This window comes from Ruegeria sp. YTSC004 (genome assembly GCF_059609805.1).
The window spans coordinates 115,343-230,685 of sequence record NZ_JBXWMJ010000006.1; the positions used below are offsets into that span (position 1 = coordinate 115,343).

Below are 115,343 nucleotides of genomic sequence, written 5' to 3' on the forward strand. Positions count from 1 at the left end.
TACAGCGGCACAAAACGCCACCAAGGGCATCCTGGACCTGTTCATTGTTTGGCTCAGGTGTCTCGCGCAGCAAAGCGACGGCGGAGGTCATCATGCCGGGTGTGCAGATTCCGCACTGCGCCGCGCCGTGGTTCTGAAAGCTGTCTGCCAAACGTTTGGCAATCTGATCATCCTGCGTCAGCCCGGACACCGTTTCCACGGACCGCCCGGCAGCCTGTTGCGCCGGAACCAGACAGGCGCAGACCGGATCACCATCGACCAGTACAGTGCAAGCACCGCAGTCGCCGGCGTTGCATCCGATCTTGACGTCGCGTGCTGACAGCCGCTCGCGCAGCATTTCCGACAGGCGTTCACCCACGCGCGGCACCGCGCTGACAGGGTGGCCGTTCAAGGTGAATTCGGTCGTGAATTCATCAGCGCGTTTATCCATGGTGTTGTCCCGCTTCTGCGATTGCCCGGACACATTGTTCTGCCACCGCGTCCAGTCGGAATGCGGCGTCTCCACGGACGTCATCAATGGGGCTGAGCGGTGCCAAATGCTCTGATGAAACTTCAACCGTTTCAGGGGATTTCCCGATCAAATCGGTTTCGAGCTGTACCAGCCTTTGTGCCACGGCTGACGCAGCCCCCGCGGCGATGCGCGCATAGTTGATCCGGTGGTTTTTATCTAGGCCGATGATGACAGAAGTCATCGTGATCGAGATCACAAGGTATCGCCGCGCGCCGAGTTTTTCGAAATGTCCAACAGTCCCTTTGGGCGGATCGGGCAGGTAGATCGCGGTCACAATCTCATCGTCGGACAGCGCCGTTTTGCGCACGCCAGTGATGAACTCTGACAGCGGAACCTCGCGAAAGCCACGGGCCGAGCCAAGTTCAACGCTGGCCTCCAGCGTCAGCAGCGGTGGCACGCCGTCAGCGGCAGGCGAGGCATTGCACAGGTTCCCTGCAATCGTGGCGCTGTTCTGGATCTGCAGGCTACCGACTTCCCGCGCTGCCATTTGCAGGCCCCTAAATGCGACGGGCAGATTGGCCCGGGCAATGTCTGTCCAGCTTGTTGTGGCTCCGATTCTCCAACGGTCATCCACAAGTTGGATGCCCGAAAGACCATTGATGCGTGTGACGTCCAATATGTCGGTTTGCAGCTCATGACGCTGCCGGGATGGGAAAAAGTCAGTGCCGCCAGCGACAACCGTCAGATCATTGCTGGTCAGCAAGTCAAATGCATCATCGAGCGTGTTGGGAGAGAGATACCGCAAAGTGTCTATCCTGATGAGAAATTTCTCGTTAGTACACAAATGATATTACGCGAACAAAAAAAATGTCAACGATTTGTTTGGGCCAGTTCTGTTTATCATGAGCGCGGGTAGAAGATTGGATCACGGATATTCAGTCGATTGAGCATTCCCCTTATTTTCAAAGCTAATTGAGGAGCAGTCACTCTAGGCGAGATGAAATTGGGCGATGTGACGGCGCAATGCCGATTTTGTTTCACGAATGTCCAGAAGTTCCAAATTCGGTCAGTAATTCGTTGACACACTAACAAACAGTCATGAATATAGTGATCGATCACTCACCCACGTGTGGATCTTACAATGGGCTGAAACCTACCGCCTGGTGTCAATAGGGAGGAAGAAATGAACAAGTTCAATTTGATGATGGCGACCGCACTTGCTGCTGGTCTTGTTGCAGGGGCCGCTGCGGCACAGGAAAAAGTACGAATCGCTTTCATTGATCCGCTATCCGGGCCATTTGCGACGACGGGCACACAAGGCCTGGCAATCTATCGCCACAGCGTCAAAGAGCTGGTGAACGAACCTGGCGGGCTGTTGGATGGGAATGCCGAATTCGAGATGGTGCCTTTCGACAATAAGATCAGCGCAAAGGAATCTCTCATCCAGTTGCAGGTTGCCATGGATCAGGGCATTCGCATCATCGCTCAGGGCGCATCATCCGGTGTGGCGAACGCGCTGACCGAAGCCGTTGCCAAGCACAATCGTCGCAACCCTGATGATCCGGTTATCTTCCTCAACCACTCGGCCGTTGACCCGGCGTTGACCAATGATAAGTGCCAGTTCTGGCATTTCCGCTTTGACGCCAATGCTGACATCAAAATGGACGCGTTGACCGATGACATTGCAGCCAACCCGGATATTAAAAAAGTCTATGTGATCGGTCAGGACTATTCGTTCGGTAAGGCTGTTGCTGCGGCCGCTCAGCGTTTCCTTCAGGAAAAGCGCCCCGATATTGAGATTGTCGGGAACGAGTTGCACCCGATCGGCAAAGTCAAAGACTTCACGCCCTACGCGCGCAAGATTGTTGGTTCGGGCGCAGATGCCGTGATCACCGGTAACTGGGGTGGCGATATGGTCGGTCTGGGCAAGGCGGTCATGGGTGCCGGTTTCGACAAGCCGATCTACACCTACTATGGCGCGACATCGGGCATCACCGCGGCCTTTGGTGAAGAAGGCGACGGAATCGTCAAGCTGGTTGGCGCAGGTCAGGTAAACCCCGCCCCAACACCAGAAGCGCAAGAGTTCATCGAAGCCTTCTATGTAAGCTTCCCGGATCTGGACTTCGGTCAGCCTCAGATGGCGAATGTTGCACCGATGCTGGCGGCCGCGATCAACGAAGTAGGCAACGCCACGGATATCAAGGCGATCGCCTACGCGCTGGAAGGTATGGAATACGACAGTATTGTCACTGGCAAGACCTTGATGCGTGAAAGCGATCACCAGACGATCCAGACAGTGACGGTGCAAGGGCAGACACCCGAGGCTGCGTTCGACTATGACAATTCTGGCCGTGGTATGGTCGCAGAAACTGTTGTCGAACTGGCGTCCAATGACTCGTCCACCACGTGCGAGATGAAGCGCCCATAACCCTCTAACCACTCTGGTGGTCCGTCCGAAATCCGGGCGGGCCGCTAGGCTACCACTCAATAAAATGCAGGGAGACACGTAATGGCGCTGTTCCTCGTGAACGTGTTGGATGGATTTGTGACTGGTTTGTTGCTGTTCATGCTATGCAGCGGTCTGACACTGATCTTTTCCATGATGGGCGTTCTGAACTTTGCTCATGCCAGTTTTTACATGCTGGGTGCTTATTTCGCCTATCAGATCAGCCTCGTCACCGGGTTCTGGGTCGGCTTGCTTGTCGCGCCATTGATTGTCGGTTTGATCGGAGCTCTGATCGAGCGATACGGGTTAAGACGAGTTCACAAATACGGGCATGTGCCGGAACTGATCTTTACCTTTGGTCTTGCGCTGCTGATTGAAGAAACGATTCAATTCTTCTGGGGCAAAAGTCAGCTTCCATTCTCGGAACCTGCCGCGCTGGATTTTGCAGCTTTCGCTATCGCTGGAAATGCTTTCCCTGCCTACAAGGTTTTCATGATCGCCGTCGCAATGGGGATCTTCCTGACACTGCTATACATTCTGACCAAGACCCGTATTGGCATGACCATTCAGGCCGCGCTCAGCTATCCCGAAACCGTGCAGAACCTGGGTCACAACGTACCGTTGGTCTTTATGTGCGTGTTTGGCGTAGGAACCGCGATGGCCGGGCTGGCCGGCGTCATCGCTGGTCCGGTTCTGGGTGTTTTCCCCGGCATGGCCTTGCAGCTGGGTTCAATCGTTTTTGTGACCATTGTGATCGGCGGTCTGGGTTCCCTTTGGGGCGCCTTGGTTGCATCCCTGATTATCGGCTGGCTTCAGACCTTTGCCACCGCCTATGACGTCACGGCTGAACAGGTGCTGACCGCGATCGGCTTTACCAAGCCAGAGATGATCTGGGATCATCCGCTGCAGGACCTTTGGACACTGACGCTGCCTCAACTCGGCCCGATCTTGCCTTACCTGTTGATGATCATCGTTCTTGTTCTGCGCCCGCAAGGTCTTATGGGGAACCGTGAATCATGAGTATCGCTAGTAAGACGCCCTTAACTGCGGGCACTACGCGGCTGATATCGCTATCAAGCGTGATGCCCTGGGCTTTTGCCGCTTTGTTCCTGTTGTGCCTGCCATTTGTGTTCCAATCCAGTTCGGCGCTGACGATCATGAACCAGATGGCAATCACCATCGTCTTCGCGCTAAGCTACAACATGTTGCTGGGGCAGGGTGGTATGCTGTCCTTTGGTCATGCGGTCTATATGGGTCTTGGCGGGTTCTTCGCCATGCACGTGATGAACATGGTCGAGGACGGGCTATGGTTGCCTTTGCCGTTTCTTCCGATTGTCGGAGGCTTGTTCGGCATGGTCTTCGCCTTCCTGATCGGTAGTTTTTCGACCCGTCGGGCAGGCACTGTATTCGCCATGATCTCGCTTGGTGTCGGAGAGCTGATCGCCGCCTGTTCCGTCATCATCGTAGTGTTCTTTGGCGGCGAAGAAGGCATCTCGGGCGACCGGACCATGGGTCCGCCAGTGTTTGGATATGAATTCCTTACACAGCAAGAGGTTTATTACCTTACTGTCGTGTGGCTTTTGGTGGCGGCGTTGCTGATGTACCTGTTCTCGCGCACGCCGATCGGGCGGATCGCCAACGCTGTGCGCGACAACGAGGAACGCGCCGAGTTTCTGGGGTATTCCCAACGCAACGTTCGCTGGATTTCCTTCTGCGCCTCGGGTTTCTTTGCCGGTGTCGCCGGGTCGTTGTTCGCGATCAACTTTGAGATTTTGACCGAGGAAAACCTGAACCTTGCAACGTCAGGCTCAATCCTGCTGATCACCTTCATTGGCGGAGCCGGCTTCTTTGTCGGGCCAATCATCGGCGCGGTCGTGTTCACCTTGCTGCAAACGGTTCTTGGCCTGCATACCGAATTGTGGGCGCTGTATCTGGGCATTTTGTTCGTGGCCTGTGTGATGTTCTTCCCGTCTGGTTTTGCCGGGTTGATTGCGATGCATCGACGCCCGCTCGCCTTGGGTAAACTGAAATTGCTGATCAAGCCGTATCTCAAGGTGGCAATCCCCGCGATCACGAGTGTCCTGTCCCTGGCCGCCATTTTGGAGATTCTGTTCCACAAGCGCCATGGATACGGCGGCGATCACGAGATGCACCTCTATGGCATTGCCTTTGACAGTGGTGGCTATCAAGCCATAGCCTTTGCAGTAATCATCGCCGCGATCTCACTATTCCTTGTGTCCCGCGTTTTGCCGGAAATCCGTGAAGCCTGGGACAATGCGAACCATGCGGAGGACCGGGCATGAGCGCTCCTGCTATCGAGCTAAGAAACCTCGAAAAAAGTTTTGGTCTGGCTAAGATCATTCAGGGTGTGAACCTGCAGATCGCAAAAGGTGAACGCCATGCGGTCATTGGGCCAAACGGGGCCGGGAAGTCGACCCTGTTCAACCTGATCACCGGGCGGTTCGCGCCGACCTCGGGCGGGGTGTTTCTGCACGGCGAAGATGTCACCGGATTGAAGCCCTTCGAGATCAACCGCCGTGGTCTCAGCCGATCTTTCCAGATCACCAACATTTTTCCCAACATGACCGTGTTCGAAAACATTCGTTGCGGGTTGTTGTGGACAATGGGGTATCGCTATTCGTTTTGGCACATGATTGGTCGGCAGCAGGATGTGACTGAAAAGGCTGAGGGTATTCTGGCACAGATCAATCTGACCGCGCGCCGGAATGAACTGGCAGGCACGCTGGCTTATGCCGAACAGCGCGCGCTTGAGATTGGGATCACGATCGCTGGCGGAGCCGATATCATTCTGCTGGACGAACCCTGCGCCGGGATGAGCCATTCAGAAACTGACCTGATCGTCGATCTGATACGCAACGTGACCGAGGATAAGACACTATTGATCGTCGAGCACGACATGGGCGTGATCTTCGATTTGGCCGACAAGATCTCGGTCCTTGTTTATGGCGAAGTGATCGAATCCGACACGCCGGACGTCGTGCGCGCATCGGTGAAAGTGAAAGAAGCCTATCTGGGCGCAAGTTTGGAAGAGGAGGCGGTGTAATGCTTCAGGTCACCGACTTGCACGCATATTACGGAAAAAGTCACATTCTTCAGGGGGTGAACCTTGAAGTGGGCGAGGGCGAAATCGTCTCGCTGCTGGGGCGCAACGGGGTTGGGCGGTCAACCACCTGCAAGGCGATCATGGGCGAGGTCGCGCCACATGGGTCGATCAAGTTCCGCGGCCAGGAGATCGCTGGTCGCAAGAGCTTTGAGATTGCCAAGGCCGGGATTGGCTACGTGCCCGAAAACCGGGATATCTTTCCCGGTCTCACAACGCGCCAAAACCTGATACTGGGGCTGAAGCCGGGCCAAAAGGACGGCGATGGCCGCTGGTGTATCGAGGACATGTTTGAGATGTTTCCCAACTTGCGCAACCGTGCGGATGTGGATGCCTCGGTCATGTCGGGCGGCGAAAAGCAAATGCTGACCATCTGTCGCGCTTTGATGGGCAATCCCGATTTCATCATGATCGACGAACCGACCGAAGGTCTGGCCCCGAAGATTGTTGAGCAAGTGGGGGATCTGCTGCTGCAGATTGCCGAGCGTGGCGTCTCGATCCTGTTGGTCGAGCAAAAGCTGACTATCGCTTTGCGTGTGACCAACCGGGTTTACGTCATGGGTCACGGGCACATGGTTTACGAAGGCACCCCGCAGGCATTGCGCGAAAATGACGAAATCCGGAAGGAATGGCTGGAGGTCTGAGGCAGTGCCACAGGCACCTTGCCCATAGTAAGCCGCGCTGTCAGCAATACCGCAAAAGGATTGAAGGGAACTTCGTAAATGCGGAGTTTCCTTCTTTTGTTGGTGCACCAGATTATTTTTTCAGGAACGGTGCCATTGTTTTAAAGAACTTCTCGCCATAGGGCGGGCGAAGAGCCTTGAAGACACCATCCATGTTGATCTGCTTGAAAATAGCCTTTGCGTGGCTGAACCGTTTGAAGCCGTGCAGGCCGTGAAAAGCGCCCATGCCACTATTCCCGACGCCGCCAAAGGGTAGGGTGTTCTGGGTCGAATGCATGATGGTCTCGTTGATGCACGCTCCGCCGGAAATGGTGCTTTCCATCACCTGCTCCTGCTCGCCCGCGTCCTTGGCAAATACGTAAGCCGCTAGGGGGCGCGGACGGGTGTTGGCAAAGCTAATGGCCTGATCCAGCGAGTCGTAAGGCAGGATTGGCAGGATCGGCCCAAAGATTTCATCCTGCATGACGTCCAGCGCCGGATCGGCGTCGACGATCAGTGTCGGAGGCAGAATTTTCTCGTTTGTGGCTGAGAGATCTTCATTGGCGGGATTGACCTGAACGACCCTCGCCCCTGCCGAGCGTGCTTGCTCCACAAGGCCCTTGAGCCGATCGAATTGGCGGTCGGTCACAATATGGGTGACATCCGGGTTGCCGGACAGAGTCGGGAAGGCCTCGGCAAGTTTTGCCGCAAGCTGGGTGGCGAATTCTTCCATCTTTGCGCATGGGACCAAGACATAGTCCGGTGCCAGGCAAACCTGACCCGCATTGAATCCTTTGCCCGCCGCAATCCGGGCGACCGCAAGGTTCATATCTGCGCTGGGGGCGATGATGGCGGGGTTCTTGCCTCCAAGTTCCAGCGTTGTCGGCACCATATGTTCAGCTGCTGCGCGAAGGACGTGCGGGCCAATGGTGCTGGCGCCGGTAAACAGCAAGTGGTCAAAAGGCAGGGCGGTGAACGCCTGCGCGACGTCGACGCCCCCGGTCACAACCACGGTTTCGTGCGGGGCGAAGTTTGCCTCTATCAGCGACTTCAAAAGGTCGGATGTGCGGGATGTGAACTCTGACGGCTTCAGCATGACCGAGTTGCCTGCCGCAAAGGCTTCGGCCATTGGGCCGATGGCCAGATAGATCGGAAAGTTCCAGGGGCTGACAATCCCAATGACACCCAGGGGTTGATAATGGATGCGGCCGCGCGCGCCCAGCAAGCCCAACGGAAACTCGACTTTTGCCTTTTCAGGGCGCATCCAGCGATCAAGGTTGTCCCGCGCGAATTTTAACTGTTTTACCGTGCCAACGATGTCGGCTGCGATTGTTTCATGTTGTGACCGATTGCCAAAATCGGACGAGATCGCGTCAATCATGGCATCGCGATTATCCAGTACTAGGTCGATTAACCGCGTGATGCGATCCTTGCGTTCAGCCGCGTTTGGCACGCCATGTTCGGCCTGGTGGGCTTTTTGTGTCTCCAAAAGCGTCGCGAGGCTCTCGGCGGGGTTGGGGCTATGCTGGTTCAATACGCGTCTCCTGCGGTTGGCTTTGCGGTGTGCAACCGCCTTCCTGTTGGTCTGTGTGCCCGTTCTGTCCCCTTGGTCACAAGGGTCGGGTTTCGTTTCTTTGCCGCCGGGCTGCGAAGTCTGCGTTGACATTTATCCGGCGATGTGGAAGGTAAGTGATCGTTCACTAATTAGCAAGAGCGCAGTATGACCCTGACCACAGAAGACAGGTTCAAGACCGGCATGCAGTTGCTGGCGGCCTCAACGACCATCATCACTTCAGAATTCGAAGATTCGCGTGCTGGAATGGCGGCGACAGCGGTATGTTCGCTAACGGCCGATCCGCCAGCTTTGTTGGTTTGCATCAACCGAACAGCGCGAACATATGGCGTCGTGATGGACAGCCGAAAGTTTGCCGTAAACCTCATACCTGATGACATGACCGAGGTTGTCGGTGCCTTTTCGTCAAAAATGGACAAGGAACAACAGTTCCAGGCAGCCGGGACATGGATCAAAGGAGATCTGGGTCTGCCTGTTTTGAAAGAGTCCGTCGTGTCCTTTGAATGCGTGGTCGACAACTGGGCAAATACGAAGACACATGCGGTGTTCTTCGGTATGGTGAAAGAAGTTCACCTGAACCCGGAAAAGTCGGCGCTTATTTATGGGCGCAAGGGATTTCACAAACTCACACCGCTGGAAGGCTGATGTGGGGTCAAAGTGAATTTTCACCTGACTTCGCACGCCCTACGCCACCAAAAAACGACAATCACGTAACTTAAGAATTGCCGTGATGATGCCCGGGAGGAGACACCAATGCCGACGCTTGGACAGCTGATCGACCGAAACGCAGACCGCTTTGGAGATCAGGATGCTTATGTGGAATTGGACCGCCGTCGCAGTTGGCGCGAGTTGGGCCAGCGAACGGATGCGCTGGCGCATACGTTGCGGTCGCTGGATGTCCGCAAAGGTGATAGGGTCGGGGTGATCCTGCCCGACTGCATAGAGGTTGCGGAAACCATTGGCGCTTGCGCCAAGGCCGGTGCGATTCGAGTGGGTCTGAACTATCGCCTTGCCCCGCGCGAAATCGGCGCGCTGATTGACGACGCGGGCTTGGATGTTCTGATCGTGCAGGACACGAAAGTTGCAATCGCCCAAGACGCGTTGACCTTCAGCAAGCGCCAGCCGGTGCTGGTAGGGGTCGGTTCCCAACATGCGTTGGAGCGGGACTATGAAACCCTTATCGCATCAGCATCTGATCGCGGGGCCTTCACCCATACCCCGCATGAGCAATTGATGATCTGCTACACCACCGGTTCAACCGGTTTGCCGAAAGGTGCGATCTATCCTCACGCGTTGATGATCGAGTCGATGGGTGTAATCGCCCTGACGGAAGGTGCGGGTCCGGACGATGTCTGGTTGCACGCGATGCCGGCATCGGGCGTTCCGATCATTCACCTACTGCGTAACATGTTCCACGGCACCAAATGTGCCATTGTCGGCGAATGGGATGCTGAAACGGCGCTAAAGCTTATTGACCGTGAGCAGGCGACGATCTGCGTTCTGGTGCCAACGATGCTGAACGACCTGCTGTCTTCCGGCCTGATTACGCAATACAATTGCTCGTCGATCCGGCAGCTGGGGTATGGGTCTGCGCCAATTCCACCCGCGACAGTGCGCGATGCGCTCAAGGCTTTCGGGTGCAAGTTCTTGCAGATGTTTGGCACGACCGAGCTGATGGGCATGGGCATGATGTTGACCGCAACGGATCATGAGCGCGCTTTGAAAGACGGGCACAATTGTCTCGAAAGCGCGGGCCGGCCACTTTTCTACGTGGACGTCCGTGTCGTTGACGAGCAGGGCAATGACCTTCCCAGCGGTGAGGCAGGTGAGCTGCTGATTCACTCGCCTTACGTGATCCCGGGCTATTGGAATCAGGCGGTAGAGTATTCGGAAACCGTCCGCGATGGTTGGCTGCATACCGGGGATATCGCTGTTATCGATGCAGAGGGCTACGTCCATCTCAAGGACCGGGCAAAGTTCCGCATCAAGTCCGGCGGCTATAACGTGTTCCCGGTCGAGGTCGAAAACTGTCTGGCTGAACATGATGCAGTCGACGAAGTCAGTGTGTTCGGCCTGCCGGATCCGAAATGGGGGGATCGGATTCATGCCGTTGTCACCCTGAACTCTGATACGGCTGTTAGTGGCGCAGAACTGCGTGAGTACTGCCGGGGTAAGATTGCCAACTTCAAAATCCCGAAAGATATCGAGATTTGGGACGCATTGCCCAAAGGACCGACCGGCAAAATTCAAAAGCGCGAGATCATCGAGATTTGCAGTCGCGACGACCAAAGCGGTGCGGCATAAGCACCGTTCCTCACCGAATGCTCTTGGTCAGGGGATGAAAGCTCGAAAAACAGTGTGAGGTTTGATCGTTGAAATGCGATCAAGCCTCTTCGTTTCAATAGCCCACCTCAAATGAAGCAGGCCATCCGATTGGGCAAGTGACCCAGTGAAATCTCTGTCGCTTGCCGCGTGTACCTACGCTTCCATGTGGCGCAGAACCGATCTCTGAAAGTAGGTCAGCGGAGATTCAGCCCCAGGACCAGAGGCCATTTTGCCGACCGTGTATTTGGGCGACATCATCGCACGCTGCATTTTCTCGACGACATATACATCTTCAGTCTGGAAGTCCTGGGTTTCCAGCGGATGCACTTTCCAGTGCGAGCTTTTGATCATGCCGGATACCTTGTCATAGCCGGGGATATCTTTGACGGATCCGCGGCTCGACATCCATGATTTTGCGGCCCAGACATAAGCATGCAACCGTGTCACACCGGCGCTTACAGGCTCCATCACGGATATTGAGAAGGACCACGGGCTTGCCACGATCAGGGTCGTCGGGAACAACATGTAGACGCCGCCATAGCCTTCTTTCTCAGCATGCGGGATTTTCTTCGCGTTCCATTTGTCCATGCGCGTAGACACGAAATTCGGAACACGCGAACGCACGGTTTCATTCTCGGTCGAGTACCAAACCTGATTGTCACCATAAGGGTCCCAGATGTTCTTGTCCTGAGTTGGGCCGCCAAGGGTGTTCTTGTGCAGATAGGCCAGATGGTATCCGTCGATCGCATTCTCGAAGAACACTTTCCAGTTGCACTGCATTTCATAGGTTACAGGTTCACCGTAAGATATCAGTTCAGGGCTGGTGATGTCGTGCGGCCAGACGACATCTTCCAATCCGCTGAGCCAATCGGACAGGTCCTGATCGGGTTCGGGATTGGCAAAGACAATGCCCTTGAACACCGCGACCGAAGCTCTGTGCAGGCCGTTTTCTTTTTTGTTGATGTCCGGGAAACAGGCCTTCTGGTCAGGGATGCCACGCAGCGCGCCATCCAGGCCAAAAGTCCACGAGTGATAGGGGCACACGATCGTTTTGCCCGCATTTCCGCAGCCGCGGTCCAGCAATTCGGTTCCGCGATGGCGACAAACGTTGTGGAACGCCCGCAGTTCGCCGTCGTTTCCGCGGATTACGACCAGGGTAAAGTGCCCTGCCTTGGCCGTCATGTAATCGCCCGCATTGGCAACCTTTGACACGACGCCAGCAAACACCCAGCTGCGCGAAAACAGTTTCTTGTTTTCCTGCGCCAGCCATTCATCTGATGTGTAGGCTTCAGAAGGCAATTCCTGGGTGGCGACCTCTGGCATTTGGTTCGGCTGTTGCATGAATGATCTCACAAATGGCTGCTAAGTTTTCATTATTGTCAAAGTTGACAGATAACCTTAAATGCGCCATATGTCAATGCAAAGTGATCGTTCACTAAAGATAAAAAAATTTGAAGAAATTGGCCGCAAGAACTGCGGTTCATCATGATTTCATAGGCTCTTGTCCTGAGCCTGATGAAGGGATTGGAAATGCCATGCCGCGCCCGAGCTTAAAACCGCAACGGTCAGAAGAAATCCTTGATGCCTATATGACCTGCGTGGCCCGGTACGGGCTTGATGGTGCCACCCAAGAGCGTGTCGCGGCCGAGGCTGGTGTGAAGCGACCATTGTTACGCCACTACCTTGGCAATCGTGACCAGATGATTGCTGCGCTGAATCTGCATGTCGCAGACGCGTTCAACGAGCTGACATTGGAGCTGGACTGTCATCTTACACAGATAGAAACAGGCGATCAGCTCTTGGAAATCCTTTTTGCCGAAGATGAAGAGATCGACCCGCGGCTTGCTGCTGCGTGGCAGGGGTTATCCGCATCAGTCGGGGATCATCCCGAACTTGCCGAGCCGTTGCTGGAAGTCTTGGCACGTTTTGTGGCGGTTCTTGAGAAGTTCCTTGGTCGCGTGTCGCCCGACGCTACACCAGAACGGGTCAGGGCCGTGGCGCAGGGCATTTCAACGATCTTCCTGTCCCTCGATTCACTGGCCGCACTTGATGCGCCGTCAAATTGGCGTACTGAATTGAAGCGGGCGGCTTCATTGCTGACGGAAACTTTGTAATTGCCAAGTCGGGTCGCATTCGACACCGTCAGCGCGGCAGACCCTCTTCAGTTTGGGCCTGCGTTGACAGCCAGTGACGAAAGCTGCGCAGCGACGGATCGTCCGACTTGGTTTTTGGCCAAACAAGATAGTAGGCGCCCATCATCTCGACTGCGTCCGGAAAGGCTGCGATCAGTTTGCCTGTCGCGAGGTCCTGTTCGATCAAATAATTTGGCAGTAACGCAACGCCGAGACCGTGAACCGCCGCCTGATTGATCGTTGTGTATTGATCGTAAATCGTTCCGGGCAACGCGTCGGGATGGCTTGTCCCCATATGGCTGAACCATTCTTGCCAGGCATGGGGCCGGGTCTGGATGTGCAGCAATGGGAGTTTCAGCAGATCTCGCGGTGATGACGGCGCGCCTTTGGGCAGCAAGGATGGCGCGCAAACCGGCAATACACTTTCCACGCGCAGCAACAGCCGATCCGTGCCGGGCCAATCGGGTTCACCAAAATACAGCGCTGCGTCGAAGGGTTCAGAGGTAAAGCTAAACGGACGCAGGCGTGTCGACATGTTGATGGTTATTTCCGGATGCATGCGGGCAAATTCCGGCAATCTGGGCACCAACCACCGCATTCCGAACGTCGGCAAGATCGCAAGGTTCAAGGTGCCACCAATAGGAGCCATGTGCAGCTTTAACGAGGCCTGAGCGATCTGGTTCAGACCTTGCCGGACTTCAGCTACATATTCCTGCGCAACCGGGGTCAGCAGCAGGCGTTTGCGATCCCGACGGATCAGATCGACACCTAGCTGGGCTTCCAATGTTTGCAATTGACGGCTGACGGCACTTTGGGTCAGGGCAAGCTCATCAGCGACCGCAGAAGCCGAGCCTAAGCGATCCAGCGCTTCAAGGGCGCGGAGTGATGAGATTGAGGGGAAAAGGCGGCGTGGCGCTACCATCTATGCGGTCTGCTCATGAGTTACCCTGTTATCTTGCAGTTATTTGCGATTTGTTCAAACATCTTGTTGAATGTCTGCTTCAGTAGGTGTTCGGGCCTAAAATCCTCGTCACTGCCACTCCTGCGCATCATAGATCCACCCTTCCTTATGCCGTCCGGCCCAATAACCGATCGCAGACAGGTCGGTCATGTATTCGGGGTCGAAGGGTTCCTGCGGTTTTCTTTGAAATTCCTTGGGAATATAGGTGATGTTGGCTTGAAACCCGTCCCGGTTCGCGAGGGTCAGGATGCTTTCGATATTGCCAAGGCTTTGGGAACGGATCAGCATTTCGAACGCGCGGTTAGCCACAGCGGTTGCATTTCCGGGCAACGGATCGAAACTCGGTTCCAGCGTTTTATTGTGGATCAGCCAAATGCGGTTTTTTTGATTGCTCAGCCCGGCGTCCCGCAGCAGCTGACGCATCTGCAAGTCGTATGGGTAGGCAAAAATCTCGCGGGTAAGCCCGCCATCCACATGCAATTCTTCGTGTTGTACTTCGCCATTGGTCACCTTGATTGTAACGGGTTGAAACACGACAGGTATCGAGACCGAGGCCAGAATTACGTCCCGGATGAGATCCCGCGCGCCCGGCGTGTCGGTTTGGGCGATCGCCCCGATGTTCCACAGCACCGGACGCTCCGCGTCGATGTTGGTGGTGCCGATCAAAAGCTGGCGGCCCAATCTGTGCTGCTTCGCGATCTCGCGGATCAGATTGTCGGTCAGTTCTTGCTTGATTGCCGCTTTCAGTGGCGTTGCTTTGGTCAGAAAACCGCGCCCAATGACGGCACCCGAAACGTCTAATCGCACGACATCCCGGGTCGCGGTTTCGGTATAGAACCGCTTCAGGCGGCTGTCATAATCCGGACCGAGGAAAGCAAAGGGCGCGATCAGCGCGCCAGTGGAGATTCCGGTGACCACATCAAAGGACGGGCGTGTGCCCTTGTCGGTCCAACCATTTAGAACGCCGGCCCCAAAAGCGCCGTGCTGGCCGCCGCCCGATAGCGCAAGAATGTTCAGGCCTTGCCCCCTTGGAACCTGTGCTAGCGTCTTGTGCATTTCCGCATTGAGAGTTGCCAGACGGTCGCGGCTATCATCTTCGAAATACCGGCTGTCCGGGGTTGTGACAACCGGCAGAAAGGTCTCGTAATTTTCGGACGTCGGTGTAAGTGCTGAACGATCATAGCTGCCGGCACAGGCGGTTAACATCAGCAAGAGAACGAAATTGACGTAAATCTTGAGTGAGGGCATCGGTGAATTGTCCGTCTTGAAAGTGGTGCCGCTCTGTATAGTGCCAAACATATTTTGTTGAGTGCCAAATCTCCGCAGGTGCCTAAATCTCGTTGTATCGTTAGGTCTTGTGCGAGATGACACCGATCGAAACGGCAGACATTGCAACAATGCGCTTACTCGTTTCGGCCGATCTTATTCTTTAAATTGTCACCATTGACAGTTGATTGCTGTTTGCCTATTTCGTTTCAAAGCACCGTAAGATCGGGCATGTGTTAATCACTGTTGCTGAGGTCAAAACGTTTAGCTTGCCAACCGTGAAGACGACGGCCCTAGGAGGGGACAGCATGCCACAAATGTACCATGAGTTACCTGCAGAAGCGTACACATCGCAGGAGTGGTTCGACCGTGAACAGCGAGAGATATTCTCAAAAACATGGCGTTTTGCTGGCTTTATGGAAGATTTGCCCGAGCCAGGCCATTATCTTTCGGTTCAGGCGGGATTGAACAACTTGTTCATCGTCATGGGGAGGGATCGCAGGCTGCGGGCCTTCCACAATATCTGCAGACATCGGGGCACCCAATTGATCCGCGCCCTGGGAAAGACCCAAAAAGCGCTGACCTGCCCCTATCACGACTGGACCTATGATCTTGAGGGCAACCTGATCTCAGTCCCGGATGAGCATCGCGAATATAAGTCCGTCGACAAATCCTGCCTTGGCCTGAAACCTGCTTCGGTCGATATCTGGAAAGGTATGTTGTTTGTGCATCCCGACCCGAACGCAGGGTCGATCATGAAATGGTTTGGCGACGTGGACGATAAGGTCGGACCACATGTGCCAGAAGAGCTGGTGGAACACGAGGACACCTCGAACACCTATGAAATCAAGGCCAATTGGAAGATCGTTGTCGAGAATTACATCGACGTCTACCATCTGAGCCACCTTCATTCGAACACCCTACAAATGTATGACCACGCCAATGCGCAATATGGTTGGTACGGGCCGCACTACATCTTTTGGGAGCCGCCGGTCGAAGAGTTCGCCAAAGATCAGAACAAAAAGCTTCAGATGCCGCGGGTCGTTCCCGAAGATCAGAATGGTGCATGGGTGCCGATGCTGTTTCCAGGGGTCGGAATTGGCGCGTCAGAGGACGTATGGAACGTCTTTATCATTACCCCGCTTGCTCCGGACAGGACGCGGATTCTGAACCGGACGCGTGTTGCCAATGCATCGGGCTGGGAGTTTTCGAAACAGGCTACCCGGTCGGCGTCCTTCTGGAACAATTTTGGCATCAAAGGCAAATATGAAGGTGATGATGCGTATGATGAAAACGATCCGATGGCCTCGGGCGATTTCACGCAAGAGGACATCTATGCCTGTGAACAGCAACAGAAATCCTTGACCTCGCCTTATTTCGAAGTTGGTCCAGCCGCCGTTGGGGAAAGCCCCGTGGTTCAACACCAAAGGGTCGTTCGCGATTGGTTGCAAGAAGAATGATCAACCCCGACGACCGGTTGTCGATTGCGACCTTGCTGCGGGTCTTCCGCACAAAAATCGTAACGACCTGGGGTCTGACCCTGGTTGAAACGGGGTTGTTTATCTTCCTTCCCCTGTTGATCGGCTATTCGATCGACGGCCTGTCGAATGGGGACTACACGTCGTTCATCCATTTCGGTGTTGCGATGGCAGCGCTGCTGGTTGTGTCGACGTTGCGGCGTGTTTACGACACGCGGGCCTATGGCACGATCCGCGTCGAATTGGGTAAGGCGCAGGCCAAACGGGATGCGGGGCGCGAGGTCTCGGTGCTAAATGCGCGGGTACTGATGGCCCGCGAGTTGGTTGATTTTCTGGAGAATGAGGCCCCTGAATCGATGGGTGCAGTCGTGCAGGTTCTGGTCTCGGTTGGTATTCTGATGTCCTTTCACGGGGCACTTGCCACCGCCGCAGGGGCCGCTGCTGTGATTATCCTGATCATCTTTACCCTGTTTTCGCGTCGCTTCTTCCGCCTGAATGGGCTGTTGAACCACCAGTCAGAAAGACAGGTGACTGCGTTGCAAAGCATGGATCTGAAAAAGATCGGCCAGCACTTGTTCCGATTGCGCACGCATGAGGTTCGGTTGTCGGATTCCGAGGCACTTGTCTATGCTGCGATTTTTGCTGTCTTGCTCAGCATGCTGGCCTTCAACCTGTGGTTTGCGGCGACGCAAAGCGGGGCGACGGCAGGGCAGATCTTCTCGGTTGTCACCTATTCGTTCGAGTTTGTGCAATCGGTCGTGATTTTACCGATGGTCCTGCAAAGCCTCGCGCGCTTGTCCGAGATCACTGAGCGGATCAACGCACCGGCATCGAAACAGGGTGCCAATGCCTAATACGTTCAATTCAAACACCCGTCCCATATCGGGTATCATCACACATCCTGCCCTTTCGCACGGCACGAATTTCGGAGGCTCAAATGACCAGAGTTTTTCACCCGCTTGAGGTGCTTGAAACGCGTAGTGAGATCGGCGGGCAGGCCAAATCCGTCATGTTCGACGTGCCACCACATCTGGCCCAAGACTTTGCCTGGCGTGCCGGTCAGCACCTGACCCTTCGCTTTTGGATCAAGGGTGAAGAGGTGCGTAGAAGCTATTCGATCTCGTCTTCGCCCGATTCAGGCGATCCGCTGCGTATCACCGTCAAACGGGTGAAAAAGGGGCTTGTCAGCAACCATATCAACGATACGGTTCAAAAGGGTGATGTGATCGACGTCATGCCGCCATTTGGTAGTTTTTGTCTGGATACAGACCCGGAGGAACGGCGCACACACTACTTCTTTGGGGCGGGCAGCGGTATCACCCCATTGTATTCCATGCTTAAGTCTGTGCTATTGGCCGAACCGTGGTCGGTTGCACATCTGGCCTATGGCAATGCGAATGCGGACAGTATCCTGTTCAAAGACAAGTTTGCCGAATACCAGCAGACGTTTCCGGAACGCCTGACGGTGCATCACCTTATGTCCAAGCCTTCAATGTGGTCCAGTTTCGCCTATTGGCGCAGGGGTGTCATCGACAAGGATGCGATCGAGGCGCTGATCACAGAAAATCCACCTTATGCCCAGAATGCCCAGTACTACATCTGTGGTCCCGGCGGGATGAACAAAGCGGTCAAAGACGCGCTTATGTCTTTGGATGTGCCCGCCAATCGGATTCACATGGAAAGCTACGGCGGCGCGCAAGAGACCGATGACAGTATCAAGGGCGTTGATGCTGTTGTGGACATAACGCTGAACGGTCAGCGACAATCGGTTCAGATGGCATCTGGTCAGACGATCTTACAGGCTGCCCAACAGGCGGGGTTGGAGCCGCCATATTCCTGCCAGTCTGGGGTCTGTGGGGCGTGCCGGTGTAAGGTGAAAAAGGGTTCGGTTCATATGCGGGCACGAACCGCTTTGGATGATAATGAGATCGCGAAAGGTGCCGTGCTGTCCTGCCAGGCGGTTGCCACGACAGACAAGCTTGCGGTTAGTTACGATTAACCCGGCCGTTGGCCAGGCAGTCGCCGTCAGGTTTTTTCTTCCAATGTTTCAGCCAATTTCAGCGCAGCGAAATAGGACGAATAACCCCATGTTTTCGGAGGTTTAAGCGGAATGAAAGCATCCGTGGTGATAAAAAGGTTTATGATTCCGTGCGCGACGATCTCGCAGGCTTGTTTGTCGGCTTTTGGGTGTGAGCCAAGAACGATATCTATCGCGACCTTGTAAAAGGCCTCCATCGATTCCAGCAACGGTTTGCGAAGTTCTGGATAAATCTCAATCGAGTTTACGAGCGCCTGATAACAAATGTTGATCCGCGGATCCATCTCACCGTCAGAGTTGAACAGGGCCTCGATTAGATTGCGGACATCGGGATTCTCGGCCAGCGCAACGCGCAATGTTTCGGTCTGTTTGCTGAACGTTTCGACGACATGCTCACCTAGCGCCAGAACCATTGCTTTGCGGTTGCCAAGATGATGGCGGATCAGTGGGCGCTTCAGCCCGGCTTGTGCCGCAATATGTTCAAGTGTGGCCCCTTCGACGCCGTAGCGAACGACGCACGACATAAATGCATCGAGGACTTCTTTTTTTCGTTGATCTTGTACAGAGGGGCGACCCATGCGATGACCCTTACGTAGGAACGGAATTTTAGAGATATTTTAGTTGAGATTGATTGTCAAGACTGACAGTCAATTTAATTCCAAAATATCTACCGCTCTTCAACGTTTTCTGAGCTATCGCCCGCCGTTCCAGCAGGCAACCTAACGCAAGCGATGTTCAAGCGTCCCGGTAGGGCGAAGTGTTTTGGGGCGGTGGGTCTAGGTGAAAAGCCCAAGCCTTTCTCCGCCTGCCACATCCGCAAATCTATTAAGATTTGGGAACAGAGTGTTCAATGCCGACGGTTGCACACCAAACCAAAGAGACAGGTCAGCATAAAGTTGATCGGTCGAGGTCGTTGGGATCAAAACGCCGTCGCCCACATCAAGCGCGTTTTCGCTGGCCAGGCCAAGTTCGGGGTAATCCCCCAGAATCTGCCCACCTTTGACAGCATTGCCCATAACCAGGGTATTGCCCCCCCAACCATGATCCGTACCGTTGCCATTCGACGTCAGCGTCCGGCCGAAATCTGATCCCGTGAAAGTCACAACACGATCCGCCAAGCCCATATCGTCAAGCGTTGCCTGAAACGCTCCCAACGCTTCGGACAATACGCGCAGCATACGGGCATGGTTCGCCAACAGTTCATCATGATGGTCCCAGCCAATATAGCGTACAAAGAACGTTTGCTGCTCGTGACCCAGCCGGTCCGAGGCGGCAATCGTCTTGGCGACCATGCGCAATTGTTGCGCGAGGTCCGAAGACGGGAAGGAGCGGGGTATCTTGATCCCACGGGTTGCGGATTTAAACGTCTCGTGTTTGGACTGCGCGTCGCGGGTCAGGTTCAGATATGTCTCGCGGAAGGGATCGCCGTTTTGATCGGCATTCATCATTCGGTTGAAACTGTCCAAAAGCAGGTCGTTGAGGGGACTTTTCTCTTCTTTCACGTATAGACCGACGCTGCCCTTGTTTGTGATTGAATATGGCAAGTCGATCGTGCCGTTCTGCGCAATGTTGTTTCCGGCCAAAGAGATGTTCATTCCGATCTCGTGCACCGATTTTGAGGGCTGTAGGTCATCAGCAAAGAACCCGAACCATCCGTCGTTCACACGCAGATCCGGGCGCGAGGTTTGCCAGTGTTTGAACTGGTCCGCGTGGCTCAGCAGTCCCAAGGGGAGTGCGGCCGAGCCGTCATAGAACTGCTCTTTCCGGACCTGTTCGACCAAGGGCCCAACATTGGCGACAAAAGAGAGGCGCCTTTGATCGAACAGCTCGGCCATTTCGGGCATCGACGGGTGCAGGCCAAAGCTGCGGCCCAGCCGATCTTTGGGCGTATCCAAGTCCAGCAGCTCACCTCGCGAAAGGGCAAGATTGGCCCGCGTCTCCGAGTATTGGCCGTGCGCGATTTTGTCTTTTGGTACCAGCATGTTGAAGCTGTCATTGCCACCATCCAACATAACAAAAACAAGCGCCCTGCGGGCGGGCTTGATCATTCCCGTCCCAGCTTGCGCCAAACCGGGCAGGGCGGCACCCATCATTGCGCCAGTTGCGGCAACACCGGTCGAGGCCAAAAACTGCCGGCGCGTAAAGGATTTGATCAGCATGGGCTCAGGCCTCCTGCACGGTGAATTCTGGGGAAACGGCAATCATGAAGGCGATGGTCTGCACCACCCATTCGGGATTGTCCGCATACTGCACATAGGCCTGCTTGATCCGTTTGCGCACTTCGGCATCAGTCCGACCGGTCAATAGGACCGAAATCCGATCTATCAGCTCATCATGACGGCCTCGGTTCTGTGCGATTTTGATCTCTTCGCTCAGGTCGAAGCGCAGCGCGTTCTTGGAATTGGCCCATAGTGTATCGGGGTCAAATTCCATCACCATCATCTGTTCAGGGCCCGTGCCGATCTGAGTCGAGACCAGCGGCAAGTAGCCGCCAAAGAACCAATAGTAGATGTTGTTGACATAAGCGACCGAGGTCGCGGCCGTGTGCAGCTCGAACTCGGGCGCGCGAAGGCCCATCTTCTGCAATGCGCCATGCGGGGTGAAGTCGGGTTTGTAGAAATTGAACACCGTGGGCGCGGACAGCGGATGCATCTGCAGCGCCTCTTGAATGTCATCACCCAGCAGCCACAGCTTGCCGGTCTGGTTATGCGCTCCAAACGCAAGCAGAACCTGCGTGACGCGATGCAGGGGCGATTTTAGCTTTTGGGACTGAACTACTTTTGTCGGGGATTTGTATGCCGAAGGAAGACGTTTGGCGGCAACCTCATTGGTCAATGGGTAGGTCAGGATTGTGCGAACCGCGCTTTTCAGATCTCCGTTTGAGCCAAATGCCTGCGACACCGCTTCGACATAGGCGGGCGAGGGATTGGATGTGACCAGCCGGTTGATCAGATGGGTTGCGATGAACGGCGCGGTCGTAGGGTGGGCAACCAGTTGGTCGATGGTCGAACGAATTTCTTTCGGGCCGGACTGATCGCCGGGCAAGGTCAGACGACCGTTCAGCAGGGATTTTGCGCCGCGGTCGTGAAAGGCTTCTTCCACGATCATCGGTTTGGTCGCGTCAATGAAGGGCACTGTCTTATAGGCCTTTTCGACCCCATCATCGAACTGAACTGGATAACCATTATAGCTGTCTTCCCAGAACGACGTGTTCCACTCGTATTCATAGGCTGCGGGCAGCAAGCCGGTGAAGACCCGAGCCAGTTCCTTGATGTCGCGATTGTCATAGGTCGGGATCGGATCCCCACTGGCATCCAGTTTTTCCGTGCCATCGGGGTTCAGCTCGAACAAGCCAATCGAAAACAGCTGCATGATCTCACGCGCATAGTTTTCATCCGGATGGGTGTTCTTGGCCTCGTTCGCCTTTTGATTGGTCATATGCGACAGGTAGATACCCATCATCGGGTGCACCGACACATCGTACAGAAGGTCTGAATAACTGCCGAACGCGTGCTTATAGAGCAGGTCATAGTAATTCGCCATCCCGATGGCATCCAGCTCCAACGATGACGCGTCCGAGATGACTAGGATCTCGGACAGTGCCTGCGCAACACGCTGGCGCAGCAGATCGTCGCGTTGCGTCAGGGTGTGGTTCCACCAGGCCATGTGGAAATACCATTTATAGGGCAGGGCGGGGTTGTTGCCGTCGCCGTTGATCGCCCATTCGCCATGCGCGCGTTTTAGGCGCTTTCGGAAGCTCTTCCAAATCTTGCGAGTGGACTTTTCGAACGGCCCTTTGTTACCGATCGAGGCGTTCAGCTGATCATCCAACCAGCGTTCCGGGCCGGTCTTGCTAACCTGATGCAGTAACCTCTGATCGGCCCCAAGCGTGGCCTGCATCAAGAATCGACTGGTGTCTTCCAAGGATGACTTCATGGTGGATGGCGGTCCTTTAGATCTGACGACAGTAGCTGGGATTGGCATAAATTGTCATGTGAGACAAAATAAAACTTAACCCCGCCGTTTCAACCCGAAGAATCCGATGTCCGCAAAAAAAATGCCCCGTTTCCGGGGCAGTTGGGGTTGAATTTGTAGGGTAGCTTTAGTTTGCGTAGTTCATTTTCAAACCAAGCGATGAGGTATTGCCATCGTATTCGATCGCCGCGTCTTCGAACGCCGGCAACGATCTGACGCCTGCGCCCTTGGAATAAGCCCAACCTTCTTGCGGGATCGGCCCTTTCATCTCGAACTGGCCGTTGTCGTTCTGGTCATGGTGTATCATGATCGCAAGCTGTCCGGGTTTCTGGTTCTCAAGCGTTCCGGAAACTGTGCTACCTGAGGCCGGGATCTTCGCGTAGCCCACGATTTTCGCCATCTGGCTTTGGTCAAATGCGGTCTTATCGTCAAAGGCCAGGACGTGGATGACGCCCCCGCGTCCGGCGTCGACACCAGTGATATCGATCTGTATGTCCCCGGCCGTAGCCTGAGAGGCCGCCAGAGCCATAAGGCCAGCGAAGAATGCAGTCTTGGTCATTGAGTTTCTCCTGAACAGTTAACCAATGTAAATTCCAAACAGGCGCCATGCGAGATCCTGCACGACGTAAAGCAGCCCGAAGGCGAACCACATGATCGTGATGGCGTAGAAAAGCGGCGGGTTTTCCCGGCTGTCGATTGTTTCAATCAAAAAGGCCTGGCCTGTCATGAAGGATGAGGCGGCCCACCACATGAACAGCAACCCCCAGATCGCGTAGACCTGAAACCATGTTGCCAACAGCAAACATAAGAAGATGATCCAGGAAAAGGGGTGAGATTTGAGGTATTGCATTGAACTTCTCTATCTATTTTCGGGGTTTGTGCCCGCATCAAAGTGGGCACGACGAAGGGATACCTATGCGTCACAAAACTGTGTGGCTTTGAAGGGGTTGTGTAACATTCTGGCTTGCCGCCATTGCAGATCAGTTGCAGTTCCGTCCACGCAGGCGACGCGCCAGCTTTTTAGTCATGGATTGCCTGAAGCTGGTCGAATTGCGCTTTATCCAACCGGTAGAACATCAGGGCAACAATCGAGGCCATGTATATGACGAGGCTAAGGCAGGCGTAGTTCCATCCCAGTGCACGGGTGACCTCGGGGGTCAGGTTCGATTGATCTGGCGCTTCCGGAAAGCCAACATATGCCAGAAACATTCCAGAGATCGCTAACCCGCCAGCCGTACCGGCTTTATAGGAGAAGGTAATGACTGATGTAATGATCCCTTCGTTCTGATACCCGTTCTGGCTGATACCCAATTCGACAACGTCCGCCGTCATCGACGTCAATAAGGACGTGGTCCAGACAATCAGGATGATTTGCAGAATGCCGTGGACGAAAAGCAACCAGATCAAAAGCTCGGTGCCGTTCGCAGGGAAAAACCCGATTTCACGCAGTACGTAAGGGGCGACACTTACAATAGCCGCGAGGATCGACAGGTAGATCGCGCTCGATTTTTTGTCGCCAGATCGTGTTATCGGCTTAAGGGTTACGGCCGCAATCACGGCGCCGATCAGGTTTGCCACCAGGATCAAAGCTATCTGATCATTGTTCAACTCCCAGAAGAACGAGGTCAGGTAGGTCCACAATGCTGCTCCGATTCCGGCGCCTACGAAAAAAACGGCTGTGCTAACAAAGATTGAGCGCAAAGCTGGCAGCTTGAACGCTGCGAAAAACTGTCTGAAAAATCCAGAGATGCTGTAGGTCGCCACATGCGAAATATCCAGCATTCTATTCTGCCATTTGCGCGTGCCTAATGCGGTGACAGTGATAGCCAGCGCTATAAGTATTGCACCGACAAGGCCTGCTTCCTGATAGCCGGCCTGGTTGAGGATGCCGTAAGGCATCGTGTCGGTCGGAACCAACCAGATCACATACATCGCGATGACCATGATCTGACCGGCAATCCAGGTGACCGAGACCTTGAGGCCAGACAACATGGTTCGTCCGCCATAGTCCTTGGTCAACTCTGGCACCATCGCGTTGTGTGGTACATCAAACAACGTCATTGCCGTCCGCAGAAGGATCGTTGTGATCAGTAGGAACCAAAACAGCTGGGTCTCTGAAGTCAGTGCTGCAGGTGGGTTCCAAATAAACCAGAACAGGAGTGCGACAGGTATGATCGCCGCGTAGATGAACGGGTGGCGCTTGCCAGCACGAGAACGCGTGTTATCTGACAAGTAACCGACAACAGGATCGGATACAGCGTCGAACATCAGAGCAATGAAAAGCGCAAAACCCACCGTCTCGGCCGGAAGGCCGATGACCAGATTGTAGTAGATAAGCAGGAAAAAGCTCAGCCCGTTCGACAAGATGCCGTTGGCTATGCCGCCTGCCCCATAAAACAGCTGCATGCCGACCGGCGGGCTTTCAGTACTGGTATTCATTTTTCCTCCGGATCTTCTTGCGGCAAGACGGTGAGTGATCGATCACTCAAATCAGATCACAAGGATCGTTTTTTGTCAAAGGTGTTAGACAATGGTACCTAACGACCGCGTCTGAGAAGCAAATGACCGCCGAAGCAACAGGCAATAAGCAGGGGCCATTCGCGTAGTGGAAAGCGAATCCCGACCGCGTTCGCAGTCGGGTGCTTGATCAGAAGTTATGCGACAGGCTCACACGTACAGCGGTGCCGGAAACATCCCGGATCTGTAGGCCCGCGTCAGGTTCGTTCACATCGCCAAGCGTGCCATACGTGACATCAACCAGAATTCGGGTCTGACCAATCGAGTGCACGGCACCAAGCGTGATACCTTTGCCGCCGCCTTCATAGTCAAAGCCAACAAAACCGCCTTCAGGTTCAGAGCGGGACAGAATGCCGTAGAAGTACCATTTCGGGTTCAGTAGGTAGCCGACGCCAATTTGGTAGTCGACCGAGTTTTCCGCAAATTCCGCAAGCGGACCGCCAAGAACCGGAGACTGTACGGCGACATCATCCCAGTTCCTCCAGCGGATCGATCCAAAGGCACCCCAAGGGCCCTTGATCGCACTTTGCCCGTTCAGCGCGACTGTCTGAGGGGTGCTCAATTGCGTCGTCACGTCAGATGGCGAAAGGGGTTGCAGCTGTTCGACACCATCCAGATCGTGATCGATTTCCGAGTAGTATGTCAGGTTGGCGCGAAACGCGATCTCCGGGATCTCATACGCGGCACCCACAAGGAAACCGGGGTTGAAGTCACCCTCGGAATCCAGCGAGTAGCTGAGAGAGGGATTGATCAGCGCACCGCTGAAATCGTTAATCTTTTCGAACCGAACCCCGGCAAAGGCACTGAAGTTTTCATTGAACTTGTACCGCGCCATCAAGGCGACCTCGGTGCCGCGATACCTGACGTTGGTGCCAGCAGAAGGAGCGCCCGTACCGGTTGGGTACAGTAGTTTATAGTTGACCGAGTTGAAGCCGTGGATTGCGACTGCCCATTTGTCGCCTACGTCCTGTTTGTAGGCTAGGGACAGGCCGCTAATGCTCGGTGTGACGTTACCAGTTGGCTGTCCGAACTCAGTGCCTTCGGTTTTTGAATCGGCCCATCCTCCGGTGATCTCGACATATCGGCCCTGCTCAAAAAGGAACCGGTTTGCCGACGGAAACCCCTCGATTCCGCCAGCAAATGCTGGGCCTGAAATCAAGCCCGCGCCCAATGCCAATGTTGCGATTTTCTTCATTCTTCCCTCCCTTTCCTCGGCTTTGTTTCTTTAATTTTGCCGAGGGGATCTGATTTGACCGTGGCGCAAGGGCGCTTCGGCCTGTTGAAAGCGCCGTGGTTTGCGCATGGTCGTGCAGCCATCGAATGATGTGTCTTCAAATGATTGCGTTTCTGGCCTGTGGAACTGTTTGCGGTGCAGTAGGGAGGCGCGCAGCGTGTGGCCGTCGCAATTACATGAGATGCGGGAATGTGGTCTTCCGTCTGAATGCAACGCCGCGCCTCTGAAGCGGGCCGTTTTGCAGCAGGCAATACCAATTGGTTCGGCAAACAAGCCGATTGCGCGTTTTTTCATAGTCCCTGTCGTTTTTTTGCAGCCCAGTCTTAGGCCGGGTTTTTGGTCTGATTATTGCGTTGCGAGTAGCCCCGGGGTGACACCTCCTCGTTGCTTAGATGTTTTGATTGGCGCGTTCCTCTTGGGTCCGTGCCGCGTTACGGAACAACTGTTCTGCGCGAACCCTACCAACTACCATAATGTATCGTGGATTGGTCATGGAACTGCCCCTGTTGCTTGCCTGCTGGCTATTTGTTTGTCGGTTATGACAGTTATTTGTTGCACATAGCTGACATCTTTTCAATACGTTTGTATTGTACGTTTGAATTGGAATATTATTTCGTGGCAAACGTTGTATTTTCAGGGCTTTGATCCAATTCTCACAAACACTAGTGTTCCGCTCACACTTTTGCGGGATTTGCGCTAGGAAAGGCGGATGACGCAAAATTTGACAGAGAATCGGGCCAAACAGCGCGACAGAAACCGAGAACAGAAGCGACGTGAACTTGCCGAGAACGCGATTGCGACAATTGCGCGGGCTGGATACGCCAACACCACCTTGCGGGACATTGCGGCCTCGACCGGCGTATCACTAGGCAAAATACAGTATTATTTTCCCGAAAAAGAGGGGTTGCTGTTGTATTGCGTAGATCTGTCGGTCGACAAGTTCACGTCACAGCTGAACGAGATTCTGGATGCAGAACTCAACCCTCGCGAGGCACGCAGCGCATATATCGAGCTGTTTGCCTATTCGATCGTCAACTATGCGCACCTGCACAGGCTTTGGTATGACATCCGCAATCAGGCTATGTTCGATGGCCAGCTCAGGCCGCGAGTTGCTGACGTCGAGGCCCGGTTTGTCGCAATTTGTGATGAGCTCGGAAAGAAATTTGCTGTCGATGATGTGCGTGGTGTGGAAATTTATGTGATGCTGGACGGCGCCTATCGGTATTACATCCAGCAAAGCATAGCCGGGATGCCAATCACCGCTGAGGACATCGCGCAGCGCCTAAAACGCATTATTGGTTACCTGACGGGTGAATAGTAAGGTGCAGACCAATACTCCGCCATCTTGCTATTCGCTTGCCCGGGCGTATTTTCACTTTGATTTCGCTGGGGTTGCAGACAAGGTTTCACGCCGATCACCTGGGGCAGACCGAGCTCTTGCATGCAATATATTGTCATGACAGAAAATAAAGCAAACGAGGCCGCATTGGCTTTTTAAACTGCTGCATCAACCGCGTTTGCTGTGCTTACTGCTACTTCAGTTTGGCCCGATGACGTGGCACAGGTATTAGCCTTTCTTTCTGCGTCGCGTTGACAGAGTGCGAATGACAAAGTTCCCCTGTTTCAATGGACAGACTTAGTTGTTTTCAGGATCGCTATCGGATCGAGGGTCCTTATACCGGTTCAGGTCCAGCACACCTGCCTGAATGGGATCGCTTGCCAGAAACATGGTCATCACCTGATCGCTGGTTTCCCAAAACCCAGGGCTTGTCCTGCGCAGGCCATAAGTGGCTACGAAATCGAGCCATTCGGCCTGCGACCGCACTGATTTGAGGTCGGTTGCAAAAGACGCCAGTTGGGCTTCCTGAACTCGAAAGTAGAAATTCGTATAGCTTCCGATCACCCCCGGCAGGATGGTCAGCGCGTCGGCCTGCGGATTCCTGCGATCTTTTTCTTCAAACAGGAACGCCACATTGTAATGGGCTTTGTCGTGGAGCAGCGAATAGAGAGACGTGGAACCATCTTCGTTGTCCACCAAAAGCAGGGAAACATCTGAAAGATACCTAACCCAATCGCCGGATTGATCTGCGATGTTGCGCAAAGTGTTCACAATTTCTGCATTGCCATTCGAGCAGACGGCCCCATTGCATCTGTTGATCGTGTCCTCGACAGCCCAAAGTCCGTTGCCGCGATTTAGAAGTTCCACGAGGAATTCCTGCTTTGGCGTGTCCGTTTTAAAATCTATGCCAGTCGGAAAACTGTCATCGACACGGCGCCGGTGCCAATACGTGTGCAGCTCGGCCAGAGCTCCTTGGTACCAGGTCTTGTGCATCCTTTGCCTGTCGCCGCGCGGCATGAAGTTCAGGAAAGTGTCCTCACTCTCCATCCGCAGTTCGTCCATGTATAACCGGGTTGAAAGCTGGTGTTCGAGCCGACCGAAAACATCAAAACCGGCGACCAAGTCGTAATAGATACGTTCGAACACCGGATAATCGATAACCCATGCGGTTTCGGGGATGCCGCCGTGGAACCCGGTCATAGCAGAGGCATTGTCGAAATGCCGAAACACGGTAATCAGCGCCTGGGGATTGGTGCCCTCGCCATCCCAGATTGCGTCATATCCAAACCCGTTTTTGTGCGCCGCGCTGTTGCGATATCGGGCATCCCGAAACTCAAGGTATTTGATCTGGTTTTCATGGGACATTCCCTGAATGTCCCCCAAGAACCCTATATCTGCAGTACCCACCGGCAATTCCAGAAAGGCCGCTCCGTCCGCCAAAAAGCTGGGGTCTGTGACGGACAGATCGGCATCCGGATCAAGGAAACTGACCCAGAACCGATCTTCAATCACGTCAACAGCGGTTTCGCCGTGACAGACCGGTCCGCGGATGAAGCTGCGCACATAAAACAATGCGTCGTCCAAGAGAAACTGATAACGGCTGCGGGCCGGTATTTTGGCAAAGGTGCTGAACGGGTTGCCGCCTTCGTCTTCTCCGTACGCAGGCAACTCGGCGACGGACCACGCCGGATCAAGGAATAGCTGCTGGTATCGCGCCAGACGATCCGGACCAAAACTATAGACCAGATGATCTTTGTGCACGATCGTTTCGTCGAATGCCTGCAGTCGATAATAGAACGGCCCTGCGCCGGGGCTATCGAAGGGACGACGCGTCGCGATGATCTCAATCTTTGATCCCGGTGGGCTGGCGGACCGTACCAGCTGAAAAAACTGTCTTGGATTGTCGGTTGGAAAGTGGAGGCGCGCCAGAAACAGATGTTCGTATATATATCTGCTCATCAATTGATGGCGCAGGTCGGGAGCGTTCAGAAAGGCCTCCCAATTTGTGATCTGATCCTGAATGTCCTGAGGGATTTGTGGTGTGGCCGATGGCAAGGGCGCACCATTTTTAAGCCATGACATGAGGGTCTGGTATTCTTGTTCACTCAGTGGGGCCGTGGCGTAGGGCATTCCCGCCCTTAGTTTTGCCGTGCTGAAGGCGTCGAATTCCTGTGTTGTAGGGCAGGTCAGGGGGCGATCAATCGACAAACCAAGCTGGGTTGGGACAGGTGCGTTAGCCGTCAAACGAGCTTGCCTGCCGAGCTTAATGGAGCGCTCTAACACCGATCCACCCGCGCCGGTTACCTCGGATGACGGAAGAACGGAAAAGAACCCAAGATCCCGCCACCCAGGAATTGTGTGCGCGTCGATTCCAAGCCGCGTTGGTTGCGCATCTTTTAGTCGTTCGGAGTGGTAAACCGCCTCTTTACTGGCACCGCGCAAAAGGCCGGCAGGGGATGTCAGCTTGAGTTGGCAGGGCGCGTCGTAGCAACTGTGACAGACCACGCAGCGGTGGTTCAGGATATCCTGCACGTTGGCCCAGTCCGCATTTTCCAGCTTGTCGTCAATGGTCGCGCCGGGCGCTGCTGCATCTGACTGGGCCAAACCCTGATCAGCAAGCAAAAATGCAATCGAAGCCGCTAAAACACGGGTGATAAAACACCAATCTTGTAATGTTCGCAGCATAGATGCCCCCGTCTGAATGGTTTGATTTTATTGACCATCACGCAAAGCCCATAGGCCCTAACAGGTTTATACTACTGAATTGATTTCGTTTGTCGCGTTTCCTGAACTTTTTCGTTGAGGCATCGTTGGGCGTGTTTGCCGCAGTTTCACATGCGGCAAAGTAGATTTATTGGGAGCTTAGTTCGCCAATAATGTCAGACCGTTGCGCCCTTGATGCGTATGGCCGATCCCACGCTACCAGCGCAAAGGCCAATGCCAATTGCGATCAACAGCTCAAATGTATCGACCTTGGCAAATGAACCATGGGCGAATACGAAGGTCGCCAACACCCCGACAATGCCCCCCATCAATGCGCCCAGCCAAACGCGGCGAGTCATCATTCCAAGGGCCAGCCCAAGGATACCCGGCAGACTGATGACGTTGGCCCCGATTGTTCCCAGAATTTCCAGCATGTCGCGTCCCTTTTTCAGTCTGTCCGAGTACTCAGGAATGATTTGATGTCATCGCCGTCAGCTGCGGCCTGTTGTTGCAACGAACCCTGCGCTTTGCTGGCTAGGGTTTCGGTCACTTCCTGATACCGCTCCTGATAGCCGGGTGGCAGGCTATGGGCGATGCCCTGGTGGCAATCGATACAGGTCATGTTTTCATCAATGGCGCGTTGGTGTTCAGAGGCAGCGCGCGTTTCCTGCAACGTGAAATCCATATAGTCGAAGTTGTGGCAATTCCGGCACTCGCGACTGTCGGAGGCCTTCATCTTCTTCCAGACAGCAGTCGCCATGCTCAGACGATGCTCTTCGTATTTCTCGGGTGTACTGATCGTGCCTGCCAGCTCGTGATAGACGTCCTTGACCGCCATGATCTTGGCTTTGATCTTGTGGTTCCATTCATGCGGCACATGGCAATCGGAACAGATGGCCCGCACACCGGAGTGGTTGTTGTAGTGGATCGTCTCACGATACTCGCCCAGATTAGTCTCCATCGTATGGCACGAGGTACAGAACTCCTCGGTATTCGTCAGCTCAAGCGTCCAGTGGAACCCGCCCCAGAACAGGATTCCAGCCAGAAAACCCGCAAGGATCAGAAAACCCGAGCTAAGGGCAACCGCCGGGGTCCAGATCCAGTTCCAGATGCGGCCAATCCACCCGCGTTTTTCAGGAGAGTCTGCCATGTTGGTGCTCCTTTCATTCTTGCGTTGGATTAATTGCCCGAGGACGGTTGAAAGACGTTGTCAACCAATGGCGGTGCGTCTGCTTGTGGCACGTGGCATTGGTTGCAGAAATAACGTGTGCCTGCGATGTGATCCAACTCGTTGCCGTCGCGATCCAGATAGTGCGTCATCGACAGTGTCGGGGCGTTGCGTTCGCCGGCTTTGGTCCAGTCGTGGCAGGACAAGCACTGATTTGTGCGCGTGTCGATCTGGTATTGCTCGACCGAGTGCGGGATCAGCGGCGGTTGTTGGCGATAGTTGCGCTGCATGCGCCCTTCGACGTTCTTGTGGATCTGTTCCAGAGGGATCAGTTCATCCACATCGGCACCCCGCAGGGATTCTACCTGAGCTGATTGCGCAAGGGCGAAGCCGCCCAAAAGCAAAACGGGGATAAGGGCTGTAAGGCCTGTTCGGGTTGGCTTGTTCATCTTGGCACTCCCTCAGATAGGTCTGGCTGCGCGCGGATCGGGCGCGGGAACTGGATCGGTAGGTGCGGCGATCTTGTCGTCGAACCGGTGAGTAAATTTGAAAACGTCGACGGCGCATACGTCGATGCAACGACCGCAGGTGGTGCAGTCAGGGGAAAGGATCAGTGGTGTGGAACCCGACTTACCCTTCAGCGCAGGAGATATGACCTGATTTTCTGGGCAAACGGCATAGCAATCCATGCAATCATCGCAGGCTGCCCGGTTCGCAGCGCTAACTCGCAGCAGGCCTTTCGCGCCAATCAGGCCGTAAAATGCGCCAACCGGACAGATGTGACCGCACCAGCCGTGGCGCGAAACGAACAGGTCGAACACGAAGATGGCAATGATCATGGCCCAGACGAACCCCGCGCCGAAAATCAGACCGCGATGCAGCATGGTGATCGGGTTGACCAGCTCCCAAGCGATCACGCCTGTCATGCCCGAGACGATTAGGACGGTGGCCAATATCCAAAGGCGGGTGTTGCGCTTGGGCTGCCAGCCTTTCGGCAGGTCCAAACGTCTGTGCAACCAGTTGGCCGCATCGGTGACTGGGTTGATCGGACAAACCCACGAACAATAGACGCGCCCACCAATCAGAGCGTAGGCGACCAGAACGATTACACCCCCGATCAGGGCCGTCCATTCCGGCCAGTGTCCGGCGATCGCGCTTTGCAGTAGGATAAATGGGTCGGTCAGCGGCAGCACGCCCAGCGTCAAAGAACCCGCGAGCGTGCCTTGCACGATCCAGATGCCGAACCACGGCCCCAGAAGAAACACAGTCAAAAAGAACAGCTGGCTTGCGCGGCGCAGCAGCAGGTATTTGTGGGCGCGCACCCAACCTTTTTCCTCGATGGCCTCCATTCCGGCCGGCATATGTGTGCGTGCACTCATTGTCCGACCCCCGGCAAATCGTATGCAGGTGCGAACCCGCCCGGTGCGGCAAGGTTGTCGGTGCCCGGTCCGGGCAGTCGGTCCGGCAGATCGATGAGGCCTTCAACAAGGGGACCGCCTTTGGCCTCTTTCTCTTCCCAGCCTTTGCGGTAGTGATCGGCACTGCTGCCGCGGGCCAAACGCGCAGGCAGGACCTTGATCGCGGCCTCGGGCAGAACACAGCTTTTCTCGCACATGCCGCAGCCTGTGCAGTGGTCCGCATGAACTGTCGGGATGAACAGTGCGTGGTGGCCTGAACGTTCGTTATGGGCCGTTTCCAGCGTGATTGCCTCATCAATAACGGGGCAGACGCGATAGCAGACATCGCAGCGCAGACCGAGGAAGTTCAGGCAGTTCTCCTGATCGACAAGGACGGCAACACCCATTTTGGCATCATCAATATTGTCGAGCGCCGGATCCAATGCACCGGTGGGGCAGGCGGCCACGCAAGGGATGTCGTCACACATTTCACAAGGCACGTCCCGCGCTGTGAAATAGGGAGTCCCGGTAGCAACCGCATCCACGCCCAATTCTGCCAGTTTCAATGTGTCGTAAGGGCAATCCCGCACGCAAAGCCCGCAGCGAATGCATGCAGACAGAAACGCCTCTTCTGGTAGCGAGCCGGGGGGGCGCAACGCTTCGGCCGGTAACGCGCGGGTATCGCGGGCGAGCCAGGCCAACATTGACCCGGCGACCACGCAGCCACCCGACGCACGCGCCGCATCCTGCAGGAAGCGACGCCGTTGCGGCGAAAGAGGTTTACCTTCAAAGGGCATGGGGACGGCCTTTGCCTCGCTTGTCCGTTACGCGCGCTCGACCTTACAGGCGCATTTTTTGTAGTCGGTCTCTTTCGACAGCGGGCAGGTTGCGTCCAGCGTCAGCTTGTTGGTCAGCTGATGCTCGTCGAACCATGGCATAAAGACCAATCCGCGTGGCACCTTATTGCGGCCGCGCGTTTCAACCCGGCTGGTCACCTCGCCCCTGCGGGTGGAGAGTACGATCTCTTGCCCACGGCGCAGACCGCGATCCTTGGCGTCCTCCGGGTGCATGTAGACAACGGCTGACGGAAACGCGCGATGCAGTTCGGGCACGCGGCGGGTCATCGAACCCGAATGCCAGTGTTCCAACACACGGCCGGTGGACAGCCACAGATCGAATTCCTCATCCGGTTCCTCGGCGGCGGGCTCATAAGGGGCAAAGATGATCTTGGCCTTGCCGTCCTCGTAGCCGTAGAACTTAACGTCTGCGCCTTCCGGCACATACGGGTCATACCCTTCGCGGAAGCGATAGAGTGTTTCCTTGCCGTCAACGACAGGCCAGCGCATGCCACGGGCCTCGTGATACATCTCGAACGGAGCAAGGTCGTGCGCATGGCCACGTCCGAAATCGGCATATTCTTCGAACAGACCTTTCTGAACGTAGAATCCGAAATGCTCGGCGTCGTCGTTGTGGAACCCTTCCGCCGTTTCCGACAGCGGGAACTGGTCGACCTTACCGTTGGCATACAGCACGTCATACATGGTCTTGCCGCGATGCTCGGGCATCTTGGCTAGCAGTTCTTCGCCCCAGACCTCTTCGATGGTAAAGCGTTTCGCGAATTCCATCAGCTGCCACAGGTCCGACTTGGCCTCACCCGGTGCCTGCACCTGCTGGCGCCAGAATTGCGTACGGCGCTCGGCGTTTCCATAGGCGCCTTCTTTCTCAACCCACATGGCCGTGGGAAGGATCAAGTCGGCCGAAACTGCGGTGACAGTTGGGTAAGGATCCGAGACTGTGATGAAGTTTTCCGGGTTACGGTAACCAGGATAGCCTTCTTCGTTGATGTTGGGCGCGGCTTGCATGTTGTTGTTGCACTGGACCCAATAGGCATTCAGTTCGCCGTCCTTCAGTTTGCGGTGCTGCAACACGGCGTGGAAGCCGGGCTTGGGAGGAATAGTGCCCTCGGGGATGTTCCAGGCGGTTTCGCAGATTTCGCGGTGCTTATCATTCGTAACAACCATGTCCGCCGGCAGACGGTGGGCAAAGGTCCCCACCTCACGCGCCGTGCCACAGGCCGACGGTTGACCCGTCAGCGAGAAGGGAGAGTTGCCGGGTTCGGAAATCTTGCCCACCAGCAAGTGCACGTTATACATCAGCGAATTCACCCAGGACCCACGGGTGTGCTGGTTGAAGCCCATGGTCCACAAGCTCATCACTTTACGGTTGGGGTCAGCGTATTGCTGGGCCAGTTTTTCCAGCTTGTCTGCGGGGACACCCGACAGTTCAGAGGTGTATTCCAGCGTGTAGGGCGCGACGGCTTCGGCGTATTCTTCGAAGCTGATCGGTTCCATTTTGCCCGAGTTCGGATTTTCGGCTTCTTGCTGCAGCGCGTTGCTGTCGCGCAAGCCATAGCCGATATCGGTGGCGGTTTTGGTGATGTTAACGTGTTTCTTCACGAAGTCTTCGTTTACCGCGCCATTTTGAATGATGTAGTTGGCGATGTAGTTCAGGATCGCCAAATCGGTTTGCGGTTCAAAAACAATGCCGTTGTCCGCCAGTTCGAACGAGCGGTGTTCAAAAGTGGACAGCACATGCACCTCACATCCCGGCTTGGTCAGGCGCGTGTCTGTCAGGCGCGACCACAGGATCGGGTGCATCTCAGCCATGTTCGAGCCCCACAGCACGAAGGTGTCCGCGTGCTCAAAGTCGTCATAACACCCCATCGGCTCATCAATGCCGAAGGTTCGCATAAAACCTACGACGGCCGAGGCCATGCAGTGCCGGGCGTTGGGGTCGATGTTGTTGGACCGGAACCCGGCTTTCATAAGTTTGGAAGCCGCATAGCCTTCCCAAACCGTCCATTGACCGGATCCGAACATGCCAACGCTGGTTGGGCCTTTCTTGGCCAGCGCTTCTTTCCATTTTGCGGCCATAACATCGAAGGCTTCGTCCCAGCTGACTGGTTCGAACTCGCCGTTTTTGTCGTATTCGCCGTTGGTCTTGCGCAGCAAAGGCGTGGTCAGTCGATCCTTGCCGTACATAATCTTGGACAGGAAATAGCCTTTGATACAGTTTAATCCTCGGTTCACGGGCGCGTCGGGGTCGCCTTGCGTCGCAACGACGCGACCTTCTTTGGTGCCAACCAGAACAGAGCAGCCTGTACCACAGAACCGACAGGCCGCCTTGTCCCAGCGGATGTCCGGCGCTCCGGCCTGGGCATTGGCTTGACCGACCGCCAGCGGAATACCAGCGGCAGACGCCGTTGCTGCGGCCGCTGAGGCCTTGAGAAAAGTCCGACGGGATTCAGAATGTGTCATTGCGTGGGCCTCCGGCTGGGGGTTGGGCTTGGAGCATCGGGCTGCGGATGGGCGTCCGCGGGATCCTCGAAATGGTGATAAGTCAGTGTCAGTGAGATGACGCCCGGGATCTGGTGCAGATCCATGATGATCTCGGACGCAAGGCGTGATGGCGTGTCTTCGACGACGACAACAAATCGGCCATCTTCCGTTTCAGCGTGAATTTCGACACCCGGCGTGCCCTTCATCACGCGCGCTGCTGCGCTCGTGTGATCAGGTGCGACATGGGCGAGACAACCGCAGATGTTCATTGAGTAGCTTCCATTTGTGGTTGAGGTTGGCGTTCCAGCGCAATGGCATCGGCGGGACATAAACTTGGGCAAATCCCGCAGCCGTTGCATGTATCAAGGTCAAGCACCGGCTCTGCGCGGCCGCCGGTCATCAGTTTGAAACGGATCGCGCTTTGTTCGCAATTGTCCTGACAGATGCGGCAACTGATGCCGTTCATAGATAGGCAGGTGTCCGCTGTCAGCGCGGCGCGCCATGGCCAATCTGGCAAACGGTCAATCGATATCGCTTCGGTTGGACAAATACGGGCGCAGTCACCGCAGAAGGTGCAGGGATTGTCAGTGGGCTGGAAGCGGGGATATCCATCTGTCCCGATGACGATCGCATCTTCGGGGCAAGTATCTGCGCAATCACCACATTTGCTGCATGTTTCAACAAAGCACAGCTCAACCGAGCCCGGAGGTCTGGCGATATTGCCGTCCTCTGGTCTAATTTTGGCGCTTAGAAACGCGCGTCGGCTGGTCAATTGTTGCATTGCATGCGACCTGGCTACACTCGATTCCTGTAATCGAGTGTATCGCATACCGTGATCTGTGGGGTTCTTTTTTGATTTAGGTCATTTTGCCCGATTATTATTAGTCATTTGGGAAACTTAAACTTTTGCACCTATGCGACCTTTGGCGATCAGCGCCGAGGTCGAGCGGTTCGGATCAACAGAAGAAAGACAAAAACCGATCCCAGCGATGTCGTGACAATACCAACAGGCAGCTCTTGCGGGGCAAGCAACAGACGGCTCAGTATATCCGAACCTGTAAGCAACGCTGCCCCAACAATGGCGGCGGTAGGCACAAGCTGGCTGTGCAATGGCCCTGCGATACCGCGCGCGATGTGGGGAACCATCAAGCCGACAAAACCGATCACACCCGCAACGGACACAAACACAGCAGTCGCAAGAGCGGCCACGAAGAACATCCGGAACCGCAAGCCTTGAACGGGCACACCTAGGGTGGCGGCCGTCAAATCACCAGTCAGCAGCGCATCAAGCCAGCGGCTGCGGTACATCGCATAGGCGAGGATCAATGCTAAACCTGCGCAGACCAGAGGGAATGTCTCCCACCGGGCAAGACCCAAACCCCCAAGCATCCAAAAGATAACAGAATGGGCCGCACGGCTGTCGCCCGCGAAAATCAGATAATTGGTAATAGCTGAAAACAAAAACGAAACTGCAAGCCCCGCGAGGATCAGTTTTTCGGGCGCGCTTGTGCGCAGCCCATGAACCAAAGCCAGCACAATGCCTGACGCGACAAGCCCTCCAAAAAACGCGGCCAGTGGCAGGGTCCAAAAGCCCAGCACATCTCCGGTTACTGTAATGACAAAGACTGCTCCCGCCGCAGCGCCAGAGGACAGGCCGAACAGAAACGGGTCCGCCAGATCGTTGCGTGTGGTGGTTTGCAGGACAACGCCGACGATGCCCAGCCCGGCACCGATCACGGCGGCAAACAGCGCGCGTGGTAAGCGCAGGTCAAACACGATGCGGTGGAGCGGAGACATTTCCCCTTCCACCATCCCCGTGCCCAATAAGACACCCGCCAGTGCGTCAGAGGCCGGAATGGATGTGGTCCCGTAGACCGTTGAGGTTAGCAAAAGGGCGGCCAATACAGCCGCCCCCAGCAAGAGTGTAAGGCCAAGTCGGCCCATATCAGTTCAGGCCCGGGTGCATGGCTTTGGCCATTTTCGAAATTGCTTCGATATTTGCCGGTCCGGGTGTCAGTTCCTCGTAGCGCAGACCAATCCAGCGTTCGTTCTTGACCGCGTCCGTCTGAGACATCACGGGATGGTCCTTTAGGAACTTGAAGGTATCTGCGGCGCCATTTCCAGTTTGATAATCAAGTAAAACCAGGAATTCCGGGTTCGAAGCGGCGACAGCCTCCCACGAGGAACGTCCCCAGCTGGTGTCCATGTCATGGGTGACGTTCTCGCCGCCAGCGGCAGCAATCATCGCGTCGGGAATGGCAAACTTGCCAGCCGTAAACGGGGCATCGGCGGGGCCGTCCAGCAGGAAAACGCGGGGTTTCGGCAGGTCGGCTGTCTGTGTTTCAATTGCGGACAGTTCCTCTTTCCAGCCGGAAACCAGCTCTTCTGCCTTGTCTTCAACGCGCATGACTTTGCCCAAGCGAAGGACGTCCGTGAACAGCAAGTCCATGCTGGCTTCGGGGCGATCCTTATCCAGATGTACGCAGCTTTCCGTCAGGATCATCGTTTTGATGCCAAACGGCGCAAGCGTGTCGGGGGTCACGTCACCGCCCGGCTTCATGCCATAGTACCAGCCCGCAAAGAAAAGGTCGGGTTCGACAGCGACCAGATTTTCTACTGTTGGATACTTGGGCGCAAGTTCCGGGATGTCGCCGCGCAGGGTTTCAAACTCGGGGCTGGTTTTGTACCAGCCGGTGATGCCCGTCAGGCCCACGATCTTGTCCTGCAAACCCAGTGCAAAAGCCATGTCGGTCATGTTCATGTCGTGCACGACCAGCCGCTCGGGCTGAGTTTCAAACACCATCGGCTCGCCACAATTGTCGACAGTGATCTCGTGCGCTGTTACGGCACTTGCAAGGCCGCTGATCAGTGCTGCGCACCAGAGAGTTTTGTTCATGTTGTTTTTCCTAGTTTGAGGTAGTGGTTCTTCGGATATCCAGTGCCGGGATCATGCGGCCTTCGTGCTGAAAGCTAAGAAAATCGACACCAAACGTTTCACGGACCCTTTCGGGTGTCAGCACTTCGTGCACCGGGCCGAAACCGGTCAGGCGCGTGGATTTCATCAACGCGACATGGGTCGCGAATTCGGGGATCATGACCAGATCATGGACGATCATGACGACCGTAATGCCCAGCTCGGCCACCAACGACAGCATGCGTCCCTTGGCGTCCGGGTCCAGATGGTTCGTCGGCTCATCCAAAAACAGCAGTGAGGGGTTCTGCGCCAGCGCCCTTGCGATATGAGCACGCTGGCGTTCCCCGCCAGATAGCACGGCCATCCGTTTGTCTGCGAGGGCGACGAGTCCGGTCAGTTTCAGGATGCGGTCCAATTCCAAGGCGTGCTCAGCGGCAGATCGGTCGGCACGGATCGGGATTTGCCCGAGGGCCACGTAGTCGCGCAGAAACAAACGCCCGTCCGGCGATTCCTGCTGACTGACTACGGCGATCATTCGGGCGCGGTCCATCGCCGAAAGCTGCCGAAGACTGCGCCCCTTTACCAAAACGTCCCCCAGCACAATCTCTTCACCGCCGCACAAAAGATTCAGCAACGTTGTCTTGCCCGCACCGTTTGGGCCCGCAATTGCCAGGGTTGCCCCTTCATTCAGTTCGAAATTGACGTTTTGCAGCAGTACGTCGCCGTTCAGGGCGTAATACTCCAGCCCGCGCGCCTCAAGGAAAGCTCCGCAGGTCATGCGCTTGTCTCCAGCTTTAGCCGTGGCAGGCGCGCCAGGATCTTATCAAGAAGGGCAGGCGGGCGCTGCGATGCGTTGGTCCAACCGTCACCGCTGCGATGGTATTGACGTGCAAATTCGGCCAAAGCATCCAAGTCCTCAGCCGATTGGATGTCACCGAAAAGGTACTGCGCTTTGTCGAATGCCTGAAACCCGACGGTTGTGGGCCGACCGCAACCGGCCATGCAGGAAACGCTGCGGATGCCAAAACTGGATGGAAGCTTGCTTGCAAGCGCAGCGCGCAATGAATCCGCCCGGTCAGAGCCCTCGCAGGTCTCGCAAATCAGAAGGAAATGATCAGGACTGATCGACATGGCCCACTCCGCCTGTTGCCAAGCGCGGACAGAAGGTGCCAATCATGTCATCACGTCTTAGACGTGTCATAAAGCCTCCTTCCAGGACGCCCCGCCCCGGGTTGGTTGAACATCGGATGGTAGGTCTCCTGACTTGCGGGTCGTGGCTTGGCCATCCTTCCCGACCCATTTGGGGTCAGTGGGTATTTGGCGTCGCTCACCGCTTACAGTTGCGGGGGCAGTCACGGACTTGGCGCTTGTTGGCAACCTCACCGTATTCCCTTTTCATCCCTTGGCGAACCACAGGGAACCATCGCGGTGATGCTTGCCCGAGTTCCGATTTTGGGTCAAGCGATAATACTCAGCGCCCCACGCACAGAGGTCATTTGTCATTTGCCAACGATCTGACTACGCTGCATCGCAGAAATGTAGGGGCAAAGGTGGATATGTTCTGGTTCCGGGGGGGGCGAACATCCAATGTTTGAAACGACGAACGCACATTCAAAAACAAAGCCAGGCAAGATGAAAATTCAAGAAAACAGAACCTATTCTCAACTGAAGGTAGGCGACAAGGCGCAGGTCACCCGATTGTGCACCGTGGACGACTTGTACGCGTTTGCCTCCGCTTCGGGCGACCACAACCCGCTGAACCTGGCAGCCTATGACGGTGATGGAGATGGGCGCCCCGAGGCTGTCGCGCCCGCTTTGTGGCCTGCTGGTCTGGTGGCCGCAGTCATTGGGAACATCTTGCCGGGGGCCGGTACGCAAACACGTCGGGCGGATCTGAGTTTTCATGCTTCGGTTTTGGCGGGCGAAGAACTGACTGCCTTTGTGGCTGTTACAGAAAAGCGTGAAGACGGCGACCTGACCTGTTCCGCCGAAGTGCGCCGGGTCGGGGATAACGCATTGATCCTAAGCGGCACCGTACAGGTCACGCCACCGTCGCGGCATTTGACCTTCGACTCGGTCGAGGTACCGGGACTGATCGTTCAGCGTCACCGGCACTTCGACGCTTTGTTGGAAAAGGCACGTCCTCTGGACCCGATGGCCACAGCGATCGTCGCCCCGGAAGAGCCGAATTCGCTAGGCGGGGCATTGCTCGCGTTGGAAAACGGCATCATTACTCCGATTTTGGTGGGCGACCCGGACAAAATCACCGCCGCTGCCGCCCAGCTTGGGGCCGATTTGTCCGGAGTGGAAATCATTGAAGCGCGAGACCACGAAGTGGCCGCCCAACGCGCGGTCGGACTGGTCGTTGAAGGTAAGGCCCGGATGCTGATGAAAGGTCACTTGCACACAGATGTCCTTCTACGCGCCGTTCTTCGCCGCGAAAACGGCCTGAGGACCGGGCGACGCTTGTCGCATGTGTTCGTCATGGACGTGCCGGGCATGTCCCGGCCCATCATGGTTACTGATGCGGCGGTGAATATTGCACCGGATCTCGAAACCAAGGCCGATATTGTTCAGAACGCCATCCATCTTGCGCATTCTATTGGCATCGAGATGCCCAAGGTTGGCGTCTTGTCGGCGGTTGAGACCATCAACCCGCATTTACCGTCGTCTGTCGATGCGGCGCTGTTGTCGAAAATGGCCGAGCGTGGACAAATCACCGGCGGGCTGGTCGATGGCCCTCTGGCAATGGACAATGCGGTTGATCTGAACGCCGCGCGGACAAAAGGCATCACCTCACCGGTCGCGGGGGTCGCAGACATTCTGGTTGTTCCGAATATCGAAGCCGGCAACATGGTAGCCAAGCAGCTGACATATATCTCTCATGCCGAGGCTGCCGGCGTCGTGATAGGTGCTGCGGCACCGATTATCCTGACATCTCGGGCAGATGACGATGCTTCGCGGCTGGCGTCTTGTGCTGTCGCGGCGCTGCATGCAATTGCGAATGAAGGCAAAATCCATGGCTGAACATGTTTTGGCACTGAATGCCGGGTCGTCCTCGTTGAAATTCGCGTTGTACGAACTGGTCGAGGATCGACGCCCCAGTATGCGCTGGCGCGGTCAGATCGAGCGGTTGGGGGATGCCCCACGCCTGTTGGCCCAATCGGCGGGGGGGCGATCTGTCGATCGCCAGCTGTCTGGGGCTAAAACACATGACGAGGCCATCAATGCGTTTCTTGAACTTACCCGCGAATACCTGCCGGACACTCACGTCCGGGCCGTGGGCCACCGCGTCGTTCACGGCGGGCCAGTCTATTCGGAACCTGTCGTGGTGGACGAGCACGTCTTTGATACGCTAAGCGGTTTCATTCCCTTCGCACCTTTGCACCAACCCTACAGCCTTGCGGGTATCAAGGCGGCCGCGGCAGCCTTTCCGGGTACCACCCAGATTGCGTGCTTCGATACCGCGTTTCACCGGACGCATCCTTGGGTGAATGATACTTTCGCCCTTCCGCAACGTTTTTACGAGAAGGGTGTGCGCAGATACGGGTTTCACGGGCTGAGCTACGACTATGTCTCGCAAAAGCTTAAAGAAATTGCGCCGGGTTTGTACGACGGTCGTGTCGTTATTGCGCATCTGGGAAATGGCGCGTCGATGTGTGCGGTGTCGGGCGGTCGGGCCGTGGCCTCGACCATGGGGTTTTCGGCGCTCGACGGTCTGCCCATGGGCACCCGCAGCGGGCAATTGGACCCGGGGGTCGTGCTTTACATGATGCAGCAAGAAGGGATGGAGGCAGACGAAATCGCCGAGCTTCTTTATCGAAAGTCTGGCTTGCTTGGTCTGTCCGGCATGTCCTCAGACATGCGCACCCTGTTGGCTGCTGACACTCCGGATGCGCGCAAAGCGATTGAGTATTACGTCTTCCGCATCCGTCGGGAACTGGGTGCCTTGTCTGCTGCGCTGGAAGGCATCGACGCTTTGGTATTTACCGGAGGTATCGGTGAAAATGCCGCCCGTATCCGACAGATGGTCTGCGAAGGGATGCGCTGGATCGGGATTGATATGGACCCGAACCGAAATGCAGACAACGCCACGGTTCTGTCCACTGATTTCAGCCGGGTGCGTATTCTGGCCATTCCCACAAACGAAGAGATGGTGATCGCGCGTGCAGCGGCCAGAATGGCATAATCGCTACTAATCCGATTTGTTTTTTCCACGCCGCGCGTATCTGAGTAGGACGCCAAGAACCGTGCTGATAATGTCAGGCGACAGCATCCCGATCGGATCGCGTTTGAGACCGACAATCATGTTGCGCGCTTCGGTGACATTGTCCCGGACTTCATCCTCAATGTCGTGCAGCGCCATATCCCGCAACTCGACGGCCGCTGAGGTATCAGTTTCGGCCGTCATGGAATTTGCGACCAATGCGAGGATTACGGCCAGAACAAAGTTCACCCCGGCCACTATGATTGCCGCCAGAGACTTTGACATGGTCTCGGACAGCCAAAAGAACCCGGCGACGTTTAGCATGATAACCGCCAGCCCAACGGCCAACCCGGCAGCGGCATAAAAACCCGTGCGCTTTGCCGCGACGGCCAGTTGCCGTTGTGCAATCAACCGTTCAGCGCGCAGGATGATCGAAATGTTGCGTGAAATGCGATTCATGTTCGGGCTCCTACCGGGAACGGCCTAGAAGATAGCCAAGCGTGAAAATCCCAAGGGCGAATAGGATCGGCCTTTTATGTGGAAACTCCTCAAGCTCTGTCATGACTTCTTCTAATTGCGTTGACCACTCATCCAGGCTTTCGACAATTCCGTCCGTCATCGATTTGTGTGGATCAGCTTGTTTGCCGCTGTTCGAATCTGAGATGCCTTCTGGTGCGCTGGATTGTTCGGCCAGTTGACGCCGCAACTCTGCGACTTCGGCTTCTAGCTGTGCTTTGGTTACCATCACTTGGGTCCTTCGATGGTCGCGCAAAAATCAGGCTCGCGACTTTTTCCTTTGTCGAGGGCCATGTTAATTCGATTTTTTGAATTCGGGAAAGGGTGTTATCCCGATGCAGCGATCAGCACCCGGCCCCGGATGTGATCAAGCCTGCGCACGCGCTATCCGTTTATCAATAGTCCGATACCAGCAAGAAATCGGGCTTTGTGTTTTCTTCAATCGTTGCAAAGCGCGGAATGGGATCCTCGAATACATTATCGGTCCGGTCATCGTTGACAGTTGACACCTCGCCAATCAGGCAGTCGCCCTGTTCCGCCCAGAATGCGTGCCAGATTCCCGGCATCAGGGTTACGCTCTGACCGGGTTTCAGCCGCAGCAACTCACCAGGTTGGATGATGACAGGGCAGTTGTCACTGGGAACAACCACCGGGTTATCTCGGTCGATACCGCCTTCAGGGTCCGAGGCATAAATCTCCATGACCAGATCGCCGCCGCCCCGGTTGATGATGTCTTCGGCCTTGATGATGTGGCGATGCATCGGGGAGAGTTGTTTGTCCCGAGAAACCAAAAGCTTCTCTGCATAAAGCATCCCGCGACCTTTTTTCAGATCCTGCACATCGCCATTGCGCAGGGTAAATAGGAACAGGCCGAGCTCATCAAACCGGCCTTGACCATAGTCGGTAATATCCCATCCGAGGCCGCGGTCACGGATGCCTTGTGCCTGAGCGCTGCGCATTTGTTCCGGCGACCAGTTGGCAAAGGGGGGCAGGACGGCCCCGAACGAGCGAATGAAGGTCTCGGCTTTGGTCTTGATGTCGTTGATATCTGATCTTTTCATCTCGGTCCCTCAGGGGGTCAAAGTTCATGCGCCCAGGGCGGGTTTGCGCCAGCGCGGGAAACGGTGATGGCGGCGACGTCTGCACCTTTGGCTAACGCCGCGCGCAAGTCGTCCTGGCCCAACGTCCGCAGATTGGACTTGGTCAATCGACCTGTTCGGTCCAATTCAGCAAGGACTCCGGCGTTGAACGTGTCACCGGCACCCACCGTATCGACCACCTCGACCGCTTTGACTGGCACCGAGGTTTCGGACCCGTCCGCCAGATATCCCGAGGCCCCATCACTGCCGCGCGTTACGATAACCACGGAAGGACCTGTTTGCAGCAGCAAAGGTACTTTCTCCGCCAGTGTTTCAGGTCCCGGAACGATCCAGTCCAGATCCTCATCCGAGACTTTGACGATGTCAGATTGTGCAATCATACGGTTTAGCCGGGTGCGATACCGCGTTTGATCCTTGATAAATCCCGGCCGGATATTTGGATCCAGCATGACCGCTCGGTCCGCTCCGTGACGCTCAAGCAGGGCTGCATAAGCATCAGCGCAGGGTTCGCACGCCAGGCTAATCCCGCCAAAATACAGCGCCGATGCAGCAGGCAATTGTTTTGGCATATCCTCAGGGGTCAACATGCGCCCGGCCGAGTTTTCGTCGACAAAGTTGTAGCTGGCATGGCCATCTTCCAGCTGGACAAACGCCAATGTCGTTGGGCGATCCGATCGGATCACATGGCTGGCGTCTACATGGCTGGTTTGCAGCGCGTCCGCCAGTTGCTGTCCGAACATATCCGACGATAGCCCGGTCAAAAGACCCGCTGGCGCGCCTAGCCGACCCAGCGCTACGGCTGTGTTGAACACTGCGCCGCCGGAGTGGGGCACGAATCCGCGCGACCCAGAAACGGTTGGCTCGGCGATCATGTCTATCAGGGCTTCACCGCAGCACAGAATCATGCCGTGGTCCTTTCTGTAACAGGGTCAGGCGGCCAGTTTACCGCGCGAGCGCACTTTTACAGAAATTGTTAGCGCCAACAATGCCAAATTCATCCTGCTCGGACACATACAGGTTCATTGAACGCCGCAAGTCACTGAACCGCCCGCCGGCGTTAAAGGCATCCCGGAACGCATCCTTGAACAGCCACCGGTTTTTCTCGGCGACGCCACCCACAAGGAAAACACCTCCTGTCGGCATGTAGGCGACAGCCAGATCGCCCATAATAGCCCCAAGGTGGGTTTTGAACATATGCGCAGATTTGACCGCAATCGGGTCGGATTCCGCCAGCGCGTCCTGCAGTATATCCTTGGCGTTGCGCCTTGGAGCATCGGACTGTCCAGCGGCCATGCTGGCGGCTTGGTACAGAATGGGAAGGCCGGTTCCGCTGAGGAACATTTCCGCTTCGAGCACTAGGCTGTCATCAAAGAAGCATTCGGGCGCGATATGGCGTGCCGCTTTGAAGACTTCGACCTCATCCTCGTGGCGTGGGGACAGTCCGACATGGCCACCTTCGCCCGACGCGGTATGGTATCGCCCTTGGGAATAGAGCAATGCGCCTACGCCTAGGCCAGTGCCGGGGCCCACAACCAGCCGGGTTCCGACCGGCGGTGTCTCAGCCCCTTGCAGGACCTCGACATGGTCACCGGTGATTTCGGCGACCGACCAGGCGGCCGCGGTGAAGTCATTGATAACAAAGGTGTGTTGCGCGCCTGTTGCCTTGCAGATGTCGCTTTCGGACAAATCAAGATGCGCATTTGTCAGGCGGATTGTCCCGTCTTTGACCGGACCTGCTCCGGCCGCAACGACGGCGCGTGGATCGGTACCAATCTCGTCGCGCAGGCTGTGAAACGCATCCAGAAGCTCTGGCAACGACCCGGTTGGGTGTTTGCGGAGGTCCATCAGCTCTCCGTTCGAGATGACACCTAGTCTTGTGTTTGTGCCACCGATGTCCGCGACAAGGTTCCAGTGTTCGTGCATGGTTCCGGCAGGCTGTGCCATCGGCAGAGAAACAGGCCCACCGGACAAGGCCGATTTCAGCGCGTTGTACGAGGCTTTTGGCGTCCGCTCGAGCGTATTGAAATCTACATCAACCAACCCGAACCGCTTTTCATAGCCAAAGGACCACTCGTAGTTATCCAACAAGGACCAGATGAAATAGCCCCTGACTGGAACGCCGTCGTCCAGCGCGTTTTGAACGGCACCAAGGTGTTTGTTGAGGTAGTCAATACGGTCGTCATCTTGCTGGCGTTTCGGGCTCGCCATGCCGTTTTCGGTGACATAAATTGGCAAGTCGCCGGTATAATCGCGCACCGTACGGGTCAGAAAGCGCGTCAGGGCATCGGGTTCAATCTCCCACCCCATCTGGGTTTTGGGCAGCGGGCCGGGTACTTCTTCCAGGCTTGGCCATGCGGTATCGGCAGGCGCGATCAGTTTGCGGGTATAGTAGTTCAGACCGCACCAATCGACGGGTGCACCAATGGTGTCAAAGTCGTCTTGCCAGCCGGATGGAAGATGAGGTTCCAACCCGTCCAGAACATTTTGCGGATAGGCTTTTTTGAACACACCACCTAGGAAAAACCGGTTGTAAATCCCGTCATAAAGGTCGGCCGCCTTGCGTGCAGCGGGGCTGTCATCGGCAGGTTCGGCCCATTCCAGATTGAACACAGCGCCCAGGTTTGACATGCCCAGACCACGCATCGCTTCGATGGCGCGGCCATGAGCCAGCAGAACATGGTGCATCGCGCGAGCCGTGGCGCGGATGTCGCGCATTCCGGGCGCGTGATGCCCTTCAAAATGGCTCAGCCAGCTGACGCACCACGGCTCATTGATCGGCGCAACACTGTACATACGGTCGCCAATGCGGCCCATGATGACCTCGGTGAAATCGGCGAACCAATTTGCGATATCCCGGTTGCGCCAGCCGCCCAGATCTGCAAGCGGAGAGGGCAATTCCCAATGATACAGGGTCGCACAGGGGCGAATGCCGCGTTCCAGCAGCGCGTCGGCGAGCCGGTCGTAAAAATCCAGACCTGCCTGATTTACCGGGCCACGCCCTTCAGGCAAAACGCGCGCCCAGCTTGTCGAGAACCGGTAGCAATCAAAACCCGCGTCCCGCACCAGATCGAAATCCTGTGGAAAACGGTTCAGGTGGTCACAGGCCAGATCTCCATTCTCGTTTCGCACAACGTTTCCGGGTGAAGCGGCAAAACTATCCCAATGTGTTTTCCCCGCACCGCCCTGTGCGTGGCCTTCGATTTGATAGGCAGAGGTTGCGACACCAAAGAGAAAGTCTTTGGGGAAGTCCGAACGAGTGTATTTCATTTTTCAGAACCTGTTGGGAGCGGGGCCGGTCGAGCCGCCAACTACCAGTTCGGCCTCCAGCAATCTAGTTTTTACCGGGTCTTCCGGAGATTTGATGCGTTCGATCAGCATTTCAGCGGCTATTTCTCCGGCTCGACGCACGGATGACCGTGTGGCCGTGAAAATTGGCACATCCTGACCGTTTTTCAGATAAGAAAGATCGTCGTCATGGGCGATGACTGATACGTCCTTGCCCATCTTCAACCCCGCCTCGTTGAGAGCACGGCGCACACCGATCGCGGAAATCATGGATGCGGTCAGGATGGCCGTAGGTGGGTCATCCAGGCGAAGCATATCGCGGGATTCATGGTGGCCATAAACCTCGGTCATCTCGGCGCTGCGCATCAATTCCGGGTCGGGGGACAGACCTGCCTCATGCAGGGCCTCAAGATATCCGTCGCGGCGACGTTGAGCGAAATCCATATCCTCAAGCCCGTTGATCAGGGCAATGCGACGATGCCCAAGGTCGATCAGAAACCGGGTGGCGCGCAGGAACGAACTTTTGTTGTTCACGTCGATCCAGTCATAAGGCACGTCCACCCCGGTTGACCTGCCATGAACAATAAAGGGCACGCCCATTCTGGTCAGGACCTCGATCCGGTGCTCGTTGACTTTGGGGCCTTGCAAAACAATTCCATCAACCGCGCCGCGTTGAAAAAGACTGCGATAGGCTTCCTCGATCGAGGTGTCATCGGCGTTGGTGAACATCATGTCATATCCATGATCCGAATACTTGCGTGCAGCACCGGCGACAAAATCACCAAAAATCGGGTTTACCATTTCATGCTGGGATGAGGAGGGAATCACGTGCCCAATCACCATCGAGCGACCTGTTGCCAATCCCTTGGCCCGGCTGTTCGGCCGGTAGCCATGCTTGGCAGCGGCGGCTTGGACGCGCAGGCGCGTGTCCTCGTTCACCTCGGGGTAGCCATTCAGCGCGCGGCTGACAGTGGTTTGAGATAAACCAAGGATTTCTGAGAGCTGCTTTAGATTCATCTTCGCCTCAAAGCGCCTTCAAATTTGATCATTTGCAAAATTGCAGGCGCTTCCCGCCCGACTGTCACATCTTGCTGACACTGCCCTGAATATTAATAATATGGGCATCAGTAAACAGATTATTGACAAAATTTGAATGTTAGCGGATAAAGTGCGTCATCCAAAGCGCTTTGAAAAAGAGTCTCAAAAGCGCGAGCAAAGTTGGGAGGAAACTTCATGAAACACTCGCTTTACGCAGGCGCGGCCACGTTCGCCCTGATGGCGGGCGCGGCGCATGCCGACAAGGTCACCGTGTTCGGCCCGTGGCTGGGGCCTGATCAGGAAAATGTCGAAAAGGTTTTGGACGGCTTTGCCGCAGCGACTGGGCATGAGTACAGCTATGTGGGCTCGGACAGCTTTGAGCAGCAGATCAGAATTGATGCCGAAGCCGGATCGGCGCCCAACGTAGCAGTGTTTCCCCAACCCGGTCTGGCATCAGATATGGCCAAGGCGGGATTCCTGACGCCCCTGAGTGAAGGAACTGCGGATTGGATTCGCGACAACTATGCGGCCGGCCAATCCTGGGTGGATCTGGGAACCTATCAGGGCCCGGACGGGCAGGACCATCTGTATGGGTTTTTCTACAAGGTCGACGTGAAATCGCTGGTTTGGTTTGTGCCGGAGAACTTCGAAGACGCCGGCTATGAAATCCCGACCACAATGGAAGAGCTGAAGGCGCTGACCGATCAGATCGTTGCAGATGGCGAAACGCCATGGTGCATCGGGCTGGGGTCCGGCGGAGCGACCGGTTGGCCAGCGACTGACTGGGTTGAAGACATGATGCTGCGCACGTTGCCGCCCGAAGATTATGACGCCTGGGTCGCCAACGAATTAAAGTTTAACGATCCTAAGGTTGTTGCCGCGATTGAAGAATTCGGAGCGTTTGCGCGCAACGATGATTACGTGGCCGGTGGAGCAGGTGCGGTTGCAACGACTGACTTCCGTGACAGCCCGAAGGGAATGTTCAGCTCACCTCCGCAGTGCTACATGCACCGTCAGGCTTCATTCATTCCCGCTTTCTTCCCTGAAGGCACGGTTGTGGGCGAAGATGCCGATTTCTTCTACTTCCCGGCCTATGAAGGCAAGGATCTTGGCAGCCCGGTCCTTGGGGCCGGCACAGTTTGGGCGATCACCAATGACGGCCCGGGCGCGCATGCGCTGATGAAATACCTGGAAACACCCGAGGCGCACGAAGCCTGGATGGCTCTGACCGGGTTCCTGACGCCGCACAAAGGCGTCGATACTTCGGTCTTCTCAGACCCTACGCTGAAGAAGATGAATGACATTCTTCTGGGGGCCACCACCTTCCGGTTTGACGGTTCCGACCTGATGCCGGGCGGCGTGGGTGCAGGCACCTTCTGGACTGGAATGGTCGACTATACGGGCGGAACACCTGCCCAGGACGTCGCCGACGAAATCCAGTCCTCGTGGGACGCGCTGGACTAAAGCGTCTGAGATTGGGCAACCCGCTCTGCCGGGTTGCCCGAACCTATCGTCGCAAGGGAGAGCGGCATGCACCCGGCATTTCAAGGCCTGCTGACCATCGCCATCGGCGTGTCAGGTTGCGTGGGCTATTTCTATCTATCCAATCAGTTTCTGGACAGAGTTCTTTTCCCGCCTCGGGGGCCGAATGCTGGCCGCAATATCAACCGCGCGAACATGATCCGGCCTTGGTTGTTTCTATTCCCAGCGCTGGCTGCTTTGGGCTTGTATCTGGCCTATCCGGTTGTCGAAACCCTGCGCCTGTCACTGACGGACCGCGTCCCAGGCGGCGGCTACAAATGGGTCGGGCTGGACAACTATATCCAGATGGCCAAGGAGCCCAAGTTTTGGGAAGCAATGCGCAACAACATGTTCTGGTTGATCATTGTGCCTGCAATGTCGACGGCCTTTGGCCTGTTGGTGGCACAGCTGACTGACCGCATTCGTTGGGGGAATCTGGCCAAGTCGCTGATCTTTATGCCTATGGCGATCTCGTTTGTTGGGGCATCGGTTATCTGGAAGCTGGTCTATGACACACGTCCGGCCGAACAAGATCAGATCGGAATGCTGAATGCGCTGTATATTTTCTTTGGCGGGACCGAGCCGCAGACGTGGCTTACGATACCGTTCTGGAACAGCTTTTTGCTGATGGTTGTCCTGATCTGGATTCAGACTGGTTTTGCAATGGTCATCCTGTCGGCCGCCTTGCGTGGTATCCCCGAAGAAACGATTGAAGCCGCAATTTTGGATGGCGCCAATCCGTTCCAGATCTTTTTTCGGATCAAAGTGCCGCAGATCAAAACTACTATCCTTGTCGTCTGGACCACGATCACCATTACTGTCCTCAAGGTCTTTGACATCGTCTTCGCCATGACCAACGGCCAATGGGAGACGCAGGTTCTTGCCAACTACATGTACGACAAGCTGTTCCGAGCGAATGACTGGGGCGTCGGGTCCGCTTCGGCCATGGTTATTATGCTCCTGGTGGCTCCGATTCTCGTCTGGAATGTGCGCAACGCACGGAAAGAGATGGAGTAGGGCAATGAGCGATATTGCAGGAACCAAACCCGCCCTTCGCTGGGTCGTCCATGCCTCGGTTCTCTTTCTGGTGGTGCTGTGGGTGGTACCCACGCTTGGCTTGCTGATTTCATCTTTCCGCACGGCGGACCAGATCGCAACCAGTGGTTGGTGGCGGTCGCTGTTCCCGTCCGAACAAAACCTGACCCTTCGCAGCGCGGCCCCGGATACCCAGGTACTCGAAAACGGGCTGTACGTGATCGAAGGCAATCTGTTTGACGAAGGGACGAAGGCGACAATCTCAAAATGGGGGATCAGCTCTCGCGCGATCGATGCCTTTGCCCCCGGCGAAACAGCTGTGCTGCGAAAGGGCGGCACAATCACCGTAGATGCTGCAGGGAATTACCGCATGGAGAACCCGGACGAGTTCACCGGCAGCCGCGGATCGCGTGTTTTTGTAACTGCAGAATTGCCGCCTGAGTTTACCTTAGACAATTATCACAAGGTTCTTCTGGCAGAAGACAGCACCGACAGTATGGGACGCGCATTTTTCAACACGTTGACCGTGACGATACCGGCAACGATCATTCCGATTCTCGTGGCGGCTTTTGCAGCCTACGCGCTGGCCTGGATGGATTTCCCCGGGCGCGCGTTGCTTATTGCGGCTGTCGTTGGTCTGTTGGTTGTCCCGCTGCAACTGGCCCTGATCCCGTTGCTGAAATTCCACCTGAATATTGGGATTGGCAAAGGGTATTTGGGGGTTTGGATGGCACACACCGGGTTCGGGTTGCCGCTGGCGATTTATCTTTTGCGTAACTACATGGCGGGTCTGCCCCGCGATCTGATCGAAAACGCGCGGGTCGATGGCGCGACCGAGTTTCAGATCTTTACCAAGTTGATCTTGCCGCTCAGCTTTCCAGCGCTGGCGTCTTTTGCGATCTTCCAGTTTCTCTGGACGTGGAATGACTTGCTGGTAGCTAAGGTGTTCCTGATCGACGCATCCGGACAGACCACCGTCATGACCAACCGCATCGTCGAGCTTTTAGGCACGCGCGGCGGGAATTGGGAAATCCTTGCCACAGCGGCCTTTGTTTCGATCATCGTCCCGCTGATTGTTTTCTTCGCAATGCAAAAATATCTGGTCCGCGGTCTGTTGGCCGGGTCCGTTAAGTAGAGGCGTCTGATGAACGTGCAGAACACCGTGAAACTCGAAACAGCAACCAAAGCAGCCGCCGAATGGTGGCGGGGCGGAGTGATATACCAGATCTATCCACGCAGTTTTCAGGACAGCAACGGCGATGGAATTGGAGATCTCAAGGGTATCACCCAAAGGCTTGGTTACATCGCTTCGCTTGGCGTCGACGCAATCTGGATCTCGCCCTTCTTCAAATCACCGATGAAGGACTTCGGTTACGACGTCAGCGACTATCGTGATGTTGATCCGATGTTCGGAACCATGGAGGACTTTAAGGAACTCTTGGATCAGGCGCATTCAGTTGGGCTGAAGGTGATGATTGACCTCGTGCTGTCGCACACGTCGGATCAGCACCCATGGTTTAAGGAAAGCCGGTCCAGTCGCGAAAATGCCAAGTCCGACTGGTATGTTTGGGCTGATCCCAAGCCCGACGGCACTCCGCCAAACAACTGGCTGTCAATTTTTGGTGGGTCCGCATGGCAGTGGGATTCCCGGCGCTTGCAGTACTATCTGCACAATTTCCTGACGTCGCAGCCGGATCTGAACTTCCATTGCTCGGACGTGCAGGATGCATTGCTGGATGTGGCGCGGTTCTGGCTGGACTTGGGCGTGGATGGTTTCCGTCTGGACACGATCAACTTCTATTTCCACGACAAACAACTGCGCGACAACCCTGGCCTGCCGATGGATCAGCGCAATGCCTCGATCGCGCCCATGGTGAACCCCTATAACCATCAGGATCACCTTCATTCCAAAAGCCAGCCGGAAAACATCGCCTTCCTCGAGCGGTTGCGCGCACTAACGGACGAATACGAAGGCCGTGCTTGTTTGGGCGAGGTTGGCGACGCGCAGCGCGGTCTTGAGATCATGGGTGAGTATACCAGTGGCGATAAGCGCATGCATATGTGTTATGCTTTTGAGTTTCTTGAAAAACGCGCTTTGACCGCCGCATACGCCAAACAGGTGTTTGATCAGTTGGAAGAAAAGGCTGGCGATGCATGGCCTTGCTGGGCGTTCTCAAACCATGATGTTCAGCGTCACGCGTCGCGGTGGGGGCTGGACGACGCAGCCATCCGTCAACATGCAGTGCTGATGATGTGCCTGCGTGGGTCAGCATGCTTGTACCAAGGCGAAGAACTTGGCCTGCCCGAGGCGGATGTTCCATTTGAACATCTGCAGGACCCTTACGGCATAGAATTCTGGCCGGAGTTCAAGGGCCGTGATGGTTGCCGCACTCCGATGGTTTGGGCTGCGCAGGACGAACAGTCCGGGTTCAGTACTGGAGCCCCCTGGTTGCCCGTCAGCCAAACGCAGGCCGAGCGTGCGGTTGACCGGTTAGAGCAAGAGCCAAATTCGACGTTGCACCACTATCGCCGTGCCATCGCGTTGCGCCACGCGCATTCCGCATTGATGTCTGGCCAGCAGCGCGAGATGGCGCAGTCTGGACCGATCCTGACCTTCTTGCGTGAGGACAATGCCCAACAGATATTCTGCGCGTTCAATTTGGGATCTGACAGCGCGGAAATCACACTGCCCGACGATAACTGGCAAGCAATCGGGCAAGAGTTGGGCGGTGTCGGAGGGGCGGGGACCATCACCCTCGGTGCGGCCCAATTCTGTTTGATGGCTCGGGTACAGGGGTAAGTTATGTCTGAACTCAATCTCACGGATGTTGCCAAAACGTATGGCAATGTTGATGTCTTAAAGAACATTAACCTCGACATCGAACGCGGTGAATTGATTGTATTTGTCGGGCCTTCGGGTTGCGGTAAATCCACGTTGCTGCGTATGATTGCGGGGCTAGAAAAGATCACTGGCGGAACGCTTGAGATCGAAGGCCAGGTGATGAACGACGTGCCGCCAGCGCAGCGGGGCATTGCGATGGTTTTCCAAAGCTATGCCCTGTATCCGCACATGACGGTACGCGAAAATATGGCTTTCGCATTGAAGATCGCCAAAATGCCATCGGACGAGGTCGACGCGGCGGTTGATCGCGCCGCCCGTATCCTTCAGCTGGAACCGTTTCTGGATCGGCTTCCAAAGGCACTTTCTGGTGGCCAGCGGCAACGGGTTGCAATCGGTCGGGCGATCGTGCGCGATCCAAAGGTCTATCTGTTCGATGAACCGCTTTCCAATCTTGACGCAGCGCTGCGCGTCGCGACCCGCATTGAAATCGCGCGTCTGAAAGAGGCAATGCCCGACAGCACGATGGTCTATGTCACCCACGATCAGGTCGAGGCGATGACATTGGCCACACGAATTGTCGTCCTGGCCAACAAGGGGATCGCACAGGTTGGCACCCCTCTCGAACTATACGAAACGCCTGACAATGAGTTTGTCGCGCAATTTATTGGCTCACCTGCAATGAACCTTTTGCCGGGGGTCATCACGCAGACTGGTGAGCGCACCGTCGTAAAACTGGATGGTGGTGGGACCGCGGTGACCAGCATCCCAACCGACGCAGCTGACGAGGGTAAACAGGTAAATATCGGAGTGCGTCCCGAAGACTTTCACCCCGTTGAAAGCAATCCGATTATGGAAGGGATTGTGGACTTTACCGAAGCACTTGGCGAGGTCACGCTGTTGTATTTTGCCGCCAAGGACGGGGAGGACCCCACAATCGCAAAACTGCCGGGGGTCCAAAAAAACATGCGGGGCCAAACCGTTGCCGTTTCGGCAGATCCGGGCAAGGTTCACTTGTTTCACCAGGGCCTGTCCATGAGGAAGTGACCGCGAGCGGCGCATGATGATCGAAAGGTGCGGCACAGTACGCGAATGCCGCTTACTGCACAGTTTGGAACGTTGTCTGTGCCCCGCAGTGGTAAGTCCCGAGGTCTGTGTGCGTTTCCAAATGCATGCAGTTTATGACTGTTTTTGACGTGAGTTCTTTCGGTCGGGCATGGCAAATACTTCTTTTCCCCTTTTGAATTGCGGCGCAAAGCCTAGTCCCGAGCTTGACGGGCAGCCGTGTCAATTTCTTACGAAACATTGCCAAAATAAGCTGCTCCGGTCTCAAAATGTGACTGCGATCCCAGGGGGTAACTAACCATATTTGCTAGATTAAATCGCAATCTGGATATACGAAATTGCCAATCCGTCACTTTTGGCCTGACAATGCCCCCGCAAAGTTCTAGCGTGGCAATCATAATAACAAAACAACACAGTCCAATAACGGGAGAACCATAATATGGCTGAACGGAAAACCCTTTCCAGACGCTCGATTCTGAAAGGCGCGGGTGCGGCTGCCCTTGCTGCGCCGCTTTACAGCAAAAGCGCTCTGGCATCTTCGGGTGAAATCAACATTCTGATGTGGTCGGACTATCTGCCGCCCGCATTCCTGCAAGAGTTTGAAACTCTGACCGGAATCAAGGTGAACTATACCGGTATCGGGTCGAACGAAGAAATCATCAACAAGATGAAGGCCACCAAGGGCCAAGGCTTTGACATCGTGTCGCCGACGAACAACCGCTCGCTTCAGTGGGGGCCGCTGGAACTGTTGCAGCCCTTCGACATGAACAAGGTTCCGATTGATCTGGTGAACCCTGCGATGGCGCAGATCGGCACCGACGCCTGGAACTTTGCTGACAGCGGCGTGCACTGGCTGCCGCATATCTGGGGTACCGAAGGCATTGCCTACCGCACCGACCTGTGGCTGCCCGAGGGCGACGCCCCGTCCTATGGGGACGTCTGGTCCGAAGCAAACGCAGGCAAGACCATGGGTCGCGCACACTCGATGATGCTGGGCGCGGGACTGTATATGGAAGCCTCTGGCGAGATGGAGCCTGGCTCTGTCTGGGCCGCGTACGGCGACGAAGACACCATGCGCAAGGTCTGGGGCCAAATCACTGACTGGTGCGTCGAGCGGAAGAACCGGATCAAGCTGATCTGGAATGATGCCGACACCCAGAAAAACGGCCTGTTGAACGAAGGCGTTATTGTCGGCCAGACCTGGGATGGTCCGCCGCTGGCGCTGAAATCAGCGGGTGAGCCGGTGCACTATCAGGCTCCGGTCGAAGGTGCGATGGCATGGGTCGACGGTATGTCGATGCCGACCGGTGCGCAGAACATCGATCAGGTTTATGCCTTCATTGATTTCGCCTATCAGGCCAAGCCTGCAGGTGTCGCCATCGATAGCCACGGCTACAACTCGCCAGTTCTGGGTGCCGACCAATATGCGGGCGACACCTACAAGAAGAACTTCGCTGAGGCCTATCCGGGCGACTCGCTGGCAAACCTGAACCCATGGCCTGCTGAGGCTCCGTGGTATGCCGAAACTCGGACCGAGTTCGTCAACAAGTTCAAAAGCGCCTGATTGCTTTGACAAGGTGCCCTCCGCCACTGTGCGGAGGGCTATCAACCCGCATGCCACAAAGGCGTGACGGACGCTATTTCGGTGCGGTCATGGACTGTACCTGACGGAGATACCAAAAATGAGTGCAGGGGTCGGTGTAGATCTTGAGAACCTGTGGATCCGTTTCGGTGATTTTGTTGCCGTGAGGGATGCAAACGTGAACATCAACGGGGGCGATTTCTTTTCGTTTCTCGGTCCCTCGGGGTGCGGCAAAACAACGATCCTGCGGGCAGTTTCGGGCTTTCTTGAACCAAGCGAAGGCAAAGTTCTGATCGGCGGCAAGGATATGCGGGGCATCGGCCCGAACAAACGCCCGACCGCCCTGATTTTTCAGAACCTCGCGTTGTTCCCGCTGATGAAAGTGTGGGAAAATATCACCTTCTCATTGGAGATCAGTGGCGCAAGCGCAAAAGAGCGCCGAAAGCGTGCCGATGAGCTGCTGGACATGATCGCGCTGCCCGATCAAGGTGACAAGCTGCCAAGTGAACTGTCCGGCGGTCAGCGACAACGGGTTGCCATCGCCCGCGCGCTATGTGCGGAACCGGATGTACTGCTGCTGGATGAGCCGTTGTCCGCGCTGGACCTCAAACTGCGCCAGCATATGCGCACCGAGCTGCGTGAGATTCAAAAGCGCGTCGGCATCACCTTCATCTATATCACCCACGACCAGGGCGAAGCCTTGACCATGTCAGACAATATCGCGGTCATGCGGGCTGGTGTCATCGATCAAATCGCCGATGGCAAGACCATCTATAATGATCCCAACACTGCATTCGCCGCCTCTTTCGTAGGTGAAAACAACGTGTTCCGCGGCAAAATTAAACAGATAATGGGGAACGAAGCGCTGATTTCAACAAACCGGTCTGGTGAATTGGTTGCACGTATCTCGACCGCCAACCAAGGAAAGCTGAAAGTGGGCGATGACGCCATGATGTTCATTCGCCCCGAAGCTTTTGCGATCGCTGCCGATGGCGCATCAGGAGATCACTTTGTCACCGCGCGGGTGAACCACGAAGAATTCGAAGGTAACGTCTTCAACATCTTCACCGAAGGTGACGGCGGTAAAGAGATCAAGGTGTCCTTGCCAAATCTCGGCCAATCCTTCGATGACCACACAGGCCAAAACATCACGTTGGAATATGAGACTCGCAATGCGGTTCTGGTTCCGGCGGGTGATTTGGCCGCAGAATAAGGGGGCCTTCTATGCCAGGCTTCCTGAAAGAATTCTTCAACCGAAACGGCATCGGCATGGGCGCCGCAATATTGGGTCTTGTCCTGTTCTGGACCATTGGCCTGATCATTCTGCCCCAGCTGTCGATGCTGGATTTCTCCTTCCGTCCGAACCTGCCACCGCCCGAGATTGGCGGGCCTAAGGACGTTTATACGCTGGAGAACTACAAATACCTGATCTATGGCCCCGAAGGCGGCAGTCAGTCCTATAATGCAGTCGACCTGAGGGTCTTTTTTCGCACACTGCTGGCCGCAGTCTGTGTGACGGTCTTCAACCTGATCCTCTGTTACCCGATCGCTTACTACCTGGGTCAGTCCAAAGGCAGCCACATTCGCATCTTCGCGATCATGCTGATCATCCCATATTGGATCAACGAGATTTTGCGCGCCTTTGCCCTGCGGATTATCTTTGGTGAGACCGGTGTTTTGAATACCCTGTTCGTGGGGCTGGGCATCTGGGATACGCCGTTTGACTTTATTCGCAATGACATCGCGCTCTATGCGGGTCTTGGCTATGCCTACATCCTGCTGATGATCTTCCCGATGTACAACGTGATCGAAAGTCTGGACAAAAACCAGATCGAGGCCGCGCGTGATCTTGGTGCGCCATGGTGGCGAATTCACTGGCGTGTGGTCATTCCTTACGCCAAGCCGGGCATCAGCTCGGGCTGTACCATGGTGTTCATGCTAAGCGCCGGTGCGCTGGCCGCGCCGCAAATCCTGGGCGGACCGTCAAGTCTGTGGTTCACGCAGCTGATTTACCAGCAATTCAATGACAACAATGACTGGCCGCAAGGTGCTGCCTACGCCATCGTTCTTCTGGTGACCTGTATCCTGTTCGTGCTGGCGATGATGCGCCTGTTCAAGGTGAACATGGGGGATATCGGGAAATGAATAATTCCTTCCTTCGTGTAAGCATCTGGGTCTATCTGATCATCTTCTTCCTGTACCTGTTGGGCCCGCTGGTAATCATGTCGGTCACGGCCTTCAACTCGTCGGCTTTCCCACGGATGACGCCGTGGGAGTGTCTGACCTTCCAGTGGTTCGGCGAGCTGTTTCAGGATCAGCGTATCCTGAACGGCATCAAGAACTCGCTGATCATTGGCGCCGGAACGGTTGTTCTGTCGGTGGCGATGGGTCTGGCCGGTGCGCTGATGCTGACCCAGATCTGGCCTAAGTTACGGGCGACCTACTATACGATCATCATCGCTCCGATCCTGATCCCGGGTGTTGTTCTGGGCATCTCGACTTTGGTGTTCTGGGATCGGATCAACCGGATGCTGGGACTGGGTGCAGATAGCTTCCTGTCCAACGGTATCTTCCTGACGGTAATCGGCCAATCTACCTTCATTGCAAGCTATTGCATGTTGGTTCTTGTGGCGCGCCTGCAGCGTTACGATGTGGCATTGACCGAAGCGGCACTGGACCTTGGTGCAACGCATGCTCAGGCTTTCCGCAAGATCCTGTTGCCCTTCATGCGTCCTGCGATTGCCTCGGCTGCAGTGCTGGCGTTCCTCGCTTCGTTCGAGAACTACAACACCACCACTTTCACCTTTGGTGAATACCCGACGCTGACGATCGAACTGGCGCAAAAGGTGCGCTACGGCATTACGCCTGCCATTTCGGCTCTGGCCTTCATCATCGTGGCACTGACAGTGTTCTTTGCCTTGTTGAACGAAGCCAAGCTCAAGCGTCAGGAACTGGTGGCCGCAGCCCGCAAGAGCGCCACAGTTGAGGAGCTGGCCGGCAAGATTAAGCTGCCCAGCTTCTTTGCTGGCAACATGGCGGCTGTCTTGCTGGTTGTGTTTGCGGTTGCGACGATCACTGTCGTTGGCACCGCAACGGCCTACAACCCCGGCCAATGCATCGCCAATGTGAAAGAGCAGAAACGCCTAGAAGCCGAACAGCGTATTCAAGAGCTGCGCAAGCAGCGCGAAGAACAGCGCAAAAAGCGTGAGGCCGAAGAAGCCGAACAAGGTGGTGCGCAGCAATCCACACCGAAACCGTCCAACAACAGTGGTTTTGGCAACGTCTTCGCGCCGAATGCTCTGGGTGGCGACGCGGAAGAGGAGAGTTCGGATACTGAAACTCCACCTTCAAACAACGGTGGTTTCGGGGGCGCGTTCGACCCCAACAGTCTGCAGACTGACCAGTAGGTTTCGGAGCGAAATCCAAAACCAGCGCCCGGAGAGGTTATTCCTCTTCGGGCGCATCTTTCTGCGTGAGTGCTACGTCACAGGCGTCAACGACGTCACCGTTCCATGCGACCGGTTGCGCGTTGTAGTTGATTAGGAAAACATGCGTGGCCGTCTCGCGACGGCGCAACCCCTTGGGCATCGGATGAAGGGCAACGTCGGTTTTGCGCGCGGCCATTTCAACAACCCGGTCCCATAATGTGTCATCCGGGAAACCTGCCAGATACCAAAGACGATTTTCACCCAAAAGCGCAGGGGTGCCGTCTGCAAATGTCAGCAAATTGGGGGCAGTACCCGAAACCCTGTCGATCCAATGTTGCGCCGCGCCGCCGCCTTCAACGCCACGGCGGATGTTAGGCGGCAGTGTCTCGACCAAATCGACGTCGCATTTCAGACCGTTCAGACCGGGTCGTGCCCGAGGAATCTGGAAATCATGTGTGATCGCCCCGCTGCGTGGACCCAGGATGAGCAGATCACTGACCTCCGCCAATTGTCGCTCCAAATTGTCGCTCACGGTGGCTATCCCCGGAGCAAGGATGAACTTGTAGCCAACACGCGGAATGTTGGTTGAGGACACGAAGTCCACAGACAAGCCAGCCCGCCGCAAGGCGCGATACGCCGAGAAAACCAGACGGAAATAGTCAAATCCCGCCCCCTGAGGCTGTGTCGACCAAGCCCAATCCGAGGCGTAGTCGAACAGGATGGCCACCTGGGCCTGTGTTTGCACAACGTTGCCTATTTCTGACAACGCGTCCGAAGTCTGCTTTGCCTCGGTCAGGGCCGGGGCAGGGCGGTTGTTGGGTGTCAGCAACCCCGCATGCATTTGCTCTTGTGCAAACGGGGCCTGCCGCCAGCGGAAATAGCTGACGACCTCTGCCCCGTGCGCCACTGCCTCAAGCGACCAAAGCTTAACCATTCCAGGTAGTGGTGCCGGATTGTATGGTGCCCAATTCACCGGGCCGGGTTGCTGCTCCATCACCCACCAACGGCCTCGGCCGACCGCGCGATACAGGTCATGGTGAAATGCCTGCATGTCCGGGTCGCCCTGCTGAAGAAAGGCGGTTTTGTGCGCTTCATCCGCCTCTAGCCGGTCGGAGAGGAAGCCGATTGGGTAGCTGTCCCATGTGGCGATATCCAGATCTTCGCCAACCTTGAAATGGTCGAAATCCAGCACTCGGCCCATATAATTGTGCAACAAAGGCGCATCGGTCAAGGCGTGCAGTACATCTGCCTGGGCTTTGTTATACGCAACGACCTGATCCGAACTGAAACGCCGGAACGCCAGAACATGCGCCGGGTTGGGTTCGGTCACTGTCAGATTGGGCAGATCAATCTGGTCGAAATCGCGATACTCCATCGCCCAGAATATGTTGCCCCATGCCTCGTTTAGCGCGTCAATGCTGCCGTATCGATCCTTTAGCCAAAGCCGAAAGGCATGCAGAGCGGCGGGGCCGTAACTGACGGTCGTATCGTGACAACCATATTCATTGTCGATCTGCCAGGCCGCAACATGCGGGTTTTGCCCGTAGCGCTCGCCCATGATCCGGGCGATGCGGACGGATTCCTGGACATAACCCGGATGGCTAAAACAATAATGCCTGCGTGAGCCGAATTTGCGGGGGTTTCCTTGCGCATCCACCGCCAGCATGTCGGGATATTTCTCAAGCATCCAACGCGGAGGTGTCGCAGTGGGCGTCCCCAGCACAACCTTGAGCCCAGCCGCCCCCAGCGTGTCGATTGCACGGTCCAGCCAATCCAACTGCAGCTCACCGGGAACTGGCTCCATTCTGCTCCAGGCAAACTCACCGATCCGGACCCAGCTTATGCCAGTTTCGACCATTCGAGCCGCGTCTTCGGCCCACATGGCCTCGGGCCAATGTTCCGGGTAATAGCAAACACCAAGTTCTGGTTTCATAGAAGGACTCTGTGTTCTGCTTGGCCTGTGCCCGCGTCCAATGCGCCAAAGGTCATGCCATTGGTTGGTTGTGCTTCAACAGTGTCTGCGTCCAACCCCTGACGGGCAGTGGTGCAAAACAGCGTCGTCAGATCGTCGCCGCCAAAGGCGGGACAAGATGTATGTGCGGCCTGAAACGAGACCGCATGCCGAAACCGTCCGTTCGGTTCGTAGCAGGCGACACGGTTTGCCCCCCATTGGGCGATCCAGATATTGCCTTCTGCGTCGACCACAGCACCATCGGGGTAAAGGCCATCAGCGCGCAAGTCGAGAAACACCGTGCTATTGCCTTCGGGCCAGCCCATCTCAGCCTCCAGCGAGCAGCGCCTGACCTGTTGTGTGACTGTATCGGTGTAATAGACGCAGGACCTGTCTGGGGCAAAACAGATCGCGTTCGAGATTGTGACCTCGGGCACAAGCAGGCGCAGCTCACCCTGCCAGTACCGATAGATCGCGCCAGCCTGCTTTTCAGCGTTCTTTCCCATCGTCCCGATCCAGAACCCGCCCCACGGGTCTGCGCGCCCGTCATTGGAGCGGGTGTCCGGGTTGTTCGCCTCAAGCGAGACGATCAGGTCTTTTTGACCGCTGTCCAAACCAAACCGCCACAGACCGGTTTCCGATGCCATCACTATTGTATCCCGGTCCACCCAACCTGCCGCTGAGACATGTTCCGAAAACTGCCAGCTGTGTTGCTCGCCCGCTGTCTGCGTCATCAGACGTTTGTTGATGATGTCGAACCAGAACAGTTGATTGCGTTCAGGATGCCACAGGGGCCCTTCGCCTAACTCACATGGACGGTCGTCAAAAACAAAGCTCATCCAGTTGCCTCGTCATAGGCAGCGACGATCCGCTTGGCCTGACCGGCAATTTCCGCGACGGACATCCCCGGTTTGAACAGGGCCGATCCGATGCCAAACCCGTCTGCCCCAGCCTTGATCCATTCGGCGAAGTTCTCAGGTCCAGCGCCACCAACGGCATAGACCAAAGTCCCCGATGGCAATACAGGTCGCAGTGCGGCCAATCCACTTGGCCCGGCAGTGACACCCGGGAACAGTTTCAATCCCGTCGCGCCAGCCTTAAGTGCCGCAAACGCCTCGGTCGGGGTATAGACGCCCGGCCAGCTTTGCATGTTTAGTGCGACAGAACGCACAATGACCTCGGCGTCATAATTCGGGGAAACGATCAGCTTACCGCCAACTTGCGCAACGGCTTCGACCTGTTCGGGGGTCAGAACCGTGCCAGCGCCGATCAGAGCTTGATCGCCGAATGAGCTGGCCAACGATTCAATGCTGTTCAGCGGGTCAGGCGAATTCAACGGAACCTCGATCTTGTCGATACCGGCTTCGATCAGGGCATGACCCACATCGACGGCTTCTGCCGGTTGCAAGCCACGCAATATGGCGATGATGGGGCGGTTCATGCGGTTTGCCTCGTTAGTTTACGGGCCTGCGACAGGCCTGCCAATGTGCATTGGGTTGCGCTAGCGGTGTCCACGAAAGCACCCTGCAGTTGCAACGCGCCCGCATAGATTTGGGAAATCCCTTCAGCGCCGATGATTGCCAGCTGCTGCCCCAACCAATAGGGGCGTGTTGCGCCCAGTTCAGCCCCGATCAAGAGCCCGGATAATTTTGCCCGGGCTGTCCCCTTGTCCTGATCGTGCAACAAATCCGCCGCCCGCAGTCCAAACAGACGTGCAGCCAATTGTTCGGGTTTTGACAACGTGTCTGCCGTAGCTTCTGCAAAGGCATCGGCGTCCCAGCCGTCACCGACCGAATGCTTGAGCACTGATTGCTCGGAGAGAAGCTCAAACATCTCACCTGTCATGAACGTTCGAAAGCTCACGACTTCTCCTGCGCTGATCTGAACCCATTTTGAATGCGTCCCGGGCAGGCAGATAACCCCGTCCCAGTTCGGGCGGGTTGCCAGAAAGCCAGAAATTTGAGTTTCCTCGCCGCGCATCACATCCGGCGGTGCGTTCTGCTTCAGCCCAGGCACCACGAATGCGCGTATCCGGGCATCGGTACCGGGTACCCGTATAGGCGCATCAGGCAGTGGCGCTGACGGGACGGCCGAGTAGGGGGCTTCGACCCAGCCTTGCCGCGCACCGACCATGCCGCAAGCCACAACATCGACAGGTTCAGCGCCCAACCAATCTTCGATAAGGTCCAGCAAGACAGATTGGAAGTCATCTCTACTCAGACGCGCCATGCCGCGGTCAGACTGCCTTTGCGCCAGTACGGTGTCGGACTGCATAGCCCAGGCCCGCAGTTGGGATGTTCCCCAGTCGACGGCTATCCACTCTGCATTCATGGCCTTACCCCGTTACCACAACGCCGCCATCGACGGCCATGCACTGTCCGGTCATCGCGCGGCTGGCATCCGAGGCCAGGAACAATGTCGGTGCGATCATGTCTTCGGGCGTCAGGTGTTCTTTCAGGCACTGGCGCTCCAAATGCGCTGCCAAGTCATCCGGCGTCGCCCACATATCAAGTTGCTTTTGCGTCAAAACCCATCCGGGAGCCAGCGCATTGATACGGATTTTTTTCGGCCCCAACTCGCGCGCCAATGATCGCGTCATCCCCGTGATACCGGCATTCGACGTCGTATAGATAGGGTACCCCGCATTCCCCATCATGTAGCTGATCGAGCTGAAGTTGACGATTGAACCCCCTTTGCCAGTCATTTGGCGCGCAGCCTCCTGACAAGCGAAGTAGTAGGCCTTGAGGTTCACCTCAATCATCCAGTCCCAGAACTCGGCGGTGGTTTCCTCAAGCGAGTGACGCTTGTCGTTAGCGGCGTTGTTGACCAACACATCCAAAGGTCCATGTGCCTCGGCAGCCTTTTGCATTGTGGCGTGCAGCAATTCGGTATCCGTCATGTCGCCCTGCATGAACAGCGGCGCGCGGCCATGTTTGTCTCGCATTTCCTCAATGAATGCGCTGGCGTCCGAGCGGCCGATAAAGGCAACGTTTGCGCCCTGGGCCAAAAAACCGTCTGTCAGTGCGGCCCCTACACCAGAGCCGCCGCCGGTAATATAGACCGAGGCGCCGTTGAGGTCGTGGAATGTGGCTGGATTGTCCATCAGTGGCTCTCTCTGGTTACAAGGCGCGTGTCTTTGCCAACGAGAAAATCAAGGTCCGCGCCTTTATCGGCCTGTAGCACGTGGTCGATATAGAGTTTCGCGTAACCGCGCGTGTAGTGCGGATCGTCCGGTTGCCACGTGGCACGGCGGGTTTCCAGTTCCTTTTCATCGACCAGCAGCTCTAATTCGCCCTTGCTGGCGGACACGCGGATACGATCGCCGGTTTTGACAAGGGCCAAGGTGCCTCCGGCTTGCGCCTCGGGGCTTAAATGCAGGATCACGGTGCCATATGCAGTGCCTGACATGCGCGCATCCGAGATACGGATCATGTCGCGCACGCCTTCTTTGATCAATTTTCCGGGGATTGGCATGTTCCCGACTTCGGGCATGCCGGGATAGCCCTTTGGGCCGCAACCCTTCAGGACCAGAATGGTTTCGGACGTCACTGGCAGATCATCCCGGTCGATATTGGCTTTCAAATCCTCGATGTTCTCGAAAACGTAGGCCTCAGCTTCGGTTTCCAGCAGCGTATCCGTCGCGGCCGAAGGTTTCACAATGGCCCCGTTGGGCGCGAGGTTTCCGCGCAGCACGCGCAATCCCGCGGCGGGTTTCACCGGATTGTCGAAGGGGCGGATGACGTTGGGGTTAAAGCATTCTGCCCCCTCAAAATGCGCCGAGATATCTTTGTTCAGAACGGTTTTTGCAGGGCGCAGGAAGGGTTTCAACTCGTTCAGAACCACGGGCACACCGCCTGCGTAGCAGAAATCCTCCATCAGGTATTTCCCTGAGGGCATGCAGTTCACCAGCAGCGGGATTTCCGACCCGATTTCAAAGTCTTTCAGCGCCAGGTCTACCCCCACGCGGCCCGCCAGCGCGAGTAAATGCACCACTGCATTGGTCGAGCCGCCAACGGCTGCATTGGCCAGAATGGCATTTTCGAACGCTTCCTTGGTCAGGATGTCCGACGGTTTTAAATCTTCGTCCACCATCTCCACAATCCGTTTGCCTGTCAGATGCGCCAGCGCCATCCGGCGGGCATCAACTGCTGGTAGGGCGGCGTTGGTTGGGAGGGACATGCCCATTGCTTCGACCAACGATGCCATGGTCGAGGCCGTGCCCATGGTCATGCAGACCCCGGCGCTGCGTGACATGCCGGACTCGGCATTCATGAAATCCTTCAGTGTCATCTCACCCGCGCGCACAGCTTCTGAGAATTTCCAAACATCCGTGCCCGAACCAATGTCTTTTCCCTGGTACTTCCCATTCAACATCGGGCCAGAGCTGACCACGATAGAGGGCAGATCTACCGAAGCGGCCCCCATCAGCTGCCCCGGCGTGGTCTTATCGCAACCACCCAACAGGACTACGCCGTCGATGCCATAGGCGCGAATAGATTCCTCGACATCCATTGCCAGCAGGTTGCGGAACAGCATGGCGGTGGGTTTCATTTGGGTCTCGCCCAGCGACATGACGGGAAATTCGACCGGAAACCCTCCAGCCTCCCACACGCCGCGTTTGACACCTTCGGCCAGATCACGCAGGCCCGAGTTGCAGGGTGTGAGTTCCGACCACGTGTTGCAGATGCCAATGATCGGACGACCATCGAAGGCGTGATCAGGAAAGCCTTGGTTCTTCATCCACGATCTGTGGATAAAGCCATCCTTGTCCAGCTTGCCATACCAATGCTGAGAGCGGCGTTTTTTTGTCATTATTTTCAGCCTTCTAAAATTGGGATCAGGCCGCCTTGGCGGGTTTGCACCAGTCTGGCAACCAATCGGCATGTGCCACCAACAGGTCACTAACCAAACTGCGGATCTGACGCAGGTCCAGTTCAGCGGCCGTATGTGGGTCCATCATGGCGGCGTGATAAATGTGTTCGGGGTTCTGCTCAACCAATGCCCGTACAGTCAGTTCCTGCACGTTGATCTGGCTGCGCATTAACGCGATCAGCTGCGGTGGAATGTCGGTGACGACCGAAGGTTGGACACCGTTAGTGTCGACAAGGCAAGGTGTTTCGACAGCCGCGCCAAGGGGGAGTTGAGGGATCTGTCCAGTATTGGGCAGGTTCCCATACGCCACGTAGGGCGTATCAGTCACGATCGCATTCATCAGGTCAGCGGCGAACTCATGGCTTCGGATCACTTCAATATCACGCCCGTCAGTTAGGGTCTTTGCCTGTTCTTTCCAACTGGCGATCTGTTCTTCGCAGCGGGTTGGGTATTCATCTAGAGGGATACTGAACTGCTCAATCAGGTCCCGTCGGCCGTCTTTGATGAACCACGGGACGTATTCCGCCAGGTGTTCGGAACTTTCCGTGCAAAAGTAGCCCAGATGATCCATCACTTCGTACCGCACTTTGTTGGCGCAACGTGGCATCAACAGTGGTGGTTTTGGTATTTGTCCGCTGGCATACCCTTGCCGCAATGCAGGGTAGAGATCGCGCCCGTCATGCTCCAGCCTCAAGAAAAAAGCGACGTGGTTCACGCCTGCCACTTTGTAGCGGAATTCGTCCTTGGGCAGGTCCAGATCGTGCGCCAGTTCCTCGACCGTATTCTGGACCGAATGGCACAAGCCGACATGCTTCAGCGTCGGAAAACGCTCAGCCAGAGCCCATGTGTTGATTGCCATCGGATTTACATATTGAAGCAGCGTCGCGTTTGGGCAGAGCTGCATCATGTCTTGTGCGACATCCCATAACACAGGAACCGTGCGCAGACCGCGCATAATGCCTCCGACGCCAAGCGTGTCGGCGATGGTCTGGCGTAGACCGTATTGTTTGGGAATCTCGAAATCCGTGACCGTGCAGGGCTTATAGCCGCCGATCTGAAAAGTGGTGATGACGAAATCGGCACCCTCCAGCGCGGCGCGCCGGTCGGTATGGGTGGAAACGGTCGCCCCGGTTCCGACAGAGCGGATCATCGCCTTTGTGACGGCCTCGCTTTCTGCAAGACGCATTGTATCGATGTCCATCAGAGCAAAGTGGCTGTCGGCCAATGCGGGGGTCAACAGGGCGTCGCCCACGATATTCTGCATGAATATCGTGGAACCTGCCCCGATAAAGGTGATCTTTGTCATGTGGCAAACCTTTGGTTTGACGTTATTTTACGGCACCGAGGGTCAAACCCGCGATGAAGTGTTTCTGCATGAGGAAAAACATGGCCACCGGCGGCAACGCCGCGACGATGGAACCGGCACTCATCAATTGATAGGCAGCCCGAAACTGGGCGTTGAAACTGGTGATCCCGGCCGTCACGGGCTGGCTTTCCGCGCCCTGAGTCAAAACCACGGCCCAGAAATAATCGTTCCAGATAAAGGTAAAGATCAACACGCTGAGCGCAGCAATCGCTGGCTTCATTAACGGCAAGACAACGTACCAGAAAATACGCCATTCGCTGATGCCCTCGACGCGCGCGGCCTCAATCAACTCGAAGGGCAGGGCGCGGATAAAGTTTCGCATAAACAGGGTACAGAAACCCGTCTGGAATGCGATGTGGAACAAGACGAGGCCTGTTTTGGTGTTGTAGAGACCCAATTCCAGGGTCAGGTCGCGTACAGGGACCATCAGGATCTGGAACGGTACAAAGTTGCCCGCAACAAACATGAAGAAGATCCAGAGGTTTGAGCGGAATTTGTAGATCCCCAGTGCGAACCCGGTCATACAGCTAAGTGCTACGGCCCCGATCACAGTTGGAACGGTGATTAGGAACGAGTTCAACAGATAGCGCGGCATGTCCGAGTTGAAAAATACCTGCCCATAGTTATAGGCGCCCTCAAAACTGGACGGCATTCCCCAGTAGTTTGCGTTGGTAAAGTCGGCGGCCGGTTTGACCGAGAACAACGCCACCGCCAGTAGGGGACCGAGCCACAGCAGCAGAGCCAGCGGCAGCATCGCCTGGTAGGTGATCTGTGCCCCGCGGGGTTGTTTTTCGATGGGTTTGGGAAACATCTTAGTGCCCCCTTTCTTCGCGATACATCGACCACAGGAAATAGGCGATGAAGCACAGCATGATCAGGAACAGGATCACCGCGATGGCGGCGCCATATCCCATGCGGAAGCCGTATTCTGACAGCGCGACTTCGAACATGTAATAGGCAAGCACACGGGACGAACCGAACGGGCCACCCTGGGTCATGATCGAGATCAAGTCGAATGACCGAAGCGCGCCGATGATGGTGACAACGAAAGCAATGAAGGTGGCGGGGCGTAGTTGAGGCAGGATGATATGCCACAGCATCCGCCCGCCTTTTGCACCGTCCAGACGTCCGGCCTCGATCTGTTCAGGATCCACAGCGTTCAGGCCTGTGAGATACAGGATCATGCAATAGGCCGTTTGCGGCCAGAGACCGGCAAAGATGATGCCGTAGGTGACGAAACGCTCATCCCCCAGAACATTCAGCGGGCCGAAGCCGAAGAAGCCCAGGAATTCGTTCAACAGGCCGAAAGTCGGATCATAGAACCACGTAAAAACGAGTCCGACGACGACCTGAGAGATGACAAAGGGGAAGAAAAACAGTGACTTATAGAGCCGAATACCCCAGACGGTTTGATTAAGGAACAGAGCAATGAACAGACCCGCAGGGATCGCCAACAGGTACATGATCAACCAGATCAGGTTGTTCTTCAGTGAAATATAGAACGCGTCACGATCAACAAATTCCCAATACAGGTCTTCGTAGTTGCGAACGCCTACATACTCCGCTGCGCCGAGCCCATCCCATTCGTACAAAGACAGATTGAAGGATTGGAACACCGGAATGATCACATAGACCATGAAGAACAGCAGACCCGGGGCCAAAAATAGCCACGGCGCTATGCGCTGTTGATTTCTGTGGAACCAGCTTTCCTGTTCGGGGACATCGACGGCTGACATGTGCTCACTCGGATTTAGGTCAAAGGTGTAAGTCGGGTATGCACCCGCCTTACGCACGAAGTGGTGCAGGCCGGGCAGAAGCCCGGCCAGACCGGTTTAGTTCTCGTAGATACGCTGACGTGCGCGTTCCAGTTTGGACAGGATACGGTCGGCATTATCCGGCTTGACCATGAATTCCTGGAAGCCTTCCATCGACACTTTTGCCATTTCCGCAGGTGCATCACGGTCCCAGAACTGGGCCACGCCACCGGGGCTGTTGGCGGACAGCATCTCAAAGCCTTGCTGCAGGAACTTGTCGTCATCAACAGACGATTGGGCATTCACAGGCAGCTGTCCCAGGTTTGCGCCGTTGTTGATCTGAGTTTGCTCATCCGCGGAAACGGCAAAGCGCAGGAACTCACGTGCAGCTTCTTTATTCGATGCGTTGGCCGGGATGTGGAAGGTATCAGTTGGCGCATCTTCCGCCAATTCTACATCCGGGTTGATAGAAACGAACTGATAGAAGTCCAATTGGTCGTCGGTCAGTCCCGCTTCGCGCAGAGGCGCAACGGCAAAGTTACCCATCAAATAGGCGGCGGCTTCGCCGTTCACCATGAAGGGCAGGGCCTCTTGCCAGCTGTACGTCTGATGGTTGTCGACGAACGCGCCCATGTCGATCAGCTGTTTCCAGTTGGCGAAGGTCTGCTTGACCCGGTCGTCTTCCCAGCTGATTTCGCCATTGGCGAGCTGGTTGTGGAAGTCGAACCCGTTGGTGCGCATGTTTAGGTAGTCGAACCAACCGCCAGCGGTCCACAGGAACTTGGTGCCGATCGTATAGCAGGCGCGACCGGAATCGACGATCTTCTGGCAGTTCGCCAGCTCTTCTTCCCAAGTCGTTGGCTCGGTCAGGCCCAGCTCGTCAAAGATGTCTTTGCGATAGTAAACACCCCACTGGTAATAGGTGTAGGGTACACCCCACTGCTTGCCGTCGATGGTCATCGCACCTTTGGTCGAGGCCAGATTTTCGGCGATCTCAGGTTCGGCCCACAAGTCCGATACATCTTCGAACAGGCCTGCCTCGACGTAGGGCTTCATGCGGTTTGCCGCATACCACGTCGCCACGTCCGGCGTATCCGCAGTCAGGAAGTTGCGGATCTGGGTCTTGTACGCCTCCCGGTCGATTACCGTGGTTTCGATCTCCAGTCCCGGATGCTGTTCCGCAAAACGGTCGATCATTGCCTCCATCGTCGCGCGTGGCGCCGGGTTGGAGGTATCGAGAAAGATTCGCAGCTCGCCGGTCAGTTCGGCGGCGACAGGTGCGGCAAGTGCGACACTGGCTGCCAAAGCGGCGGCAGTGCGCTTGTACATGGAATGCATGGTTTCCTCCCTTAGCTTCCATTTTATACTTTTGCAGTTCCAAATAATGAAACTGTGTTTTATATATTGAAAACTACACATCAACTCGGTTAGTCTTGTCAAGACCCTCGTGCCGATTGCGATGGGTTAATTGGAGGAGAACAGGCATCCGTGGCTGGTGACGGAACAATAGGAAAAGCATGTGATGTGCTGGATCAGGTGGCTGCGTTCGCGCGCCCGGTTCGATTCGCAGAGCTGTTGGAAAGCAGCAATTTCCCCAAGGCGACCCTGTATCGGTTCCTGCAAACGCTGACCAATCAGGGAATGCTGTCGTATGATCCGGACCGACAGACATATACGCCTGGTTTGCGATTGGTTCGGCTGGCTCATGCAGCGTGGACACAAAGCTCGCTCGCGCCGATTGCGCGACCGTTTCTGGATGCATTGAGCCGGGAAACCGGGGAAACGGTGCATTTGGCACAGCTTGATTCAAATCAGGTGCTGTACGTGGATAAACGCAACGCAGCCCAGCCGATTGAGATGTATTCGCAGGCTGGCAAGGTCGGTCCGGCCTATTGCACAGGCGTGGGTAAAGCCATGATGGCGTTTCTGGATGAGGCCGCGCTGGACCGCGCCGCGTCTCAGCAAAGCTACCACGGCTTTACCGACAAAACACTGACATCCGAGGCGGCGTTGCGCGCCGATCTCGACCTGATCCGCAGTCGTGGCTATGCCGTCGATGACGAAGAGCATGAGCCCGGCATCATCTGCATTGCCTGTCCAATCCTCACCTCGGGCGGGCGGATGTTGGGGGCGATTTCCGTGACCGGATCGACCGAACGGATGAATTTCGACCAATTGGAAACCTGGGTTCCCCGTGTTCGCCGTGTGGCCGAACAAATCGGAGCCGAAGCACAGGCCTGGCGGTTCCCCGAGACCCGCCCGAGCGCCGAAACAGACAGGATGCAAGCGACATGACAGGTGTGACTCTGAACCAGGCGATCAAGCGGTATGGCGAGACGCAGGTTATTCACGGCATTGATCTGGAGATCGAAGATGGAGAGTTCTGTGTCTTCGTCGGCCCTTCGGGTTGTGGTAAATCCACTTTGCTGCGGATGATAGCGGGCCTTGAGGAAACGACCGAAGGGCAAGTCCATATCGGCGCTCGCGACGTGACCCATATGGACCCGGCCAAGCGCGGCGTGGCCATGGTGTTCCAGACCTATGCCCTTTATCCGCACATGACCGTGGCCGAGAACATGGGCTTTGGATTGCGCATGAATGGTGTACCCAAGTCCGAGATCAACAAGAAAGTGCAAGACGCCTCGAATATCCTCAAGTTGGATCAATACCTTAAGCGCAAACCCAAGGCCTTGTCCGGCGGGCAACGCCAGCGTGTCGCCATCGGGCGTGCCATCGTGCGGGGGCCCGAGGTGTTTTTGTTCGACGAACCTCTGTCCAACCTTGATGCGGAGCTGCGCGTAGAAATGCGGGTCGAGATCGCGCGACTGCACAATGAAATTGGCGCGACCATGATCTACGTGACCCACGATCAGGTCGAAGCGATGACAATGGCCGACAAGATAGTGGTGCTGCGCGATGGCCGGATCGAGCAGGTCGGCGCGCCAATGGACTTGTATCGGGACCCGGACAATCGGTTTGTAGCGGGGTTCATCGGATCGCCTGCAATGAACTTCCTTGACTGCGATATTGTCGATGGGAAGGTCTCGCACCCGGCCCTTAGTGAACCGTTGGATGTGCCTGTAAACGTACCGGCTGGGATGAACAAAGTGACTCTTGGTATACGTCCGGAGCACATCACAGTGGACCGGGCAGGCGACACTTGCACGGTTGATCTGACCGAAGCGCTTGGCGGCGTGAGCTATACGTATTTGCTGACGCCCAATGGCGATAAGTTGATTGTCGAGGAACGAGAAGATCAGCGCAGCAAGCAAGGTGAGCGCATCGGGCTGTCAGTGCGGCCGGAACGCGCGATGCTATTTGATCCCGAAACAGGTCACCGCCTTCGCTGAAAAATCCATTTTGTAATTTGAGCGCGCCCGATCATCGATCCGGCGCGTTTTCAATTTTTCTGGATTTTGTATCCAATATCCGTTATGGCGATTCCAAAAGCGTGTGTAACCGCCCAGCCATCGAGGAATTTACCAATGTCGACCAATGTGTTCACCGGCACGATGCCCGCTCTGATGACACCATGCAAACCCGACCGGACGCCTGACTTTGATGCCTTGGTGCACAAAGGAAAGCAGATGATCGGGGCGGGTATGTCCGCGGTGGTCTACTGCGGTTCGATGGGGGATTGGCCCTTGTTGACAGATGCGCAGCGGATGGAAGGCGTCGAGCGTTTGGTCGATGGGGGTTTGCCCGTTGTGGTCGGGACCGGCGCCATCAACACCAAGTCCGCCGTAGCCCATGCAGCCCATGCGCAAAAGGTAGGCGCCGTTGGCCTGATGGTCATTCCACGCGTTCTGTCTCGCGGCAGTTCACCTACCGCACAGAAGAACCACTTCAAAGCGATCTTGACAGCCGCCCCCGATGTTCCGGCAATCATTTACAACAGTCCGTATTATGGCTTTGCTACGCGGGCCGATCTGTTCTTTGCTCTGCGCGCGGAACATTCAAACCTGATCGGATTCAAGGAGTTCGGTGGCAAAGACGACCTGCGCTATGCGGCTGAAAACATCACCAGTCAGGATGATCAGGTCACCCTAATGGTTGGTGTTGATACCGAGGTTTACCACGGTATCGTAAATTGCGGTGCAACCGGATCGATCACGGGAATAGGCACAGCCTTGCCGCGCGAAGCGTTGCTGCTGGCCGCCCTGTCCAAAAAGGCGGCGCAAGGCCATGCCGAGGCCCGCCAACGTGCGCAGGAACTCACAGAGGCGATTCAAGTGCTTTCCAGCTTTGACGAAGGCCCGGATTTGGTGCTCTACTACAAGCACTTGCTGGTCCTGAACGGGGAGCAGGAATACCGCCTGCACTTTAACGAAACGGATGAACTGACCGATGCACAGCGTAATTATTGCGAGCAGCAATATGATCTGTTCCAAACATGGTTCGCCGATTGGTCGAGGCAGGGTGGGGTGATCGCTGAATGCATGTGATCGACAGTCACACTGGCGGTGAACCGACGCGCGTCATTCTGGATGGCGCGCCGGGACTTGGATCCGGGTCTTTGACTGAGCGGGCAAGTCGCCTGGCGACCGAACATGAGGCGTTCTATCGCTCGGTCATGTTAGAGCCGCGCGGTCAGCCAGCCATGGTCGCTGCGTTACTGGTCGAGCCGGTTGATCCGACATGCGTGACCGGTGTGATCTATTTCGATGTCGACGCCGTTTTGGGCATGTGTGGGCACGGAACCATCGGTTTGGCGGTCACATTGGCTCATCTGGGACGAATCGACGTAGGCCAACACCGGATCGAAACGCCCGCTGGTGTAGTGACGGTCAAGTTGCACGATGCAAACACCGTTACCGTGACCAACATTGAAAGCCGCAGGGTTCATCAGGACATTACCCTGGATGTCGCGGGCTATGGCCATGTCACAGGCGACGTTGCATATGGCGGCAACTGGTTCTTCATCGTTGACCCCAGCCCGATCCCGGTCGAGCCCGTGAACATTCGTAACCTAACGGACATGTCGATCGCCATCCGCGAAGCCTCGATCGCGCAAGGGGCTGGTGGAGAAAATGGCGAACCGATTGACCATGTCATCTTACAGGAATCTTCACCGGACCCGGCGGTACACAGTCGCAATTTCGTTCTGTGCCCCGATGACAATTACGACCGCTCACCATGTGGAACGGGCAGTTCGGCTCGGCTGGCCTGTCTGGCGGCCGACGGCCGTTTGGCGCCGAGTCAGGAGATCATCCAGCAAAGCGTGATTGGCAGTTCCTATCAATTGTCTTACCAGCCCGGGCCAAACGGGGGTGTTATCCCCTCGATCACCGGGCAGGCCTTTATCATGGCTGAGGCCACGTTGTTGTTCGACGAACACGATCCTTTCAAAGCCGGAATCGAAACATGACCCCACAAGTCGTTGTCATCGGTGCCGGAGTAATTGGGATTACGACCGCGCTCGAACTGCAACGACGCGGCCATTCCGTCCTTGTATTGGACCGTAAGGGCGTCGCGGCCGAAACATCAGCCGGCAACGCCGGTGCCTTTGCCTTTTCTGAGGTCGAACCACTAGCCACGCCCGGCATCATGCGAAAAGCTCCAAAGTGGTTGTTGGATCCGTTGGGCCCACTGTCTATCCCGCCGGCCTACGCCTTGAAAATTGCACCGTGGATGTACCGGTTTTGGCGGGCCAGTCGACCGGATCGCTATGAAAACTTACTTGGCGCACAAGCCAGTTTGATGGCGTTATCCAAAACTACGCTTGAACAGCTGATACCAAACGTCGACGCCGAATACTTGTTGCAACGCGATGGGCAGATGCAGTTGTATGAAGGCGAGGCTGAATATCGCGCCAGTTTGCCGACATGGAACTTGCGCCGCGAACACGGGATCGAATTTGAACTGCTTGAAAGCCCGGCCGCGATTGCTGAGATGCAGCCGGGCCTCAGCCCTCGGTTCACCCATGCGGGGTTTACACCGAACTGGCTGAACACTGTTGATCCGAAGCGATGGGTCGAACACCTTGCTGAGGTCTTTCAGGGTCGAGGCGGTCGGTTCGAACGGAAAAATATCCGAACCCTGTTACCGCAGGAAAATGGTGTGCGCGTATCATGCGCGGACGGAACAATTGAAGCGAGCAAGGTGGTGGTTGCCGCAGGTGCCTGGTCTCACCACATAGTGCAAACATTGGGCGATCGCATTCCACTGGAAACCGAGCGTGGATACAATACGACTTTGCCGGAAGGCGCATTTGATTTGCGTATGCACCTAACATTCTCGCGCCACGGCTTTGTTGCCAGCAAAATAAATGGTGGCGTGCGTGTAGGGGGGGCCGTCGAACTGGGCGGGTTAACCTTACCACCAAACTACAAGCGCGCCGATATTTTGTTGGAAAAGGCGGCGGCGTTCCTGCCTGGACTAAAAACCGAAAGTGGCACGCAATGGATGGGGTATCGTCCATCGTTGCCGGACAGCATTCCGGTGATCGGCCCGTCTCGTAAATCGGCGGATGTCGTTTACGCATTCGGGCACGGGCATTTGGGCCTGACCCAATCTGCGGGAACTGCGGAACTCGTCGGGGCGCTGGTCGATGGGCAAGACCCACCAATATCATTGTCGCCTTACGCCGCCACCCGATTTTAAGGAGGGGATATGCGCAGCATTAAGACCATTCATGTTGTGTCGGCCCATGCCGAAGGCGAGGTCGGCGACGTCATCGTTGGCGGGGTCTCTCCGCCGCCCGGTGACACGATCTGGGAGCAACGGACGCATATCGCCAACAATCAAACGTTACGAAATTTCGTACTGAACGAACCGCGAGGCGGTGTGTTTCGTCATGTCAATCTTCTGGTTCCGCCCAAACATCCGGATGCCGATGCCGCCTTTATCATTATGGAGCCCGAGGACACTCCACCCATGTCCGGCTCAAACTCAATCTGTGTTGCGACGGTATTGCTGGATAGCGGGATCATAGCAATGCAAGAACCCGAGACAATTCTGACGCTTGAAGCGCCCGGAGGCCTGGTTCGCGTGCGCGCTGAATGCCGGGGCGGTAAGGCAGAACGGATCCACGTGCAGAACCTCCCCAGTTTTGCGGGTAAGCTCTCTGTCCCGTTAGAGGTTCCGGGTTTGGGCACGCTGACTGTTGATACGGCTTTTGGAGGCGACAGTTTCGTGGTTGTAGATGCCGCCAAGCTGGGGTTTGACATAACCCAAGACGAAGCGCGTGAAATCGCCCGGACCGGCGTTAAAATTACGAATGCCGCCAATGCCCAATTGGGGTTCTCGCATCCTGAGAACCCGGATTGGACCCACATTTCCTTTTGCGCTTTTTGTGGCCCGCTTGAAAAGACCCCGACTGGTTGGCGCGGTAAATCTGCCGTTGCCATTCAGCCCGGAAAGGTGGACCGCTCGCCCACTGGCACAGCGGTATCTGCGCGTATGGCGCTAATGGCGGCCAAAGGGCAGATGACGGTCGGGCAAACCTTCGAAGCTGTTTCGGTCATCGGCTCGCGCTTTACCGGGCGGATTGTTCGGGAAACGCAAGTTGGTGCCCAACCCGCTATCATTCCAGAAATCAGCGGGCGCGGATGGATCACCGGAACCCATCAGCACATGCTTGATCCAGACGACCCCTGGCCGGGTGGGTATCGGTTGAGTGACACTTGGGGCATTTGATCAACTTCTGCGATTGCGCTTGTGTCTTTTCCGTTTCATTACGCAAATTTGGCGACCCGTTTCCTTGAGTATAGGTTCTGGATTGCCACTTTAAGGTGAGTGATTTGAACAGATTGGAGGTGTAATGCACATTCGTCTTGCCGCCCTGGCTATTGTGATCGCCACGTTGTTGCTGTCCTTCAATTCACCATCAAAATCTGGACCAAACTACACGCAGCTGGCCCAGTCATGCCTTGGCAACAAAGGCGGCATGGCAAATGTGGTTGCGGCCTGCACAACTTTGATGAATGGCGTGGATGTTACCCCAAAAAACCGGAGCACGCTGCTGAGATCTCGTGGTTGGGCGTACTACAGCGGCAAACAGTACGAAAAAGCAATTTCGGACTATAGCAGTGCTTTGGCTCTCGCTCTCGACGACCCACATTCAACTTTGTGGCGTGCTATTGCCTATCACGCGACGGGCGATGTCCAATCTGCTGAAACAGCGTATGAAAAAGCTCTGTCGCTTGCACCAAGCAGCACTGAGGCATTGTTTCACAAGGCCCAGTTCGACAGGGATCAAGGAAACACATCTGCCGCTATTCATGGTTTTGAGAAGGTTCTGGATCTCGACCCGAGTCATGCGGGGAGCGGGAACCTCGGTTCCACGCGAGGCGGACGCTGGTTCTGTTGAGCATTTGGACACCGCAATTGAAGATCACGTGAACCAAATTGCAAACGAAGGCGGGTTCAAGGCGTTTTGGACCGGCAAAAAAGCTGTATCAATAACTACCCGCAAACTTACTGATCAATAGTTATACCCATGGTCCAATCCGTAAATCTGACTACCCGTGGCAATATGCGCGCGCTTTAGATGATTGATCCCAGGCCCTTCCTGATTTATGGGAGGCCCTGTCAAATCAGAGTCACCGTCGGGGCGGTAGGAGAAACGCGCCCCCCCCTACGCCACGCAAAAGTGGAACACTCTTGGATCGCACGCCCCGAAAGGTTTAAAAAAGGTAAAAGAATATGGCAGATAACTCGAACTTCGACATATTGTATACCATTGTAGACGAAGCGCCCGAACTGGCCAGCGCCTCGTTTCTGCCCATCATTCGCAAGTTTGCTAGTGCCGCAGGTGTCAGTGTTGGCACCAAGGATATTTCATTGGCCGGTCGTATTCTCTCGACCTTTCCGGATAAACTGACTGATGCACAGCGCATCACCGACGATTTGGCCGCATTGGGCGAGCTGGTGAAAACGCCGGACGCCAACGTGATCAAACTGCCAAACATCTCGGCATCGGTCCCGCAACTGGTGGCTGCCGTCGAAGAGCTGCAGTCACAGGGCTACGACATCCCGAGCTACCCCGAAGAGCCGTCGACCGATGAAGAAAAGGCGATCCGAGCGCGTTACGACGCTATCAAAGGCTCGGCTGTGAACCCGGTACTGCGCGAAGGTAACTCGGATCGTCGCGCGGCGCGTGCGGTGAAGAACTATGCTCAGAAGAACCCGCATTCGATGGGGGAATGGGCGTCGGACAGCAAAACCAAAGTGTCGTCGATGTCTGGCAATGATTTCTATGCCAACGAGAAGTCCGCCACCATTACCGCCGCTCAGGCCGGTGATGTCAAGATCGAATTCGTCGGCAAAGACGGCAGCATCACTGTCCTGAAGGACGCCTGGCCACTGGCCGAGGGCACAGTTGCAGACGCCACTTTCATGTCGGTCAAGGCGCTGTCATCCTTCCTGGCAGATGCGATTGAGGACACCAAGAAAGACGGCACCATGTTCTCGTTGCACATGAAAGCCACGATGATGAAGGTCTCGGACCCGATCATCTTTGGCTTTGCGGTCAAAGCCTGGCTGGCCCCGGTATTCGAAAAGTTCGGCGCTGAACTGGACGCTTTGGGTGTGAACCCTAATTCTGGTCTGGGCGATTTGCTGGAACGTGTTCAGGGCAATGCCGACATCATGGCCGCCATCGACGCGATCAAAGCCGACCGTCCGGCCATGTATATGGTCGACAGTGACAAAGGCATAACCAACCTGCACGTGCCGTCAGACGTGATCATCGATGCCTCGATGCCTGCCGTAATCCGGGCAGGCGGAAAAGGCTGGAACGAGGCCGGTGCCAAGGGCGACACCAACTGTGTTATCCCCGACCGCTGCTATGCATCGGTTTATGATGAGAGCATCAACTTTTTCAAAGCCAATGGCGCACTGAACCCTGCAACTGTCGGTGCTGTCGCCAACGTCGGCCTGATGGCGCAAAAAGCGGAAGAATACGGTTCGCACCCAACAACGTTCCAAGCGCCGGCCGACGGTGCCATCCGTATCGTTCTGGCCAATGGCGAGACGCTGCATTCGCATGACGTTGAAAAGGGCGACATCTGGCGCGCCTGCACTGTGAAGAAAGCTCCGATCGAAAACTGGATCCAGTTGGCCATGGACCGTCAGCGTTTGACCGGGTCCGAGTCCATCTTCTGGTTGGACGCAAACCGCGCCCACGATGCGGAACTGATCAAATACGTCAAACCGGCACTTGAGGCGGCTGGTGTGGCCGACAAGTTCCTGATCATGGCTCCGCGCGAGGCGACCCGCCAGTCGTTGGAAACCATTACGGCAGGTATGGACAGCATCGCTATCACGGGCAACGTATTGCGTGACTACCTGACTGACCTGTTCCCGATCCTGGAACTGGGCACGTCGGCCAAGATGCTGTCGATTGTGAAACTGATGAATGGCGGTGGTCTGTTCGAAACCGGCGCGGGTGGGTCCGCTCCGAAACACGTGCAGCAATTGGTTGAGGAAAACCACCTGCGCTGGGACTCGATGGGTGAGTTCTGTGCTTTGGGTGAATCTCTCAACTTCCTGGCCGACAACAAGGGCAACGCCAAAGCGGGTGTTCTGGGTGCTGCGGCCGAAGCGGCCACGCAAGGCATTCTGGACAACAATAAATCGCCCAGCCGTAAAGTTGGACAACCGGACAACCGCGACAGCCACTATTGGTTCGCACGCTATTGGGCTGAGGCTCTGGCCGCGCAATCGGATGATACTGAATTGGCAGCAGAATTCGCGCCGATCGCAAAAGAGCTGGCGGATAACGAAGGTCAGATCCTGTCTGAGCTGGCGACCGCTCAGGGTGCTGCCGCGGATCTCGGTGGATACTACCACACCGATCCTGCCAAGACCGCAGCGGTAATGCGCCCCAGCGCGACACTGAACGCGATCATCGGCTGATAAACAGTACCCACGCTTTGCGGCGTGGGTGTTTTCAGATTGGTGAGATCAATAGAAAAAAGGGCCGAACCCCCAAAGTCGGCCCTTTTTTGAGTGAGTGGTCAGGCCGAAGCCTCACCGGTGTAGTTGATTTCACGTTAACTAATCCATGAGTTTTGGAAATTAGGGGATTCCCGTACTTTTGGGAATTTTGGGTTCAACCTATAGCTAAACCAGCTGTTTAAAACGAAAAAGGGCCGGTCAAATGACCGGCCCAATTCGCGCGAAAAGTCGAATGATCAGTTAGATGCTGCGTTCAGCTTTTCGTTTTGTTCGCGAAGGGTGTCCGAGATAATCGCGTACCACTCGCCGGACTGACGCATTTCGTTCAGGCCCTTGTTCATCATCGCAATGTACTCACGTGCGAACGGGTTGGTGCGGTGTGCAAGAAAGCTCATCGAGGACAAGGTCGACACATAGGGGTTTTCGACCAGATCTGTCGAAGTCAATCCCATGTCGTTCATGGTCGAAGCGAACAGATCGACTTCAAACGCGGCGACATCCGCTGTGCCGGTCAGAACGGCATCAAGGCATTCGCGAGCAGAGTTAGGTTGGACCACATTGGTATTTTCGCGGTTCAGTCCGACTTCTTCCAGGACCACCATGCTCCAACCTGACATGCGGCAAATGGTTGAACCTTCAAAGTCTTCGAACTTTGTCGCGCTTGCATAGTCGCTTTCCGGCAGAGTGAAGAAACCACCTACGATGTCGTATACAGGGACAGAAGCCACGAATTGCGTACACCGCGCTTCAGTTTCGGACGACCATTCGTATGTGCGGTTCGTACAATCCGGGACGGTCCAGGCGATTGAAATATCGAACGCGCCCAGCGGCAACAAAGTGTCCAGATGCGAGCTCCAGTCGTCGACAAAGCTGACGGAGTAATCGCGGCTGTTGCCAGCACGCTGAAGACTGGTTGTTGCCAGACGGGTCATAATACCGCCGCCACCCAGCGCTTCACTCGTGAAGGGTTCCCAACCGTTACCCGCCACCATTTTGATTGGGGGGGCATAGACATTTGATCGCTTGACGCTTGCCGCGCGTTGCTCTTCTGCTGCGATCAGTTCCTGCGCGGACTGACCGTTTGGCAGGCTACCATCCTCACAGGGCAAGGCCAGAACCAGACCTGGCTCAAGAGCGTTTGGGTTGGTGATGATGTTGCGGTTTGCGTTAAAGATCGGCTGATAGTTCGACGTACCGTATGCTGCGATCGCAATGGTCGCCATCGTGTCGCCGTCCGCAACTGTATAATTGGTACAAGCTTCTTGCGCAGCGGCGGCGCCGGCGCTCAGAGCGGTAACGGCGGTGGCCGACAGTGCAACTTTCTTAAGGTTGATTTCAAACATGTCCACTTCCTCTAGACTTTTCTTATAGTTAGGCCAAAAGGGGCCTTAACCGTTTTCCATTTGATGACGCAGAGCGGCTGCCACGATGTCTCGCCACTCTCCGGATTGCTGCATGATCGCCAGACCCTGATTGAGCGTCTCAAGGATCGCTTCCCCATCCGGATTATCTTTGTGGGTCATGACGTTAAGCGACTTGATTGCCGCCAGATTGGGGTTCTCGATGATACGGTGTTCATAACCCAGTCGGCCGATTGCCTCGACAGCTAGATGAGCTTCGATTGCGACGATATCGGCTGTCCCGTTCATAAGCGCGTGAAAGCAGTCATCGGGTGAAACCGGACGCAAAAGCGAGATTGCCGGTTCGTACAATCCGACCGTATCCATGTGCGACAAGGACCAGCCTTCCGGGCGACAGATGGTTGTCCCGGCGAAGTCGGCATAGGTCAGCGTTTGCTCATAGCCCGAGCCGTCGCGGGCAAAGAACGTGTCCACAACTTCGTAGAACGGGTTAGAGAAGTTGTATGTATCACACCGCGCACGATCTTTTTCAGAAAGCGCCCCGGCCTCTTCGCAGTTTGGACGCGACCAGGGGAAGGTGGCATCGAACGCGAGTGTCGGCATCAGAAGGTCCAGATGCGATGACCAATCGTTGACGAACTGGATTTTATAGGACTGTTCGGGCGCGGCACGCAGCATCGCTGTTTCGACAAGGTAGGTGTAGAGCCCGCGATTGGGCAGTGCCTCGTCGGTGAACGGCGCATAGTCACCGCCAGTGATAAGCAACAACTGACGGTCACGGATTTCCGGGCGTTCGCCGGCATCTGCATTACGGATCAGCGCTGCGGCTTCTGCCCGGGCGGCTTCGATCTCGTCCTTGGCTGCCGCTTTTGCGGCGATCACTGCATCTTCGCTTGCCTTTTTGGCTTCTGCTTCGGCATCGGCAACGCGGGCTTCCGCCTCGGCGATGGCTTTCGCCGCGCGATCCTCGGCGGCCTTGACCAGCTCGGCTGCCATTTCCGCGGCCATTGCCTCGGCTTCGGTCTGCGGAGCGGCCGGGGCACGGCCGATCTCTTCCAGACAAGGCATGGTCAGAACGTCACCCACCCGGATGATGTTCGGGTTGTTGCCGATCACGTCCCGGTTTGCATCGTAAATGATACGAAAGTCTTCGGTCGAATACACTTCGATCGTAAGCTCTCGCAGGCTGTCGCCGCGTTGGATTTCGTAGGTTGAGCACGCCTGTTGCGCCGAGGCAGTGCCCGCTGCGGCAGCAAGTGCCAGGCTTGATATGATCAGATGGTTTCTCATGGGTCCTGTTGCTTTGCCTTGTTTAGTTTTTTGTAAGTTTGACAACACCGATTGAGATGTTGTCCTGATCCGGGTCGCCCTTAGCGTTCAGCGCGGCCTGCAGCGCCCCGGCTATGTCTTGTGCAAGCCCGCTGGCATTGGATTGAAGAATGGCCTGAATTTCTGCGTTGCTGAGATATTGCAGGCCGTCGCTTCCCAGAACCAAAACATCCGAAGGTGTCAGGTCCAACGGGGTTTCCGGGCAATCGACCTTTGGAATTGCAGCACCCATGATGACCGAAGTCAGTTGGTTGCGGTCAGGATGCGCCAGCGCTTCGGCTTCGGTCAAAGTGCCTTCGGCCATTTGCGCATCAATCATGGGTGCCATCGAGTGATCTTCGTTGATCTGCGACAGCTCTCCGTCCCGGAATAAGTATAGTGGACTGTCGCCGATCGAAATCCAGAACAGCCGTTGGCCCAGCAACAAAGTGCCCAACATGGTCGAGCCCATGTTGAATCCAGCCTCTTGTTCCTCGGAATAGCGGGCGATGGAGGCATTGGCCTGCATCGCCGCCAGGGGCAACGCGTCGATCAATGCGGACTCGGGTGTTGTTGTACCTTCAAGCTCAGCATCTAACGCGTCACGCCAGGCCTGGATCACAAGGTCAGAGGCGACTTCGCCCGCCGCATGCCCGCCCATGCCGTCAGCGACGACGACATAGCTTGCGTTCGCCGCATCGAACATGCGCGAGGCAACCGCGTCCTCCTGCGTGTCACGCTGGCCCTTGTCCAGGATCAGCGCAATATCATATGCCGGTGTCGCCAGCATCTATCAGGAATCCCGCCAGTCAAAGCCATCGTCACAGAAGGCGGCAAAGCGGATTGAGGTTTCACTGATGCGGATCAGGTCCCCGCTGGACAGTGGGACGGTGCTGAGGACCGGCTTGCCGTTCAGGCGCACCAGGTTGGCCTTGCCGCCGTGTCCCAAGTAACATTTGCGGTCCTCGGGATCATAGGCAATCACCGCATGGTTGCTGCGGGAAATACCAGTGTCTCCAAAGTCCAGTTGAATGGCCTGATCGTCATTGCGTCCAATCTGCATCAAGCCCTCGGTCAGCGTTACGCTTGCACCCCGACCCGGACCGCCAGTGATGACCAGCCAACCAACCGGGAAAGACTGTTCGGCATTGTCGGTTTTGGCTGCAGGTTCTGCTGTCTCAATGAGGTCCTGCACATGTGTATCGGCGCGTTCGAAACCCAGGAAGGTTGTCTTGACGCGACCACGACGATCTTCGGCAGCCGCGGGTTGCGGAACCGGTGCAACCTCAACCAACGGTTCTTCGGCGACCGGTGTTTCTGCAACCGGTTCTGCGGCGGGTTCGTCAGCGACAACCTCGATAATCTGTTCCGGCTCGGGGTCCACGACTTGAACTACTTCGTGCTCGACAACCTCTTCAGTGACCGCTTCGACCTCTTCCTCAACTGCCGAGTGCAGCGTCAACACGGTCTCTGCTTCGGGCGCGGGTGCCTCGTCCGCCACGTCCTGAACTTCTGCGATAACTTCAGCGACGACGATTTCATCCTCAGCCTCAGTTGTGTCCAGCGCGCCTTCCTCAGAGAAATCTGGCATTTTCTCTTCGGGTACCAACTCATCGGTTTCTTCGTAGCTGTCCGAGGTCATATTGCCACCTGCCAGCGCTTCGCGCAGGGCATTGAAATCGGCGATTGGTTCGGTCTTTTCCGCCTCTGGCGTTACAGCTTCCTCGGCTTCGTTCTCTTTCGGTTTGCCGGCACCTTCGAGAAGCCGGCTAAGAGGGCTTTTGTATTTGAACATGGTGTCGACACCTTTATTTCTTGGCACAGGACAACGGTCCCATGGGGCTGCTTCTTACCTCTGTGCGCGGTTGCACAACGGCATGGATAGTTGCGATAACAAGTCACTTTCTACTTCCGCGACGGGCCGGTTCCCGTCAGGGGTGCCGAATTTGACACAACCCTCAGCAAACACTTACTGGCAGATCACACACGAACCGGTCAGATCACTCCTGCGCTAAGGGCATGTCAGCATTCGTTTCGACCCCACTGCGCAAAACGCTGAAACGGGCCTGCGGCTGGTTTTCGGAAACAAGTTTGGCCAACAAAACATCAAGGCTGTCCGAGCCATCAATGCCAGTTCCCGAATTTGTCTCTGCGACCAGGACATCCCCTTCCTGCAAGCTGCCTGTCGCCTCGGGCGGAACCGAGCTCAGGACTGTTTTCCATCCCGCACCGTCTTTGTTCTGAATTGTGAAAACGTAGCCATTTTCCAGGCCGAGCACGCGCATCGCGGGCAGTGCCAACAATCCGTTCTGAGGGCGGGTTTCACCCAATGTGCGATACCGGGCAGAAACGCGGATGTAGCCGTCCGGGTCCACCTTCAGATCGTTCAACACCTGAGCGGCAAAAGTCGTATCCGCCTGCACCGGTGTGCCATTCAGAGTAAAGATCGTGGCGCCGCGCTTGACCCACTCACCCACAATCGACGCGTCCATATCCTGGTCAACACCGGTTATCGCAATCACGTTGCCGGTCGAAGCCCGGCGGCGTGATGTCTGAAACGGGATGTCTACGTCCCAGTGAGAGAATGCGATCTGCTGTTCTGCCAGGTTCACCGGTTCCGCCGGAACAAGCGGCGTCGGCTCAACGGTCGCGGCTTCGGCCGTTTCCGTCGCCGCAGCTTCTTCCTGCTCCGTGGCGACCGGGTCTTCTTGCGCTTGCTCGATAGGCTCTGGAGTGGATGCGACTTCGGCCTGCGTGGGCTCAGTTGGTTCTGGTGCCGGCTCCACTTCGGCTGCGGTCACTTGCTCGACCGGTTCCTGCTCAGTTGTTTCGACTGCGGCGGTTTCTTCCGCCGGTTCCGCCACCACGGGTGTTTGGGTCGATGCGGTGTCCTCAACCGGAGTTTCCTCTCCGGACATCAGGAAGAACCCGCCTGCCGCCAAAGCGGCGACCACGGCCACACCCGCAACAATTTTGCCTGCACCACTGGATCCGCTTTTGACCACTGTATCCACCGCGACCGGAGCTTCATCCTTCGATGTGAACGTAGCGAGCCCGTCGTCGTTCTTGTCCTCATTGCCCAGTGCAATGTCAGTGTTTCCGGCAAGCAATGCGGTGACAACGGCTTCGGCGTTTTCGCTTTCAGCCTTGATCCTGGCTTTCTCTTCTTCTTCGTCTTTTTGGTCCATCGCCACGATCACCGACACCGGCCGATAGTCAAAGCTGTCGAACATCACGCCGGGGCCGCGGAACATGCGTAGCCAATCTAATGCGGTCTGCAGGCGATCCGTTGCGTGAACTTCCATCGCCTTGTCAATGGCTTCCAGGAACCCATCGGGGTAGCCTTCGATACGCCCTGCCAGCGGTGTGTAGGGGTCCGTCTGACCGTTGTTGAATGCGTTCAGGCGGGTCTGACCGTCGATCGGACGTTCGCCGCTGATGGCGTGATACAGGGTCGCCGCAAGAACATAGAGGTCACTGCTTGGCCCTTGTTCCGCGCCGCGTACATAAAACTCATGCGGCGAATAGCCATCCTTGATAACCCGCAGGGTCATCAGCGCGGCGGACTGGTGCGCAGCCTGTTCACGCGCGGCGCCAAAGTCGATCAGCACCGGATCACCGTTTTCGTCGATCAGGATGTTGTCGGGCGAAATATCGCGGTGCAGCATGCCGCTTTGGTGTATGAAAGACACCGCTGACAGCATTTTTTCAGTGACCTGAACGATAAAGTCCGGACCAGCCTTGTTTTTGGAGTCTTCAACGTAGTCCAGCAGATCGCAGCCACGGATGAAATCCATCGCGATATAAGCGGTCTCGTTGTCTTCGAACACCTGATGAACGTCGACGATATTGGGGTGTACCAAGCGGGCGTGATTGCGTGCTTCGAGGATAAACAAGTCGATGATTGCGCGCAGATCGTCCTTGTAGTCCGGCTCGACCGGTTCAACCATATCGCCGTTACGACGGCAAAGGGCACCGGGATAGCACTCTTTGATCACAACTTCGCGTTCCAGACTGTCCCGCGCAAGATAGGTGATCCCAAATCCGCCATTGCTGATAAAGCGCAGGATCTCGTACTGCCCGCGCAACAGCTTGGCGCCTGGTTGAAGACCTTCAATTTTCGGTTCGTCGTGCGTCGCGCCGACGGCCTGGTTGTGGCTCATTTCTTTCCGCCCGTTCTAATCGTTTTGCGGCTTACTTAACTGGGCTTTCAGCCCGCGAACTCACAACCAAACACAACCGCAGGACACTCAAGTACGTTAGACGTTTCAAATTTGACTTTATTGGGGCCGCCTGATGGCTTCACTAAGAACCCAGCGCCAAGAAAATCCACATATGGTGCCATTGCGTGCGCGTGAATCTAAATGTTGATTTTTTACCGGTAAAACTTGCGGACTGAGTGCCTGTTTTTTGCGGATTGGTCACTAAATCCGAAACAATAAACGCGCGATTCTGAGGGCTTCGAATCGCTGCATTGCGGCTCAATTAAAACGGGTAGGCGTCAGGTTCCGGTTTTTGCCTGAACGGAATCGACGCGGCTGCCGGCCCAGGCGAGGTTGTCGCTTAGCTGGGCGAGGATGCTGATTGCGTCCTTCAGTGGCGCGTCACCGCTTTCGAATTGCAGCAGCAAAAGAAGATCGGTGGCCTTTTCAAACTCACCGGGGATCCAGTCGGCTTCAGTGGCGATTTCGCCTCCTTGCTCCAGACGCTCCGCAAAATCTTCGACGATTTCCTGACAACTGTTCAGGAATGCGGCCGGTTCTATATCTGATGTCTCGCGCAAGTCGTCATAGATGCTGGCAATTGCCGCCAGCCAGTCTTCAAGGATCGGGTTTTCAAGCGGGGGAAGGGCGGATTCCAACGTCGCATGAATCGACGGTGCTTCGACCTGCGCTGGTTCAGCTTCTGCGATGTCCAGGGTGGAGAGATACGGAAGAAACTCTTGCTCGATGTCATTTCGGGCAGCTTCCAAATCCTTCAAACGCCGCTCGGATGCGACTTGCAGGACCTGTTCGGCCAAATTTTGACCGCCACAGGTCTCCCACAGATCAAAATCAGGCTCGGGTTCTTGCGCCATGGCTTTGACCGCGACTGGTGTGCCGATAGGCACGACAGACCGGAAGAATTTACCTTTTCCTTTTTCCAATCGGTTCAGAACACGGTCCAGCGCGTCGCGGACCGGGGGGAGATCCGCGTGGGTTACGGCCAGCAAGCTATTCGAGCGCAACTCTTGCGGAACTTGTGCCCACAGGTGGCGCTCAGTCTCACGCCAGGCATTGGTTCCGTTCGTGCACCAGATGGCACAATCGACATAGGACAATAGGTCCAAAGTGGACTTGTAGGTGTCATCCAATGCGCCGGTTCCCGGCAGATCGAACAATGAGATCTCTTGCAGGGCAGGGGTATTCAGCCCAATCGAGATAAAGTCCGGGTCGTCTGCCGCGGCTTTTTCCAGTGCAATGCCGGAATAGACTTTGGGCTCTTTGTCCCACCAGCCAACGGTGGTTTCCGGTGCATCCGCATAGGCCACTATAACCAATGGCAATTTCAAGTGTTGAGGGCCGGTTGGCAGAATGTCCGCCCCGGCTAGCATGTTTGCGAGGCTGGATTTTCCGGCCCCGAATTCCCCGGCAAAACCGATGTTTACCGCATTCGAAAGCCGTTCGGCATGGAACAAGGCGCGCTCGCGCATCTTGTCCAGACCCGCCTCTGAAGGCAGGTTTTCGGTGGCGGTCAGGAAGCGTTCAAGCTTGCGTACTTCCTGTTCGGTTCCGGGAAATTCAATCATTCCGCAGCCTCTGCTAATTTCTTGTCGGCGCTATTGCCGCCAAATACCGCATCCAGATCATCTGCAACACGTTGTGCCTGATCGAATGCTGCCTGTGCTTCTGCACGAACATTGGTTTGGCCGGTTCCGGCGCGTTGTTCAAGATGTCCGGCCAACAAGGCCAGATAGTGATCAAGAACGGTGTTCAGACGCTCAAGCAGATCGGCGCGCGCCGTGTCCACCAGATCGTCCCCGATCATTTCGAATTCCTGAACGATCATCCGTTCGGCCCGAGCGACCACACTTTTACGCGAAATCAGACGGGACAGCCAACTGACGCGCAGTTCCACGGTAATGCCACGCGTCAGTGCGGTGGTATCCGGACGGAACCACCGAACCGCACTGGTATTCATCCGACTGTCGGTCGGGTCTTGCCAGCCGGGCAGGGCGCGAAGTGCGGCATTGCTGTTCATGTCGACCGCATAAAGCTCGCTGAGCATTCGCTGCCGCACCACCTGTGTCGCACCCTGAACCAGCTCGCGCATGCGGTCCCGCAGCGGCGAAAAGTTCAATTCAGTGTCACCGCCCTTGGCCAACAAAGGGGAATCGCCATTCGGTCCGCGGACAACGGCGGAGACGGCTTCGGATACAGTGTCATCCATGACGCCGCGAAGATTGGCCAACACATCATCCATATCGTCAATGATCTGTGTGGTTTTTTGCGAAACCAGCGCGCGCAGCTCGGCCAATGTTTTGTCGTTTTCGTCGCCGTCGGTAATGTCGGCGGAGTTTTCGTCGTCAATTACGCGCAGATGGGCCTTAGACCGTTCCAGCTCACCTTGCGCAAAACTGTTAAGGTGCTGCCAGGCCATCTTGAGCTGTTCGTCACGGGGCCCTTGGGTCAAGGCGTGCGTAACGTGGCGGCGCAGATCGGGTAGACCAGAGGCGATCATTGCGGCAAAGCGCAAAACGCCCTCACGGCTGATTGGGCCAGGGCCCTGTTTGATCTCTTCTACACCGTCCAGATATTGCTTCATCTGCTCGGGGTGGGCGCGCAGCCAAGCCAGAACGTGATCGTGGTTCACGCCGGTATCGTCACCAGTCAAGGCATAATGGGCCCATTGGGCGCTGCCCATCAGAACATCAATTTCCGAGTTGCCCAGGGCTTTTTCCAGGCCATCCAACACGTCCGTCCGGACTTTTCCAGCGTCTTCAGCGCCGCCGCCCAGTTCGTCCACGCGATTGATGAAGACGACGATCTGCCCCAGTTCCAGCGCCTGCATCAGGCGGAACAACTTAAGATCCGCACGGGACAGCGCCTGATGTGCGGACAATACAACAACAAAGAAATCGGATTCCTTGAGGTATTGGCGCGAGATTTCTTCGCGGATCAGCAGCGGGTCGTTGACGCCGGGCGTATCCGTGACCGTCAGCGGGAACGGAAAATGGCCAATGTCAAAGTAGACCTCGGCCTTGCGCGTGATGTCACTGTACAGTCCCCGATCTGAACCGGGGTCGTATTCTTCGCTGTCGGTCGGATCGTCACCCGCACAAACATAACGGGCCAGATCGTCCGAGTTCAGATGCTCCAGATCGTGATGCTGACCCAGCAACTGCTCATAGCTGTCGCCTAATCGCAGTTGTGCGCGGGTTTTCATCGCGTCGACCTGCTCTTCGATCATCTCGCGCTTATAGCTGTCCTCGTCGTCGGGGAACATGTTGCGCAGCTCTTCGCCCTCGGCGATCAGCGCCTGCCATTGACGGTTATCGAAGAAATGAAATTCGGCCCCTTGGGTCCGACCCGAGGGGTGACCGAAATGCATGTCGGTGATCACGGTCGTCCACGGATTAACATCCGAGGGTAGGTATTCGGCCTGCCCCGTAAACCCGTTGATAAGGCGGGACTTGCCAGCCTTGATTTGCCCGACAAATGCAATTGACGGTTTTAGATTTGAAAGGTCGCCGACAATACGCGAAATGAACTGGCGGGTCTCGTCATTGCTGACCCCGTTCATATCTTCGGCGATTCTTATTAACTCACGACGGTTATTTTCACTCATACTGTTACCCTGGGTACTTGCAATCACAGATTGAATTAGTCGAAAAATTGAATATTACGGGCGCGCTCATTCGGAACGCTCCGTCAGAGATGTCCACAGATTCACAATGGCGCCTAGCTTGCGCGCCTCGTGAACGACCATGGAAAATTCTTCGCCGTCGTTCAGGACGGCCAAACCAGAACCTTTACCGCCGGACGGACGCATGACGATCAATTGCGGATGATCCAGCGCCGCGGCTGCGTCATCATCCCAGCCCGACAGGTCATGCGCGAACTGCGCCAGCAAAGTTTCATCTGCATGTAATGGCTGATCTTCACTACAATCGCCGTCAGACTGAACCATTTCCCCGCCTTCAGCTTTGACCCGGATGCGACCAACAGCCAAACGCTGGCTGCCGAGATAGAACTGATTGGCCAAATCGCTGGCATCGTCTGTTGCTTCCACGTAATTTGCTGGCTCGGCTGTGTCCGGAACGACTGCTATGACGGGTTCAGCGGGCATTTCGATCATCGTGCAAGCACTAGCGATTTCGCTAAAAGTGATTCCGACATCGTCCGCTTCCAGCGTGGCGTCCGGCCGTAGGGATATCAGGCTGAGCGGTGCAGGCGCCGCGGCAATATCGGTTACCAGTTGCGCCAATTGCCCAGCCAGCGTATCGCGCTCTTCGGTTTCAAAATCAGGCGCAACGCCGGACCGGACACGAAAGACATCTGTAACCCGAGAGCTGTTGACCTCAATCGCGAGACAATCGCCATTGGCAGCCGTAAACTCCAACCGGCGCGGCAAAACAGTGCCACGGATGGACTGCAATACCTTTTCGCGGCGCTCAAGCGCAGTGTCACCAGCAAGCGCGACGGCTGGCTCCAGTCGGGCAACCGATGATCGCCCAATGTCCTCGAGCAAATCGAGTATGTTTGTATCCATCATGCCGTGACCCCCTCTGGTCCCGTCTAAACTGCGGCCGCGACGGGCCCCAGACTGAGATGCGATTTTGTCAGTGCCAACCCTACATTCGCGCTGTTGCGACAGATGTAGCAGACCACATGATCCGGATAGGCCTGCGTCCGCAAAAAAATGTTCAACCGATCCTTTGAAAACACCGCGATTTCCCCAAATCCCGGATTTTCGGTATCAGCATTACCCGATTTCCGCAGCAATGCTTCAAAAGCACCCACGCCGCCGCCCTGAAACAGGTTCGCCACTGCAAGCGCGAGACTGTCCAGCACTTCGGCGTCCTCTTGATCGCGGACACTGGTCCCCAATAACATCCCTGTTTCCATGTCGATATACCCGGCTGCGACGCAGTCGGGTATCGTTTCCATCGCAGATTTCAGTGCGGCTTCGATAGACATCGGGCTTCCCGTCCTTCTACCTTGATTTCACGTTATAAAACATGCCATTCAGCCCCGCCCTTGTTCCCGGCTTTCGGAAGCGTTGAAACGTCTTTTTTTGCGTCGCGGGCGCCGTGTTCAGCGGCGATCTTGTCGAACTCTTCCAGGAAGGCCACAAAAACTTTTTTCAGGCCTTCGGAGTCTTCAGGAAGATCCTCACCAGCGGTGATCTCGCGCCACATCGCCGATGCGCTGAGTGTTGATCCGGCGTCCGCATTCAGCAATTTCTCAAGGGTTTCAGACTCAGGCTCGGCCTCGGACGTTCCGTTTGACATAGGCACGACCTGTGTTTCGATCAGGCCGCTGGTTTCGGGTTCCAGTTCGAACTCATCGGCCGTACCATCCGATTGCTCGGCGAGCAATGCAACGATTGACGACACAGATGTGTCAGCACGTTGCGCGTCTGCTTCGGTGTTTTCGGATACAGCATCTTCAGCTGCGTCAGCCAGCTTATCCTCAATCGACGCCAATAGGTGATCCTGACCATCGGAGCCGGTGTCAGGCTGATTTGCCTCGCCTTCACTCTCGACTTCCAGTTCCAAGGTCTCTTCTTCGTCGAAATCCTCGTCATCCAGTTCAAGAAACGCGTTTTCTTCCGAAGGGATCTCGGCAACATCGGCCAAATTCAGAGGCTGACTGGGCGTTTCCCGGAAGAAAGAACGCAGCTCGTCCTGATCGGTTTCGGTCTCAGGTTTGGTTTCTTCCGATATCGCGGTCATCTCAGCGCGCAACCGTTCAGCCTCATCCGCATCAATCCGGGGGGCACGTTCCGTATCGTTTGAGCGTGCTTCAACGCGGGCAGGGCGTACAGGAAAGCTTGTTACCACTTCGTCCTGCGCATTTTCGTCCTGAACGGGATTGACCAGCTTTAGTGGAGTGGGCTGTTCTGCGCTTTCAGTGGTTTTGCGTGGGGGGATCGGTTGGACACGTGGCCCATCAGCAAGGCTATTGTCGATCTGGTACCGCGCCAGCATGTCTGCGCGATTGTCCATGATCTGCTCGGTGATCTCAAGAAAGCTGTCTACCATCTTGCCGCCACCGCTGCGTCCCCACAGTTCGGCATCGCCGCTCTTGTCGCGGGCGGTGATCGCATCGCGAGCTGAGAACAAAATCGACCGGTTGAACAGATGCCCTGCCTCGCGGTTGACGCGGCGCAACACCTTTTGGCGGTCTTTCGGACCCAGTGTATCCGCACGTGTTACCAACAGCAGCGAGTTGTGCTGCAACCGTTCGGGCAGGGCGACCCAAGTCGCCCGCTCGGTCTCGCGCCAGGCTTGGGTTGCATGTGTGCACCACAGCACGCCATTGGCCTGACCTACGGCGCGACGCCAAACATCGGTTGAAATCTTGGGGTCCGAGATACCCGGCGTGTCGATCAGATCAACCGCTTCGAGGATATCGGATTCAAGAAAAATACGAATGAATTGGGCGTCGTTTACGCCGATCGATTCCAACGCATCCAGTTCAATATTCTCGCGCATACCATCATGGCGCTGCACATAGGCTGATTGCTTACCCCAGCTGAACCAGACCGGCGGTAACTGTGTGGCCGTCACCTGGGTTGGCAGCGCGTGCGACCGAAGCAGAAAGTTCATCAGCGTCGATTTGCCGGCGCTGAACTCTCCCATAAGGGCAAAGACCGGCTTGCGGCGGGACCACTGCTCGATGCGTTCCCATGCTTTGGGCGAGACGAAACGGGTTTGTGAGTCTTTTGCCATATCGCTACTTATGCTGCCTCGTTACTAAGATCTTTCAGGATGTCGCCCAGAATATCGTCACGCGATTTCTGTGGTGTCAGTCCTGCCATCAGAGCTGCGTTGCGGCTTGGGTCATTCTCGGCCGAGGCCGAAATGCTAAGCAACGTCTCTTTCTGCTCGCGCATGAAATCCGACAGGACGGCACGTACGTTTTCCAATACGGCTGCGACCTGATTTTCTTCGATATCCTTGGTGATCGAATTCGCCTCGGACGCGATCAGGCGCGTATAGTCGGCTGCATAAGCTTCGAACCCTTTGCGGCGCTGCCACCAGCGACGCCACCAGGTGCTTTGCAAGTCCAAAGCGATTGTTCGCCCAATTCCGAGTGGGGGTGGGACACGCGGAACAATGGGCGCTTCGATACTGAACTCACCCAGGTGGTTGCCCAGTATCTTCTGATAAAGCGTCTCAATATCTGCGGCCGCCGTATTGTACAGCGCACTTGCTTCTTTGCGCATCGACCGCGCAAAGCTGAAATATGCGGCCTTTTGCAAGGTGCGCAGCCCCGCTGGGTCATACTGCCATGTGCCTTGTTCGCCGTTCAGCTCAAGGTGGGCAATCAGCGAATCCGTTGCACGTTTGACAAAGTTCGATTCCGCTGAATTCAGTCGCTCCAACACCTTCGCACGCAGGGATGCGGTCAATTCGGCCGCTTTCTTTTCATATTGATCCGAGAGTGTGGCAATCGCTTCCTCTGGCGATACCCCGTCCAAATCACGCACAAGGCCTTCGCCGCCCGAAAGGGTCTTGGCAACGGCCGTGGCGCGGATTTGACTGGCGATATTGCGGGCGCGGTGACGGACGCGATCCAGCAACCGGGTGCCTGCGCCTTCGGCGATGCGTTCGTTCATGGCCAACAGCAAATCGGGCAAGCCGGACAGTGCCCAAATCTTGTCGAGCGAGGGTGCCTGATCGCCAAAACCGGCGGCCAGATAGAACGTGTTCAACGCCTCGCGGGATTCATCGGAAAGAATCTCAGGGTTGCCCGTCAACGCGGCCTCGGCCCACAAGGCGCTGCCAAAGACAACACTGGTATTGGCGTCGATATTGTTCTGTTTGAGTGTATCCTGAATGCGGTCGCGGATTTCCGGCACCTGATTGACCGGATCCGCCAATTCGTCAATTCGGTTCACAAACAGGATGATCTGCCGGTTTTCGAATTGCGCGATAATGCGCATCAGCGCCATGTCCATTGTCGTCAGCGCCTGGCTGGCAGCCAGAACAACAACGCAGACCTCAGATCCGCGCAAGCTGCGCAGGGTGATCTGTTCGCGGACCATAAAGGTATCGTTGACACCCGGCGTGTCGCACAGTTTGAGCGCAATCGGGTATTGCGGGATATCCATATACAGCTCTGCCGACTTCGTCACATCGGCGAACCGCCCGGTCTTGGGGTTGATGTCCGGGTCATCTTCGTCACCCAGACAGACATAGCGCTGGATCAGCTCTTCGTCGAAGTAATCATATTGATGGCTCTGCCCCAGAATCAGGTCGAAATGCTGGCCCAATCTGGATTCGGATTTAGCCTTCATCTCGCCGATTTGGCGGCGAATGTCATCCATCTCGTCATCGGCTCCGGCGCGGTTTGCCAACTCACCCAGGCGGCCGCCGCCGACCATCAGATTGTCCCATTCTTCCTGTTCAAAGAAGGTAAACTTGGCGCGTTTGTCGCCTTCGGTGCGGGTGTTGATGTTCAACGTGGTCACCACCGATGTCCACGGGTTTACATCCGATGGAAGCAGGGCAGGGCGCCCGGCCAGGATGTTCACGATCGAGGACTTACCAGCCTTGACCTGCCCGACCATTGTAACGCTGGCCGAGAAATTCTCCATCCGCGTCTTGAGCGTGGCAAGACGTGCGGACGAACGTGCATCCGCCACCTCTGTCAGTTGATCAATCTGTGCGGTCAGCGAGTTCATCGCTGACGTCATGGGCGTCAGTGCCTCATTGCCAACTGACAAAAGATGGTCGTTGCGCGCCATGTTCAGCCTCCGGTTCCTGTCGCGGCCAACGTGTCTGTCGGCGTGCTGGTCATGGTGTCGATTCGGGCGATCAGATTCAGGGCATTGCCCAGGATCGCAGCTTCGGCCCCCGGCGAAATCGATTCGAAGGTGTGGCAATCCGCCAGAACTTCGATCGAGCTAAATCGCTCGCTGTTTTCAAGGCGGGCAAGACGACGCCCGGTCGGAAAGCCCTCGGATTTGGTTTCGGGCAGCGGCATACGCGAGTTGGCTAGCAAATATCGCCGCCCGGAGCGGGTGCGCAACGAAACGCCAAACCCGGTGTTTGGATGGTCGCGGTTCAGGGATTTGAGTTCACCAAGAAAACTTTCACGCGCAAGGCCAACGGCTTCTTGCTCGGCAGCAGCGGAGTTCATCATATTGGTCACGTTTCAGACCCTTGTACTGGAGTTGAGCGAAAAAACTCGTACAGCGCCCGAAGGCAAAAAAGACTCATTAACTCCTACTGCTCATAAGTGACTTTCAAGGCGTTCTTATTTTGACGCGAATAAGATTTTTTGGCGTTTGAATTGTGGCGCAATTGTGTTTGGTAACATTTTTCAACCACAACCTACGGGCGTATTTTCGGCGTTAATGTGAACAGCGCCATTTATCGTTAGCAGCATTCAAGAGCAGAAAACTTGCAACGATGCGCACGTGTTGTATTTTTGGTAGTGCGTCTAGAGCACTGTTCATAAACAGTAATTACTCTATCTTTGAAATCAACCTGACACCAAATCTACCCAGAGGACGTCTGTAAAATATATGTATGTTGCATTCGTCTTTGGGTTCTCATCATAGCCCGCCCTTAGATGAGGGGCATTTTACTCAACGTAAGATAGTTTTCTTCTTCTCACCAAAGGGACCTGAGTGTTGCTAAATACAAAACAATAAAATTAGTCAAACTTGCCCAAGTAATCTTTTCTCTCTACTCGTAGAACGCCAAAAATCAGGCTGCTTTCCTGCCGCGAACAGCAACACATGAGAATATCCCGCATCCCGCTTAGCGGCAGCGTCCGGCAGACACCATATGTGCACGACGGTCAGTTCAGAAGCATGTTGCGCCGATGTCATCAATAATCTTGCGCACAACTCAATTTTCCCTCTCGCACTCCGTGGCAAGCTTTGCTATTCACCCCGACATTCCGGCACCGAGTGCCTGGGTTGCGGGTGTGGCGAAATTGGTAGACGCACCAGATTTAGGTTCTGGCGCCGCAAGGCGTGGGGGTTCAAGTCCCTCCACCCGCACCATACCATTTCAGAGAATTTTCCCGTCCGGACCGCCTTTGCCGGCTTTCAGGCAATGACCAACGTTTCGTACGGGACAGCCGACTGGATTTTGACGTTTGAACAGTCGGGTCCGCTCGCCAAGCGAACGATTAGGTGACTGCATCCATAGTGAAAACACCAGCCTCTATGATTTGGAAATGCAGGTTACATGGCCTGCATTTCGGAACGCGCAGTCAGGAGAACAGGTAGTAGGTCGTTGGTGACGTGGCTAAAATAGCCAATGCAACGACAAGCCAAACCAAAACGCAAACCCAGTAGGTTCCCGGATTTTCAGCGCGGGTTACCCGTTCCCACAAGTAGGTCGAACCAAACACCAAGTCTCTGATAGCCCATAACAACAAGCCAAGCCCCACATAGAACCAAATATCCATAATTCCCTCGCGTGATGAGTTTGGCGCAACTTAGGTTGTCAAAAATGATTGCGCAATTGTGCATTGATCATTTTCGGCAATTGCTGACCAAAGAATTTGGTTAATTTCGGCCTTTCAGCGATCTCTTCACGTCCATAGCACGCGCTTGCGGACCCACAACGCCGCCACTATTGCCCGGCCAATCCCATCTGGCGCACGGCCAGGTCGCGCATTATCTCTTCGGATCCGCCGCCAATTGCCATTATTTTGATTTCGCGCCAGATCCGCTCGACCGGATTGCCCAGCATGTATGCGGCACCGCCAAAGATCTGCATCGCTTCGGAAGCAACAAATTGCAGTGACGTCGTGGCCTGAACCTTGGCCTTTGCAATTTCGGCGACTGGCATCAGGCCCTGTTCAATTGCCCAGCAGATCCGTTCGATATATGCCTCATTCATATCAATCCGGGCAGACATTTCTGCAAACTTGTGGCCAATGACCTGATGTTCGACCAGTCGCCTGCCGAATGTCTTGCGTTCCCGTGCCCAGTCCAGGGCACTATCGTAGCATAGTTTCATCATACCCAACGAAGCGGATGTCAGGCCAAGCCGTTCAAAGTTAAAGTTGTTCATGATTGCGATAAAGCCCCTGTTCTCAGGCCCCAACAGGGCAGTAGAATCCAGCTCGCAATCATCGAAATGCAGCGTCGCTTGCTGTGAACTGTGCCAACCCATCTTGCCACCCAACGGCGTGCGGCTGAACCCGGGCGCGTCATGAGGGACCAAAAACAATGAGATACCGGTCAGGCCCGGGCCGCCAGTGCGGGCGCCGATCACAAACCATTCGGCATCCATACCCCCGGTGATATAGGTCTTTTCCCCGTTCAGAATCCATCGGCCGCCTTTGCGCTCGGCACTTGTTTGAATATTGGCAACGTCCGACCCTGCGCCTGGTTCGGTGATCCCAAGGGCCGACATCATGCGCCCCGAGATGATCTCGGGCAGCACTTTCTGTTTGAACTCCTCGGAAGCAAATTTCGCAATTGGGCTGATGGAAATCGTACGTCCCCCAACGGCGGCTCCGATACCGGATGCCCCACAGCCGAACAGGATTTCACTATAATCATGGCGCATAAAGGCGTTGTCGAAACCTAGACCGCCGTATTCCTCATCGATCCCAAAGCCAAATACGCCGAACTCAGCAATTGCGGCATGCAGCTCCCACGGGACGCTGCGATCCGCCTCCCATTGCTCAATATGAGGTTTGATTTCGGCATCGACAAAACGCTGGAAATTTCCGCGGAAAGCTTCGCGTTCAGGGGCCATGAAAGGGGATGGCAGGGTCATTTGACCTCCTCAACGTCATTTTCGGGCAATACCTGAAGCTGGCTTTCCATCATGCGTGCGAAGCGATCCATCATCTGCGTAAGGTATTCTGGCGATGAAACGAATTTCTCATGCAACAACAAACCACGCAGGAAATTCCGGGCGATGCTCCACAACAATTCAGTGTCGTTACGGTCACCCGTTGCGCTGACATACCGGGCGGAGATCAGGGTGAGGTTCGACTTGTCCCAGTCTCTCAGGCTCTGTTCAAGCATGCCGAACAGTTCCGGATCGGTTCGGCAAGCAACCAGAATCTCGACTATGGCGCGCCCACCTGCGGAATTTACGATATTGGCCCAGGCAGACATAATCAGGTCATAGACGGGCTGAGGCGCGCGATCATGTGGCCAGAGCGGGTTTTGCGCATTGCCCAATAGTCGCATCGCGGTCGCTGCGACCAATGCCTGCTTCGTGGGGAAGTGATGCGTTATTGCCCCGCGTGAGATACCCGCCTTGGCTTGTACTTTGGCAAAAGTGGTCTCGGCATACCCAAGCTGATCCAGACAAGTGACCGTCGCATTGCTGATTTTGGCCTGCATATCTCGGGACCTTTGATCCTGGACTGAAGGTTTTTTTGGCATCGATTCCGTCATCTTCCGTCGCGTCGCAGTGGTAAATCTTCGTTGACCAAGGTGGTCAGTAAATCATAAAAACAGAACAGTCGGTCTGTAAACTGCGGATCGCACCCAAGCGGGAGAGACGTGGCGTGACACATTCTCTGCGGATCGGAGGAGCAAGTGGTTTTTGGGGGGATGCCCCTCATGCGACACAGCAATTGCTGCGTGCCCCGGGGCTCGATTTTCTGGTCTACGATTACCTCGCCGAAATCACCATGTCGATCATGGCCCGCGCCCGTCTTAAAGACCCCCAAAAGGGATATGCGGTGGATTTCGTCTCTGACGTTATGGCCAACAATTTAACCCAAATCGCCGAGCAAGGCGTCAAGGTCTTGTCAAATGCAGGCGGGGTCAACCCAGTTGCCTGTGCTGATGAATTACGTCGCAAATCTGCAGAGTTGGGATTGAACTTGAAAGTTGCAGTGGTCGAAGGCGACGACCTGCTGCCGCGTGTGGCTGAGTTTGTCGATCGGACTGAGATGTTTTCCGGTGCGCCGATGCCACCGATCGAAAAGATCGCCTCGGTGAATGCTTATATTGGGGCTGGGCCGATATTGGTGGCGCTGCACGGCGGTGCTGATATCGTCATCACAGGCCGCTGCGTCGACAGCGCTCTGACTTTAGCGGCGTGCATGTATCATTTTGGATGGCGGCCCGAAGACCACGACTTATTGGCTGCCGGGTCGCTTGCAGGGCATTTGATAGAATGTGGTCCGCAAGCCACCGGAGGCAATTTCACGGACTGGAAATTGGCAGGCGACATCGCCAAGATCGGCTATCCAATTGTCGAGGTAAACGCCGATGGCGGGCTGGTCCTGACCAAGCCGCAGGGCACAGCTGGATGTGTGACCCCGGCTTCGGTCTGCGAGCAGATGCTGTATGAGATCGGCGACCCGCAGTCCTATATTCTGCCTGACGTGATTTGCGACTTTTCCAATGTCAGGATTAAGCACTCCGAGCCAGACCATGTAACCGTTTTGGGTGCAAAAGGCCGCGCGCCGACCGGGCAGCTCAAAGTGTCCGCCACCTGGGCGGATGGCTATCGCGCGGGCATTACGATTCTGATCAACGGGCGTGAGGCACGACAAAAGGCGAAGGCTTTTGCCCAAGCGGGGTTGGATCGTGCGCGCGCTGTCCTCCACCAGATCGGTTCTCCCGACTATCGCGAGGTGTCGTTTGAAACCTTCGGAGGTCGGCCTGGCGACGGCGATTACGAAGAGATCTCGTTCAAGGCAGCCGTGAAACACGACGACCCCCGCGCGGTTGGCGTATTCCTGCGTGAGATGACCGGGTGCGCACTGGCCGCACCGCCGGGGTTGCACATCTTTACCGGAGGAGGACGGCCAAAACCCTCGCCAGTCGTTGCCCTGTTTTCCTTCTTGGTGCCAAACGACACGCTGACCTATTGCGTAACGATGGATGGGGACGATATCGCATACAATCCGCCAAAAACGCCCACTCAAGACCCGGAACCTGTCCCGGCAAAAGCCCCGGAAATAGCCGATGAAAAGGTGACCGAGTGGATCACATGCCCTTTGGAAGATTTGGCCTGTGCTAGATCTGGGGACAAAGGCGACACCGCAAACATTGGGGTCATTGTACGTCATGCTACCTTTTTGCCCTACATTTGGGCCGCGCTGACCGAAGCGACGCTGGCAGATGTTTTTTCTAACTACCTATCTGGCAGGGTCGAACGGTTCTTTCTTCCAGGAACGCATTCCATGAACATTCTGCTGCACAATGCGCTGGGTGGCGGTGGCGTAGCCTCGTTGCGCAACGACGCGCAAGGCAAGAGTTATGCCCAGATATTGCTGGCCACACCGATCAGGATTCCTGCAGAGTTATCCTCATACACCGAGCGAGGAGAAATCTGATGGGTTTTGTCAGTAAAGTCGTCCGCGATTCTGGCAGCTTTGCCAAGAACCGAGCCGATATGCTGGCTCTTGTCGACGAGATGCGCGCGCTTGAAGCACGTCCTGTCGCCCTGTCAGAGAAACGGCGTGAACGGATGGAGGCCCGGGGGCAGATCACACCCCGTGACCGTTTGACCCAACTGTTGGATCCTGGAATGCCTTTTTTGCAGCTGCACGGGTTGGCGGGTTACTGCGTCGATACAGACGATCCTGATCAATCGGTTCCGGGCGCGTCATTGGTTATTGGCATCGGTTTCATCTCGGGCGTGCGCTGCATGATCATCGTCGACGATGCAGGGATCAAGGCCGGCGCGATGGTCGAGATGTCAGCTGCGGCCTTCCTGAGTGCGCAAGACATGGCTTTGAAACAGAACCTGCCTTTTGTGCATCTTGTCGAAAGCGCCGGTGCAAATCTTATGGAGTACAAGGTCGAATTCTGGGCCAATGGCGGCAAACTGTTCCGCAATCTGGTCCGCCATTCGGCCGCTGGCCTGCCCAACATCGCGGTACTGCATGGCCCGTCAACCGCCGGTGGGGCTTATATGCCAGGCCTTGCAGACTATGTTGTCGGCGTGAAGAACAATGGTATGGCCGCATTGGCCGGTGCAGCCTTGGTTCACGCGGCGACGGGCGAAAAGGCCAATGACCGCGATCTGGGCGGGTCCGAGATGCATGCCACCACATCCGGGCTGGTCGACTATCTGGCCGAGGATGATGCGCACGGTATCGAAATGGCCCGGAACGTGATGGCCCGGCTGGATTGGAACAAATCCTTGCCTGTGCGTCGCTGCAAAGACGTGCAGCCTCCGAAATATGATACGGATGAGATCGCAGGCCTTGTTCCAACCGATTATCGCGTTCCCTATGACGTTCGCGAGGTCGTGGCCCGCATTGTGGATGGCTCGGATTTTGAGGATTTCAAACCCGACTATTGCTCAGCGACTGTCTGTTTGCAGGCCACAATCAATGGTATCGCTGTGGGCATTCTTGGAAACAACGGGCCACTGGACCCCGCAGGCGCGAACAAAGCCGCGCAGTTTATTCAGCTATGTGGTCAGGCTGACACTCCCCTTATCTTTCTGAACAATATCACAGGTTTCATGGTCGGCACCCAATATGAACAAAGCGGCATGATCAAACATGGGGCCAAGATGATTCAGGCCGTTACATCTGTCGATGTGCCCAAGATCACGCTCTATGTCGGGGCAAGTTTCGGGGCGGGCAATTACGGGATGTGCGGCTACGCCTATGACCCGGACTTCCTGTTCGCCTGGCCCAATGCGGCAACGGGCGTGATGGGCGGCGAGCAAGCCGCCGGGACGATGGAACTGGTCGCGCGCGCAGGGTTCAAACGCAAAGGGATCGACCCCGACGAAGCCAAACTGTCTGCGCAGAAGGCAGCGATCACAGCGCATTTCACACGACAGGAAAATGCGTTTTATACCTCGGGCCGGTGTATCGATCATGGCGTCATTGACCCCCGCGACACGCGGCGCGTGCTGGGTTTTTGCCTTGAAACCTGCCTTGAGGGTCGCGCGCGAACGGTCAAACCCAGCTCGTACGGGGTGCACAGGTTTTGATCATACTGCATTACTCACCAAATCCACATCCAAGACAGATAGCAGAGGCTGAGGCATGACATTCGACACGCTTCTTGTTGCCAATCGTGGGGAAATCGCCGCGCGTATCATCCGAACCGCCCGGTCGCTTGGGCTGCGCACGGTGGCCGTTTATACAACCGCTGACGCGCGGGCACCCCATGTCGAACTTGCTGATGAGGCGGTTTGGATCGGTGAAGGGCCGGTTGGTGATAGCTATCTGAACGCAGAAAAGACCATTGCTGCCGCTCAGAAAGCCGGGGCAGGGGCAATTCACCCGGGCTATGGGTTTTTGTCCGAAAATGCGGGTTTTTCAGCGGCAGTCGAGACCGCGGGTCTGACTTTTATCGGACCCGATCCCGAAGCGATCAGGCTGATGGGCGACAAGGCCGTCGCCAAACGCCTGATGATCGGCGCGGGCGTTCCCTGCGTTCCGGGGTATGAAGGCGATGATCAATCGGATGCCGCTCTGGTCACAGAAGCGGACAAGATCGGCTTTCCTATTATGGTTAAAGCCGCAGCTGGTGGCGGTGGTCGCGGAATGCGCGTGGTCCAATCCGCCGACGCTCTTTCTGAGGCGATTGCGCTTGCCAGATCCGAGGCCGAGAACGCTTTTGGATCCGGCAAATTGATCCTTGAGAAAGCGATCGGTGATGCGCGCCATATCGAATTTCAGATTTTTGTCGATGGGTACGGGAACGTAATTCATCTGGGCGAAAGGGAATGCTCGATTCAGCGTCGCCACCAAAAAGTCATCGAAGAAGCCCCAAGCCCCGCCATGACGCCAGAATTGCGCGAAAAAATGGGAGCCGTGGCGATTGAGGCGGCCCGTGCGGTGAACTATCGCGGCGCCGGAACCGTGGAGTTCCTATTGGAACCGTCCGGCGTTTTCTATTTCCTTGAAATGAACACCCGACTGCAGGTTGAGCATCCTGTCACCGAGATGGTCACTGGCATCGACCTAGTGGCGCTACAGATCGCTGTCGCGCAGGGTGACGCCCTTCCGATCTCTCAGGAAGACGTCACCATGAACGGCCACGCCATTGAGGCGCGGCTTTATGCCGAAGACCCCGCTAACGGATATCTACCGGCAACCGGTCCAATTGATTTCTGGCAGGCTGCGACTGGACCCGGAGTGCGTGTGGACTCCGGCATTCAACAAGGGCAGGAGGTATCGCCTTTCTATGACGCCATGCTTGCAAAGATCATTGCGCATGGTCCAACCCGCGAAACGGCACGTGCGCGGCTGATCAAGGCTGTGAACGAATCTATTTTGCTGGGAACGGTGACAAATTCGCGGTTTCTTGCAGATGTGCTGCAGCACAGAGATTTCATTGCTGGTGATGCAACGACAACATTTTTGGATCGGACCTACCCCCGGGGCTTTCTTGCGTACCGGGTAACTGCGCCGGACATCGCCTTGGCGGCTGCGCTGTTGTTGGATGCGGATCAATCCCGCGCAAGGGCGGCGTCGGGCTACGTATCCGCCGAACAGTTGGGTTGGTCTAGCGCGGCGTTGCCGCCGTTCGCCGTGACGCTTGCCTATGTTGACGAAGAGATACAAACGCGCGCACTCGCCCGCCCCGAAGGATGGACCGTATGGGTTGAGGGCAACGCGTATGATGTCTCGTTCATCAAGCGCAGCAGCGGGAAGGTCCGGGCACGCATAAATGACAACACCGTCGACGCCACCGCACACATAACCCGGGACACGGCCCAGATCGCCATCGGCGCCGAGCGCCGGACGTTTCGACGCCTGCGTCCCGGTGCATTGGATGCGGGAACGATCGCTAGCGGTCGCGTCACCGCCCCCATGCCGGGTGCCCTGGTCGAGGTGGCGGCAAGACCTGGTCAAAGCGTTTCGAATGGCGACTGTCTGGCCGTTCTCGAAGCCATGAAGATGCAGCACCAAATCACTGCCGCCGTTGCGGGCGTCGTGACCTCTGTACACGTTGAGATCGGACAACAGGTGGCGGCGGGGGATGTTATGATCGAGATTGACGAAACATAGGTAGAATTGGGTGTGTGTCGGCTACCGCCGCTCAGGCACTGCATCCGGGGACATCGAACAGGCAAACACAAAATCGAGGGAACAAGCAGTGCAACAGGCAATGGATTTTTTGCAAGAAAGCGAGGCATTGTTTGCCATTCTAGCCGATATTTCGGGCGACCAATGGGAAAACCAAACCCAGTTCAAGGGATGGACGCTGAACGATGTTCTGGTGCATCTGCACTATTGGAACCAGATGGCCGATTTGTCGCTTCAGGACCCCGACGCATTTGCTGCGCGCATTGGCGCATTGTTTGTCAAAGCCAATGCCGAAGGGCTGCGCGCAGCCGAGAACGAAGCGATTTTGCTGCGTGGGAACGAGCTGCGCGATGCTTGGCGGACACTTTACACAGATATTGGCACACGTTGGGCCGATCTCGATCCCAAGCACCGGGTGAAATGGGCCGGTCCGGATATGTCTGTACGCTCGTCGATCACGGCCCGCCAGATGGAGACTTGGGCACACGGGCAAGAGATTTTTGACGTTCTTGGTGTCGAGCGCGTCGAACAGGACCGAGTCAAGAACATCGTCATTCTGGGTGTGAATACCTTTGGTTGGGCTTATCAGGTCAACGGCAAACCTGTGCCCGAGGCGATGCCGCGACTTGAACTGACCGCACCTTCCGGAGCCTTATGGGAGTTCGGTGAACCGGGGGACAATCGGATAACAGGACCTGCGGTAGAGTTTGCGCAAGTCTCGGCCCAAACCCGCAACATCGCAGATACATCTCTAAAGGTGGAAGGGCCGGTTTCTGCCGAATGGATGTCAATCGCGCAGTGTTTTGCCGGTGGTCGCGAAACGCCTCCAGCACCGGGTAGCCGTCACTGCGCTCGGGGCGCTCAGATTGCGTGAAAGACGTTGAATATAAGCCTAGAACCCGGCACAAAAGGACCCACACGTCCGACCGAAAGCGAAGATATGCTGCAGTTTAATGTGACAAAACTTGCATCTGGCCTGATCGTCGCTGTTGTCATCGGCTGGCTGCTGGTGCTGGGCAAGAGCATTTTTCTTCCGGTGCTTTTGGGCATTATCGGAATATACATTCTGGACTCGACCGCCTCGACAATCGGCCGTGTTCCGGGGTTGCGCCACATTCCACGCCGCGGGCGCCGTTTACTTGCACTGCTTGCCATATTTCTAACGCTGATTCTGATAGGGGTTTTTCTTGAGGCAAACGCGCAAGCGGTCGCCCAGAATATCCCGCGTTACCAAACCAACCTAAAAGCGCTGGTTGACTCGGCAATGGCGATTTTGGGTGTCAAAAAACTGCCAGACTGGTCCACGATCGAGCAGACGATTGCTGGCAAGTTCGATGTTTTGGGTTTTGTGCAGGGGACGCTTTCCACAGTGCAGGGTTTCGGGACGGTCATGTTAATGACAATCCTTTATATTGTGTTCATCCTGTCCGATCTGGACGATATGCCGGAAAAAGTTAGAAAGGCTTTGGGTGATGCTGAAACAGCTGACCGGTCGCTGCAAATTGTCGCCCAGATAAACCAGAAAATCGGCAGCTACCTAAGCGCAAAGACCCTGATCAACGTCATTTTGGCTGTGATCTCATATGTGATCATGTTGTTGCTTGGCATCGAGTTCGCAATGTTCTGGGCCATATTGATCGGCCTTTTGAACTATATCCCATACCTGGGTTCCATTGTTGGCGTTCTGTTTCCCGTCATGCTGAGCCTCGTGCAATTCGGCGGCATCTGGCACGCCGGTGTCGCGCTGATCGCGCTCATGGCCGCTCAGCTGTTTGTCGGAAACTTCCTTGAACCCCGCCTGGTCGGAAATTCGGTGAACCTGAGCGGGTTTATGGTGCTGTTTTCGCTGACGATCTGGACCGCGATGTGGGGTCTGGCAGGCACCATATTGGCGATACCGTTGACTGCCGTGGTGATGATCATCTTGTCGCAAATCCATTCTACACGACCGCTGGCGATTTTGATGTCAGAAAGCGGTGAACTTGACTGATTTTTCCAAAGCCCGGTTTTAAGTGATCGAATAATTCGTCATCTTTGGTGCGCGACCGCCACCCATTGGTCGGGGTGACGGTCGGTTTATAAGTTCTGGCGTTTAAAGCTTGATGCGGAACGCGGCGAAACCATCGGCGCCTTCGCCGGCGTCTTCGATCACCACTCCATTGACGTCGCTCATATAGTCGCGCGCTTTGGGGCCGGTTTCGAAAAGCACCGTGGTATCTGCGAGCGGGGCGAAGGACCAGTTGGCGTCCGCCTTTGGATCGATTGTGCCCTGTTCGACAATGTAACGCACGATGACGTCGCGGTTGGTGTCTGGGGCCTCGAAAACAATCGTGTCACCCAATGCGCCCGGGAAGGACCCACCGCCAGACGCGCGGTAATTGTTGGTGGCGATGATGAACTCCATATCATCCGTAACCGGCGTGCCGTTGAAGGAAAGGTTCACAATCCGAGCCGCATCTGGGTTCACCTCTTCGCCTTTTGGTCCAAATCGCGAGGGCTGGGACAGGTCGATCTGATAGGTCACGCCGTCCATAACATCAAAGTTGTAGGACGGGAATTCCGGGTTCAGTAGAATTGCGTCGGCCGAGCCCGGCTCAACCTGATTGAACATACCTGCCGAACGCTCCAGCCAACCCCGGACCTGTGCCCCGTTCACGCGGACCGCCCGCACGGTGTTCGGATAGAGATACAGGTCAGCCACGTTTTTGATTGCCACATCGCCCACTGGAACATCGGTATAATACTCTGGCCCACCACGGCCACCGGCCTTGAACGGGGCTGCGGCTGATAGGATGGGCAGCCCCTCGTGCTCGGTGCCCTTCATCATCTCTTCAACATACCATTTTTGTGCGATCGACACGATTTGCACCGACGGATCATCCGCGACGAGCGCGAAATAGCTGTGCAAAGGCGCGGACGTCTTCCCTACGGCGCGGCGAACATATGCCAGTGTTTCGTCGTGATCTTTGGCAACCGAATCCAGCACGGTCTGGTCGTCGCCAACCAGCGCAGTGATTGAGCGATCTTCGTTGCGCTTTGAGATCGGGCGCGCCTCGGACGTCGTTGTTACGACGCGCCATTCGTTCCCGTCGCGTTCCAGCAGCAGGTCCAACAGACCCAGATGCGAGCCCCAGAAACCGCCCATGACCGCTGGTTTGCCCAGCAAGGTACCTTTTTCGACGTCGATACCTGGACGATCCGCGAAGGTGGGCGAAGGGAAGACCAGGTGATTGTGGCCTGTGACCAGCGCGTCGATGCCATCGACGCCAGCCAGCGCGACTGAGGCGTTCTCCATCCCGTTGGCATGGTCTGCCTCACCGATACCCGAATGCGACAGGGCGATGATCAGGTCGCAGCCTTGCTCTTGCATTTCTGGTACATAGGCTTTCGCCGTATCGACAATGTCTCGGGCCTGAACGTTGCCTTCCAGATGCTTGCGATCCCAATTCATGATCTGAGGTGGTGTAAAGCCAATGACGCCGACCTTGATTGGATGCTTGCTGCCGTCGCCCATTTCAATTTCCCGGTCCAGAATGGCGTAAGGCTTGACCAGGGTCTTATCATCGCGTGGCCCTGCACCCTGTTTTTTGGCGACGTTGGCCAACACGACAGGGAAATCAGCGCCGGCGAGTGACTTTTCCAGAAAATCCAAACCGTAATTGAACTCGTGGTTGCCCAAAGTAGCGGCGTCATAGCCTACGGTGTTGAATGCGGCGATGATCGGATGGCTGTCGCCTTCTTTCATACCACGCTCATAAGCGATGTAATCGCCCATCGGGTTGCCCTGCAAAAAGTCGCCATTATCCACCAGCAACGAGTTGGTTGCCTCTGACCGAATGTCATTGATGATCGATGCGGTGCGCGACAGGCCTACCGTATCGCGCGGCTTGTCTGCGTAGTAATCATAAGGGAAGACATGCACATGGATATCGGTGGTTTCCATGATCCGAAGATGCGCCTGATTGTCGGCAGCGGCGGCCGAAAAAGGGTGCAGGGTGATTGCGGCGGCGCTGGCCGTGGTTGTGGCAAGGAACTGGCGGCGAGACATCGAAAAATGGTTGGAGGAGGTCATTCGGAACCTTTCAATATGTTGGCTAACGCGCCTTCTGCATAACTTACAAAACAACCGTGTGACACTGGTATCCAACGCGTTTGCAGCGGCGCGGCGCATGCGGGAATGTTTGGTACTGATGCCCATTGTGATCTGCTTACCCAATCATGGCAACATGTGTCGATTTGAGACGGTTGATTTTCGCGCGGTGCATATTGCGGAAATGGCGGCAGCCGCATTGGGATAGAATGTTCCGCATCGTTTGCTGAAGCGGCGTTGGCACAGCGGACCATTGCAAGCATCCGCGTTTTTCCGCCTGAGTGACGCAGATGGTAGAATCTGGTTGTGATAACGATCTTTATCTATAAAAGTATGCGCAGCCATGAGAGTTTTCGAAAAGTATCTATAAAATGAAAAACACCTCCCCGCTGTGGTCCCGCGAAGCTGCCCAAGCGTTGTATGACCTTCCGTTGATGGATCTGCTGTTTCGCGCTCAGACTGTGCACCGCGAAAACTTTGATCCCAACAAGGTTCAGACATCCAAACTATTGTCGATCAAAACCGGTGGATGCGCCGAGGATTGTGCCTATTGCTCGCAATCGGCGCGGAACGGATCAAAGCTGTCGGCCTCCAAATTGATCGAGGTTCAGCGCGTTCTGACCGAAGCGCGCAAGGCTCGCGACGGTGGGGCAACCCGGTTCTGCATGGGCGCTGCGTGGCGCGAACCCAAAGACCGGGATATGGATGCCCTTGTTGCCATGGTCGAAGGCGTGCGCGAGATGGGGATGGAAACATGTATGACCCTTGGCATGCTGGACGACAAACAGGTGGTCCGTTTGCGCGATGCGGGGCTGGATTACTATAACCACAACATCGACACGTCCGAGCGGTATTATCCCGAAGTCATCACCACACGCACCTTTGCGGACCGGATTGACACGATGAACCGTGTGCAGGAAGCGGGTATCAAAGTCTGTTCCGGCGGTATCCTCGGAATGGGCGAAGAGGTTCAGGACCGGGTCGATATGCTTGTCACTTTGGCCAATATGAACCCGGCGCCGGATTCAGTGCCGATCAATATGCTGATGCCGCAGGAAGACACACCATTGGCAGACGCGAAGCCCATCGACCCGATCGACTTTGTGCGGGTAATAGCCGTGGCGCGGATAATGATGCCGCAGTCTTATGTTCGTCTGTCCGCAGGGCGCAGCGATATGAGTGAGGAATTGCAGGCCATGTGCTTCTTCGCCGGTGCGAACTCGATCTTTGTTGGTGAAACGCTTTTGACGGCAGAAAACCCCGAAGAAGACACTGATGCCATATTGTTTGCCAAGCTTGGGTTGCAGGCGGAAACATCGGCCGAAAAATCCTGTTTGGATGCTGCTGAATGATAGCACTGAGTCGATTGAACTCGATGCTTGAACTGTTGGACACCCGGCACCGTCGCCGGGTGTTGGCATCACGGCGCGGTCTGGACTTTGCGTCCAATGATTACCTAGGTTTGGCGCAATCGGCATTCCTTCGCGTTGCCGCGCAAACGGCATTGGCGCAGGGCGTGCCGCTGGGATCCGGTGGTTCCCGTCTTTTGCGGGGCAATCATCCCGAACATGAGGCGCTTGAACACGAGGCCGCCGCCTTTTTTGATGCTGAGGCTGCTTTGTTCATGGGCGGAGGATTCCAGGCCAATCAGGCGATTTTCTCGACCCTTCCTGCCGCCGAAGATCTGATCCTTTACGATGCTTTGGTTCATGCAAGCGCGCATGAAGGCATGCGGATGGGACGTGGCCAAACACGTGCCTTTGCTCATAATGACGTGACCGCAGCGCGTCTGGCCATTGAGGCGTGGCTGGCAAAAGGCGGGTCTGGTCAAATCTGGATCGCCGTGGAAAGCATCTATTCCATGGAGGGCGACATTGCGCCCTTGGCTGCGCTGTCTGATCTGGCCTGTGAACACGGTGCCATATTGATCGTGGATGAGGCTCATGCGACCGGAGTATTTGGCCCGAACGGAAAGGGTCTGGCGCATGGCCTCAAGGCTGAGTTGCTGACTTTGCACACATGCGGCAAAGGGTTGGGGGTTTCTGGAGGGCTGATTTGTGGCCCGCGGGTGTTGATCGAAACATTGATCAACCGCGCGCGCCCGTTTATCTTTGCGACATCCCCATCTCCGCTCAATGCGGCCCTTGTTCGCGTGGTTCTGCAGCATCTTCAAACAGATAGTTCGCTGCCCCTGAACGCCCTGTCCCGCACCCGCCACGCGCATGCCGTTGCACGTCAGATCGGAACACCCCAAGAGGCGCTGAACAGCCAGATTATCCCCATAATTTTGGGCGATGACGCCAAAACCATGGAAATGGCCGCAACGTTACAGGCCAAAGGTTTTGATGTCCGTGGTATCCGGCCGCCGACCGTGCCACGGGGCACGTCGCGCCTGCGCGTGTCGATCACCGGCAACGTGGGCAAGGATGACATAAGCGCCCTGTTCGAAGCACTGGCGCATCAACAGACCGAGGCGGCATGAGCGCTGTAATCGTCACAGGCACCGACACTGGTGTCGGAAAAACGGTTTTTGCTGCGGGCCTGACGGCCGCGCTTGGCGCAACCTATTGGAAGCCGGTGCAATCCGGGCTTGAGGATGCAACGGACACAGAAACCGTCGCGGCGCTTTCCGGTGCTGTAATTTTGCCGGAAGCCTATCGCCTGAACATGCCAGCCTCACCACATTTGTCGGCCGAAGACATAGGCGTCGAGATTTCGCCGGATCGGCTTGCGCTGCCTCAGGTCAACGGACCCCTGGTCGTCGAGGGGGCAGGCGGGATCATGGTGCCGCTGAACCGCAAGACCTTTTTCCTTGATGTCATCTCGGTGTGGCGGGCGCCCGTGGTTCTGGTGGCCCGGACCGCATTGGGTACGATCAACCACACAAGCCTGTCCCTGATGGCTTTGCGGGGAGCAGGTTGCAACGTCGTCGGCGTAGCGTTTGTAGGCGACGCTGAGCCAGAGGTTGAACAGACCATCGCCGAGATGTGTCAGGTTACCCATTTGGGACGCTTGCCGTATCTTGAAACCCTGTCGGGAGAAACGCTGTCGGATGCTTTCGATGCGATTGACACAGCAACAATTCGGAGAGCTTTGTGACCGCTCTGGAGTTTGATGCCCGCCACCTGTGGCATCCCTATACTAATGTTCTGAACCCCGGTCCGATGCATCTGATCACCGAGGCCGAAGGGGTATGGCTGACCCGGGAAGACGGCACTCGGATGATCGATGCTATGTCGTCGTGGTGGTGTGCGGTGCACGGGCATCGTCATCCGGCCATTACTGCTGCGATGCAGGAACAGCTGCGGCAAATGCCCCATGTCATGTTCGGTGGCCTGACGCATCGACCCGCTATTGAACTGGGTCGCAAGCTGGTCGAGCTGTTGCCTGACGGGCTGGATCGCATTTTCTACAGCGATAGCGGATCGGTCGCGATTGAAGTCGCCTTGAAAATGGCTGTGCAGTATCAGATGGCGCTGGGTCACACGGGGCGCACGCAATTTGCGACCATTCGCGGCGGATACCACGGGGACACATGGAAAGCGATGAGCGTCTGCGACCCCGAGAATGGGATGCATGGGCTGTTCAGCGGCGCGCTGTCGATCCAACATTTCCTGCCCCGCCCACCGATATCGTTTGATCAGGAATGGACGGATGATCCAACCCTGAATGGGCTGGATGCACTGGCTGAGCTGCTGGAAGCCAAGACCGATCAGATCGCGGCCCTGATCCTTGAGCCTGTGGTGCAGGGCGCGGGTGGCATGTATTTCTATCACCCCAAGTGGTTAAAAGGCGCGCAAGACCTGTGTAAAGCGTACGGAATTCTTGTGATTTTTGACGAAATCGCGACTGGGTTTGGTCGCACGGGCGAACTGTTCGCGATGCGTCATGCCGAAGTGGTTCCTGACATCATCTGCATGGGCAAAGCGCTGACAGGCGGACATATTACTCTGGCCGCGACCGCCACGACTGAAGATGTCGCGCGCCGAATTGGCGAAAGCGAAGCAAACGTTCTGATGCATGGCCCGACCTATATGGCCAACCCGCTGGCCTGTTCTGCCGCGGTGGCCAGTCTGGACCAACTATCGGTCAGAGATTGGCGCGCCGAAGTGCACGCGATCGCCGACCAGATCAAGCAAGAACTTGCCCCCGCACGTGAATTGCCAGGCGTTGCCGATGTGCGCGTGCTTGGCGCGATCGGGGTCATTGAAATGGAGCAATGGGCTGATCCCGCGGTTGCGCATGCGCTGGCACCCGATACCGGCGTTTGGTTGCGCCCGTTTGCCCGCAACATCTATTGCATGCCGCCTTACATCATCTCTGCGAATGAATTGAGCCGTGTAACATCGGCCATGATCTCGCTCGTCAAAGGCATGTCATGAAACAGCGGTGGTTATCGCATTCCGGAACGGATGAATTGATCCTGATCTTTGGCGGTTGGGCGCTGGGGGCTGCGCCTTTTGCTGGGCTTTCAGGGCGCGGTGATGTGCTATTCGTCGACGACTTCCGCCACCTTGACGATCCTCTGCCTGATATTGCGCAATATGACCGGGTCAATCTGATTGCCTTTTCTTTTGGTGTCGCATCTGCGGGCCACTGGCTGACGCAAACTGGATTTTGTCCCGATCGGCTGATTGCCGTCAGCGGCACGCTATGTCCGGCTGACCCCGAGCGTGGCATCGCACCGGATATGATCCGCGCCACGGCGGAAAACCTGACCGCAGCCAGTTTCGCAAAGTTCTGTCGCCGCGCCGGATTGAACGGGCCGGTTCCCGAAATTGATCTGGAGGCTGCGCAGGCAGAGCTTCACGCCGTGATCGACCGTGGTGGCGCACCCGAGGTGGCGTTTGACCGGATTTGGATCCCCCAGCGGGACCGAATTATCCCAACGCCGGCGCAAGAGGCGGCATGGGCGCACCAACAATCTG

At 56.0% G+C, this 115,343-nt stretch carries 100 protein-coding genes, 1 tRNA gene, 2 pseudogenes and 1 riboswitch (2 of these 104 running past the window's edge); of the genes and pseudogenes, 42 read left to right on the forward strand and 61 right to left on the reverse strand.

Translation table 11 applies throughout. The features are described 5' to 3' along the window. Both AC2FFP_RS12510 and AC2FFP_RS12515 read right to left on the reverse strand, forming a co-directional pair. Nucleotides 1-430: the 5' portion of a molybdopterin-dependent oxidoreductase gene (locus AC2FFP_RS12510; protein ID WP_496766279.1), read on the reverse strand. It extends 2,321 nt beyond the left edge of the window; 430 of the gene's 2,751 nt are visible here — the first part of the coding sequence; it begins with the start codon at nt 428-430; its stop codon lies off the left edge, out of view. Then, nucleotides 423-1,256 (reverse strand): FAD binding domain-containing protein, encoded by an 834-nt coding sequence (locus tag AC2FFP_RS12515; RefSeq protein WP_496766281.1) that lies wholly within the window; start codon nt 1,254-1,256, stop codon nt 423-425. The genes AC2FFP_RS12510 and AC2FFP_RS12515 overlap by 8 nt, the downstream gene beginning before the upstream one ends. A gap of 378 nt (nt 1,257-1,634) precedes the next feature. Here AC2FFP_RS12515 and AC2FFP_RS12520 point away from each other — a divergent pair, with 378 nt between their 5' ends. The 5 genes from AC2FFP_RS12520 to AC2FFP_RS12540 all read left to right on the forward strand — a co-directional run bounded on the left by AC2FFP_RS12520 (nt 1,635) and on the right by AC2FFP_RS12540 (nt 6,662). Then, nucleotides 1,635-2,879, forward strand: coding sequence for a branched-chain amino acid ABC transporter substrate-binding protein (locus AC2FFP_RS12520; RefSeq protein WP_496837136.1), 1,245 nt, complete (start codon nt 1,635-1,637; stop codon nt 2,877-2,879). Between the two features lie 81 nt (nt 2,880-2,960). Further along, a complete protein-coding gene (locus AC2FFP_RS12525; RefSeq protein ID WP_109311132.1) occupies nt 2,961-3,917 on the forward strand; it encodes a branched-chain amino acid ABC transporter permease in 957 nt (318 codons plus the stop codon). After that, entirely contained in the window at nt 3,914-5,200 is a 1,287-nt protein-coding gene (locus tag AC2FFP_RS12530) for a branched-chain amino acid ABC transporter permease (RefSeq protein ID WP_496778387.1), read from the forward strand. The genes AC2FFP_RS12525 and AC2FFP_RS12530 overlap by 4 nt, the downstream gene beginning before the upstream one ends. Further along, nucleotides 5,197-5,961: an ABC transporter ATP-binding protein gene (locus tag AC2FFP_RS12535; protein WP_496734790.1), complete on the forward strand. Its 765-nt coding sequence runs from the start codon at nt 5,197-5,199 to the stop codon at nt 5,959-5,961. Before AC2FFP_RS12530 ends, AC2FFP_RS12535 begins: the two co-directional genes overlap by 4 nt. Continuing rightward, entirely contained in the window at nt 5,961-6,662 is a 702-nt protein-coding gene (locus tag AC2FFP_RS12540; protein ID WP_496724825.1) for an ABC transporter ATP-binding protein, read from the forward strand. Before AC2FFP_RS12535 ends, AC2FFP_RS12540 begins: the two co-directional genes overlap by 1 nt. A 112-nt stretch (nt 6,663-6,774) precedes the next feature. On the opposite strand, the gene AC2FFP_RS12545 is transcribed toward AC2FFP_RS12540, so the two are convergent. Continuing rightward, the gene (locus tag AC2FFP_RS12545) at nt 6,775-8,214 is read right to left on the reverse strand and encodes a coniferyl aldehyde dehydrogenase (protein ID WP_496881104.1); all 1,440 of its coding nucleotides are present in this window, start codon (nt 8,212-8,214) and stop codon (nt 6,775-6,777) included. Between the two features lie 186 nt (nt 8,215-8,400). Between AC2FFP_RS12545 and AC2FFP_RS12550 the strand changes: the two genes are divergently transcribed. Both AC2FFP_RS12550 and AC2FFP_RS12555 read left to right on the forward strand, forming a co-directional pair. Next, nucleotides 8,401-8,898, forward strand: a complete 498-nt coding sequence (locus tag AC2FFP_RS12550) for a flavin reductase family protein (protein WP_109311127.1) — start codon at nt 8,401-8,403, stop codon at nt 8,896-8,898. Nucleotides 8,899-9,006: 108 nt separating this feature from the next. Continuing rightward, entirely contained in the window at nt 9,007-10,557 is a 1,551-nt protein-coding gene (locus tag AC2FFP_RS12555) for a class I adenylate-forming enzyme family protein (RefSeq protein WP_496844309.1), read from the forward strand. A gap of 174 nt (nt 10,558-10,731) precedes the next feature. Here the strand turns inward: AC2FFP_RS12555 and AC2FFP_RS12560 are convergent, their stop codons facing one another. Then, nucleotides 10,732-11,919, reverse strand: a complete 1,188-nt coding sequence (locus AC2FFP_RS12560) for an aromatic ring-hydroxylating oxygenase subunit alpha (protein ID WP_496881105.1) — start codon at nt 11,917-11,919, stop codon at nt 10,732-10,734. Nucleotides 11,920-12,113: 194 nt separating this feature from the next. On the opposite strand from AC2FFP_RS12560, the gene AC2FFP_RS12565 reads away from it, so the two are divergent. Beyond that, nucleotides 12,114-12,692, forward strand: coding sequence for a TetR/AcrR family transcriptional regulator (locus tag AC2FFP_RS12565; protein ID WP_496766294.1), 579 nt, complete (start codon nt 12,114-12,116; stop codon nt 12,690-12,692). 28 nt (nt 12,693-12,720) lie between these two features. On the opposite strand, the gene AC2FFP_RS12570 is transcribed toward AC2FFP_RS12565, so the two are convergent. Then, entirely contained in the window at nt 12,721-13,632 is a 912-nt protein-coding gene (locus tag AC2FFP_RS12570; protein WP_496766296.1) for a LysR family transcriptional regulator, read from the reverse strand. A 108-nt stretch (nt 13,633-13,740) separates the two neighbouring features. Then, nucleotides 13,741-14,919 (reverse strand): patatin-like phospholipase family protein, encoded by a 1,179-nt coding sequence (locus AC2FFP_RS12575; RefSeq protein ID WP_496844312.1) that lies wholly within the window; start codon nt 14,917-14,919, stop codon nt 13,741-13,743. Between the two features lie 326 nt (nt 14,920-15,245). Between AC2FFP_RS12575 and AC2FFP_RS12580 the strand changes: the two genes are divergently transcribed. The 3 genes from AC2FFP_RS12580 (at nt 15,246) to AC2FFP_RS12590 (ending at nt 18,414) form a co-directional block, all read left to right on the forward strand. Beyond that, on the forward strand, nt 15,246-16,397 hold the full coding sequence (locus AC2FFP_RS12580; protein ID WP_496778368.1) for an aromatic ring-hydroxylating oxygenase subunit alpha: 1,152 nt from the start codon (nt 15,246-15,248) through the stop codon (nt 16,395-16,397). After that, nucleotides 16,394-17,269, forward strand: coding sequence for an ABC transporter six-transmembrane domain-containing protein (locus tag AC2FFP_RS12585; RefSeq protein WP_496724809.1), 876 nt, complete (start codon nt 16,394-16,396; stop codon nt 17,267-17,269). Before AC2FFP_RS12580 ends, AC2FFP_RS12585 begins: the two co-directional genes overlap by 4 nt. A gap of 83 nt (nt 17,270-17,352) precedes the next feature. Further along, the gene (locus AC2FFP_RS12590) at nt 17,353-18,414 is read left to right on the forward strand and encodes a 2Fe-2S iron-sulfur cluster-binding protein (protein ID WP_496881106.1); all 1,062 of its coding nucleotides are present in this window, start codon (nt 17,353-17,355) and stop codon (nt 18,412-18,414) included. Nucleotides 18,415-18,440: 26 nt separating this feature from the next. Here AC2FFP_RS12590 and AC2FFP_RS12595 read toward each other — a convergent pair whose 3' ends face one another. From AC2FFP_RS12595 to AC2FFP_RS12630, 8 genes are all read right to left on the reverse strand, one after another. Continuing rightward, nucleotides 18,441-18,977 carry a TetR/AcrR family transcriptional regulator gene (locus AC2FFP_RS12595; RefSeq protein WP_496739095.1) on the reverse strand — a complete coding sequence of 179 codons (537 nt, stop codon included), beginning with the start codon at nt 18,975-18,977 and terminating at the stop codon, nt 18,441-18,443. A 252-nt stretch (nt 18,978-19,229) separates the two neighbouring features. Beyond that, nucleotides 19,230-20,612 (reverse strand): DUF1501 domain-containing protein, encoded by a 1,383-nt coding sequence (locus tag AC2FFP_RS12600; protein WP_496844316.1) that lies wholly within the window; start codon nt 20,610-20,612, stop codon nt 19,230-19,232. Between the two features lie 4 nt (nt 20,613-20,616). Further along, on the reverse strand, nt 20,617-22,389 hold the full coding sequence (locus AC2FFP_RS12605; protein WP_496766310.1) for a DUF1800 family protein: 1,773 nt from the start codon (nt 22,387-22,389) through the stop codon (nt 20,617-20,619). Between the two features lie 166 nt (nt 22,390-22,555). Continuing rightward, entirely contained in the window at nt 22,556-22,987 is a 432-nt protein-coding gene (locus tag AC2FFP_RS12610; RefSeq protein ID WP_496881107.1) for a DUF2141 domain-containing protein, read from the reverse strand. A gap of 18 nt (nt 22,988-23,005) precedes the next feature. Continuing rightward, nucleotides 23,006-23,224: a hypothetical protein gene (locus AC2FFP_RS12615; RefSeq protein ID WP_496844319.1), complete on the reverse strand. Its 219-nt coding sequence runs from the start codon at nt 23,222-23,224 to the stop codon at nt 23,006-23,008. Between the two features lie 224 nt (nt 23,225-23,448). Then, nucleotides 23,449-24,867 carry an MFS transporter gene (locus AC2FFP_RS12620; protein WP_496766316.1) on the reverse strand — a complete coding sequence of 473 codons (1,419 nt, stop codon included), beginning with the start codon at nt 24,865-24,867 and terminating at the stop codon, nt 23,449-23,451. 208 nt (nt 24,868-25,075) lie between these two features. After that, nucleotides 25,076-26,140: a hypothetical protein gene (locus tag AC2FFP_RS12625; protein ID WP_496881108.1), complete on the reverse strand. Its 1,065-nt coding sequence runs from the start codon at nt 26,138-26,140 to the stop codon at nt 25,076-25,078. A gap of 30 nt (nt 26,141-26,170) precedes the next feature. Continuing rightward, nucleotides 26,171-26,473: a hypothetical protein gene (locus AC2FFP_RS12630; RefSeq protein ID WP_496844320.1), complete on the reverse strand. Its 303-nt coding sequence runs from the start codon at nt 26,471-26,473 to the stop codon at nt 26,171-26,173. 415 nt (nt 26,474-26,888) lie between these two features. On the opposite strand from AC2FFP_RS12630, the gene AC2FFP_RS12635 reads away from it, so the two are divergent. Further along, a complete protein-coding gene (locus AC2FFP_RS12635) occupies nt 26,889-27,497 on the forward strand; it encodes a TetR/AcrR family transcriptional regulator (RefSeq protein ID WP_496881109.1) in 609 nt (202 codons plus the stop codon). A gap of 318 nt (nt 27,498-27,815) precedes the next feature. On the opposite strand, the gene AC2FFP_RS12640 is transcribed toward AC2FFP_RS12635, so the two are convergent. From AC2FFP_RS12640 to AC2FFP_RS12705, 14 genes and pseudogenes are all read right to left on the reverse strand, one after another. Further along, nucleotides 27,816-30,203: a fatty acid cis/trans isomerase gene (locus AC2FFP_RS12640; RefSeq protein ID WP_496881110.1), complete on the reverse strand. Its 2,388-nt coding sequence runs from the start codon at nt 30,201-30,203 to the stop codon at nt 27,816-27,818. Nucleotides 30,204-30,397: 194 nt separating this feature from the next. Continuing rightward, nucleotides 30,398-30,655, reverse strand: a complete 258-nt coding sequence (locus AC2FFP_RS12645; RefSeq protein WP_282119337.1) for a hypothetical protein — start codon at nt 30,653-30,655, stop codon at nt 30,398-30,400. Between the two features lie 14 nt (nt 30,656-30,669). Next, entirely contained in the window at nt 30,670-31,371 is a 702-nt protein-coding gene (locus AC2FFP_RS12650; protein ID WP_496881111.1) for a NapC/NirT family cytochrome c, read from the reverse strand. A gap of 29 nt (nt 31,372-31,400) precedes the next feature. Beyond that, complete coding sequence (locus AC2FFP_RS12655) at nt 31,401-31,838, reverse strand: nitrate reductase cytochrome c-type subunit (RefSeq protein ID WP_496881112.1); 438 nt, start codon at nt 31,836-31,838, stop codon at nt 31,401-31,403. Between the two features lie 12 nt (nt 31,839-31,850). Then, nucleotides 31,851-32,768: a quinol dehydrogenase ferredoxin subunit NapH gene (napH, locus tag AC2FFP_RS12660; RefSeq protein ID WP_496881113.1), complete on the reverse strand. Its 918-nt coding sequence runs from the start codon at nt 32,766-32,768 to the stop codon at nt 31,851-31,853. Then, complete coding sequence (napG, locus tag AC2FFP_RS12665) at nt 32,765-33,583, reverse strand: ferredoxin-type protein NapG (RefSeq protein WP_496766327.1); 819 nt, start codon at nt 33,581-33,583, stop codon at nt 32,765-32,767. The genes napH and napG overlap by 4 nt, the downstream gene beginning before the upstream one ends. 27 nt (nt 33,584-33,610) lie before the next feature. Then, the gene (napA, locus tag AC2FFP_RS12670) at nt 33,611-36,103 is read right to left on the reverse strand and encodes a nitrate reductase catalytic subunit NapA (protein ID WP_496766329.1); all 2,493 of its coding nucleotides are present in this window, start codon (nt 36,101-36,103) and stop codon (nt 33,611-33,613) included. Further along, nucleotides 36,100-36,393 (reverse strand): chaperone NapD, encoded by a 294-nt coding sequence (locus tag AC2FFP_RS12675; RefSeq protein WP_496881114.1) that lies wholly within the window; start codon nt 36,391-36,393, stop codon nt 36,100-36,102. Before AC2FFP_RS12675 ends, napA begins: the two co-directional genes overlap by 4 nt. Then, a complete protein-coding gene (locus AC2FFP_RS12680) occupies nt 36,390-36,590 on the reverse strand; it encodes a 4Fe-4S dicluster domain-containing protein (protein WP_282119520.1) in 201 nt (66 codons plus the stop codon). The genes AC2FFP_RS12675 and AC2FFP_RS12680 overlap by 4 nt, the downstream gene beginning before the upstream one ends. Nucleotides 36,591-36,650: 60 nt before the next feature. Beyond that, nucleotides 36,651-36,953, reverse strand: a pseudogene (locus AC2FFP_RS12685) (4Fe-4S dicluster domain-containing protein); the annotation flags it as partial. Between the two features lie 101 nt (nt 36,954-37,054). After that, nucleotides 37,055-38,068, reverse strand: coding sequence for a FecCD family ABC transporter permease (locus tag AC2FFP_RS12690; RefSeq protein ID WP_282119344.1), 1,014 nt, complete (start codon nt 38,066-38,068; stop codon nt 37,055-37,057). Between the two features lies 1 nt (nt 38,069). Beyond that, nucleotides 38,070-39,020 carry an ABC transporter substrate-binding protein gene (locus tag AC2FFP_RS12695; RefSeq protein WP_496881115.1) on the reverse strand — a complete coding sequence of 317 codons (951 nt, stop codon included), beginning with the start codon at nt 39,018-39,020 and terminating at the stop codon, nt 38,070-38,072. Nucleotides 39,021-39,030: 10 nt separating this feature from the next. Then, nucleotides 39,031-39,816 (reverse strand): ABC transporter ATP-binding protein, encoded by a 786-nt coding sequence (locus tag AC2FFP_RS12700; protein WP_496766336.1) that lies wholly within the window; start codon nt 39,814-39,816, stop codon nt 39,031-39,033. Beyond that, complete coding sequence (locus AC2FFP_RS12705; RefSeq protein ID WP_496766338.1) at nt 39,813-40,169, reverse strand: DUF1636 family protein; 357 nt, start codon at nt 40,167-40,169, stop codon at nt 39,813-39,815. Before AC2FFP_RS12705 ends, AC2FFP_RS12700 begins: the two co-directional genes overlap by 4 nt. Before the next feature lie 101 nt (nt 40,170-40,270). Beyond that, a riboswitch (cobalamin riboswitch) is annotated at nt 40,271-40,476 on the reverse strand. A 194-nt stretch (nt 40,477-40,670) separates the two neighbouring features. Between AC2FFP_RS12705 and AC2FFP_RS12710 the strand changes: the two genes are divergently transcribed. Next, a complete protein-coding gene (locus tag AC2FFP_RS12710; protein ID WP_496844329.1) occupies nt 40,671-42,065 on the forward strand; it encodes a bifunctional enoyl-CoA hydratase/phosphate acetyltransferase in 1,395 nt (464 codons plus the stop codon). Beyond that, nucleotides 42,058-43,227 carry an acetate/propionate family kinase gene (locus AC2FFP_RS12715; protein ID WP_496766342.1) on the forward strand — a complete coding sequence of 390 codons (1,170 nt, stop codon included), beginning with the start codon at nt 42,058-42,060 and terminating at the stop codon, nt 43,225-43,227. Before AC2FFP_RS12710 ends, AC2FFP_RS12715 begins: the two co-directional genes overlap by 8 nt. A 6-nt stretch (nt 43,228-43,233) precedes the next feature. On the opposite strand, the gene AC2FFP_RS12720 is transcribed toward AC2FFP_RS12715, so the two are convergent. The 7 genes and pseudogenes from AC2FFP_RS12720 to AC2FFP_RS12750 all read right to left on the reverse strand — a co-directional run bounded on the left by AC2FFP_RS12720 (nt 43,234) and on the right by AC2FFP_RS12750 (nt 49,163). Next, the gene (locus tag AC2FFP_RS12720; protein WP_496766344.1) at nt 43,234-43,704 is read right to left on the reverse strand and encodes a phage holin family protein; all 471 of its coding nucleotides are present in this window, start codon (nt 43,702-43,704) and stop codon (nt 43,234-43,236) included. A gap of 10 nt (nt 43,705-43,714) precedes the next feature. Then, nucleotides 43,715-43,990, reverse strand: a complete 276-nt coding sequence (locus tag AC2FFP_RS12725; protein WP_058272015.1) for a hypothetical protein — start codon at nt 43,988-43,990, stop codon at nt 43,715-43,717. A gap of 166 nt (nt 43,991-44,156) precedes the next feature. Beyond that, on the reverse strand, nt 44,157-44,822 hold the full coding sequence (locus AC2FFP_RS12730; RefSeq protein ID WP_496766347.1) for a D-lyxose/D-mannose family sugar isomerase: 666 nt from the start codon (nt 44,820-44,822) through the stop codon (nt 44,157-44,159). A gap of 17 nt (nt 44,823-44,839) precedes the next feature. Next, nucleotides 44,840-45,766, reverse strand: a complete 927-nt coding sequence (locus tag AC2FFP_RS12735) for a carbohydrate kinase family protein (protein WP_496739074.1) — start codon at nt 45,764-45,766, stop codon at nt 44,840-44,842. Between the two features lie 37 nt (nt 45,767-45,803). Further along, nucleotides 45,804-46,805, reverse strand: coding sequence for a glucokinase (locus AC2FFP_RS12740; protein WP_496766540.1), 1,002 nt, complete (start codon nt 46,803-46,805; stop codon nt 45,804-45,806). Nucleotides 46,806-46,823: 18 nt separating this feature from the next. Then, a pseudogene (locus AC2FFP_RS12745) lies at nt 46,824-48,128 on the reverse strand (GH1 family beta-glucosidase); the annotation flags it as partial. A gap of 3 nt (nt 48,129-48,131) precedes the next feature. Further along, a complete protein-coding gene (locus AC2FFP_RS12750) occupies nt 48,132-49,163 on the reverse strand; it encodes a LacI family DNA-binding transcriptional regulator (protein ID WP_496724758.1) in 1,032 nt (343 codons plus the stop codon). A gap of 216 nt (nt 49,164-49,379) precedes the next feature. Between AC2FFP_RS12750 and AC2FFP_RS12755 the strand changes: the two genes are divergently transcribed. From AC2FFP_RS12755 to AC2FFP_RS12795, 9 genes are all read left to right on the forward strand, one after another. Further along, on the forward strand, nt 49,380-50,648 hold the full coding sequence (locus tag AC2FFP_RS12755) for an ABC transporter substrate-binding protein (RefSeq protein ID WP_496766349.1): 1,269 nt from the start codon (nt 49,380-49,382) through the stop codon (nt 50,646-50,648). A 66-nt stretch (nt 50,649-50,714) separates the two neighbouring features. Further along, a complete protein-coding gene (locus AC2FFP_RS12760) occupies nt 50,715-51,722 on the forward strand; it encodes a carbohydrate ABC transporter permease (protein WP_170418733.1) in 1,008 nt (335 codons plus the stop codon). A gap of 4 nt (nt 51,723-51,726) precedes the next feature. Next, the gene (locus AC2FFP_RS12765; RefSeq protein ID WP_496778319.1) at nt 51,727-52,875 is read left to right on the forward strand and encodes a carbohydrate ABC transporter permease; all 1,149 of its coding nucleotides are present in this window, start codon (nt 51,727-51,729) and stop codon (nt 52,873-52,875) included. A 9-nt stretch (nt 52,876-52,884) separates the two neighbouring features. After that, nucleotides 52,885-54,540 carry an alpha-amylase family glycosyl hydrolase gene (locus AC2FFP_RS12770; protein ID WP_496766353.1) on the forward strand — a complete coding sequence of 552 codons (1,656 nt, stop codon included), beginning with the start codon at nt 52,885-52,887 and terminating at the stop codon, nt 54,538-54,540. A gap of 3 nt (nt 54,541-54,543) precedes the next feature. After that, complete coding sequence (locus tag AC2FFP_RS12775) at nt 54,544-55,626, forward strand: ABC transporter ATP-binding protein (RefSeq protein WP_496844334.1); 1,083 nt, start codon at nt 54,544-54,546, stop codon at nt 55,624-55,626. A gap of 457 nt (nt 55,627-56,083) precedes the next feature. Further along, nucleotides 56,084-57,208, forward strand: coding sequence for an extracellular solute-binding protein (locus tag AC2FFP_RS12780; protein WP_496766357.1), 1,125 nt, complete (start codon nt 56,084-56,086; stop codon nt 57,206-57,208). A gap of 118 nt (nt 57,209-57,326) precedes the next feature. Further along, nucleotides 57,327-58,439: an ABC transporter ATP-binding protein gene (locus AC2FFP_RS12785; RefSeq protein ID WP_496844335.1), complete on the forward strand. Its 1,113-nt coding sequence runs from the start codon at nt 57,327-57,329 to the stop codon at nt 58,437-58,439. Between the two features lie 11 nt (nt 58,440-58,450). Beyond that, entirely contained in the window at nt 58,451-59,371 is a 921-nt protein-coding gene (locus tag AC2FFP_RS12790; RefSeq protein WP_496766359.1) for an ABC transporter permease, read from the forward strand. Further along, nucleotides 59,368-60,633, forward strand: coding sequence for an ABC transporter permease (locus AC2FFP_RS12795; RefSeq protein WP_496766362.1), 1,266 nt, complete (start codon nt 59,368-59,370; stop codon nt 60,631-60,633). The genes AC2FFP_RS12790 and AC2FFP_RS12795 overlap by 4 nt, the downstream gene beginning before the upstream one ends. Before the next feature lie 37 nt (nt 60,634-60,670). Here AC2FFP_RS12795 and AC2FFP_RS12800 read toward each other — a convergent pair whose 3' ends face one another. The 10 genes from AC2FFP_RS12800 to AC2FFP_RS12845 form a co-directional block, all read right to left on the reverse strand. After that, on the reverse strand, nt 60,671-62,587 hold the full coding sequence (locus tag AC2FFP_RS12800) for a beta-galactosidase (protein WP_496766364.1): 1,917 nt from the start codon (nt 62,585-62,587) through the stop codon (nt 60,671-60,673). After that, nucleotides 62,584-63,444: an SMP-30/gluconolactonase/LRE family protein gene (locus AC2FFP_RS12805; RefSeq protein WP_496881116.1), complete on the reverse strand. Its 861-nt coding sequence runs from the start codon at nt 63,442-63,444 to the stop codon at nt 62,584-62,586. Before AC2FFP_RS12805 ends, AC2FFP_RS12800 begins: the two co-directional genes overlap by 4 nt. Continuing rightward, entirely contained in the window at nt 63,441-64,046 is a 606-nt protein-coding gene (locus AC2FFP_RS12810) for a 2-dehydro-3-deoxy-6-phosphogalactonate aldolase (RefSeq protein WP_496881117.1), read from the reverse strand. The genes AC2FFP_RS12805 and AC2FFP_RS12810 overlap by 4 nt, the downstream gene beginning before the upstream one ends. Next, nucleotides 64,043-64,936 (reverse strand): 2-dehydro-3-deoxygalactonokinase, encoded by an 894-nt coding sequence (locus AC2FFP_RS12815; RefSeq protein ID WP_496766370.1) that lies wholly within the window; start codon nt 64,934-64,936, stop codon nt 64,043-64,045. The genes AC2FFP_RS12810 and AC2FFP_RS12815 overlap by 4 nt, the downstream gene beginning before the upstream one ends. A 4-nt stretch (nt 64,937-64,940) precedes the next feature. Next, entirely contained in the window at nt 64,941-65,708 is a 768-nt protein-coding gene (locus AC2FFP_RS12820) for an SDR family NAD(P)-dependent oxidoreductase (protein ID WP_496766372.1), read from the reverse strand. Then, nucleotides 65,708-67,417, reverse strand: coding sequence for an IlvD/Edd family dehydratase (locus tag AC2FFP_RS12825; RefSeq protein WP_496844338.1), 1,710 nt, complete (start codon nt 67,415-67,417; stop codon nt 65,708-65,710). Before AC2FFP_RS12825 ends, AC2FFP_RS12820 begins: the two co-directional genes overlap by 1 nt. 25 nt (nt 67,418-67,442) lie before the next feature. Beyond that, nucleotides 67,443-68,783: an alpha-glucosidase/alpha-galactosidase gene (locus AC2FFP_RS12830; protein WP_496881118.1), complete on the reverse strand. Its 1,341-nt coding sequence runs from the start codon at nt 68,781-68,783 to the stop codon at nt 67,443-67,445. A gap of 22 nt (nt 68,784-68,805) precedes the next feature. Beyond that, entirely contained in the window at nt 68,806-69,654 is an 849-nt protein-coding gene (locus AC2FFP_RS12835) for a carbohydrate ABC transporter permease (protein ID WP_170418690.1), read from the reverse strand. Nucleotide 69,655: 1 nt separating this feature from the next. Next, on the reverse strand, nt 69,656-70,579 hold the full coding sequence (locus tag AC2FFP_RS12840) for a carbohydrate ABC transporter permease (protein ID WP_496766378.1): 924 nt from the start codon (nt 70,577-70,579) through the stop codon (nt 69,656-69,658). 96 nt (nt 70,580-70,675) lie between these two features. Further along, nucleotides 70,676-71,935: an ABC transporter substrate-binding protein gene (locus AC2FFP_RS12845; RefSeq protein ID WP_496766380.1), complete on the reverse strand. Its 1,260-nt coding sequence runs from the start codon at nt 71,933-71,935 to the stop codon at nt 70,676-70,678. A gap of 150 nt (nt 71,936-72,085) precedes the next feature. Here AC2FFP_RS12845 and AC2FFP_RS12850 point away from each other — a divergent pair, with 150 nt between their 5' ends. From AC2FFP_RS12850 to AC2FFP_RS12885, 8 genes are all read left to right on the forward strand, one after another. Then, nucleotides 72,086-72,892: an IclR family transcriptional regulator gene (locus AC2FFP_RS12850; RefSeq protein WP_496766382.1), complete on the forward strand. Its 807-nt coding sequence runs from the start codon at nt 72,086-72,088 to the stop codon at nt 72,890-72,892. Then, entirely contained in the window at nt 72,889-73,947 is a 1,059-nt protein-coding gene (locus AC2FFP_RS12855; RefSeq protein ID WP_496766392.1) for an ABC transporter ATP-binding protein, read from the forward strand. Before AC2FFP_RS12850 ends, AC2FFP_RS12855 begins: the two co-directional genes overlap by 4 nt. Nucleotides 73,948-74,082: 135 nt before the next feature. Further along, entirely contained in the window at nt 74,083-75,042 is a 960-nt protein-coding gene (locus AC2FFP_RS12860) for a dihydrodipicolinate synthase family protein (RefSeq protein WP_496724731.1), read from the forward strand. Beyond that, a complete protein-coding gene (locus AC2FFP_RS12865) occupies nt 75,033-75,965 on the forward strand; it encodes a 4-hydroxyproline epimerase (RefSeq protein ID WP_496766402.1) in 933 nt (310 codons plus the stop codon). Before AC2FFP_RS12860 ends, AC2FFP_RS12865 begins: the two co-directional genes overlap by 10 nt. After that, nucleotides 75,962-77,200, forward strand: coding sequence for an NAD(P)/FAD-dependent oxidoreductase (locus AC2FFP_RS12870; RefSeq protein WP_496766404.1), 1,239 nt, complete (start codon nt 75,962-75,964; stop codon nt 77,198-77,200). The genes AC2FFP_RS12865 and AC2FFP_RS12870 overlap by 4 nt, the downstream gene beginning before the upstream one ends. A 9-nt stretch (nt 77,201-77,209) precedes the next feature. Further along, complete coding sequence (locus tag AC2FFP_RS12875; protein WP_496881119.1) at nt 77,210-78,235, forward strand: trans-3-hydroxy-L-proline dehydratase; 1,026 nt, start codon at nt 77,210-77,212, stop codon at nt 78,233-78,235. 124 nt (nt 78,236-78,359) lie between these two features. Further along, the gene (locus tag AC2FFP_RS12880) at nt 78,360-78,908 is read left to right on the forward strand and encodes a tetratricopeptide repeat protein (RefSeq protein ID WP_496724723.1); all 549 of its coding nucleotides are present in this window, start codon (nt 78,360-78,362) and stop codon (nt 78,906-78,908) included. A 335-nt stretch (nt 78,909-79,243) separates the two neighbouring features. Continuing rightward, entirely contained in the window at nt 79,244-81,457 is a 2,214-nt protein-coding gene (locus AC2FFP_RS12885; RefSeq protein WP_496881120.1) for an NADP-dependent isocitrate dehydrogenase, read from the forward strand. A gap of 278 nt (nt 81,458-81,735) precedes the next feature. On the opposite strand, the gene AC2FFP_RS12890 is transcribed toward AC2FFP_RS12885, so the two are convergent. The 12 genes from AC2FFP_RS12890 to AC2FFP_RS12945 form a co-directional block, all read right to left on the reverse strand. Next, nucleotides 81,736-82,842, reverse strand: coding sequence for a peptidoglycan-binding protein LysM (locus AC2FFP_RS12890; protein ID WP_496881121.1), 1,107 nt, complete (start codon nt 82,840-82,842; stop codon nt 81,736-81,738). Between the two features lie 45 nt (nt 82,843-82,887). Continuing rightward, complete coding sequence (locus AC2FFP_RS12895; protein WP_496724718.1) at nt 82,888-84,150, reverse strand: type 2 periplasmic-binding domain-containing protein; 1,263 nt, start codon at nt 84,148-84,150, stop codon at nt 82,888-82,890. A 22-nt stretch (nt 84,151-84,172) separates the two neighbouring features. Next, nucleotides 84,173-84,958: a PP2C family protein-serine/threonine phosphatase gene (locus AC2FFP_RS12900; RefSeq protein ID WP_496766413.1), complete on the reverse strand. Its 786-nt coding sequence runs from the start codon at nt 84,956-84,958 to the stop codon at nt 84,173-84,175. Nucleotides 84,959-84,961: 3 nt separating this feature from the next. After that, nucleotides 84,962-85,963, reverse strand: a complete 1,002-nt coding sequence (locus tag AC2FFP_RS12905) for an FHA domain-containing protein (RefSeq protein ID WP_496766417.1) — start codon at nt 85,961-85,963, stop codon at nt 84,962-84,964. Nucleotides 85,964-86,168: 205 nt separating this feature from the next. Beyond that, nucleotides 86,169-88,331: a serine/threonine protein kinase gene (locus AC2FFP_RS12910; protein WP_496766419.1), complete on the reverse strand. Its 2,163-nt coding sequence runs from the start codon at nt 88,329-88,331 to the stop codon at nt 86,169-86,171. A gap of 338 nt (nt 88,332-88,669) precedes the next feature. Next, complete coding sequence (locus tag AC2FFP_RS12915) at nt 88,670-89,956, reverse strand: dynamin family protein (RefSeq protein WP_496766421.1); 1,287 nt, start codon at nt 89,954-89,956, stop codon at nt 88,670-88,672. Then, nucleotides 89,953-91,995 (reverse strand): dynamin family protein, encoded by a 2,043-nt coding sequence (locus AC2FFP_RS12920; RefSeq protein WP_496881122.1) that lies wholly within the window; start codon nt 91,993-91,995, stop codon nt 89,953-89,955. Before AC2FFP_RS12920 ends, AC2FFP_RS12915 begins: the two co-directional genes overlap by 4 nt. Before the next feature lie 66 nt (nt 91,996-92,061). After that, nucleotides 92,062-92,922, reverse strand: a complete 861-nt coding sequence (locus AC2FFP_RS12925; protein WP_496844345.1) for a hypothetical protein — start codon at nt 92,920-92,922, stop codon at nt 92,062-92,064. A 23-nt stretch (nt 92,923-92,945) separates the two neighbouring features. Beyond that, nucleotides 92,946-93,347, reverse strand: a complete 402-nt coding sequence (locus AC2FFP_RS12930; protein WP_058276616.1) for a hypothetical protein — start codon at nt 93,345-93,347, stop codon at nt 92,946-92,948. Nucleotides 93,348-93,379: 32 nt separating this feature from the next. Beyond that, nucleotides 93,380-95,104, reverse strand: coding sequence for a dynamin family protein (locus AC2FFP_RS12935; RefSeq protein WP_496881123.1), 1,725 nt, complete (start codon nt 95,102-95,104; stop codon nt 93,380-93,382). Nucleotides 95,105-95,112: 8 nt separating this feature from the next. After that, nucleotides 95,113-97,125 (reverse strand): dynamin family protein, encoded by a 2,013-nt coding sequence (locus AC2FFP_RS12940; RefSeq protein WP_496766429.1) that lies wholly within the window; start codon nt 97,123-97,125, stop codon nt 95,113-95,115. Nucleotides 97,126-97,127: 2 nt separating this feature from the next. Next, nucleotides 97,128-97,523 carry a hypothetical protein gene (locus tag AC2FFP_RS12945; protein WP_174822482.1) on the reverse strand — a complete coding sequence of 132 codons (396 nt, stop codon included), beginning with the start codon at nt 97,521-97,523 and terminating at the stop codon, nt 97,128-97,130. A 786-nt stretch (nt 97,524-98,309) separates the two neighbouring features. On the opposite strand from AC2FFP_RS12945, the gene AC2FFP_RS12950 reads away from it, so the two are divergent. Further along, nucleotides 98,310-98,394, forward strand: a tRNA-Leu gene (locus AC2FFP_RS12950). A 212-nt stretch (nt 98,395-98,606) separates the two neighbouring features. Here AC2FFP_RS12950 and AC2FFP_RS12955 read toward each other — a convergent pair. The 3 genes from AC2FFP_RS12955 to AC2FFP_RS12965 all read right to left on the reverse strand — a co-directional run bounded on the left by AC2FFP_RS12955 (nt 98,607) and on the right by AC2FFP_RS12965 (nt 100,707). Continuing rightward, on the reverse strand, nt 98,607-98,804 hold the full coding sequence (locus AC2FFP_RS12955; protein ID WP_496724700.1) for a hypothetical protein: 198 nt from the start codon (nt 98,802-98,804) through the stop codon (nt 98,607-98,609). Between the two features lie 167 nt (nt 98,805-98,971). Then, nucleotides 98,972-100,129 carry an acyl-CoA dehydrogenase family protein gene (locus AC2FFP_RS12960; protein WP_496766431.1) on the reverse strand — a complete coding sequence of 386 codons (1,158 nt, stop codon included), beginning with the start codon at nt 100,127-100,129 and terminating at the stop codon, nt 98,972-98,974. After that, nucleotides 100,126-100,707: a TetR/AcrR family transcriptional regulator gene (locus AC2FFP_RS12965; RefSeq protein ID WP_496766433.1), complete on the reverse strand. Its 582-nt coding sequence runs from the start codon at nt 100,705-100,707 to the stop codon at nt 100,126-100,128. The genes AC2FFP_RS12960 and AC2FFP_RS12965 overlap by 4 nt, the downstream gene beginning before the upstream one ends. A 167-nt stretch (nt 100,708-100,874) precedes the next feature. Here AC2FFP_RS12965 and AC2FFP_RS12970 point away from each other — a divergent pair, with 167 nt between their 5' ends. The 5 genes from AC2FFP_RS12970 (at nt 100,875) to AC2FFP_RS12990 (ending at nt 108,315) form a co-directional block, all read left to right on the forward strand. Further along, nucleotides 100,875-102,659 carry an acyclic terpene utilization AtuA family protein gene (locus AC2FFP_RS12970; RefSeq protein WP_496881124.1) on the forward strand — a complete coding sequence of 595 codons (1,785 nt, stop codon included), beginning with the start codon at nt 100,875-100,877 and terminating at the stop codon, nt 102,657-102,659. Next, nucleotides 102,659-104,278 (forward strand): acyl-CoA carboxylase subunit beta, encoded by a 1,620-nt coding sequence (locus tag AC2FFP_RS12975; protein WP_496881125.1) that lies wholly within the window; start codon nt 102,659-102,661, stop codon nt 104,276-104,278. The genes AC2FFP_RS12970 and AC2FFP_RS12975 overlap by 1 nt, the downstream gene beginning before the upstream one ends. Nucleotides 104,279-104,333: 55 nt before the next feature. Next, nucleotides 104,334-106,307: an acetyl/propionyl/methylcrotonyl-CoA carboxylase subunit alpha gene (locus tag AC2FFP_RS12980; RefSeq protein WP_496844350.1), complete on the forward strand. Its 1,974-nt coding sequence runs from the start codon at nt 104,334-104,336 to the stop codon at nt 106,305-106,307. Between the two features lie 100 nt (nt 106,308-106,407). Then, nucleotides 106,408-107,199, forward strand: coding sequence for a TIGR03084 family metal-binding protein (locus AC2FFP_RS12985; protein ID WP_496724688.1), 792 nt, complete (start codon nt 106,408-106,410; stop codon nt 107,197-107,199). A gap of 6 nt (nt 107,200-107,205) precedes the next feature. Beyond that, complete coding sequence (locus AC2FFP_RS12990) at nt 107,206-108,315, forward strand: AI-2E family transporter (protein ID WP_496881126.1); 1,110 nt, start codon at nt 107,206-107,208, stop codon at nt 108,313-108,315. 102 nt (nt 108,316-108,417) lie between these two features. Here AC2FFP_RS12990 and AC2FFP_RS12995 read toward each other — a convergent pair whose 3' ends face one another. Next, on the reverse strand, nt 108,418-110,397 hold the full coding sequence (locus tag AC2FFP_RS12995) for a bifunctional 2',3'-cyclic-nucleotide 2'-phosphodiesterase/3'-nucleotidase (RefSeq protein ID WP_496881127.1): 1,980 nt from the start codon (nt 110,395-110,397) through the stop codon (nt 108,418-108,420). Nucleotides 110,398-110,786: 389 nt separating this feature from the next. On the opposite strand from AC2FFP_RS12995, the gene bioB reads away from it, so the two are divergent. The 5 genes in view from bioB to AC2FFP_RS13020 are tightly spaced (each overlapping or abutting the next) and all read left to right on the forward strand, a layout consistent with a single transcriptional unit that may run on beyond the window. Then, nucleotides 110,787-111,767, forward strand: a complete 981-nt coding sequence (gene bioB / locus AC2FFP_RS13000) for a biotin synthase BioB (protein WP_496881128.1) — start codon at nt 110,787-110,789, stop codon at nt 111,765-111,767. Beyond that, a complete protein-coding gene (locus AC2FFP_RS13005; protein ID WP_496844354.1) occupies nt 111,764-112,897 on the forward strand; it encodes an 8-amino-7-oxononanoate synthase in 1,134 nt (377 codons plus the stop codon). Before bioB ends, AC2FFP_RS13005 begins: the two co-directional genes overlap by 4 nt. Further along, nucleotides 112,894-113,514: a dethiobiotin synthase gene (bioD, locus tag AC2FFP_RS13010; RefSeq protein ID WP_496766449.1), complete on the forward strand. Its 621-nt coding sequence runs from the start codon at nt 112,894-112,896 to the stop codon at nt 113,512-113,514. Before AC2FFP_RS13005 ends, bioD begins: the two co-directional genes overlap by 4 nt. After that, nucleotides 113,511-114,797 (forward strand): adenosylmethionine--8-amino-7-oxononanoate transaminase, encoded by a 1,287-nt coding sequence (gene bioA, locus AC2FFP_RS13015; RefSeq protein ID WP_496766451.1) that lies wholly within the window; start codon nt 113,511-113,513, stop codon nt 114,795-114,797. The genes bioD and bioA overlap by 4 nt, the downstream gene beginning before the upstream one ends. Further along, nucleotides 114,794-115,343, forward strand: partial view of a pimeloyl-ACP methyl esterase BioG family protein gene (locus AC2FFP_RS13020; RefSeq protein WP_496766453.1) — the 5' portion only. The gene runs 71 nt beyond the window's last position; 550 of the gene's 621 nt are visible here — the first part of the coding sequence; it begins with the start codon at nt 114,794-114,796; its stop codon lies beyond the right edge, outside the window. The genes bioA and AC2FFP_RS13020 overlap by 4 nt, the downstream gene beginning before the upstream one ends.

What these genes read in the sequence shown, in the direction of transcription:
- AC2FFP_RS12915 (WP_496766421.1), bottom strand. Translation starts at nt 89,956, where the DNA reads ATGATTGAATTTCCCGGAACCGAACAGGAAGTACGCAAGCTTGAACGC.
- AC2FFP_RS12860 (WP_496724731.1), top strand. Translation starts at nt 74,083, where the DNA reads ATGTCGACCAATGTGTTCACCGGCACGATGCCCGCTCTGATGACACCA.
- AC2FFP_RS12655 (WP_496881112.1), bottom strand. Translation starts at nt 31,838, where the DNA reads ATGAACAAGCCAACCCGAACAGGCCTTACAGCCCTTATCCCCGTTTTG.
- AC2FFP_RS12640 (WP_496881110.1), bottom strand. Translation starts at nt 30,203, where the DNA reads ATGCTGCGAACATTACAAGATTGGTGTTTTATCACCCGTGTTTTAGCG.
- AC2FFP_RS12920 (WP_496881122.1), bottom strand. Translation starts at nt 91,995, where the DNA reads ATGAGTGAAAATAACCGTCGTGAGTTAATAAGAATCGCCGAAGATATG.
- AC2FFP_RS12965 (WP_496766433.1), bottom strand. Translation starts at nt 100,707, where the DNA reads ATGCAGGCCAAAATCAGCAATGCGACGGTCACTTGTCTGGATCAGCTT.
- AC2FFP_RS12810 (WP_496881117.1), bottom strand. Translation starts at nt 64,046, where the DNA reads ATGAACCGCCCCATCATCGCCATATTGCGTGGCTTGCAACCGGCAGAA.
- AC2FFP_RS12755 (WP_496766349.1), top strand. Translation starts at nt 49,380, where the DNA reads ATGAAACACTCGCTTTACGCAGGCGCGGCCACGTTCGCCCTGATGGCG.
- AC2FFP_RS12710 (WP_496844329.1), top strand. Translation starts at nt 40,671, where the DNA reads ATGAAAATTCAAGAAAACAGAACCTATTCTCAACTGAAGGTAGGCGAC.
- AC2FFP_RS12650 (WP_496881111.1), bottom strand. Translation starts at nt 31,371, where the DNA reads ATGGCAGACTCTCCTGAAAAACGCGGGTGGATTGGCCGCATCTGGAAC.
- AC2FFP_RS12550 (WP_109311127.1), top strand. Translation starts at nt 8,401, where the DNA reads ATGACCCTGACCACAGAAGACAGGTTCAAGACCGGCATGCAGTTGCTG.
- AC2FFP_RS12790 (WP_496766359.1), top strand. Translation starts at nt 58,451, where the DNA reads ATGCCAGGCTTCCTGAAAGAATTCTTCAACCGAAACGGCATCGGCATG.
- AC2FFP_RS12910 (WP_496766419.1), bottom strand. Translation starts at nt 88,331, where the DNA reads ATGAGCCACAACCAGGCCGTCGGCGCGACGCACGACGAACCGAAAATT.
- AC2FFP_RS12960 (WP_496766431.1), bottom strand. Translation starts at nt 100,129, where the DNA reads ATGACCCTGCCATCCCCTTTCATGGCCCCTGAACGCGAAGCTTTCCGC.
- AC2FFP_RS12820 (WP_496766372.1), bottom strand. Translation starts at nt 65,708, where the DNA reads ATGGACAATCCAGCCACATTCCACGACCTCAACGGCGCCTCGGTCTAT.
- AC2FFP_RS12995 (WP_496881127.1), bottom strand. Translation starts at nt 110,397, where the DNA reads ATGACCTCCTCCAACCATTTTTCGATGTCTCGCCGCCAGTTCCTTGCC.
- AC2FFP_RS12565 (WP_496766294.1), top strand. Translation starts at nt 12,114, where the DNA reads ATGCCGCGCCCGAGCTTAAAACCGCAACGGTCAGAAGAAATCCTTGAT.
- AC2FFP_RS12610 (WP_496881107.1), bottom strand. Translation starts at nt 22,987, where the DNA reads ATGACCAAGACTGCATTCTTCGCTGGCCTTATGGCTCTGGCGGCCTCT.
- AC2FFP_RS12875 (WP_496881119.1), top strand. Translation starts at nt 77,210, where the DNA reads ATGCGCAGCATTAAGACCATTCATGTTGTGTCGGCCCATGCCGAAGGC.
- AC2FFP_RS12760 (WP_170418733.1), top strand. Translation starts at nt 50,715, where the DNA reads ATGCACCCGGCATTTCAAGGCCTGCTGACCATCGCCATCGGCGTGTCA.
- AC2FFP_RS12560 (WP_496881105.1), bottom strand. Translation starts at nt 11,919, where the DNA reads ATGCAACAGCCGAACCAAATGCCAGAGGTCGCCACCCAGGAATTGCCT.
- AC2FFP_RS12540 (WP_496724825.1), top strand. Translation starts at nt 5,961, where the DNA reads ATGCTTCAGGTCACCGACTTGCACGCATATTACGGAAAAAGTCACATT.
- AC2FFP_RS12530 (WP_496778387.1), top strand. Translation starts at nt 3,914, where the DNA reads ATGAGTATCGCTAGTAAGACGCCCTTAACTGCGGGCACTACGCGGCTG.
- AC2FFP_RS12555 (WP_496844309.1), top strand. Translation starts at nt 9,007, where the DNA reads ATGCCGACGCTTGGACAGCTGATCGACCGAAACGCAGACCGCTTTGGA.
- napG (WP_496766327.1), bottom strand. Translation starts at nt 33,583, where the DNA reads ATGCCCTTTGAAGGTAAACCTCTTTCGCCGCAACGGCGTCGCTTCCTG.
- AC2FFP_RS12730 (WP_496766347.1), bottom strand. Translation starts at nt 44,822, where the DNA reads ATGAAAAGATCAGATATCAACGACATCAAGACCAAAGCCGAGACCTTC.
- AC2FFP_RS13005 (WP_496844354.1), top strand. Translation starts at nt 111,764, where the DNA reads ATGATAGCACTGAGTCGATTGAACTCGATGCTTGAACTGTTGGACACC.
- AC2FFP_RS12735 (WP_496739074.1), bottom strand. Translation starts at nt 45,766, where the DNA reads ATGATTCTGTGCTGCGGTGAAGCCCTGATAGACATGATCGCCGAGCCA.
- AC2FFP_RS12780 (WP_496766357.1), top strand. Translation starts at nt 56,084, where the DNA reads ATGGCTGAACGGAAAACCCTTTCCAGACGCTCGATTCTGAAAGGCGCG.
- bioD (WP_496766449.1), top strand. Translation starts at nt 112,894, where the DNA reads ATGAGCGCTGTAATCGTCACAGGCACCGACACTGGTGTCGGAAAAACG.
- AC2FFP_RS12865 (WP_496766402.1), top strand. Translation starts at nt 75,033, where the DNA reads ATGCATGTGATCGACAGTCACACTGGCGGTGAACCGACGCGCGTCATT.
- AC2FFP_RS12680 (WP_282119520.1), bottom strand. Translation starts at nt 36,590, where the DNA reads ATGAACGGCATCAGTTGCCGCATCTGTCAGGACAATTGCGAACAAAGC.
- AC2FFP_RS12700 (WP_496766336.1), bottom strand. Translation starts at nt 39,816, where the DNA reads ATGACCTGCGGAGCTTTCCTTGAGGCGCGCGGGCTGGAGTATTACGCC.
- AC2FFP_RS12900 (WP_496766413.1), bottom strand. Translation starts at nt 84,958, where the DNA reads ATGCTGGCGACACCGGCATATGATATTGCGCTGATCCTGGACAAGGGC.
- AC2FFP_RS12580 (WP_496778368.1), top strand. Translation starts at nt 15,246, where the DNA reads ATGCCACAAATGTACCATGAGTTACCTGCAGAAGCGTACACATCGCAG.
- AC2FFP_RS12975 (WP_496881125.1), top strand. Translation starts at nt 102,659, where the DNA reads ATGGGTTTTGTCAGTAAAGTCGTCCGCGATTCTGGCAGCTTTGCCAAG.
- AC2FFP_RS12880 (WP_496724723.1), top strand. Translation starts at nt 78,360, where the DNA reads ATGCACATTCGTCTTGCCGCCCTGGCTATTGTGATCGCCACGTTGTTG.
- AC2FFP_RS12855 (WP_496766392.1), top strand. Translation starts at nt 72,889, where the DNA reads ATGACAGGTGTGACTCTGAACCAGGCGATCAAGCGGTATGGCGAGACG.
- AC2FFP_RS12535 (WP_496734790.1), top strand. Translation starts at nt 5,197, where the DNA reads ATGAGCGCTCCTGCTATCGAGCTAAGAAACCTCGAAAAAAGTTTTGGT.
- AC2FFP_RS12935 (WP_496881123.1), bottom strand. Translation starts at nt 95,104, where the DNA reads ATGGCAAAAGACTCACAAACCCGTTTCGTCTCGCCCAAAGCATGGGAA.
- AC2FFP_RS12840 (WP_496766378.1), bottom strand. Translation starts at nt 70,579, where the DNA reads ATGTCAGCCGTCGATGTCCCCGAACAGGAAAGCTGGTTCCACAGAAAT.
- AC2FFP_RS12690 (WP_282119344.1), bottom strand. Translation starts at nt 38,068, where the DNA reads ATGGGCCGACTTGGCCTTACACTCTTGCTGGGGGCGGCTGTATTGGCC.
- AC2FFP_RS12575 (WP_496844312.1), bottom strand. Translation starts at nt 14,919, where the DNA reads ATGCCCTCACTCAAGATTTACGTCAATTTCGTTCTCTTGCTGATGTTA.
- AC2FFP_RS12890 (WP_496881121.1), bottom strand. Translation starts at nt 82,842, where the DNA reads ATGTTTGAAATCAACCTTAAGAAAGTTGCACTGTCGGCCACCGCCGTT.
- napH (WP_496881113.1), bottom strand. Translation starts at nt 32,768, where the DNA reads ATGAGTGCACGCACACATATGCCGGCCGGAATGGAGGCCATCGAGGAA.
- AC2FFP_RS12905 (WP_496766417.1), bottom strand. Translation starts at nt 85,963, where the DNA reads ATGTTCAAATACAAAAGCCCTCTTAGCCGGCTTCTCGAAGGTGCCGGC.
- AC2FFP_RS12940 (WP_496766429.1), bottom strand. Translation starts at nt 97,125, where the DNA reads ATGGCGCGCAACGACCATCTTTTGTCAGTTGGCAATGAGGCACTGACG.
- AC2FFP_RS12715 (WP_496766342.1), top strand. Translation starts at nt 42,058, where the DNA reads ATGGCTGAACATGTTTTGGCACTGAATGCCGGGTCGTCCTCGTTGAAA.
- AC2FFP_RS12675 (WP_496881114.1), bottom strand. Translation starts at nt 36,393, where the DNA reads ATGAACATCTGCGGTTGTCTCGCCCATGTCGCACCTGATCACACGAGC.
- AC2FFP_RS12720 (WP_496766344.1), bottom strand. Translation starts at nt 43,704, where the DNA reads ATGAATCGCATTTCACGCAACATTTCGATCATCCTGCGCGCTGAACGG.
- AC2FFP_RS12520 (WP_496837136.1), top strand. Translation starts at nt 1,635, where the DNA reads ATGAACAAGTTCAATTTGATGATGGCGACCGCACTTGCTGCTGGTCTT.
- AC2FFP_RS12785 (WP_496844335.1), top strand. Translation starts at nt 57,327, where the DNA reads ATGAGTGCAGGGGTCGGTGTAGATCTTGAGAACCTGTGGATCCGTTTC.
- AC2FFP_RS12955 (WP_496724700.1), bottom strand. Translation starts at nt 98,804, where the DNA reads ATGGATATTTGGTTCTATGTGGGGCTTGGCTTGTTGTTATGGGCTATC.
- AC2FFP_RS12695 (WP_496881115.1), bottom strand. Translation starts at nt 39,020, where the DNA reads ATGAACAAAACTCTCTGGTGCGCAGCACTGATCAGCGGCCTTGCAAGT.
- AC2FFP_RS12980 (WP_496844350.1), top strand. Translation starts at nt 104,334, where the DNA reads ATGACATTCGACACGCTTCTTGTTGCCAATCGTGGGGAAATCGCCGCG.
- AC2FFP_RS12600 (WP_496844316.1), bottom strand. Translation starts at nt 20,612, where the DNA reads ATGCTGATCAAATCCTTTACGCGCCGGCAGTTTTTGGCCTCGACCGGT.
- AC2FFP_RS12585 (WP_496724809.1), top strand. Translation starts at nt 16,394, where the DNA reads ATGATCAACCCCGACGACCGGTTGTCGATTGCGACCTTGCTGCGGGTC.
- AC2FFP_RS12800 (WP_496766364.1), bottom strand. Translation starts at nt 62,587, where the DNA reads ATGAAACCAGAACTTGGTGTTTGCTATTACCCGGAACATTGGCCCGAG.
- AC2FFP_RS12835 (WP_170418690.1), bottom strand. Translation starts at nt 69,654, where the DNA reads ATGTTTCCCAAACCCATCGAAAAACAACCCCGCGGGGCACAGATCACC.
- AC2FFP_RS12845 (WP_496766380.1), bottom strand. Translation starts at nt 71,935, where the DNA reads ATGCATTCCATGTACAAGCGCACTGCCGCCGCTTTGGCAGCCAGTGTC.
- AC2FFP_RS12635 (WP_496881109.1), top strand. Translation starts at nt 26,889, where the DNA reads ATGACGCAAAATTTGACAGAGAATCGGGCCAAACAGCGCGACAGAAAC.
- AC2FFP_RS12625 (WP_496881108.1), bottom strand. Translation starts at nt 26,140, where the DNA reads ATGAAGAAAATCGCAACATTGGCATTGGGCGCGGGCTTGATTTCAGGC.
- AC2FFP_RS12895 (WP_496724718.1), bottom strand. Translation starts at nt 84,150, where the DNA reads ATGAGAAACCATCTGATCATATCAAGCCTGGCACTTGCTGCCGCAGCG.
- AC2FFP_RS12945 (WP_174822482.1), bottom strand. Translation starts at nt 97,523, where the DNA reads ATGATGAACTCCGCTGCTGCCGAGCAAGAAGCCGTTGGCCTTGCGCGT.
- AC2FFP_RS12645 (WP_282119337.1), bottom strand. Translation starts at nt 30,655, where the DNA reads ATGCTGGAAATTCTGGGAACAATCGGGGCCAACGTCATCAGTCTGCCG.
- AC2FFP_RS12830 (WP_496881118.1), bottom strand. Translation starts at nt 68,783, where the DNA reads ATGACAAAGATCACCTTTATCGGGGCAGGTTCCACGATATTCATGCAG.
- AC2FFP_RS12930 (WP_058276616.1), bottom strand. Translation starts at nt 93,347, where the DNA reads ATGTCTATCGAAGCCGCACTGAAATCTGCGATGGAAACGATACCCGAC.
- AC2FFP_RS12630 (WP_496844320.1), bottom strand. Translation starts at nt 26,473, where the DNA reads ATGAAAAAACGCGCAATCGGCTTGTTTGCCGAACCAATTGGTATTGCC.
- AC2FFP_RS12705 (WP_496766338.1), bottom strand. Translation starts at nt 40,169, where the DNA reads ATGTCGATCAGTCCTGATCATTTCCTTCTGATTTGCGAGACCTGCGAG.
- napA (WP_496766329.1), bottom strand. Translation starts at nt 36,103, where the DNA reads ATGACACATTCTGAATCCCGTCGGACTTTTCTCAAGGCCTCAGCGGCC.
- AC2FFP_RS12815 (WP_496766370.1), bottom strand. Translation starts at nt 64,936, where the DNA reads ATGAATGCAGAGTGGATAGCCGTCGACTGGGGAACATCCCAACTGCGG.
- AC2FFP_RS12795 (WP_496766362.1), top strand. Translation starts at nt 59,368, where the DNA reads ATGAATAATTCCTTCCTTCGTGTAAGCATCTGGGTCTATCTGATCATC.
- AC2FFP_RS12750 (WP_496724758.1), bottom strand. Translation starts at nt 49,163, where the DNA reads ATGAATCTAAAGCAGCTCTCAGAAATCCTTGGTTTATCTCAAACCACT.
- AC2FFP_RS12770 (WP_496766353.1), top strand. Translation starts at nt 52,885, where the DNA reads ATGAACGTGCAGAACACCGTGAAACTCGAAACAGCAACCAAAGCAGCC.
- AC2FFP_RS12620 (WP_496766316.1), bottom strand. Translation starts at nt 24,867, where the DNA reads ATGAATACCAGTACTGAAAGCCCGCCGGTCGGCATGCAGCTGTTTTAT.
- AC2FFP_RS12605 (WP_496766310.1), bottom strand. Translation starts at nt 22,389, where the DNA reads ATGAAGTCATCCTTGGAAGACACCAGTCGATTCTTGATGCAGGCCACG.
- AC2FFP_RS12870 (WP_496766404.1), top strand. Translation starts at nt 75,962, where the DNA reads ATGACCCCACAAGTCGTTGTCATCGGTGCCGGAGTAATTGGGATTACG.
- AC2FFP_RS12525 (WP_109311132.1), top strand. Translation starts at nt 2,961, where the DNA reads ATGGCGCTGTTCCTCGTGAACGTGTTGGATGGATTTGTGACTGGTTTG.
- AC2FFP_RS12885 (WP_496881120.1), top strand. Translation starts at nt 79,244, where the DNA reads ATGGCAGATAACTCGAACTTCGACATATTGTATACCATTGTAGACGAA.
- AC2FFP_RS12805 (WP_496881116.1), bottom strand. Translation starts at nt 63,444, where the DNA reads ATGAGCTTTGTTTTTGACGACCGTCCATGTGAGTTAGGCGAAGGGCCC.
- AC2FFP_RS12570 (WP_496766296.1), bottom strand. Translation starts at nt 13,632, where the DNA reads ATGGTAGCGCCACGCCGCCTTTTCCCCTCAATCTCATCACTCCGCGCC.
- AC2FFP_RS12725 (WP_058272015.1), bottom strand. Translation starts at nt 43,990, where the DNA reads ATGGTAACCAAAGCACAGCTAGAAGCCGAAGTCGCAGAGTTGCGGCGT.
- bioB (WP_496881128.1), top strand. Translation starts at nt 110,787, where the DNA reads ATGAAAAACACCTCCCCGCTGTGGTCCCGCGAAGCTGCCCAAGCGTTG.
- AC2FFP_RS12925 (WP_496844345.1), bottom strand. Translation starts at nt 92,922, where the DNA reads ATGATGGATACAAACATACTCGATTTGCTCGAGGACATTGGGCGATCA.
- AC2FFP_RS12595 (WP_496739095.1), bottom strand. Translation starts at nt 18,977, where the DNA reads ATGTCGTGCGTCGTTCGCTACGGCGTCGAAGGGGCCACACTTGAACAT.
- AC2FFP_RS12765 (WP_496778319.1), top strand. Translation starts at nt 51,727, where the DNA reads ATGAGCGATATTGCAGGAACCAAACCCGCCCTTCGCTGGGTCGTCCAT.
- AC2FFP_RS12590 (WP_496881106.1), top strand. Translation starts at nt 17,353, where the DNA reads ATGACCAGAGTTTTTCACCCGCTTGAGGTGCTTGAAACGCGTAGTGAG.
- AC2FFP_RS12775 (WP_496844334.1), top strand. Translation starts at nt 54,544, where the DNA reads ATGTCTGAACTCAATCTCACGGATGTTGCCAAAACGTATGGCAATGTT.
- AC2FFP_RS12740 (WP_496766540.1), bottom strand. Translation starts at nt 46,805, where the DNA reads ATGGCACAGCCTGCCGGAACCATGCACGAACACTGGAACCTTGTCGCG.
- AC2FFP_RS12985 (WP_496724688.1), top strand. Translation starts at nt 106,408, where the DNA reads ATGGATTTTTTGCAAGAAAGCGAGGCATTGTTTGCCATTCTAGCCGAT.
- AC2FFP_RS12825 (WP_496844338.1), bottom strand. Translation starts at nt 67,417, where the DNA reads ATGACAAAAAAACGCCGCTCTCAGCATTGGTATGGCAAGCTGGACAAG.